This is a genomic window from Sorangium sp. So ce131 (genome assembly GCF_051519095.1).
Lineage (GTDB): Bacteria > Myxococcota_A > Polyangia > Polyangiales > Polyangiaceae > Sorangium.
On record NZ_CP150455.1, the window covers coordinates 12,588,261 to 12,703,603 of the forward strand.

77 protein-coding genes and 1 tRNA gene (2 of these 78 cut by a window edge) are annotated in these 115,343 nt (G+C 71.3%); 44 read left to right on the forward strand and 34 right to left on the reverse strand.

Going from position 1 to position 115,343, the window contains the following annotated elements; translation table 11 throughout:
• Both bioD and WMF43_RS45880 read left to right on the forward strand, forming a co-directional pair.
• A protein-coding gene (gene bioD, locus WMF43_RS45875) for an ATP-dependent dethiobiotin synthetase BioD (protein WP_437674936.1) crosses the window boundary here: on the forward strand, positions 1-225 show its 3' portion. Its footprint begins 471 nt before the window's first position; 225 of the gene's 696 nt are visible here — the last part of the coding sequence; its start codon lies off the left edge, out of view; it ends in the stop codon at positions 223-225.
• Positions 226-403: 178 nt separating this feature from the next.
• Positions 404-814 (forward strand): AAA family ATPase, encoded by a 411-nt coding sequence (locus WMF43_RS45880; protein WP_437674938.1) that lies wholly within the window; start codon positions 404-406, stop codon positions 812-814.
• Between the two features lie 885 nt (positions 815-1,699).
• On the opposite strand, the gene WMF43_RS45885 is transcribed toward WMF43_RS45880, so the two are convergent.
• Positions 1,700-2,356 carry an ABC transporter ATP-binding protein gene (locus tag WMF43_RS45885; protein WP_437674940.1) on the reverse strand — a complete coding sequence of 219 codons (657 nt, stop codon included), beginning with the start codon at positions 2,354-2,356 and terminating at the stop codon, positions 1,700-1,702.
• Positions 2,357-2,377: 21 nt separating this feature from the next.
• On the reverse strand, positions 2,378-3,724 hold the full coding sequence (locus tag WMF43_RS45890) for a serine/threonine-protein kinase (protein WP_437674942.1): 1,347 nt from the start codon (positions 3,722-3,724) through the stop codon (positions 2,378-2,380).
• A gap of 757 nt (positions 3,725-4,481) precedes the next feature.
• Between WMF43_RS45890 and dnaN the strand changes: the two genes are divergently transcribed.
• From dnaN to clpB, 4 genes are all read left to right on the forward strand, one after another.
• Positions 4,482-5,612, forward strand: coding sequence for a DNA polymerase III subunit beta (dnaN, locus tag WMF43_RS45895; RefSeq protein ID WP_437674944.1), 1,131 nt, complete (start codon positions 4,482-4,484; stop codon positions 5,610-5,612).
• Positions 5,609-6,751, forward strand: coding sequence for a DNA replication/repair protein RecF (gene recF / locus WMF43_RS45900; RefSeq protein WP_437674946.1), 1,143 nt, complete (start codon positions 5,609-5,611; stop codon positions 6,749-6,751). Before dnaN ends, recF begins: the two co-directional genes overlap by 4 nt.
• Positions 6,752-7,282: 531 nt before the next feature.
• Complete coding sequence (gene gyrB, locus WMF43_RS45905; protein ID WP_437674948.1) at positions 7,283-9,781, forward strand: DNA topoisomerase (ATP-hydrolyzing) subunit B; 2,499 nt, start codon at positions 7,283-7,285, stop codon at positions 9,779-9,781.
• 200 nt (positions 9,782-9,981) lie between these two features.
• Positions 9,982-12,591: an ATP-dependent chaperone ClpB gene (gene clpB, locus WMF43_RS45910; RefSeq protein WP_437674950.1), complete on the forward strand. Its 2,610-nt coding sequence runs from the start codon at positions 9,982-9,984 to the stop codon at positions 12,589-12,591.
• Between the two features lie 126 nt (positions 12,592-12,717).
• On the opposite strand, the gene WMF43_RS45915 is transcribed toward clpB, so the two are convergent.
• From WMF43_RS45915 to WMF43_RS45940, 6 genes are all read right to left on the reverse strand, one after another.
• A complete protein-coding gene (locus WMF43_RS45915; protein ID WP_437674952.1) occupies positions 12,718-13,959 on the reverse strand; it encodes a CinA family nicotinamide mononucleotide deamidase-related protein in 1,242 nt (413 codons plus the stop codon).
• 114 nt (positions 13,960-14,073) lie between these two features.
• Positions 14,074-14,949 (reverse strand): formylglycine-generating enzyme family protein, encoded by an 876-nt coding sequence (locus tag WMF43_RS45920; RefSeq protein ID WP_437674954.1) that lies wholly within the window; start codon positions 14,947-14,949, stop codon positions 14,074-14,076.
• A 28-nt stretch (positions 14,950-14,977) separates the two neighbouring features.
• Entirely contained in the window at positions 14,978-16,654 is a 1,677-nt protein-coding gene (locus WMF43_RS45925) for a carboxypeptidase-like regulatory domain-containing protein (RefSeq protein ID WP_437674956.1), read from the reverse strand.
• A complete protein-coding gene (locus WMF43_RS45930; protein ID WP_437674958.1) occupies positions 16,654-17,550 on the reverse strand; it encodes a hypothetical protein in 897 nt (298 codons plus the stop codon). The genes WMF43_RS45925 and WMF43_RS45930 overlap by 1 nt, the downstream gene beginning before the upstream one ends.
• A 5-nt stretch (positions 17,551-17,555) precedes the next feature.
• On the reverse strand, positions 17,556-18,149 hold the full coding sequence (locus WMF43_RS45935) for a cytochrome c-type biogenesis protein (RefSeq protein ID WP_437674960.1): 594 nt from the start codon (positions 18,147-18,149) through the stop codon (positions 17,556-17,558).
• Positions 18,146-20,437: a heme lyase CcmF/NrfE family subunit gene (locus tag WMF43_RS45940; protein ID WP_437674962.1), complete on the reverse strand. Its 2,292-nt coding sequence runs from the start codon at positions 20,435-20,437 to the stop codon at positions 18,146-18,148. Before WMF43_RS45940 ends, WMF43_RS45935 begins: the two co-directional genes overlap by 4 nt.
• 445 nt (positions 20,438-20,882) lie before the next feature.
• On the opposite strand from WMF43_RS45940, the gene WMF43_RS45945 reads away from it, so the two are divergent.
• Both WMF43_RS45945 and WMF43_RS45950 read left to right on the forward strand, forming a co-directional pair.
• Complete coding sequence (locus tag WMF43_RS45945) at positions 20,883-22,142, forward strand: LeuA family protein (protein ID WP_437674964.1); 1,260 nt, start codon at positions 20,883-20,885, stop codon at positions 22,140-22,142.
• 98 nt (positions 22,143-22,240) lie between these two features.
• The gene (locus tag WMF43_RS45950) at positions 22,241-25,219 is read left to right on the forward strand and encodes a carboxypeptidase regulatory-like domain-containing protein (RefSeq protein ID WP_437674965.1); all 2,979 of its coding nucleotides are present in this window, start codon (positions 22,241-22,243) and stop codon (positions 25,217-25,219) included.
• A gap of 10 nt (positions 25,220-25,229) precedes the next feature.
• Here WMF43_RS45950 and WMF43_RS45955 read toward each other — a convergent pair whose 3' ends face one another.
• Positions 25,230-25,628 (reverse strand): hypothetical protein, encoded by a 399-nt coding sequence (locus WMF43_RS45955; protein ID WP_437674967.1) that lies wholly within the window; start codon positions 25,626-25,628, stop codon positions 25,230-25,232.
• A gap of 234 nt (positions 25,629-25,862) precedes the next feature.
• On the opposite strand from WMF43_RS45955, the gene WMF43_RS45960 reads away from it, so the two are divergent.
• Complete coding sequence (locus WMF43_RS45960; RefSeq protein WP_437674969.1) at positions 25,863-26,618, forward strand: HAD family hydrolase; 756 nt, start codon at positions 25,863-25,865, stop codon at positions 26,616-26,618.
• On the forward strand, positions 26,615-27,919 hold the full coding sequence (locus WMF43_RS45965; protein WP_437674971.1) for a hypothetical protein: 1,305 nt from the start codon (positions 26,615-26,617) through the stop codon (positions 27,917-27,919). The genes WMF43_RS45960 and WMF43_RS45965 overlap by 4 nt, the downstream gene beginning before the upstream one ends.
• Positions 27,920-28,031: 112 nt before the next feature.
• Here WMF43_RS45965 and WMF43_RS45970 read toward each other — a convergent pair whose 3' ends face one another.
• Entirely contained in the window at positions 28,032-28,496 is a 465-nt protein-coding gene (locus WMF43_RS45970; RefSeq protein ID WP_437674973.1) for an acyl-CoA thioesterase, read from the reverse strand.
• Between the two features lie 157 nt (positions 28,497-28,653).
• On the opposite strand from WMF43_RS45970, the gene hpt reads away from it, so the two are divergent.
• On the forward strand, positions 28,654-29,175 hold the full coding sequence (hpt, locus tag WMF43_RS45975; RefSeq protein WP_437674975.1) for a hypoxanthine phosphoribosyltransferase: 522 nt from the start codon (positions 28,654-28,656) through the stop codon (positions 29,173-29,175).
• The gene (locus WMF43_RS45980) at positions 29,172-29,495 is read left to right on the forward strand and encodes a tetratricopeptide repeat protein (RefSeq protein WP_437674977.1); all 324 of its coding nucleotides are present in this window, start codon (positions 29,172-29,174) and stop codon (positions 29,493-29,495) included. The genes hpt and WMF43_RS45980 overlap by 4 nt, the downstream gene beginning before the upstream one ends.
• A gap of 48 nt (positions 29,496-29,543) precedes the next feature.
• Here the strand turns inward: WMF43_RS45980 and WMF43_RS45985 are convergent, their stop codons facing one another.
• Genes WMF43_RS45985 through WMF43_RS45995 form a run of 3 tightly spaced genes read right to left on the reverse strand, consistent with a single transcriptional unit; the run spans position 29,544 to position 32,269 of the window.
• On the reverse strand, positions 29,544-30,938 hold the full coding sequence (locus tag WMF43_RS45985; protein WP_437674979.1) for a replication-associated recombination protein A: 1,395 nt from the start codon (positions 30,936-30,938) through the stop codon (positions 29,544-29,546).
• Positions 30,935-31,549: a peroxiredoxin family protein gene (locus tag WMF43_RS45990; RefSeq protein ID WP_437674981.1), complete on the reverse strand. Its 615-nt coding sequence runs from the start codon at positions 31,547-31,549 to the stop codon at positions 30,935-30,937. Before WMF43_RS45990 ends, WMF43_RS45985 begins: the two co-directional genes overlap by 4 nt.
• 24 nt (positions 31,550-31,573) lie before the next feature.
• Positions 31,574-32,269, reverse strand: coding sequence for a YggS family pyridoxal phosphate-dependent enzyme (locus tag WMF43_RS45995; RefSeq protein ID WP_437674983.1), 696 nt, complete (start codon positions 32,267-32,269; stop codon positions 31,574-31,576).
• 243 nt (positions 32,270-32,512) lie between these two features.
• Between WMF43_RS45995 and WMF43_RS46000 the strand changes: the two genes are divergently transcribed.
• Together WMF43_RS46000 and WMF43_RS46005 are read left to right on the forward strand one after the other, a co-directional pair.
• Positions 32,513-32,920, forward strand: a complete 408-nt coding sequence (locus tag WMF43_RS46000; protein ID WP_437674985.1) for a hypothetical protein — start codon at positions 32,513-32,515, stop codon at positions 32,918-32,920.
• Positions 32,921-33,395: 475 nt separating this feature from the next.
• The gene (locus WMF43_RS46005) at positions 33,396-33,536 is read left to right on the forward strand and encodes a hypothetical protein (RefSeq protein WP_437674987.1); all 141 of its coding nucleotides are present in this window, start codon (positions 33,396-33,398) and stop codon (positions 33,534-33,536) included.
• Positions 33,537-33,663: 127 nt separating this feature from the next.
• Here WMF43_RS46005 and WMF43_RS46010 read toward each other — a convergent pair whose 3' ends face one another.
• Both WMF43_RS46010 and WMF43_RS46015 read right to left on the reverse strand, forming a co-directional pair.
• Positions 33,664-34,167 carry a cyclic nucleotide-binding domain-containing protein gene (locus WMF43_RS46010; RefSeq protein WP_437674988.1) on the reverse strand — a complete coding sequence of 168 codons (504 nt, stop codon included), beginning with the start codon at positions 34,165-34,167 and terminating at the stop codon, positions 33,664-33,666.
• A 165-nt stretch (positions 34,168-34,332) separates the two neighbouring features.
• Positions 34,333-34,767 (reverse strand): N-acetyltransferase family protein, encoded by a 435-nt coding sequence (locus tag WMF43_RS46015; RefSeq protein WP_437674989.1) that lies wholly within the window; start codon positions 34,765-34,767, stop codon positions 34,333-34,335.
• A 185-nt stretch (positions 34,768-34,952) separates the two neighbouring features.
• On the opposite strand from WMF43_RS46015, the gene rpe reads away from it, so the two are divergent.
• The 5 genes from rpe (at position 34,953) to WMF43_RS46040 (ending at position 39,955) form a co-directional block, all read left to right on the forward strand.
• On the forward strand, positions 34,953-35,666 hold the full coding sequence (gene rpe, locus WMF43_RS46020; protein WP_437674991.1) for a ribulose-phosphate 3-epimerase: 714 nt from the start codon (positions 34,953-34,955) through the stop codon (positions 35,664-35,666).
• Complete coding sequence (locus tag WMF43_RS46025; protein ID WP_437674993.1) at positions 35,663-37,189, forward strand: hypothetical protein; 1,527 nt, start codon at positions 35,663-35,665, stop codon at positions 37,187-37,189. Before rpe ends, WMF43_RS46025 begins: the two co-directional genes overlap by 4 nt.
• A 153-nt stretch (positions 37,190-37,342) precedes the next feature.
• Positions 37,343-37,429 (forward strand) — tRNA-Ser (locus WMF43_RS46030).
• Between the two features lie 508 nt (positions 37,430-37,937).
• Positions 37,938-39,362, forward strand: a complete 1,425-nt coding sequence (locus WMF43_RS46035; protein ID WP_437674995.1) for a YecA family protein — start codon at positions 37,938-37,940, stop codon at positions 39,360-39,362.
• An 86-nt stretch (positions 39,363-39,448) separates the two neighbouring features.
• Positions 39,449-39,955 (forward strand): hypothetical protein, encoded by a 507-nt coding sequence (locus tag WMF43_RS46040; RefSeq protein WP_437674997.1) that lies wholly within the window; start codon positions 39,449-39,451, stop codon positions 39,953-39,955.
• Between the two features lie 489 nt (positions 39,956-40,444).
• Here the strand turns inward: WMF43_RS46040 and WMF43_RS46045 are convergent, their stop codons facing one another.
• Entirely contained in the window at positions 40,445-54,523 is a 14,079-nt protein-coding gene (locus WMF43_RS46045; protein ID WP_437674999.1) for an SDR family NAD(P)-dependent oxidoreductase, read from the reverse strand.
• Between the two features lie 6 nt (positions 54,524-54,529).
• Positions 54,530-57,928: an ACP S-malonyltransferase gene (gene fabD / locus WMF43_RS46050; RefSeq protein ID WP_437675001.1), complete on the reverse strand. Its 3,399-nt coding sequence runs from the start codon at positions 57,926-57,928 to the stop codon at positions 54,530-54,532.
• Between the two features lie 738 nt (positions 57,929-58,666).
• Here fabD and WMF43_RS46055 point away from each other — a divergent pair.
• The 4 genes from WMF43_RS46055 to WMF43_RS46070 all read left to right on the forward strand — a co-directional run bounded on the left by WMF43_RS46055 (position 58,667) and on the right by WMF43_RS46070 (position 62,863).
• Complete coding sequence (locus WMF43_RS46055; protein WP_437675002.1) at positions 58,667-59,239, forward strand: carboxymuconolactone decarboxylase family protein; 573 nt, start codon at positions 58,667-58,669, stop codon at positions 59,237-59,239.
• 268 nt (positions 59,240-59,507) lie between these two features.
• On the forward strand, positions 59,508-60,770 hold the full coding sequence (locus WMF43_RS46060; RefSeq protein WP_437675004.1) for a TIGR02270 family protein: 1,263 nt from the start codon (positions 59,508-59,510) through the stop codon (positions 60,768-60,770).
• A gap of 21 nt (positions 60,771-60,791) precedes the next feature.
• Positions 60,792-61,835 carry a DUF2169 family type VI secretion system accessory protein gene (locus tag WMF43_RS46065; RefSeq protein WP_437675006.1) on the forward strand — a complete coding sequence of 348 codons (1,044 nt, stop codon included), beginning with the start codon at positions 60,792-60,794 and terminating at the stop codon, positions 61,833-61,835.
• Positions 61,832-62,863, forward strand: a complete 1,032-nt coding sequence (locus WMF43_RS46070) for a beta-ketoacyl synthase N-terminal-like domain-containing protein (RefSeq protein WP_437675008.1) — start codon at positions 61,832-61,834, stop codon at positions 62,861-62,863. Before WMF43_RS46065 ends, WMF43_RS46070 begins: the two co-directional genes overlap by 4 nt.
• On the opposite strand, the gene WMF43_RS46075 is transcribed toward WMF43_RS46070, so the two are convergent.
• Genes WMF43_RS46075 through WMF43_RS46085 form a run of 3 tightly spaced genes read right to left on the reverse strand, consistent with a single transcriptional unit; the run spans position 62,860 to position 67,193 of the window.
• Positions 62,860-63,582 carry an SMI1/KNR4 family protein gene (locus WMF43_RS46075; RefSeq protein ID WP_437675010.1) on the reverse strand — a complete coding sequence of 241 codons (723 nt, stop codon included), beginning with the start codon at positions 63,580-63,582 and terminating at the stop codon, positions 62,860-62,862. The two genes, WMF43_RS46070 and WMF43_RS46075, sit on opposite strands and share 4 nt — an antisense overlap.
• A gap of 6 nt (positions 63,583-63,588) precedes the next feature.
• Positions 63,589-64,941: a DUF4150 domain-containing protein gene (locus WMF43_RS46080; RefSeq protein ID WP_437675012.1), complete on the reverse strand. Its 1,353-nt coding sequence runs from the start codon at positions 64,939-64,941 to the stop codon at positions 63,589-63,591.
• Positions 64,942-64,955: 14 nt separating this feature from the next.
• Positions 64,956-67,193, reverse strand: coding sequence for a type VI secretion system Vgr family protein (locus tag WMF43_RS46085; RefSeq protein WP_437675014.1), 2,238 nt, complete (start codon positions 67,191-67,193; stop codon positions 64,956-64,958).
• Positions 67,194-67,651: 458 nt separating this feature from the next.
• Between WMF43_RS46085 and WMF43_RS46090 the strand changes: the two genes are divergently transcribed.
• Positions 67,652-69,298: a DUF2169 family type VI secretion system accessory protein gene (locus WMF43_RS46090; RefSeq protein ID WP_437675016.1), complete on the forward strand. Its 1,647-nt coding sequence runs from the start codon at positions 67,652-67,654 to the stop codon at positions 69,296-69,298.
• A 17-nt stretch (positions 69,299-69,315) separates the two neighbouring features.
• Here WMF43_RS46090 and WMF43_RS46095 read toward each other — a convergent pair whose 3' ends face one another.
• Together WMF43_RS46095 and WMF43_RS46100 are read right to left on the reverse strand one after the other, a co-directional pair.
• Positions 69,316-70,587: a restriction endonuclease subunit S gene (locus WMF43_RS46095; RefSeq protein WP_437675017.1), complete on the reverse strand. Its 1,272-nt coding sequence runs from the start codon at positions 70,585-70,587 to the stop codon at positions 69,316-69,318.
• Positions 70,584-72,131 (reverse strand): type I restriction-modification system subunit M, encoded by a 1,548-nt coding sequence (locus tag WMF43_RS46100; protein ID WP_437675019.1) that lies wholly within the window; start codon positions 72,129-72,131, stop codon positions 70,584-70,586. Before WMF43_RS46100 ends, WMF43_RS46095 begins: the two co-directional genes overlap by 4 nt.
• A gap of 180 nt (positions 72,132-72,311) precedes the next feature.
• Between WMF43_RS46100 and WMF43_RS46105 the strand changes: the two genes are divergently transcribed.
• From WMF43_RS46105 to WMF43_RS46150, 10 genes are all read left to right on the forward strand, one after another.
• Positions 72,312-74,567, forward strand: coding sequence for a carboxypeptidase-like regulatory domain-containing protein (locus WMF43_RS46105; protein WP_437675021.1), 2,256 nt, complete (start codon positions 72,312-72,314; stop codon positions 74,565-74,567).
• 291 nt (positions 74,568-74,858) lie between these two features.
• Complete coding sequence (locus WMF43_RS46110; protein WP_437675023.1) at positions 74,859-75,362, forward strand: DUF1801 domain-containing protein; 504 nt, start codon at positions 74,859-74,861, stop codon at positions 75,360-75,362.
• 315 nt (positions 75,363-75,677) lie between these two features.
• Positions 75,678-77,222 (forward strand): IMP dehydrogenase, encoded by a 1,545-nt coding sequence (locus WMF43_RS46115; RefSeq protein ID WP_437675025.1) that lies wholly within the window; start codon positions 75,678-75,680, stop codon positions 77,220-77,222.
• 117 nt (positions 77,223-77,339) lie between these two features.
• A complete protein-coding gene (locus WMF43_RS46120) occupies positions 77,340-77,807 on the forward strand; it encodes a DoxX family protein (protein WP_437675027.1) in 468 nt (155 codons plus the stop codon).
• A gap of 153 nt (positions 77,808-77,960) precedes the next feature.
• Positions 77,961-79,370: an MATE family efflux transporter gene (locus WMF43_RS46125; RefSeq protein ID WP_437675029.1), complete on the forward strand. Its 1,410-nt coding sequence runs from the start codon at positions 77,961-77,963 to the stop codon at positions 79,368-79,370.
• Between the two features lie 371 nt (positions 79,371-79,741).
• Positions 79,742-81,745, forward strand: coding sequence for a CHAT domain-containing protein (locus WMF43_RS46130; RefSeq protein WP_437675031.1), 2,004 nt, complete (start codon positions 79,742-79,744; stop codon positions 81,743-81,745).
• Positions 81,742-83,496, forward strand: a complete 1,755-nt coding sequence (locus WMF43_RS46135; protein ID WP_437675033.1) for an nSTAND1 domain-containing NTPase — start codon at positions 81,742-81,744, stop codon at positions 83,494-83,496. Before WMF43_RS46130 ends, WMF43_RS46135 begins: the two co-directional genes overlap by 4 nt.
• Positions 83,496-84,563, forward strand: coding sequence for a tetratricopeptide repeat protein (locus WMF43_RS46140; RefSeq protein ID WP_437675035.1), 1,068 nt, complete (start codon positions 83,496-83,498; stop codon positions 84,561-84,563). Before WMF43_RS46135 ends, WMF43_RS46140 begins: the two co-directional genes overlap by 1 nt.
• A gap of 83 nt (positions 84,564-84,646) precedes the next feature.
• Positions 84,647-87,070, forward strand: coding sequence for a DUF4215 domain-containing protein (locus tag WMF43_RS46145; protein WP_437675037.1), 2,424 nt, complete (start codon positions 84,647-84,649; stop codon positions 87,068-87,070).
• Between the two features lie 110 nt (positions 87,071-87,180).
• The gene (locus tag WMF43_RS46150; protein WP_437675038.1) at positions 87,181-88,878 is read left to right on the forward strand and encodes a hypothetical protein; all 1,698 of its coding nucleotides are present in this window, start codon (positions 87,181-87,183) and stop codon (positions 88,876-88,878) included.
• A 41-nt stretch (positions 88,879-88,919) separates the two neighbouring features.
• Here WMF43_RS46150 and WMF43_RS46155 read toward each other — a convergent pair whose 3' ends face one another.
• From WMF43_RS46155 to WMF43_RS46170, 4 genes are all read right to left on the reverse strand, one after another.
• Positions 88,920-90,047, reverse strand: a complete 1,128-nt coding sequence (locus tag WMF43_RS46155; protein WP_437675040.1) for a hypothetical protein — start codon at positions 90,045-90,047, stop codon at positions 88,920-88,922.
• A 9-nt stretch (positions 90,048-90,056) separates the two neighbouring features.
• Positions 90,057-90,644: a superoxide dismutase gene (locus WMF43_RS46160; RefSeq protein ID WP_437675042.1), complete on the reverse strand. Its 588-nt coding sequence runs from the start codon at positions 90,642-90,644 to the stop codon at positions 90,057-90,059.
• Positions 90,645-90,721: 77 nt separating this feature from the next.
• On the reverse strand, positions 90,722-91,534 hold the full coding sequence (locus WMF43_RS46165; protein WP_437675044.1) for an alpha/beta hydrolase family protein: 813 nt from the start codon (positions 91,532-91,534) through the stop codon (positions 90,722-90,724).
• Between the two features lie 69 nt (positions 91,535-91,603).
• Positions 91,604-92,239 (reverse strand): Dps family protein, encoded by a 636-nt coding sequence (locus WMF43_RS46170; RefSeq protein ID WP_437675046.1) that lies wholly within the window; start codon positions 92,237-92,239, stop codon positions 91,604-91,606.
• 250 nt (positions 92,240-92,489) lie between these two features.
• On the opposite strand from WMF43_RS46170, the gene WMF43_RS46175 reads away from it, so the two are divergent.
• From WMF43_RS46175 to WMF43_RS46185, 3 genes are all read left to right on the forward strand, one after another.
• Complete coding sequence (locus tag WMF43_RS46175) at positions 92,490-93,644, forward strand: STAS domain-containing protein (RefSeq protein WP_437675048.1); 1,155 nt, start codon at positions 92,490-92,492, stop codon at positions 93,642-93,644.
• Between the two features lie 448 nt (positions 93,645-94,092).
• The gene (locus WMF43_RS46180) at positions 94,093-95,895 is read left to right on the forward strand and encodes an FG-GAP-like repeat-containing protein (protein WP_437675050.1); all 1,803 of its coding nucleotides are present in this window, start codon (positions 94,093-94,095) and stop codon (positions 95,893-95,895) included.
• Between the two features lie 1,197 nt (positions 95,896-97,092).
• On the forward strand, positions 97,093-97,614 hold the full coding sequence (locus tag WMF43_RS46185; RefSeq protein WP_437675052.1) for a hypothetical protein: 522 nt from the start codon (positions 97,093-97,095) through the stop codon (positions 97,612-97,614).
• Between the two features lie 435 nt (positions 97,615-98,049).
• Here the strand turns inward: WMF43_RS46185 and WMF43_RS46190 are convergent, their stop codons facing one another.
• Together WMF43_RS46190 and WMF43_RS46195 are read right to left on the reverse strand one after the other, a co-directional pair.
• Entirely contained in the window at positions 98,050-99,702 is a 1,653-nt protein-coding gene (locus WMF43_RS46190; protein WP_437675054.1) for an amidase, read from the reverse strand.
• 888 nt (positions 99,703-100,590) lie between these two features.
• The gene (locus WMF43_RS46195; RefSeq protein WP_437675056.1) at positions 100,591-101,799 is read right to left on the reverse strand and encodes a cytochrome P450; all 1,209 of its coding nucleotides are present in this window, start codon (positions 101,797-101,799) and stop codon (positions 100,591-100,593) included.
• An 807-nt stretch (positions 101,800-102,606) separates the two neighbouring features.
• On the opposite strand from WMF43_RS46195, the gene WMF43_RS46200 reads away from it, so the two are divergent.
• From WMF43_RS46200 to WMF43_RS46210, 3 genes are all read left to right on the forward strand, one after another.
• Complete coding sequence (locus tag WMF43_RS46200; protein ID WP_437675058.1) at positions 102,607-103,326, forward strand: hypothetical protein; 720 nt, start codon at positions 102,607-102,609, stop codon at positions 103,324-103,326.
• Positions 103,327-103,336: 10 nt separating this feature from the next.
• The gene (locus WMF43_RS46205; protein ID WP_437675060.1) at positions 103,337-104,140 is read left to right on the forward strand and encodes a hypothetical protein; all 804 of its coding nucleotides are present in this window, start codon (positions 103,337-103,339) and stop codon (positions 104,138-104,140) included.
• A gap of 103 nt (positions 104,141-104,243) precedes the next feature.
• Complete coding sequence (locus WMF43_RS46210) at positions 104,244-104,615, forward strand: hypothetical protein (RefSeq protein ID WP_437675062.1); 372 nt, start codon at positions 104,244-104,246, stop codon at positions 104,613-104,615.
• Between the two features lie 971 nt (positions 104,616-105,586).
• On the opposite strand, the gene WMF43_RS46215 is transcribed toward WMF43_RS46210, so the two are convergent.
• Together WMF43_RS46215 and WMF43_RS46220 are read right to left on the reverse strand one after the other, a co-directional pair.
• Positions 105,587-106,531 carry a transposase gene (locus WMF43_RS46215; protein ID WP_437675064.1) on the reverse strand — a complete coding sequence of 315 codons (945 nt, stop codon included), beginning with the start codon at positions 106,529-106,531 and terminating at the stop codon, positions 105,587-105,589.
• 406 nt (positions 106,532-106,937) lie between these two features.
• Positions 106,938-107,420, reverse strand: coding sequence for a MarR family winged helix-turn-helix transcriptional regulator (locus tag WMF43_RS46220; protein WP_437675066.1), 483 nt, complete (start codon positions 107,418-107,420; stop codon positions 106,938-106,940).
• A 50-nt stretch (positions 107,421-107,470) separates the two neighbouring features.
• On the opposite strand from WMF43_RS46220, the gene WMF43_RS46225 reads away from it, so the two are divergent.
• Positions 107,471-108,148: a DUF4336 domain-containing protein gene (locus WMF43_RS46225; protein ID WP_437675068.1), complete on the forward strand. Its 678-nt coding sequence runs from the start codon at positions 107,471-107,473 to the stop codon at positions 108,146-108,148.
• Between the two features lie 39 nt (positions 108,149-108,187).
• Here the strand turns inward: WMF43_RS46225 and WMF43_RS46230 are convergent, their stop codons facing one another.
• Positions 108,188-109,489, reverse strand: a complete 1,302-nt coding sequence (locus tag WMF43_RS46230) for an aminotransferase class V-fold PLP-dependent enzyme (RefSeq protein WP_437675070.1) — start codon at positions 109,487-109,489, stop codon at positions 108,188-108,190.
• Positions 109,490-109,768: 279 nt separating this feature from the next.
• On the opposite strand from WMF43_RS46230, the gene WMF43_RS46235 reads away from it, so the two are divergent.
• From WMF43_RS46235 to WMF43_RS46245, 3 genes are all read left to right on the forward strand, one after another.
• Positions 109,769-111,178 (forward strand): LysM peptidoglycan-binding domain-containing protein, encoded by a 1,410-nt coding sequence (locus tag WMF43_RS46235; RefSeq protein ID WP_437675072.1) that lies wholly within the window; start codon positions 109,769-109,771, stop codon positions 111,176-111,178.
• Complete coding sequence (locus WMF43_RS46240; protein ID WP_437675074.1) at positions 111,175-112,590, forward strand: hypothetical protein; 1,416 nt, start codon at positions 111,175-111,177, stop codon at positions 112,588-112,590. The genes WMF43_RS46235 and WMF43_RS46240 overlap by 4 nt, the downstream gene beginning before the upstream one ends.
• Before the next feature lie 168 nt (positions 112,591-112,758).
• Positions 112,759-113,547 carry a hypothetical protein gene (locus WMF43_RS46245; RefSeq protein WP_437675076.1) on the forward strand — a complete coding sequence of 263 codons (789 nt, stop codon included), beginning with the start codon at positions 112,759-112,761 and terminating at the stop codon, positions 113,545-113,547.
• 16 nt (positions 113,548-113,563) lie between these two features.
• Here the strand turns inward: WMF43_RS46245 and WMF43_RS46250 are convergent, their stop codons facing one another.
• The 3 genes from WMF43_RS46250 to WMF43_RS46260 form a co-directional block, all read right to left on the reverse strand.
• On the reverse strand, positions 113,564-114,265 hold the full coding sequence (locus tag WMF43_RS46250; RefSeq protein WP_437675078.1) for a tRNA-uridine aminocarboxypropyltransferase: 702 nt from the start codon (positions 114,263-114,265) through the stop codon (positions 113,564-113,566).
• Between the two features lie 72 nt (positions 114,266-114,337).
• Positions 114,338-115,120, reverse strand: a complete 783-nt coding sequence (locus tag WMF43_RS46255; RefSeq protein WP_437675080.1) for a hypothetical protein — start codon at positions 115,118-115,120, stop codon at positions 114,338-114,340.
• A 131-nt stretch (positions 115,121-115,251) separates the two neighbouring features.
• On the reverse strand, positions 115,252-115,343 hold the 3' end of the coding sequence (locus WMF43_RS46260; RefSeq protein WP_437675082.1) for a hypothetical protein. Its footprint extends 196 nt past the window's final position; only the last 92 of its 288 coding nucleotides appear in the window; its start codon lies off the right edge, out of view; its stop codon occupies positions 115,252-115,254.

Here is a 115,343-nt window from a genome sequence, read left to right on the forward strand (position 1 = left end):
GTGGCCTGCTGCCTGCTGGCGCTGCGAACGCTCGCCCCTGCGCTGCCGTTGCCGGTCGTCGTGCTCAACCCGCCCGCGGCTCCGGATGCATCGACGGGTACCAATGCCGAGGAGCTCGAGACGCTCGGCGTCACGTCGGGCGCTATCACCATGCCGCGCGGTGCTCCTACGGCGCCGGCGTCGATGACGGCGGCGCAGCGAGTGCTGTCGCGTCTCTGCCTCTGAGCGGGTCGTCGGCGTCGCTCGCTGCGGGGGTGGGCGGGCTTGTTCGACGGGATCGTCTTTGAGGCGACCCGGCTGCCCACGTCGCCTGCCGGTATCTCGCGTCTCCGCATCACGGCCGGCGTGTTGCTCTCGAAGGAAGACAGACGTCGACCGTGCGCTCGCAGCGTTCCGCAGGGCCATGGTGACGAGGGACCGACCTGTTTCACGTGAAACAGCGCAGCTACGGGTTGCCGTCGCCGGAACGGGGATCGGGGGTGGCAAGACGCACACTTCCGTGGCGCTGATCGCTGCTCTGACAGCGCGGGGCGACGCGGTCTGCGCCCTGAAGCCGATCGGGTCGGGTCTGGACGGGACATCCGCGGCAGACGCCTATCAGCTTGCTCAGGTCAGCTCGGTTCGGCCCGGACCCCGGCGCTGTTCCGTCTCAGCGAACCGCTCTCCCCTCACCTCGCCGCGCGTCGGTGTGGCCGCACGCTCTCGCTGGAAGTCGCGAGAGCGCCGGTGCGCTCCTCTTCTCTGTCGGACCCGGGCTGGCGAACCTGGACCTGGTGCGCCGTGGTTCCTGCGGCCGTCGTGCTGGTCGGGCTGAACCGGCTAGAAGGCCGATCACGTTGATCGAGCGAGAAATAAGACGCCAAGAGCGCCAAGGACGCCAAGAGCGCCAAGAAGAAGAGCTGGCGATGATCGCCCTGCCGAGCAGGTGCTGTCCAAGGTCGCGCTGGTCGCGCTCTCCGAGCAGGTGGGCAGCTAGACGGTGCGGAAGCGGCGCGAGCGCTTCGTCGCGCGAAGAGCGCCTGACACTCGACAACGCCGAGTACCCCCGCCGACCGGCGCCTCTCTCATCGAGGTGCACCACAAGCTCGTCAAGCTCGCCTGCCTGCGTCCCGAGGTCTCCATTCGAGCAGGTCTGGAACCTCCAAGCACCGGCCGATGCGCTTGCCAGACCGACTGCCGCGCAGCGGAGCAGGGCCGAGGTATGGTCACTCCTGGAGGGCGCCCAGCGTGATGCCGCGTCGCATCCGGCTCTGATGCACGGCGCGGACCCGGCCGTCCGACCCAAGGAGCGAAGAGCTCCAGCCGGCGCGTGCAGCCGCCCGAGAGAGCGACGACGAGGTGTGGTTCAGCATCGTGGCGTGGCGCGTGCTCAGGAACGCGGCGTTCCGCTGCCGCACGAGCTGGCCGCACGCATCTCAAGGCGCCAGCACATCGCCTTCTTCTTGGCGCCCTTGGCGTTCTTGGCGTCTTGGCGCCTCATTTCTCGCTCGATTCCACGGGTTCGGTCCTCCAGACCCGCGCGGAAAAGCAATGAATGCAGCCGACGAGGTACTGCGCGGCACGGCAATGCGCGCCGCTGCTGCTGCTCGTACAGCTCCTCGGCGCGGTAGACCGGAACAGCACCGGAGCTGCACCGTCGCACGCGCCTGATGAGCTGCACCCCACGTTTCACGTGAAACTGCCCTGCCCTACCGGAAGGTCAGGCTGAACCGCTGACGACGCGACCCCGTTCGAGCACCAGCCGGGCCGCGGCTCGATCGCGGAAGATCTCGGGCTCGTGTGATACCACGACGACCGTGGAACCCCTGGCCCTCTCTGCCTCGACCACGACCAGCAGCCGTGCAACGCCGGCGCGGTCCAGACCGGTGGTCGGCTCGTCCAGCAGCACCAGCGACGGCTGGTGGACCAGCGCTCTCGCCAGGGCAATGCGCTGCCGCTGGCCCCGTGAGCAGGTTCGAAGCGGGCGCACCGCGAAGCTCCCCAGCTCGAAGCGCTCCTCCGCCTGCTCCCACGCTTCCTGCGCGTCGAGCCCGTGAAAGCGGGCCGCGAGCTCGATGTTCTGGCGACCGGAAAGGTCCGGGTAGGCCAGCGACTCGTGAGACAACCAGCCGATCGTGCCACGAACCTGGCCGGGGTCCTCGCCGAGCGGCTCGTACGTGACCGCACCCGACGTGGGACGGATCACCGTGCCCAGGATCCCGAGCAGCGTCGACTTGCCAGAGCCGTTCGCGCCCTCGATGAGCGTCAAACACGCGGCTTCGATGGTCGCGTTGACCCCACGCAACGCCGCCGTGGAGCCGTACGTCTTCACGACGCCACGCACCACCACCCGCTCGATCGTACCTCCTGCCGTCATTTCGCTCCGTCCCCTGCCCCGTCAGCCCTGGTCGCGGCCCCGCGCGCGGACATCTCCCCGGACGAGGGTGGTGATCTCGTCCGGAAATGGCGGCGGGTCGACCACGGTCGCCTCGGCGTCGTCCAGGAGCTCGGCACCCTTCGCGAGCGGCCTGAAGGCCGGAACGGTCGGTCGGTCCTCCACCTCGTCGTCCCGCGCAACCACATCGCCCGTCTCGACCGCCGGCTCACTTCGCCGGCGCGCCGGAACCCCGCTCACCGCGCTGGAGCTCCTCGAGGACCACGCGCTCTGGTGCAGCTGCAACCCCTTGTCGAGCGCCGCCTGCGGTCGCTGCGAGGGTCTCTGCAGCGCGCCGCGAGACTCCGCCGCCCTGATCCTCTCGCCGCCGAGCTCCTCCGCGCCCTCGACCCGGGCGAAGAACATCGTCCCATCCTCGCCCTGATCGCCGGCCACGCTCCTCACCGCCAAGCGCTCCGGCTGCCGCCTCGGCGACGCCGCGGACTGGCTCCTGAACCGGCGCAGCGCCTCCTGGAACTCCCGAGCGCTTTGGAACCGCTCCTCCCGCGCCTTCGCCAGCGCTCGGTCCACGAGGCGCGAGAGGCCGGGCGGGATCGCAGGCTCGAGCTCCGTCACCGGACGGTGCCAGAGGGTGAGGATCTGCACGAGCAACGCGTTGTAGTTGCGAGCCACGAAAGGTCGCTGGCCCGTCAGACCTTCGTAGAGGATGACCCCCACCGCCCAGAGATCCAGCCGGTGATCGAGCTCCACGTCGCCCCGGGCCTGCTCGGGCGCCATGTAGTACGGCGTGCCCATCACCATCCCGGTGCGGGTCAGATCCATCCCCGCCCCGTCCAGACCCTCGGCCTGCGAGATGCCGAAATCGAGCAGCTTGGCAACCGGCAACATGCCCGCGCGCTCCGAGAGGAAGATGTTGTCCGGCTTCAGGTCGCGGTGGACGATCCCCCGCTCGTGCGCCGTGACCAGCGCCGAGAGGACCTGGAGCATGATGTCCACGAGCTCGTAGGGGGGCACGACGCGGCATCGCTCGATGCGCTGCGCCAGCGTCTCACCATGGAGGCGCTCCATCACAAGGTAGGGGCTGCCGTCAGGGAGCCGCCCCATGTCGTAGACCTCGCAGATGTTCGGGTGGCCGATCCGACCCGCGACACGGGCCTCGTGCTCCAGCCGCGCGGCGGCATCGCGGCTCGAGGTGTCCCTCGAGTGCATCACCTTGACAGCGACCAGCCGGCCGATCTGGAGGTGCTCCGCCTCGTAGACCGCGCCCATGCCGCCCTCCCCGATGATCGCGGTGACCCCGTACTTGTCGCCGATCACATGGCCGAGCAGCGAGCGCCCGGAAGACGGCACCCCCGAAGCCTCCGCCCTCGTCCGCGAGGTCATCGCGAGGTCGGCATAGGACGACCGCGCGGGCGGCGCCGGCTGGCGATGTACAGGCGGAGGCGCCGCGAGGCTGCGGCGACGTGATGAGCTCGGCCCGGCTGGCGACGCCGCGCCCGGCGAAGGACCCAGCCCCCTCGGAGGAGGTACCGCAGGCCGAGGAACCGCGGGCGACGAAGGCATCGGGGCGCGAACACGCGCTCCTCGGAACGACGGCGCCCCGCTGGGCTCCACCACGAGCCCGGTCGCCGGACACACGACGGCCGCGACGTCGTGGTGGTTACCGCAGTGGATGCACCGCACCGAACTCAAGTCCGTACATTTTGCACTACTCCATCCCTGGGTCGCTCGGAACTCCTCAACCGCCCCGAAGCAGCGGACGGTCGCCCCGCTCGAGCTCGCCTTCCCAGCGCCCCGCCGGGATCCTGGGGATAACCCCCCCGAGATCCCTGGGGGGAAAACGGGGGAGAAACGTCGCCCGCCAGCTCTCCCCTGTCCTCCTACCCCTGAGGACGTCCACTTTGCCCCAGGGCGTTCGCTTGTAAGTTACCGGAACTGCTCACGTTTCTGAGTTATCCCCGCCCTCCACAGCGTCTACGACGAAGACGTTGTCTTTATCTATCTATTTCATGGAAAGAAGAGGCATCCCGCAAGGTCACAGGAACGCTCATTTCCCGGGCACGCCCGGGCGATAACCCTGCTAAAGGGAGCGGCTCCGGAGTCGGCCATGGACCTTGTGATCCCCAAGAAAGATCTGCTTCGCCTCGTCGCGCGCTGCCAAGGCGTTGCGGACAAGAAGAGCGCCATGCCGGCGCTCGCGAACGTCCTGCTCGCCGCCGACGGCAACGCCGTCCGCGTCGCCGCGACCGACCTGTACCTCGGGGTCACCGGCCAGACGCACGCAGAGATCAAGACCGGCGGCTCCGTCGCGGTCCCCGCCAGGGACCTGCTCGAGCGCGTCAAAGCCATGCCGGATGGCCCCGTCCAGATCACCACGACCGAGGGCGCACACACCTCGCTCAAGGCGGTCGGATCGCCGCGGCGCTACACGCTGCCAGGGCTCCCCGGCTCGGAGTTCCCGCAGCTGCCGGCGCCGTCGCAGGACGCGCCCACGCTGGAGCTGCCGGTCGAGCAGCTCGCGCTGCTGATCGCCAGGACGCACTTCTCGATCTCCACCGACGAGACGCGCGCCCACGTGAACAGCGCGCTCTTCGAGTGGGCCGGCGACCGCGTGAGGATGGTGACCACCGACGGGCACCGCCTGTCCAAGATGGAGGCCACCGTCTCCGGCAGCTCCGCCACCGCCACCATGCTCATCCCCCTCAAGGCGATCACCGAGCTGCGCCGGCTCGCCGAGGAGGCGCGCGCCGAGAAGGAGACGCCGATGGTCGCCATCACCCAGAGCGGGCCGAACGCGTTCTTCAACATCGCCGGGATGCAGTTCTCGGTGAAGCTCGTCGACGCGCAGTTCCCCCCCTACCAGCAGGTCATCCCGTCGGTCACCGAGCGCTCGGTCCGCGCGCCCCGCGTGCAGTTCGCCGAGGCGCTCCGCGCCATCGCGCTCGCCGCGAACGACCGCACCGGCGGGGTCAAGCTGTCGATCGCGCCGGGGACGCTCCGGATCACCAGCGAGAGCCCGGACACGGGCGCCGGCTTCGACGAGCTCGCCGTCGACTACAGCGGCCCCGAGGTCACCATCGGGTTCAACGCGAAGTACTTCCTCGACGTGCTCGGCGCCATCGACGACGAGGAGGTCGTCCTCGGCATCTCCGGCGAGCTCGACCCCGCCGTGATCCGGCCCGGCAGCGAGTCGAGCCAGCAGAGCTACGTCGCGGTCATCATGCCGATGCGGATTTGAGCGCGCCGGACGACGAACGACCCCCGAGCCTGCTCCTCGAGCGGCTCCACGTGCGCGAGCTCCGGAACCTCGCGCGCGTCGACATCGAGCCCGCGCCGCGCCTCAACGTGATCGCCGGCAACAACGGGCAGGGCAAGACGAGCCTGCTCGAGGCCATCTACTTCGCCGCGACCTCGAGGAGCTTCCGCACCCACCGGGCAGCGGAGCTCGTCCGGCACGGGGCCACCGTGGCGAGCGTGCGGGCGCGCTTCGTCGAGCGGCGGGCAGAGCTCGCGCCGCTCGCGCGCGAGCAGACCGCGGCCGTCGAGAACAAGCGGTGCGTCGTGCGCATCGACGGCAACCGGCCGCCGAGCCTCGCGAGCTTCGCGACGCGCTCGCCGGTCGTGGCGTTCCACACGGAGGAGCTCGCGCTCTCGACCGGGCCCGCGAGCGCGCGGCGCACGCTGCTCGACCGGCTCGCGCTGTTCATGGACCCCCAGAGCGCCGATCACCGCGCCCGCTACGCGCAGGCGCTCCGCGCCCGCCACGAGCTGCTCCACCGCGGCGCCGGGTCGGCGGCCCAGGCGAGCGCCGAGCTCGACGCGTTCGAGGAGCTCTGCGCCGTCCACGGGGCGGCGCTGACGCGCGCCCGCGAGGCCGCCGTGCAGGCGCTCTCGCCGGAGCTCGCGCAGGCCTTCGCCCGCATCGCGGCGCCGGACCTCACGCTGACCGCGCGGTACGCACCCGGCGGCGCCGGCGACGCCGAGGCGGCGCGCGAGGCGCTGCGCGACCAGCGGCGGCGCGACGCGCACCGGCCGAGCGCCGGGTTCGGGCCCCACCGCGACGACCTGGTGCTCGAGCTCGACGGCCACCCCGCCCGGGTCGTCGCCTCCCAGGGGCAGCACCGGGCGCTCACGCTGTCGCTCAAGGCGGCCGAGACCGCCGCGATCGCGGCCGTCCGCGGGGTGGAGCCGATCCTGCTGCTCGACGACGTGTCCAGCGAGCTCGACCCGGACCGCACCGAGGCGCTGTTCGTGTTCCTCGGGATGGCGCGCGGGCAGGTGTTCCTGACCACCACGCGGCGCGATCTCATCGTGGCCCCGGGCGTGCCCTCCTCGGAACGGCGCGATTTTCACGTCGACGGCGGCGCCCTGAGCTGACGCCGGCGGCCGAGGCGGCCCGGTGAGGGCACGGGCGCTGGAACGGCCGCGGCACGGGGCGGCGCGGGCCGCTGAGGCGGCCGCGGCGCGGGGGGCCGCGCGAGGTGCAGCGCGAGGTGCAGCGCGAGGTGCAAATTGAGCGCCGGCGGGCGCGCTCGGACGCGGCGCCGCGCGCGCCGCCAGACGTGTTGATCCTCCCGTCCAGCCCACGAGTTGGAATGCTCCGGACGCGCCCGCGGGAGGCGCTGAAAATACCGTGTTACGGGGGCCTCCGGACCCGGCGAAACGCTTGCCCGAGGGCCTGATTTCGGCTACATTTCCGCGGTCTTTACGGGGGCATCGGCGAGCGGTCCGCGCATGATCGCTCGTGGCCTCTGAATCGATCCGGCGCCGCGGCCGCGGCCCCCGGGTCTCCTCACCGCGAGCTGCCATCGCAACCGGCCCCTCCACTGCAAGAACTCCGGTAATTCGAGCGGCCTGAGCCGCTCTGCGCCCCCGGTGAGAGGCGGCGGGCGCGCCACCAGGACCGAGATGACGGAACCCACCCTCAGCCAGTCGACCGACCTGACCAAGCCCTCGTACGACGCCCACAGCATCACGGCGCTCGAGGGCCTTGAAGCGGTGCGAAAGCGCCCCGGCATGTACATCGGCGATGTGCACGACGGATCGGGGCTGCATCACCTCGTCTGGGAGGCGGTGGACAACGCCGTCGATGAGCACCTCGCCGGCGCCTGCACCGAGATCAGGGTCACCGTCCACTTCGACGGCTCGGTCTCGATCGAGGACAACGGCCGCGGCATCCCGGTCGGGATGCACGCGAAGGGCGTGAGCGCCGCGGAGGTCGTCATGACCGTCCTCCACGCCGGCGGCAAGTTCGACAACTCCAGCTACAAGGTCTCTGCCGGCCTGCACGGCGTCGGCGTCAGCGCCGTGAACGCCGTCTCCGAGTGGCTCAAGCTCGAGATCAAGCGCGAAGGAAAGGTCTGGTTCCAGGAGTACGCCCGGGGCGTCCCCAGGGCGCCGCTCAAGGCGATCGGGGTGACGGACAAGACGGGGACGAAGATCACCTTCAAGCCCGACCCGATCATCTTCAGCGCGGTCGAGTTCAGCTTCGACGTGCTCGCGAGCCGCTTGCGGGAGCTCGCCTTCCTGAACGCCGGGCTCGTCATCCACCTCGACGACCAGCGCCCGGACGGGCGGGCGGAAGCCTACGAGTACAAGGGGGGCATCTCGGAGTTCGTGGCGCTCCTCAACAAGACCAAGGAGCCGATTCACGACGAGGTGATCAGCTTCGTGTCGCAGCACGAGATCGGCGCCCCGGGCGAGGGCGGAAACGGCCGCGGGAGCGCGGCGGCGCCGCCCGTCGGCGTGGAGGTCGCGCTGCAGTGGAACGGCTCGTACACCGAGGCGATCTTCTGTTACACGAACAACGTCCACAACAAGGACGGCGGCACCCACCTCACCGGGCTCCGCGCCGCGCTCACGAAGACGATCAACAACTACGGGAGCGCGCACAACCTCTTCAAGGAGCTCAAGCAGGGCCTCCAGGGCGAGGACGCGCGCGAGGGGCTGACGTGTGTGCTCAGCATCAAGCACCCGGACCCGTCGTTCGACTCGCAGACGAAATCCAAGCTCGTCTCCAGCGAGGTCAAAGGCATCGTCGAGGCCGTCGTCAGCGACAAGCTCGCGCAGTACTTCGAGGAGAACCCGCAGAGCGCGAAGAAGATCATCGAGAAGGCGGTCGTCGCGGCCAAGGCGCGCGAGGCGGCCCGCAAGGCGCGCGAGGTGATCCGCAAGGGCTCGCTCGACGTGACGTCGCTCTCGGGCAAACTCGCCGACTGCCAGTCGAAGGACCCGGAGAAGAGCGAGATCTACATCGTCGAGGGCGAGAGCGCCGGGGGCAGCGCCAAGATGGGCCGCGACCGGCACTTCCAGGCGATCCTCCCCCTCAAGGGCAAGATCCTGAACGTGGAGCGGGCTCGGCTCGACCGCATGCTGAGCTCCGCCGAGGTCGGCACGTTGATCACCGCCCTCGGCTGCGGGATCAACGACGCCGGCGGGTTCGAGATCGACAAGCTCCGGTACCACAAGATCATCCTGATGACGGACGCCGACGTCGACGGCTCCCACATCCGCACGTTGCTCCTGACCTTCTTCTTCCGGCAGATGCCGGAGATCATGGAGAAGGGGTATCTCTTCATCGCGCAGCCGCCGCTCTACCGCGTGCGCAAGGGGAAGCGGGACCTCTACCTGAAGGACCAGGCCGCGCTCGACGAGTTCCTCGTGGGCAACGCGGTGGACGGGCTGGAGCTCGTCGCCAGCGGCGCTCAGAGCGGCGTCGCGGGGCAGCCGCTCTACCGGCTCGCGCAGCGGCTGAAGCGGTTCCGGGCGGTGCTCTCCAACATCGACAAGCGCTGTGACGCGCGGATCGTGGCGGCGGTGCTGCGATCGAGCGGGCTCGGTCGGGACGATCTGCGGGAGACGAAGAAGGTCGCCGAGGCCGCGGACGCGCTCCGCGCGTACCTGAAGCAGCGGTATCCGGACCTGTTCCCGCTCACGCTGGCGACGCCGCGGGACACCGAGCACGGGACGAGCCGGATCGAGGTCGTGCCGCGCCCGGGCGCGAGCGCCCGGAGGAGCGTCATCGACTGGGATCTCGTGGGCTCGCCGGAGTACCAGGAGGCCTGGTCCATCGAGCAGGACCTGCGATCCGTCGGGGCGCCGCCCTACCGGGCCCGCACCTCGAGCGGCGAGGACACCATCGAGAACGGGGAGGCGCTCGTCGACTACCTGGAAGAGCGGGGGAAGAAGGGCATCTCGATCAGCCGGTACAAGGGCCTCGGCGAGATGAACGCGGACGAGCTCTGGGAAACGACGATGAACCCGGACGCGCGGACGCTCCTCCAGGTCCGCATCGACGACGCGGTGAAGACCGACGAGCTCTTCACGATCCTCATGGGGGATCAGGTCGAGCCGCGGCGCAACTTCATCGAGCAGAACGCGCTCAACGTGAAGAACCTCGATATCTGACACGTCCGGGACGCCGGCACCGGGGCGGCGCGGAGGCGCGCGCCGCGGTCGCCGGACCCGGCGTCGCGGGGGCGCGGCGGCGTGAGCTGACTGCCGCGTTCTCCCGCTATCGTGCTGCCGCGTTCGCTCGTTATCCTGGCAAGCTGCTTGCTTGGCCGGACCCTTGCTAGACGAGGGGGGCGCCTTAGCTTCGAGGTGCCATGCGAATCGACCGAATGACGACGAAGGCCCAAGAGGCCGTGCGCGAGGCTGTCGGTTTCGGCAGCCGACGGGGCAACCCGGAGCTCTATCCCGAGCACCTTGTGAGGGCGATCGTCGACCAGGACGGCGGCGTCGGCGCCCCCTTGGTGCAGAAAGCAGGCGCCGATCCGGCGGGCTTGCTGCGCCTCCTCGACGCGAAGATCGACACGTATCCTCGCGTGAGCGGCGGCGCCGAGCCGAACCTGTCGCGGCGCGCGCTCACCGTCCTGCAAAAGGCCGAAGACGAGGCGAAGGCGCTCAAGGACGAGTACATCTCGACAGAGCACGTGCTGCTCGCGGGGGTGAAGGCGGACAAGGAGATCCAGTCGATCTTCGAGCGGCTGGGGCTCTCGTACGACAAGCTCCTCGCGGCGCTCGCGTCCGTGCGCGGCAACCAGCGCGTGACGGATCGAGACCCGGAGGGGAAGTTCCAGGCGCTCGAGAAGTACACGCGCGACCTCACGAAGCTCGCCCGGCAGGGGAAGATCGACCCGGTGATCGGGCGGGACGAGGAGATCCGCCGCGTGATCCAGGTGCTCTCGCGCCGCACCAAGAACAACCCGGTGCTCATCGGGGAGCCCGGCGTGGGCAAGACAGCCATCGTCGAGGGCATCGCGCACCGGATCGTCGGGGGCGACGTGCCCGAGTCGCTGAAGGACAAGACCATCGCGGCGCTCGACCTCGCCGCCATGGTCGCAGGCTCGAAGTTCCGCGGCGAGTTCGAGGACCGGCTCAAGGCGGTGCTCAAGGAGATCGAGGGCTCGAACGGGCGCATCATCCTGTTCATCGACGAGCTCCACACCCTGGTGGGCGCCGGGGCGGCCGAGGGCGCCATGGACGCGGCGAACATGCTGAAGCCGGCGCTCGCGCGCGGCGAGCTCCGGTGCATCGGCGCGACCACGCTCGACGAGTACAGGAAGCGCATCGAGAAGGACGCGGCGCTGGAGCGGCGGTTCCAGCAGGTGCTCGTGGAGCAGCCGAGCGTCGAGGACACCATCGCGATCCTCCGGGGGCTCAAGGAGAAGTACGAGGTCCACCACGGCATCCGCATCCAGGACGCGGCGCTCGTGGCGGCGTCGGTGCTGTCGAATCGCTACATCACCGAGCGGTTCCTGCCGGACAAGGCCATCGACCTCGTCGACGAGGCGGCGTCGAAGATCCGCATGGAGATCGACAGCCTGCCCACGCCGATCGATCAGGTCGAGCGCGACCTGCTGAAGCTGCAGATGGAAGAGCAGGCGCTCAAGCGCGAGAGCGACAGGGCGAGCAAGGCGCGCCTCGACGAGGTGCGGCGCGAGATCGCCGACCTCCAGGGGCAACGCGACGCGATGCGGGCGCAGTGGATGCGCGAGAAGGAGCTCATCTCGGAGCTGCGCAAGCTGAAGCCGCAGATCGAGGAGCTCAGGCTCGAGGAAGAACGCCTGAAGCGGGCCGGCGATCTCGGGCGCGCCGCCGAGATCCACTACGGGAAGATCCCGGAGATCGAGAAGCAGCTGGAGTCGATCCGCGGCACGCTCGCGCAGGTGCAGTCGAAGCAGAGCTACCTGAAGGAGGAGGTCACGGACGAGGACATCGCGGCGGTCGTCTCGAAGTGGACCGGGATCCCGGTGTCCAAGATGCTCGAGAGCGAGATGCAGAAGCTGCTGCGCCTCGAGGAAGAGCTGCGCCGGCGTGTGGTCGGGCAGGAGGACGCGCTCCGCGCCGTGGCGAACTCCATCCGGCGCTCGAGGGCGGGCCTCGGCGACGAGCGGCGGCCGATCGGATCGTTCCTGTTCCTCGGGCCGACCGGCGTCGGGAAGACCGAGCTCGCGCGCGCGCTCGCCGAGATCCTGTTCGACGACGAGCGGGCGATGGTGCGGCTCGATATGAGCGAGTACGGAGAGCGCCACGCGGTGGCTCGCCTGATCGGCGCGCCGCCCGGGTACGTGGGCTACGAGGAGGGCGGCCAGCTCACGGAGCCCGTGCGGCGGCGGCCGTACAGCGTGGTGCTGTTCGACGAGATCGAGAAGGCGCACCCGGACATCTGGAATACGCTGCTCCAGGTGCTCGACGATGGACGCCTGACCGACGGGCAGGGGCACACGGTCGATTTCAAGAACACGATCATCATCCTGACATCCAACCTCGGGACCCCCGCGGCCGCCGCGATCGAGGAGCGAACGCACCTGCCGGCGGACGAGAAGGCCGAGCTCGTGAGGAGCGCGGTCATCGAGGAGGTGCGGAAGCACTTCCGCCCGGAGTTCCTGAACCGCCTCGACGATCTCATCGTGTTCCGGCGGCTGGGGCGCGAGCAGATGGAGAAGATCGTCGACATCCAGCTCGACCTGCTGAGGAAGCGCCTGGAGCGACGCGGGCTGCAGTTCACCATCTCGTCCGAGGCGAAGGGCTACCTCATCGAGCAAGGGTGGGATCCGCAGTACGGCGCAAGGCCGCTGAAGCGCGCCATCCAGCGGAGCATCGAGGACGAGCTCGCGAAGCGGATCCTCGGCGGCGAGTTCAAGCAGGGCGACACCGTGCAGATCGACCGGGGCGGCGCGGCGCTGTCGTTCACGCGCGCAGCGCCGAACTGACGCGCGGGCGGTCAGCGGACCGACGCGCGGGCGGTCAGCGGGCCGAGGCGCGGGCGGCCAGCGGGCCGAGGCGCGGGCGGCCAGCGGGCCGAGGCGCGGGCGGTCAGCGGGCCGAGGCGCGGGCGGTCAGCGCTCGGGCAGGTTGCCGGCGATGCGGCGGAGGAGGTCCAGGACGGCGTAGGCGGCGCCGAGCTGGACCTCCTCGCGATCGCCAGAGAACACGCGATCGCGGACGACCAGGCCGCCGGGGTGCGAGACGGCCCAGTAGCAAAGGCCCACCGGCTTGGTCGCCGTGCCGCCCGTCGGGCCGGCGATGCCCGTGACCGAGATGGCGACGTCGACCTCGCAGAGGCGGCGGGCCCCCTGGGCCATCTCGGCGGCGACCTCCGCCGATACGGCGCCGTGGCCGCGCAAGGTGTCCTCCGCGACGCCGAGCAGCCGCGTCTTGGCGCTGTTGGCGTAGGTGACCGCGGCGCCAACCAGGTAATCGCTCGCCGGATAACTCGTGAGCAGGTGGGAGATGAGCCCGCCCGTGCACGACTCCGACACGGCGAGCCGCCAGCCGCGCGCGCGCACGGCGCGCCCGACCATCTCCGGGAACGCGTCGTCCCCCTCGCCGTACACGGCCGTGCCGAGCCGCGCGCGGACCTCGGCCGTCGCCTTCAGGGCGAGCTCGTGCGCCATCGAGTGTGTGCCGGCGTGGGCGTGCACCTTCACGTCCACCTCCGGGTAATGCACCCGGTAGCCGAGCGTGATGCCGGGGTGGGCCTCCTCGACGCCCTTCAGGAGCTCGCCGAGCGCGGACTCGGGCAGACCATAGGTGCGCAGGCGAACTTGGAAGGTGTTGTTCGGAGCGGCCGGGCGGACGCGCGGCAGCACCTGATCGGCGAACATGCTCTTCATCTCGCGCGGGACACCCGGGAGGAAGAAGACCGTGGACTCGCCGAGGTGGACCCCGAAGCCGGGCGCCGTCCCGGCGGAGTTCGGGAGTATCTCGGACCCCGCGGGCACCTCGGCTTGCTTCTCGTGGCCCGCGTTCATCACCTTGCCGCGGCCCTCGACACGCCGGCGAATGGCGAGCAGCGTGCTCTCGTCTCGCACAAGGTCGGTGCCTGTCGCGCGGGCGGCGGCAAGCGCGGTCAGATCATCGGTCGTCGGGCCGAGCCCGCCGGTGGCGATCACCAGGCGGTGCGCGCTCGCGAGCTGGCGGACCGCGGCGGCGATGCGGTCCACGTCGTCGTCGACCGTGTTGGCCTCGCTGACCGTGAAGCCCGCTGCGGTGAGCTCGGCGGCGAGCCAGGCCGCGTTGGTGTTGATGATCTCGCCCCGGGTTAGCTCGGTCCCGATCGAGAGAAGCGCGACAGTCATTGGGAAGGGGGACTGTAACTCAATCCGGAGCGAGGGGAGCGTGTTTCCGGACTGTTTTGCGGTCGGAAAATGTCCCCCCCTCCCCCCGAGCCGCCGGCGAGAGCTCCCGAGAGCTCAGCGCGCATAGGCGCACCGGAAGCCGATATCCGGGGCACGGGTGGATACGGGGACAAGCCGCCGATTCCAGCTGCGAAGCGCCGCCGCTGCCCCGTCGACCCACGATCCGCCGTGAATTCCCGAGATCGTGTCGCCGGCGAGATCGGGGGCGGCCCACTCGGCGACATTGCCGGCCAGATCGAAGAGACGTCCGCCCGCGTGGGCGGCGGCGCCGTCGGGGTGTGAGCCGGCGAGCTCCGGGCCTGTCGCGCCCCATCCGCACGGACCCGCCTTCAGGCCGAAGGCGACGCGCCGGCAGACCGCGCCGGTGTCGCCCCAGGGGTAGCGACGGCCCGACGGGCCCGCGGCGGCGAAGGCCAGCTGATCGCGCGAGGGGAGCGAGCCGCCCGCGAAGGCGCAGTAACGGGCGGCCTCGTCGAGGGTGGCTCCGGTGACGGGGAGGCCCGGCTCGCCGCGCAGCCCGAGCGGCGGGCACACCCCGGCGGCGACGCAGGCAGCGTAACGCTGCTCGGTGACCTCGAAGGCGTCGAGGGAGAACGCCGGCACGAACGCCTCGCGCGCGGCGCCGACGATGCCCTGCGCCTCCCAGTCGCTCGGACCGAGGCGCAACGTTCCGGCGGCGATCGGCACCGTCGCGCTCGGCGCCGCGCAGCCCGCGGGGGTCGGCGTGAGGTGGGCAGCGCAGCGGCCCGGCGCGCCCGCGCAGCGGCCGGCCTCGAGGCGCTGGCCCTCCCCGCAGCAGCGCGGGCCGAGCGGGACCATCCCAGGCGCGCAGCGCGCCGGCGGCCCCGCGCGCGAGCGGGCGAGCAGGACGACGACGCCGAGGATCAGGAGCGCTGCGACCGCCGCGAGACCGGCCTTCCAGCCCGGCATCGATCCGACGATCCGCGCCGGCCCCACCTCACGAGCGCGGCGAGGCGGCAGCGCCCGCCTTGCGCGTGGTGCCCGCCCCGCCCGGGCCAGCTGCAGCCTTCTTGGGCGGAGCCGCCGACTCGATCATCCCCACGATGCGCGCCAGCGCGTCGAGGAGCGCCGTCCGGACGCGCTCGTAGGTCTTCGGGCCGATGTCGCCCCGCTGCCGCGCCCGCTCGAGCTCCACGAACTCGTCGAGCAAGGCGTCCCGCGCCTCGAGCAGCTCGCGCCGCTCCTCCTCGTCGGGGCCGCGGTCCTCGTCGCGCCGCCGGACGAAGTTCACCGCGGCGCCGGCGATCACGGTCGCGCCGGCCAGGAGCAGCGCGATCCACCGGCCAGGGCCCGGCGTCGGGAGACCGCCCAGCGTGATCTCGAGCGTCCTCAGCCCGCCGTCGGCGCGCATGCTCTGCTTCTCGGTGATCAGGATCTTCTTGCCGTCGCGGTTCTGGACGCGCTGCGCGCTCGGGAAGCCCGCGACCGCGAGCGTCATGGACTTCGACGCCTCGGCCATCACCCGCATCTGGGCCATGCGCGGCGGCAGCTCGATGCGGATGGTCTGGCGCTCCTCGCCGTCGAGCGGGACCTGCCAGCGGTACTGCCCCTCCTGCCGACCAGGAGGCACGGTGCCGCGCAGCGCGACCCCCGTGCCCTTCACCTCGTCGAAGCGCACCTCGCCCATGCTGTCGGTCTTGTTGAACGCCTTGTAGTTCGGCGGCAGCGAGAACGTGACGTCCGGCAGCCAGGCGACGCGACCGAGGTTGTAGACCTGGAACAGCTGCTCCACCTGGATGGAGTCCTGCCGGAGCTGGAGGTAGACGATGCCCTGCATCCCGACGAGCAGGTTGTTCACGTCCGGCGAGACGTCGTAGATGTGGAGGACGGCGCGCTTTCCGGCCTCGGCGCCGAGGCCGAAATGCGGGAGCGAGAACTTGCCGCCGTCGCGCGTGACCGAGATGCTGTAGGTCGTGCCGGCGCCGACGGTGAGGTCGTCGAAGCGGAAGGTGCCCGACTCGTTGGTCTCCTTCGTCACGCGCTGGCGCGAGTCGCCCCTGGCGACCGAGCTCTGAAGGATGTCGAGATCGAACGTCGTGTGAGGCACGGGCTTGCCGTCCGCGTCCTGCACGGTGACCACGAGGACGCCGGGCGGAAGGCCGGGGACATCTTGAACGCCGTCCTCGGGCGCCTCGAACAGGCCGGACAGGTTCTCCGCGCGCCGCGGCCTCCCCTCCTGCGGCGCCGCCTCGACCGGCGGGTGGCCCGAGGGCAGCTCCTCCCCGACCGCGGGATGACCCGGCGGCAGAGCGCCCGCAGCGTCGGGCGCGCCGGCGTCGGCCGCACCGGCGTCCGTCGCCGTGCCCGCCGCACCTGCGGCCGCCGCGGCGCTCGGGGCCGCGCCGGGCGTCGCGCTCTTCGGCGGCATGGGGCTGTGCTGGGACGCCGCGCCCTGGCTCGCCGCGGGCGGCTGCGCCAGAGCGGCGGGCGCCGCCGAGGCAGCGGGCCTCGCGGGCGCGGCGCCCTGCGCGGGCGCGGCGCCCTGCGCGGGCGCAGCGGGCTTCGCGGGCGCAGCGGGCTGCGCCGGAGCGGCGGGCTGCGCCTGAACGTCCGCCGCCGCGGTCACGCCCAGCGAGGTGATCGCGGCCAGCGCGGCGCATGTGGTCCAGCGCATCACGGGGCCCTCCCGCTCTCGTTCGTGGCGTCGCCGCCGGCGGCCTCGTCCAGCGCCGCCTGCTCTGCCACCGGCGCGCTCGGCGCGCGCCTCGTCCCGCACTTCTTGCAAAACACCGCGTCGTTGTCGTTCACCGTGCCGCAGACCGCGCACGCGGTGGCGCGCGTCGTCTCACCCGCCTCCGTCGCTGCAGCCTCCTCGCTCTTGTCGCCCGCGCCTTCCGCCGCCGTCGCCGTCGCCGGCTCCGGATCGCGCTCCTGCGCCGCCGCCTGCCCGGCGCCGTCCCGCTTCCGCTTGGCCGACGCCGCCTCCGCGGCGGCGCCTTCCCGGTCGTCCACGGCGGTGGCCTCGCCCGCCGCCGTCTCCGCCGGCCCGCCGTCGCTGTCCTGGATCCCGGCCCGCCGGAGGCGCTTTGCCACGAGCTCCGCGACCTGATCGCGGCGCGGCTGCGCGCCGGCGTCGAGCAGGCGGAGCAGCCGCTTCGCCTCGGCGCGGTACTTCGCGACCAGCTCGGCGTAGTCCTCGTCGCTGATCTTCCCGACGCTCCGCTCGAACTCCAGGTCCTTGAGCGCGCGCAGGACGGCCTGCTTCTGCTCCTCCTCGGCGCTCGGCGCGCCGAGCGCGTAGGCGTCGGCCCCGCTCAGCGGCGTCTCCCCGACGAGCACGCGGAGGCTCGCCCAGAGGATGGCGATCACCCCGACGAGGGCGCCCCCCGCGAGCACGAGGATCACCCCGGGCGGGCCCGCGAGGAGCCCCGCGCCGACGGCGAGGACGAGCACGGCGAGCGGCACGCCGTACCGGGCGTGGCGCACAATCTGCCGCTCCAGCGGCGTGTCCGAGGCCGTGCGGGCGGTCTCGTCGACCGTGGCGGCGGCGGTGCTTTTGGCGGTCTTCACGGCGCTCATTCGCGGTCTTCGCGGTCGAGGCTCTTCAGCTCGTCGTCGAGCTTGTCGTCGTAGCGGTCGCGCTCGCCGGGGGCAACGCGATCGTCGCCGCCGGCGCCCGGGGCGGCGGTCGAGGCGCGCGCGGCGGCGGCCGCCTCGTCGCTCCGCCGCTTCCAGCGGCGCAGCGTCACGACGACGAGGCCGGCGCCGAGCGCGATGGCGGCGAGCGGGAACAGGAAGAGCAGCCGCTGGCTCCCCTTGTTCGGCGGGACCGCGAGCGCCGCGCTCCCGAACCGCTCGACGTAGGCGGCCTGGATGTCCTCGACCGAGCGCCCCTCCGCGAGCGCCTCGCGGAGCTCGTCGCGGCGCTCGTGCGCGAAGCCGCAGGTGCAGGTGCCGAGCGTCTCGCGCGGACAGCCGCACGTGCAGATCAAGCTCCAGAACAGCTTGCGCTCGGTCTCGTTCTGGATGCCGACGACGCCCGTCCGGTCCATGCCCTGGCCGAGCTGCTGGCCGTGAGCGAACTCCGGCGAGCGCAGCAGGACGACGAGCGCGATGACGCCGGCGGCGAGGAGGGTGATGCCGTGGATCAGTTTTCGGGTGCTGCTCATTCGAAGGCTCGCTGCGGGTCCGCAGCCGTCGGGAACATGGCATCGGCCCCGGGCGTACGCCCGGGGTGAGCGGCCTCACCGCGCGAGGAGGCGCGGCCCTCGCCGTCCGCTCGGTCCGGCTCGACCACGATCGGCCGCCCGAGCCCCTCCTTGATGGGGTGCCCGTAGGCCTGCGCCGGGCCGCCCGCGAGCACGAAGGCGAACACGACGGACGCCGTGACGGACCCGGCGGCCCGCACGTAGCCGAACGCGCCGGCCTCCTCGAGCGCGATGTCGGGCCACATCGCGATGAGCGCCCCGAACACGAGGATCCCGGCGCCGATCCACATGAACGAGATGAGGTTGTTCACGTGGATCTGGAAGGACGCGACCTTCGTCTGGGGGTTCGCCATCCCGATGATCACGTAGAGGTCGTTCTTCAGCGTGATGTGCTTGGCGACCTCGGTCGACGGCGCCTCCGGGGTCGCCTTGTAGATGTACTTCGCCGGGCTGATCCGCTCGACCCACTTGCCGTGGCGCTCGACCTCGAGATCGGCGAAGACCATGCGCTTCTCGCTGTCGACCTCCATGCGCGGCCCGGTGTAGACGAGGCGGTACTCCTCGACCCGCACCTCCTCGCCCGGGTGGAGGCTGACCTCCTTGTCGACGCCCCAGGCGCGGCCGGCGAAGCCGATGAACATGACGGCGATGCCGACGTGCACGATGTAGCCGCCGTAGCGGCGCCGCGAGCGGGCGACCAGGTTGTAGAACGAGGCGAAGAGCGACTCGCCCCCGCGCTTCTGCCGCGCCGCGATGCCGCGCGCGAACTCCTGGACGACGACCGCGACGTTGAACGCGGCGAACATCACGGTGAAGAACGGGTACGTCGACGCGAGCTTCGCGAGCGCGTCGCCGAGCGGGCCGGGGTAGATCGGGTCGACGGCGACGAAGGGGGCGAAGCCCGCCGAGCTGCCGAGCGCGAGGTGGAGCGCCGAGGTGACCACCGCCGCCAGCACCGGCCAGCGGAAGCTCTTCCGGAAGAGCTCCGGCGACGTCTTGCGCCACCCGAGCAGCGGCGCGACCCCCATGAGCAGGAAGACGACCAGCGCGATCGGCGGGAGCCACGTGTTGTAGAACGTGGGCCCGAGCGTCGACTGCTGGTCGAGCAGCCACTCGCTGATGCGCGGCCACACCGTGGCGACCGCGATGAAGATCATGATGCTGAAGAGGCCCCAGTTGTTGAAGAGGAACGCGGCCTCGCGCGAGAGCATCGACTCGAACTGCCCGTCGCTGCGGAGGCGCGGCAGGCGGTAGACGATGAGCGCGGCGCACGTCGCGACGATCACCGCCATGAAGCCGACGAACCAGATGCCGATGCCGGACTGGGCGAAGGAGTGCACGCTCGCGATGAGCCCCGAGCGCGTGAGCCAGGTGCCGAAGATCGTGAGGAAGAACGTCCCGCAGATCAGCGAGACGTTCCACACCTTCAGCATGCCGCGGCGCTCCTGGATCATCGTCGAGTGCACGTAGGCGCTCGCGGTGAGCCACGGGAGGAACGCGGCGTTCTCCACCGGATCCCACGCCCAGGGGCCGCCCCAGCCGAGCTCCTCGTAGGCCCAGAGCATCCCGAGCACGTTGCCGATCGAGAGGAACAGCCAGGAGAAGAGCATCCACTTCCGCGTCGCCACGATCCACTCGCTGTCGAGGCGGCCCGTGGCGAGCGCGGCGATCGCGAACGCGAACGGGACCGCCGCGCTCGTGAAGCCGATGTACAGGCTCGGCGGGTGGATGATCATGTAGAAGTTGCGGAGCTGGTAGTTCAGCCCGTTGCCGTCGATCGCGGCGCCCGCGATGCTCGTCCGGAACGGGTTCACGGCGAAGATCATCAGCGCCGAGAAGAAGATGAGGACGCTCATCAGCGTCGCGATGACGTACGGCTGGAGCTCCAGGTACCGGCGCCGGAGCCAGTAGACGCAGCCGCCCGAGAACAGCGCGGTCAGGAACATCCACCAGAGCAGCGAGCCGTCCTGCCCGCCCCACAGCGCGGCGATGAGGTACGGCGTGGTCATCGACCTGTCGCTGTACTGGGCCACGTAAGCGATGCGGAAATCGTGGCTGACGAAGGCGTACGCCAGCACCAGCACCGCCAGGCCGACGAGCGCGATCGTGCCGTAGGCGCCGAGGCGCGCCGCCTGGAGCAGCCGCGGCCGCCCGCGCGCCGACGCGAGCCCCACGGCGAAGGTGTACGCCGCGGTGATCAGAATGGCGTAAAGGACGCCGGTCCCGAACTCAGGAAGGGATTGCCACATCGTTTGTGGCGCCAAGCTTAGGCCTGCCAGGCGCGCAGGGCCAGCGCACCGCAGCACGCGGGCGGAGGCCGGAAAAGTTCACCGGGAGGGCCGCGCGGCGCAGCGCGCCACCCCGGGCGCGCGGCCCGATGCAGCCGCCATCCTGGGCGCGTGGTCCTGCTCAGCCGCCGTCCTCGGCGCGCGATCCTTGCTCAGCCGCCGTCCTCGGCGCGCGGTCGTCCAGGTGCCCTCCTCGGCGTGCGGTCGTCCTCAACACGCCGTCCACCTCGGCGCCTCCTCGAATCGCCCCCTCCCCTGCCCTCTCCGATCCGCGCCGGTGTCCTCGTTGTGACGGAGCACGCATTGCCGAAGCGCCCGTGTTTTCGCCTGCGCTCTGCGTCATGCAGCGCACCTCAACCGGGCTTCGTTTCGCGCTCGGCAGTGCAGACGGCGCTATACTCGGAGCATGGCGATCGCGACCGCCGGCATCCCGACCGATCTCATCTACGACTGGAACGAGCTGGGTCGCGTCGGGCGGCTCATCCCGAAGGACATCACGTTCTTCGACGAGACGCTGCGCGACGGCCTGCAGAACCCCTCGGTCGCCGATCCGAACATCGAGGGCAAGCTGAAGCTGCTCCACCTGATGGCCAAGATCGGCATCCAGATCGCCGACGTCGGCCTGCCCGGGAGCTCGCCGCGGGCGTTCGAGGACGTGCTCCGGATGTGCAAGGAGGTCGCGGACCACAAGCTGCCGCTCCGCATCGCGTGCGCCGGCCGCACGGTCGTCTCGGACATCACGCCCATGATCGAGATCTCCCAGCGCGCGGGCATCCCGGTCGAGATTTACGCCTTCATCGGATCCAGCCCGATCCGGCAGCTCGCGGAGGAGTGGGACGTCAACCTGATCGCGCAGCGGAGCGCCGCCGCGATCGACGCGGGCGTGAAGGCCGGGCTCCCGGTCGCCTACGTCACGGAAGACACGACCCGCTCGCGCCCCGAGGTGCTGGCGACGCTCTTCAAGGTCGCCATCGATCACGGCGCGTCCCGGCTCTGCCTCTGCGACACCGTCGGGCACGCGACGCCCGACGGGGTGCGCAACCTGATCAACTTCACGCGCGCCATCGTCGCGGGCGCCGGCGCGACCGTCGGCATCGACTGGCACGGCCACAACGACCGCGGGCTCGCGCTCGAGAACGCCATCTGGGCGCTCCAGTTCGGCGCGGACCGGGTGCACGGCACCGCCCTCGGCATCGGCGAGCGGGTCGGCAACGCCGCGATGGAGCTCATCCTCCTCAACCTGAAGCTCCTCGGCCTCCTGGAGCACCAGGACCTCACCCACCTGCTCGAGTACTGCACGACCGCCGCGCAGGCCGTCGGCTGGCAGGTGCCGATCAACTATCCCCTGGTCGGACGGGACGCCTTCCGCACCGCGACCGGCGTGCACGCGGCCGCCATCATCAAGGCCGAGTCGAAGGGCGACTCCTGGATGGCCGACCGGATCTACTCCGGCGTCCCCGCCGGCATGTTCGGGAGGAAGCAGGAGATCTGCGTGGGCTACATGTCCGGCGCCTCGAACGTGAACTACTGGCTCAGGCAGCGGAAAATCGAGCCCTCGAAGGAGCTCGTCGACGCGATCCTGACGAAGGCCAAGGCGACGGATCACCTCCTCTCCGAGGAGGAGATCCTGGCCGTGATCGCGCAGCACCGCGACCGCCAGGCCTGATCGCGCGCGCGGGGGCCGACCTCGGGCCGCTGACGTGCCGCGGGAACGGCGGCGCCATGTTCGGCGTTTGCCCGGATTCAGGGTAGAGAATCCAGGCCGTGGCCGAGCAGGACAATCAACCCGCAACGGACGCCGCCCGGGTCGAACGCCGGTCGCGGCTCGACGCCGTCCTGGCCGCGATCGCCGCGCTGGTCTGCTTCTTCGCCGCGACCACGCTCCGCGATCTCGGCCCGCGCTTCCTGCCGGGCGCGCCGGTCCCGGCGCCGCCCGTGCCCGCGTGGGTGGAGGGGCGCGGGGCCGAGCTCACGGCCACCGTGCGCGACGAGCAGGGGCGCCCGATCCAGGACGCCACGGTGCGCGTGTTCGCGCTGCGCGAGGACCGGGCCTACTTCGCCGGCGAGCTCAGGACCGATCCGGCGGGCGAGGCGCGCTTCGCGGGGCTGCCCTCCGGCGAGGCCTGGATCCTGGCGTACGGCGCCGAGCGGGCGCGCGCCTCGACGCGCGCGGCGCTCGAGCCGGGGCCGCGCGCCGTCGACCTGGTGCTGCGGCCCGCGAAGGTGCTCGAGGTGCTCGTGGTCGACGACGCCGATCGGCCCCTCGACGACGCGGAGGTCACGGTCGCGACCGCCGATCCCCTCCCCTTCGTGGCGACGACCGCTGAGGGCGGCCGCGCCCGGTTCGATCGGCTCGGCGCCGCGCCCTACGTCGTCCGCGCGTCGGCCCTCGGCTTCGAGGACACGGTGCGCACGGGCATCGTGCCCGGGCCGCTGCCGCTGCGGATCCGCATGGATCGGCTCGGCGCGCTCACCGTGCGGGTCGTGGACGCGGCGGGGCAGCCCGCCGATGGCGCGACCGTGCTCGCCGCCGGCACCGGCCTCTGGCCGGCGCGCAGCACGGTCACCGACGCGAGCGGCGCCGCGCGGATCGCCGGCCTGCGCGACGGGGTGTACGACCTCAAGGCGCGGCGCGGCGCCGAGGTGAGCGCGACCGCGTTCGCCGTGCCCGTGCGGCGCGGCGAGGGCAAGGAGGTGAAGCTCGTCCTCGGGCCCGGCCGCCACGTCCGGCTGCTCGTGACCGACGGCGACGGCGAGGACGCGCCGGGCGTGAAGGGCGCGAACGTCGTGCTCGTCGAGCAGGGGCTGTCGGCGTTCCCGCTGCACGGCCGCACGGGCGACGACGGGGCCGTCACGCTGGGGCCGATCTCGCCGGGGTACGCGAGCGCGTCCGCGCTGGCGGCCGGCTTCGTGCCGAGGAACGCGGTGCAGGTCGGGGACGGCGCCACCGAGGTCCACATCGCGCTGCTCCGCGGCGGCGCGATCGTGGGCGAGGTCGTCGACGACCGCGGCTACCCCGTCCCGGGCGCGACGATCGAGGTCGTCGGCGCCGACGCCGAGGGGATGCCGATCGACGAGAGCACCGCGATGGCCGAGTTCAGGGAAGAGCACTTCGAGCGCGCCCTGCCCGGCCCGGCGCCGCTGATCCCGGCGGGGGAGCTCGGCGTCATGCCGGGCCCGATCCCGGATCTGCCGCGCGGCGACGTGTCGATCCCGGCCGCGGCGGTGCGATCGGGCGAGCCGTGGGTCACGCGCGGCGACGGCACCTTCCGGGCAGAGCCCATCACCCCGGGGCGCGTCCACGCGATCGTCCGGCACCCGGAGTACGTGGAGACGATCAGCGAGACCGTGACGCTGCAGCCGGGCGGCGAGGCCCACGTGCGCGTGGTGATGCGCCAGGGCGGCCTGCTCGAGGGCCGCGTGCTCGAGGAGGACCGCAAGCCGGTCGCGGGCGCGCGCGTGGAGCTCGCCGCGACCGCGGGATCCCTCGAGCGGGTGACGTACTCCGCGGACGACGGGACGTTCGCGTTCGCCGCGGTCCCGGACGAGGTGCTGCTCTCGGTCGCCCGGCCGGAGTCGCCCGCGGACGTCGTGGCGCGCCTCGTGGTCGAGGTGCCGGAGCGCGAGCGCAAGGAGATCGAGGTCGTCCTGCCGAAGGTGCGCGAGACAGTGGCGATCCACGTCGCCGACGACCGGGGTTACCCGCTCGACCGCGTGGAGATCCGCGTGCTGTCGCTCGACGTCGCGGTCCCGCTCAGGAAGACGCTCTTCACGGACGACGACGGCGACGCGGTGCTGCCCGACGCCGCCGGGCTGCCGCTCCGGGTGAGCCTCGTGCGCTCGGGGAAGTCGCCGCGCGTCGAGCAGGTCGACGCGGCGCCGAAGGAGCTGCGGCTCGACATGAGCCCCGCCCTCCGGGCGACCGGCGTCGTGACCGGGCGCGGCGGGCGGGAGCGGCTCGAGGGCGCGCTGGTCACGCTGTTCTCGCCGACCGGGCCGCGCCGCGCCACGACGGACGCGGAGGGGGCCTTCACGATCGGCGACCTCGCGCCCGGCCAGGCGCGCGTGACCGTGAGCCGCGACGGCTTCGCGCCGGCGACGCTCCGGGTCGCGATCGCCGGCGACGCCGACCGGCCCGCGGACCTCGGGCGCATCGACCTGTCCGAGGCGGGCGAGGTCGCCGGCCAGGTGACCGACCCGCGCGGCGATCCCGTGGCGGGCGCCCGCGTGGCGCGCGACCGCGTGCCGACGTACCTGCCGCTCGGCCCGCTGCCGCCGGGCGTGGTCCTCACCGACCGGGACGGGCGGTTCAAGCTCGGCGGCGTGCCCGAGGGCACGTCGGTGATCGAGGCGTACAGCGCGGATCTCGGGCGCGCCGAGTCGCCGCCGGTCGAGGTGCGGGCCGGCAGGACGACCGATCGGGTCCGGATCGCGCTGCCGGGGGACGGGGCGCGGCAGGAGCCGAAGGGCGCGGGGAGCCTGGCGGTGACGCTCGGCGAGGAGCGCCGGACCGTGGTCGTGGCGGCGGTGCCCCCGGGGAGCGAGGCGGAGGAGGCGGGCGTCGAGCCCGGCGATCGGCTGCTCGCCGTGAACGGCGTCGAGGTCCGCTCGATCGAGGAGGCGCGGCGGCGCCTCACCGGCCCGCTCTCGGAGGACGTCGTGGTGATGCTCGCGCGCGACACGGGAGCCGGCGGCGAGGCGCGGTGGCTCACGCGGGTGCGGCGCGAGAAGGTGCGGCGGTAGGCGGCCGGCCTCAGTTGTTCTTCGCGGCTTTGCTCAGGAGGATCGCGCGGCCGGAGCCGATGTCCCAGCGAAGGGTCTGGTCCGTGGCGAAGCGGAACTCGGCCTCGTCGCGGCCACCCTCGGGACGAAGGAACGCAACCGTCACCTGATCGCCGTCGGACTTCGTCACCTTGAACGTGCCCGTGCGCGGCGTCTCGGCGGGCACGGTCACCGTTACCTTGTTGCCGTTGAACTCGATCGCCGCGCCCTTCACCCATCCCGTCGCCTTCGCGAGCTGATCCCCGGGGACGTTCTCGATCGCCTCGCCATTCCAGCGCCCCTGGAGGCGATCGCGGGGGGTCTTCGAGCAGCCCGCCACAGCGGGCAGCGCCAGCGCCAGGGCCAGAACGGTCTTGATGCGGTTGTGCATGGGCCTTCCTTCGGGAGTCGAACGGTCCCGATGTGGAAAATGCTACAGAGGGCGGAACGAAGGGGCCAACAATGTAGGATGTTTCTGCACACTTACGCCTACCGGCGAAGGGGAGCGGGGGGCCGGCGGACGGGGGCGCGGGGTGACGGCGCGGCTTCTGGGGAGCGCGAGTTCGCGCTAGGGTTCGCCGGGAGGAGCGGCGCGGGACGCGCGCTCTTTCGCTGCGGGACGACCTTGAGCACGCTGTTCTACGAGAAGCGCCTCGTCGCCGCCGAGCGGACGCGGCTCCTGGACTCCATCGTCGAACGCGCGGGCGATCGGGCGGAGGGGCCGCCGGTGATCGTGTTCGATCTCGACGGGACCCTGATGGACAACCGGCCGCGGGTGGTCGCGATCCTGCACGAGCTCGCGGAGGAGTGGCGGCGCAAGCACCCGGAGATCGCGCCGCTGCTCGAGCGCGCGGCGCCGGAAGGGATCGTGTACGGGTTCCAGGAGAACCTGCGACGGCTCGGCGTGCTCGACGAGTCGCTGCACCTGCACGCGTTCGAGTTCTGGAAGGCACGCTTCTTCAGCGACCCCCACATCCGGCACGACGTCGAGGTGCCCGGCGCAAGCCAGTACGCGCGCGACTGCCACGCGGCGGGGGCAACGCTCGTGTACCTCACCGGGCGCGACCTCCCGAACATGGCGCTCGGCTCGTTCGCGAGCCTCCGCGACCTCGGGTTCCCCATCGGGGTCATCGGCACGGAGCTGGTCGTCAAGCCGCGGTTCGAGATGCCCGACACCGCGTTCAAGCGGAGCGTCGCCCCGGAGCTCGCCAGGATCGGGCGCGTGATCGCGGCCTTCGACAACGAGGCGGCGAACTGCAACCTGCTGCTCGCATGCCACCCCCGCGCCGCCGCGGTTTTCCTCGACACGCAGTGCGCGCCCGACCCGCCGCCGCTCGATCCGCGGGTGCAGGTGATCCACACGTTCGAGCGGGAGCCGTGAGCCGCGCGCGCGGGGCCGTCCTGGGGCTCCTGCTCGCCGCCGGGTGCGACCCGACGCGCCAGCAGCCCGAAGGCCCCGTGGACGCCGGCGCGAGCCCGAACGCGAAGATCCTGCCCGCGCCGCTCGCGAACGAGGAGCCGGACCTGGTCGACGCGTCCACGCCGGAGGCCGGCGTGACGCTCGTGTCCGACGACTACGGCCGGCTCATCCTGTCCGAGACGGGCCAGCTGTCGCCCGTGCCGCTGCCGCCCGCGGCGCCGCTGCCGCAGGACACGCTGTCGGCGCGCGAGCTCTCCGGCGTCACGCTCGAGGCGGCCTTCCGGTGGCGCGACGTGCCGCAGCCGCTCAAGGCGCCCGAGGTGGCGGCCGACGGGATCCGCGCAGCCCAGCGGCTCACCGAGCTGACGTGGAGGATCGACCTCGCGGACACGGGCCGCATGCGGATCGCGTTCACGTCGCGGGCCCTCCCGCTGCCCGCCGGCTCCGAGCTCCGCGCCCGCAACGACGTCTACGGCGAGGTCCTGCTCTGGCCGGGCCTGAACCAGTACCGGGTCCTGCCGCCAGGGGCGCTCCGCACGCTCATGGCCGAGCGCCGCGTCGACGTGACGCCGCTGTCGGCCGGCTCGGCACGGCCGGTCGGCGAGGGCACGCGGCTCGGGCACACCGTCCGCAAGGTCGAGATCAACGCGAGCCTCGGCGCGCTCTACCTTGAGCTCGGCAAGGTGCCCGAGGCCGGCGAGGGCGGGCCGCTGCTCTGCCGGGCGCTGCTCGAGATCCTCGGCGTCGATCCGAAGTCGCCCGAGTGCGCGGCCGGCGAGGTGCCGCTCGCCGCGAGCTACGCCTGGCAGGGCGGCGGCGGCGTCGGCTTCGAGGTCACGTCGGCCACCCGGCGCTCCGATCTGGTCTCGACCGACCTGCTCATGCCGCCGCCGAGCGCAGCGTACGCGGCCTCGGGGCTCCCCTCCGCGCAGGGCGGCGTCTTCCTGAACCGCGACGAGCTCGCGGCCATCCGCACGGGGCCGCTCGCGCTGCCGCCGAGCGGCGACCCCGGCGCGCCCGGCGAAGGCTTCGTCGCGGTCAACCAGTCCGACACGCTGTTTTACCTGCTCGTCGACGGCATCCCCGCGGTCGCGGTGCCCCCGATGGGCGAGCGCTACGTCGTCGGACCGTCCCGCGGGCTCTACGTCGTCCAGTGGCGCACGTTCCTCGGCGAGAGCATCGAGCCGCCGCAGACGGTCGAGATGCCGGCGCGCCTCGTCCGCAGCAGCGGGGCCGACGCGGGCGCGCCGGACGGCCGCTGAGGCCGCCAGATCAACGCTGCCAGGCGGCGCTGAGGCCGCCGGGTGAACGTCGCCCCGCACGGCGCTGAGGCTGCCGGGTGAACGTTGACCGCCGGCCGCTCTGGCGACCCGATCAACCGGCGGCGGTCGGATCGGGGCTCGCCAGGATGCGGGCGAGGTCGTCCGGGAGCCGCGTCAGGACGAGGCTCGAGCTGAGGCACGCGAGCAGGACGTCACCGTCGCAGATCCGCGTCTCGTCGCGGAAGATGCGGTAAGTGAAGCGCGCGGTGACCCGGTGGATCTCGCTGCAGGTCGTCTCGACGACGAGGCGGTCGCCGAAGCGCGCGGGCTGGCGGTACTTGATCCGCATCTCCGCGACCGCGAGGTGGATGCCCCGCCGCACCACCTCGTCGTAGGAGAGACCCCGCCGCTTCAGCCAGTCGATGCGGCCGGCTTCGAGGTAGGCGACGTAGCTGCCGTGGTGGACGACGCCCATCAGGTCCGTCTCGCAGAAGCGGACGTCGAGCGAGTAACGCGAGGTGAGGTGCGAGGGGGCGTCGGGCGAAGGAGACGAAGGAGGTGAAGGAGGGAGCGGCATCGCGGGCGGCCGCGAGCCTAGCCCAGTTCTGGCCCGGGCGTCCGCAGGTCGCGGCGACCGAGCGCGGGTAGGAAGGATGACCGCTGGATCCGGCGCGCGCGGGCGGGGGGCCTCCCGCCGCGCTGGTCGCGGCGTCGCCGCGGTGTTAGCGGGCCGCATGGCGAACGTCCGGACGCTCTTGTCCGCCGAGCAGATCGGCGCCCGCGTGCGCGAGCTCGGCGCCCAGATCACCAAGGACTACGCGGAGCGGCGCCTCGTGCTCGTCTCCGTGCTCAAGGGGAGCTTCGTGTTCACCGCCGACCTCGCGCGGCAGATCGACCTCCCGACCCGGATCGAGTTCCTCGGCGTGCGCAGCTACGGCGAGGGCACGGCCACGACCGGGGTCGTCCAGATCACGCAGGACCTGAGCCGCCCGATCGAGGGCGAGGACGTGCTCCTCGTCGAGGACATCGTGGACACGGGCCTCACGATCTCGCACCTGCTCCAGCTCTTCCGCACGAGGATGCCGAGCAGCGTGAAGGTCTGCGCGCTGCTGCACAAGCCGGCGCGCGCGCGGGTCGAGGTGCCGATCGACTACCTGGGCTTCACGATCGAGGACAAGTTCGTCGTGGGCTACGGGCTCGACTGGGCCGAGCGTTACCGGAACCTGCCGTACATCGGCGTTGTGGAGGCGACGTGAGCAAGCGGCTCTTGATGCTCGAGAAGATGACCCAGGGCGGGTCGAAGGATCCCTTCCACTGGTACGCGCTCGCGCTGGAGTACGCGGGCCAGGAGCGCCACGACGACGCGCTCGCGACGTTCGACGCGCTCCGGGCGATCGACGCGGCGTACGTGCCGATGTACCTGATGTGCGGGACGATGCTCGTGAAGATCGGCCGCGTCGACGAGGGGCGCGCGTGGCTCCGCGACGGCATCGGCGTGGCGCGCAGCAAGGGAGACCAGCACGCGCTGAGCGAGCTCACGCAGGCGCTCGCCGGCGCAGGGGGCGACGAGGCCTGACCGCGGGCGCGCGGCGAGGGCGCGGCGGCTGAGCCGCGGCGCCGCCGCTCAGCCGCCGCCCTCGCCCTCGCCGCCGCCCGCGCCGCGGAGCCGGCGGAGGCGCTCGCCGATGGTGCGCTCGTAGCCGCGATCGGTGGGCTCGTAGAAGCGGCTGCCGGCGAGGGGCTCGGGCAGGTAGGTCTCGCCCAGCGCGACGCCGCCCGGCTCGTCGTGCGCGTAGCGGTAGCCCTCGCCGTAGCCCTCGTCGCGCATCACGCGCGTCACGGCGTTGCGCAGCGCGAGCGGGACGGGGAGCGCGCCGTGCTCGCGCACCGCGGCCTGCGCCGACTGCCAGGCCACCTTGCAGGCGTTCGATTTCGGCGCGGTGGCGAGGTACAGCGCCGCCTGCGTGAGCGGGTAGAGGCCCTCCGGCATGCCCATCCGCCGGAACGCGGCGTCCGCGGCGACCGCGAGCTCGAGGGCGCGCGGGTCGGCGTTGCCGATGTCCTCGGAGGCGAAGATCATCATCCGGCGCAGCAGGAAGAGCGGGTCGTCGCCGGCCTCGATCATGCGCATCAGCCAGTAGACGGCGGCGTCGGGGTCGGAGCCGCGCATCGACTTGATGAAGGCGCTGATGACGTTGTAGTGCTCCTCGCCGGCCTTGTCGTAGAGCAGCGTCTTGTGCTCGCTCGCGCCCGCGATGAGCTCGCGCGTGATCCGGGGGACGCCGGCGCGCGCGGCCTCGTCGGCGGCGATCTCCAGCGTGGTGAGCGCCCTGCGCGCGTCGCCCTGCGCGAGCGCCGCGATCGCCGAGAGCGCGTCGTCGTCGGCGTCCATCGCGCCGGCGAGCCCCGCGGGCGCGGCGAGGGCGCGGCGCAGGAGCTCGACGATCTCCGGGGCGTCGAGGCCCTGGAGCCGGAAGACCTTGCACCGGGAGAGGAGCGGCGCGTTCACCGCGAACGAGGGGTTCTCGGTGGTCGCGCCGATCAGCGTGATGGTCCCGTCCTCGACGTGCGGGAGGAAGGCGTCCTGCTGGGCCTTGTTGAAGCGGTGGATCTCGTCGACGAAGAGGATCGTGCGCTTGCCCTCGTAGGAGCGGGCGGTGCGCGCCTCGGCGAGGATCTCGCGGAGCTCCGGGACGCCGCCCAGCACGGCGTTGAAGGGGACGAAGCGGGCGTTCGTGGTGTGCGCGATGACGCGCGCGAGCGTCGTCTTGCCGGCGCCCGGCGGGCCCCAGAGGATCATCGAGGGGACGCGGTCGGCCGCGATCGCGCGGGCGAGGAGCTTGCCCTCGCCGAGCAGGTGGCCCTGGCCGATGACGTCCGCGAGGGCGCGGGGGCGCATGCGCTCGGCGAGGGGCACCGCGCCCTTGAGCTCCGGCTCGCGCTGGAGGGCGGCGTCGAAGAGCGTCGGCGCGTCGCCGCCCGCGGGCCGCCGGCGCCCGCCGCCGCGGGTCGCGCTCATTCGAAGGCCGATCTGCGCCGCGCTCCGCCGGGCTGCTCCGCGAGCAGGACCTCCACGGCGCGGCGCGCGCTCGCGGGGTCGCGGCCGACCCAGCGCACGGTGCCCGCGGCGTCGACCACGAACGTGAGCGGGACCTGCGCGACGCCGTACGTGGCGGAGAGCCGCTGGCCAGGGTCCGCGACGATGGGGAACGTGGCGCCGAGCTCGTGCGCGGCGGCGTCCGCGGCGGCTTCCGAGTCGTCGACGTTGACGCCGATGACGGCCACGCCGTCGGCCCTGCGCTCGCGCCAGAGCTGGTCGAGCGCCGGCATGGTCCGGCTGCACGCGCCGCACCAGGCCGCCCAGAAGTCGATCACGGTGACCCGCGTCCTCCGCGAGCCGGGGACGCCCACCGTGGCCGCCGCCGTGGTCTCGGCCTCGAACTCCGGCGCGACGCTGCCCACGAGCGGGTGGCGCACGGACGCGGGCATCGCGCCCGGCCCGCACCCGAGCGCGAGCAGCACGCACGCCGCGGCCGCCGGGAGGGCGCCGAGGCTGACGCCGGGGCCGACGCCGACGCGGACGCCGACGCGGACGCCGACCGAGACCTTGCGCGCCGCCTTCGCCTGCATCGCGGGGAGTCTAACGTCCCGCCGCTAGCCGCGCGCGCCGAAGATCGCGGTGCCGACCCGGACCAGCGTGGCGCCCTCGGCGATGGCGGCCTCGACGTCGTGCGACATGCCCATCGACAGCTCGGGCAGCGCCGCCTGGCCGCCGTGCGCGTCGCGCAGGGCGCGCAGCGCCGCGAAGAACGGGCGGACGTCGGCCGGGTCCTCCTTGAACGGCGCGATGGTCATCAGGCCGACGGGCCGGAGGTGCGCGCAGCGGGCGACCGCGGCGAGCAGCGGCCCGACGTCGCCGGGCGCGCAGCCGCCCTTCGTGTCCTCGCCGCCGACGTTCACCTCGATCAGGACGTCGAGCGTCCGGCCGTGCGCGGCCGCGCGCCGGTCGAGCTCGACGGCGAGCTCCTCGCGGTCGACCGAGTGCACGGCCTGCGCGACGCGCGCGACGACCTTCGCCTTGTTCCGCTGGAGCCGGCCGATGGCGTGCCACACGATCCCGTCGAGATCGGCGAGCGCCTCGGCCTTCTCCTCGAGCTCCTGCGCGTAGTTCTCGCCGAAATCGCGCTGCCCGGCGGCGTAGGCGGCGCGGATGGCGTCCGCGGGTTTGCCCTTCGACACCGCGATGAGCCGCACCTCGTCCGGCGCACGTCCGGCCCGCGCCGCGGCGTCCGCCACGCGACGCCGCACCTCATCGAGCCGCGACGCGATGCTTCCCAGGTCTTCCGACATCACGCCGCACCATACCGCGAGCCGCCGTCGTGGACACGTGGACGTCCCCTGCACCGGGCGCGACCGCGCGGCGCGCGGCGTGCGGCGCGTGGACCGGCGCGTGGACCGGCACGCGCTGTCGGATCCACCCGCCCCGGCGGCGTGCCAGAGTGTGCCTGCGGGCCGGATCAACAGCCGCCTAACCCCATAACTTCCCAGCGTTTTGTGCGTGGCACGTGGATTGCGAGCATCCGGGCACCCGCCATGCGAAGCTTGCTGGTTCTTTCCGTGCTCATCGCGGTCGGATGCTCGTTCAATCCGCAACCCGAGCCGCCGATGGACCCTCCCACGCCGCCGATCGGCGGGAGCACCGGTGCCGGGGCGGAGGACAGCGCCAGCGGCGCGTCCAGCGGCGGAGGAGCCGCCGCTGGCCACCCGCCATCCTCCACGGGGAACGGCGGAGGGATCGGCGATCCGGGCAGCGGCGGTCGGGGCGGCGGCAATGAGGCCGGCGGCGACCCAGGGGATGGCGGCGGCGGCGACGGGGTCGGCGGCGATGGCGGCGGCGGCGATGGCGGCGGCGGCGGCGATGGCGGCGGCGGCGGCGATGGCGGCGGTCAGGGCGGCCAGGACTGCGGCACAGGGGGCGCTGGCAGCGTGGATTGCGGGTGAGGAAACTCGGGGCGCGGCGCTGAAGGGCTGTGGCCCTCGCCGCGAGCGCGCGCCAACATAGGCGAACGGCCGCGCCGCATGCCGCGCTCCTGCCGGAAGGAGCGCTGCGCAGCCGCAAGCAGAGCTGCGCAGCCGCGTGGCGGAGGCGCACGGTGCTGTAGGAGAGACCTTATGCACAAGCTTGTCGTCCTTGGGTTCGGGTTGGTGCTCGCGGGCTGTGGCTTCAACCCACAACCCGATCCCCCCCTCACCGGCCTGGGCGCCGGGAGCGGGTCAACCGGCGGGAGCTTCTCGTCTGGCGAGACCGACAACGACGAGATCGACCACGGCGGTGGCGGAGGAAGGGACGCCGGCGACGGAGCTGGCAACACCGATCCGGGCGGTACCGGCGGCGCGGCCGCACCCACCGAAACCCCGGACGGCGAAGGCGGAGCCGGCGGGGCCGGCGAAGGCGGGGCCGGCGAAGGCGGGGCCGGTGGGGCCGGTGGGGCTGGTGCAGGCGGAGCCGGTGGGGCTGGTGCAGGCGGAGCCGGCGCAGGCGGAGCCGGTGGGGCCGGCGCAGGCGGAGCCAGCGGCGCGATCGGTCAAGGCGGCGCCTGAGGGCGGCGCCGGCTGAATGCCGGCGCCCGCGGCGCCAGCGGCATCGCCACAACACCAACGGCCCGGCCCGCGACCCCGCGCGGCCAGGCCGGCTCAGATCGCGGGGCGACGCGGCCGCGGCGACCCCGCGCGGCCGGGCCGGCTCAGATCGCGGGGCGGCGCGGCCGCGCGTACTCGTCGAGCATGTTCGCGACGAGCTCGGCGAGCAGGCTGTCGGCCACGCGGAGGCGGCGCGACATCTCGCGCGCGATGTTCAGCACGAGCAGCGTGTACGACTTGAGATCGCGCCGGTAGAGCGCGTCGAGGTCGTGCGCCGTGACGCGCATCAGGCGCGACGGGGCGATCGCCCGCACGGTCGCCGAGCGCGGCATCACGTCGAGGATCGACATCTCGCCGAACCAGTCGCTCGGGCCCAGCACCGCGACCCTCGCCTCGACCTCGCGCTTCGAGCGCTTGAGCACTTCCATCTCGCCCTCGAGCAGGACGAACATCTCGCGGCCGCTGTCGCCCTCGCGGAACGCGACGGCGCCCGGCTGCAGCTCGACGAGCTCGAGCGAGTCGGCGAGGCCGGAGAGGACCTGGTCGCTCAGGCCCCCGAACAGGCCGATCTCGCGCAGCTGCGCGGTGAGCTCGGGGCTGCGGCTCACGGCGATCCACCGCGCGCGCCGGCGGCGGCCGTCACGTCAGCCGACCCGGGGACGCCCACCGACACCACGCGAACACGAAAGCCTTCTCCCATCACCGCACCTCGCGGCACCGCGCGGTGCCAGGTCGAGAGCCTACGTCGCACGAAGAGCACGTCAACGCTCACGCTAGAGGTCCTTCGTGAACACAATCCGCGGGCGCCCAGGGCCGGCGTAGTCCTCGACCTCCGCCGCCGACCAGCCGACCGCCGCATGGAAGCGCACCGACCCCTCGTTGCCCAGCGTCGTGATCGCCTTGAGCTGCCGGCAGCCCTCGCGACGACAATCCTCCTCGAACGCCGCATAGAGCATCCTGCCGACGCCGCGGCGGCGGTAGTCGGGGTGAATGCCGACGAGGTGCACGTACCCCACGGCCGCGTCCGGGCACTTGAACCCGAGGAGGAAGCCGACGAGCAGCCCTTGGTCCTCGACGACGCGGGCGAGCCGGCCGAGCTCGTAGAAGAAGATCGGGTGCGCAAGCGCGCTGGTCGGCCCCGCCCACCACCGATCGATCTCACCCACGATCCGGTCGTAGTCGAGCTTCGTCAGCGGCCGTGTCTCCATGCATCACCTCACTCGAACGTTTCGGGATCTACCTTCGCTCGGCAAACGCCGCGCGCCGCGGCGCGCGGCCGCGCGTGGACCTCGGCAGCCTAGCAGCCGCGCCTGGCTCTCCGTAAGCGTTCGCGGGGAGGCCCACGCGAGCGCCCCCGCTAGCCGCCACGCGTCACGCCTGCTAGCGCTAGCACGTGCGTCACGAGAAGATCATCGTCGCTCCGTCGATTTTGTCCGCCGACTTCGGTCGCCTCGCCGAGGACGTGCGCGCCGTCGAGGCCGCCGGCGCCGACTGGGTCCACGTCGACGTGATGGATGGGCGGTTTGTGCCAAACATTACGATCGGACCGCTCATCGTGCGGGCCGTTCGTGCCGCGACGCGTCTACCTCTCGACGTCCACCTGATGATCGTGGAGCCCGAGCGCTACGTGGACGAGTTCGCGGCGGCCGGGGCCGACCGGATCTCGGTCCACGTCGAGGCGTCGCCGCACCTGCACCGGACCCTTCAGCAGGTCAGGGACGCGGGCGCGCGGCCGGGCGTGGTGCTGAACCCCCACACGTCGGAGGAGTCGATCCGGCACGTGCTGCCCGATCTCGATCTGATCCTGGTGATGAGCGTGAACCCCGGGTTCGGCGGGCAGAAGTTCATCCCGGGCGCGATCCCCAAGCTCCAGAGCCTGCGCCGGATGATCGATGAGGCGGGGCTCGATACCGTGCTCGAGGTCGACGGCGGGATCGCGCCGTCGACGTCGGGGCAGGTCGTCGCCGCCGGGGCGAGGGCGCTCGTCGCGGGCTCGGCGGTGTTCGGCGCGGTGGCGCCGGGCGAGACGTTGTCGTTCGACGCGCGCGTGGCGCGTTACGCCGAGGCGATCCGCGCGCTCCGCGCGCCCGCCGGGGAGCAAGCGTGATCCAGCGCGATCGCGCGGCGGGCGCCGCGGCGGACGAGGCGCAGCGGGAGAGGGCGCGGCCCGGGAGGCTCCGGGGGCGCGCGGCGGCGGCGATCGCGGCGGTGGTCGCGCTCGCAGGGACGGCGATGCTGGCCGGCTGCGCGCAGCCGGCGCCGCCGCCAGGGTCGGCGCGGGCGCCGGCGGCGAGCGCGAAGGCCCCCGGGGGCGGGGCCGCGGCCCCGGAGGCACAAGCGGGAGGGAAGGCAGGCGAGGGGAAAGGCAAGGGCGAGGACGCCGAACGCGCCGCCGATCCGGAGGTCGCGCTGGCGCTCGCGCGCGTCGCGAAGGCGCGCGGGCTGCCGGTGCGCCGCGACGTGCCGAGCCGCGTGCTCGCCCGCAGCGAGATCCTCGACCGGGTGCGCGCCCACGTCGAGCGAGAGATCCCCGAGGGCGTGCTCGACCACCAGGGCGAGGCGCTCGCGGCGCTCGAGCTCATCCCGGCCGACTACGACTTCACCGCAGGGATGTACCGCCTGCTCGAGGGCCGCATCGCCGGCTTCTACGAGCCGGAAGACGCGACGATGTACCTCGTCGACGACCTCAGCGACGACGAGGCCGACGAGACGCTGGCGCACGAGCTCGTCCACGCGCTCCAGGACCAGAGCTTCGCGCTGGGGACGCTGCTGGAGTTCAAGGCCGGCGACAGCGATCGGCTGGCCGCCGTGCACGCGCTCGTCGAGGGCGACGCGATGAGCGCGATGTTCGACGTGCTCGTCGGCTCGGCGTTCCAGGTAGACGAGTCGATGCTCCGGAAGCTCGTGGCGATGTCGACGGCGCTCTCGTCCGTGGGCGACACGCCGATCGTGCTGCAGGAGTCGCTCGGCGCGCCGTACACGGACGGCTTCGCGTTCGTGCAGGCGCTGCGTCGGCAGGGCGGCTGGCCCGCGGTGGACGCCGCGTGGCGCGCGCTGCCGGACACGACGGAGCAGCTGCTCCACCCCGAGAAGCTCGCCACCCGCGAGCCCGCCCTCGCGGTGGGCGTCCCGACGGCGGCGGCGCTCGGGCCGGGGTTCCGGGTGGTGTTCGACGACGTGATGGGCGAGCAGGCGCTCCGGATCGCGTTCGCGGCGTACGCGCATAGGGAAGCGGCGATCGGCGCGGCCGCAGGGTGGGGAGGCGACCGGTTCGCGGTCGCGCGCCGGGACGACCCGGAGGACCCGAGCCGACGCGAGTTCGCGCTCGCGTGGCGGCTGCGGTTCGACAGCGCGGCGGACGCGGCAGAGGCGGGGCGGCTGATCGAGCGGCGCTTCGGGAAAGGATGCCGGATGCGCCAGGCGCTGGGGCCGATCGCGTGGACGGCGCGCGGGAGCGACATGGCGATCGTGGCGGGGCCGTACGAGCGACGTGGGGGAGGGAGCGGGGGCGCGGGCGGGGTGGGGGCGGTGAAGGCGGCGGGGACGTGCGCGGGGGCGAAGACGTGGCTGGCGGAGGTGATGGCGGGGGCGGGGACGGGGGGAACGGCGGGGGAGGGGAGAGGGAAGTAGGGGAGAGGGGAAGGGGAGAGGGGAAGGGGAGAGGGGAAGGGGAGAGGGGAAGGGGAGAGGGGAAGGGGAGAGGGGAAGGGGAGAGGGGAGGGGAAGGGCGGCGTTGACAGGGGGCGGCAGAAGGGGCAGAAAAGCTAGTCGATCTGGGTGTTTGGAGGAGTGGCCGAGCGGTCGAAGGCAGCGGTTTTGAAAACCGCCGTTGGGGCAACTCAACCAGGGGTTCGAATCCCTTCTCCTCCGCTGATTTCTACAAGGATATCGAGCAGTTCGCGCCGTCCGGGACGTTGACGGGAGTGGACAGGCCTGGACGCAGGTTCTGGCAAATTTCTGGTACGACAGGTTCGTGGTTCCGGGCCTAGCTGCTTGACGCAGCTCGCTGTGTTCGCGGCCAGGATTTACCGTCGCCCTGCGACGAACTCTCTCGGTAGCCCGTGACCTGGTGATGCATCGCCCGGATGCGTCGTGCACGGGCACGGATCTCTGAGCGTTGACGATCTCGCTGCGCGCTGCCGGGGCACGCACATTCAGTCCAGCGCCAAGCCGGCATCATGCATTCCGTTCAGCTACCGAAAATTCTCATCGCAGCCCTCCTGAGCACACTCGCATCGACCCCAAGGGGCCATCAGCACCTGGTCATAACCCCTTTCGTCCGCTCATCAAAAATTACCACCCATCGTTGCTCCCACGCGCGCCTCACGACTGGGCAGGTAGCCAGCGGCTGGTCCTCCGGCGCGCAAGGTCGGAGCACATGGCGGACTTGTCCCTCCCTGTCCGCGCGAGTACCCAGGCCGGCGTGCAACACGCGGAGCACTTCCTGTCACGCCTCGATCGCCTGCCGCGCAGCGAGGTGGATCTCGCACTCGAGCTCTACCGAGACCCGGAGTTGCTCCGCGCTGTCCTCGACACCGCCACGCTGCCGGAGCGCGTGGAGCGGGTGGCGATCTCGCTCGACGATCCCGTGCAGGGCCCGTTCCTGGTCGTCACGCGGAGCGGCCACTTCGTCACGTGCCTCGGTCGAGGCATGCGGGCCGGGGATCTCCCCATCGTGACGCGCGGCGAGCTCGACGCGATCTCCCGGAAGGTCGCCCGGCTCCGGGAGAGGATGGACCTCGCGAAGCAGCTCGGCGGAGAGCGAGGGCACGCGCGCTTGCTGCGGCGACTCCTCGTCGCGTCCGACTCGGTGAGCCGGGAGGACTTCCTCACCGTCGCGGCCTGGGAGCCGCTCCTCGGCCCGGTGTTCCTCGACCTCTACTTGGCCATGGGACGGGAGCTCTCGCTGCAGGGGCCCATGCTCCGGACGCGCCGCAGCCGCCGGGCTCAGGACGAGGAGGTTCTTCACGCGTACTGGAACCTCCTGCACGCCGCGGGGCACATGGCCCTCCTCGGCGCGATCACCGCCGACCGAGAGCAGTACGTGTCGCTCACCGACCAGCACAAGGGAGCGCGGGCCGCGTTCAGTTATCCCCTCACCGGGACGGGCGTGGTCACGTTCATCCTCAAGGGCGCGTGGGCGGCGGCGCGCCTCGGCAAGCTCATGCTGCCCGACTACAAGAGGGCGCTCGCGGAGGACGTGAGCTTCTTCGAGCTGCTCGATACGTTGTTCGCGCTCCTCGCGATCGGAACCCGGGCGAAGAACACCCGCGCCGAGATCGTGAAGGCGCTTCACGCGGCCCCCAGCACCGCCCGTACGCCCCAGGCCAAGCGGATCCGGGAGGTGATGGGCCGCGAGGTGCAGCTCTGCTGCGAGGTCACCGCCCAGCTCCTTGAAGTGCCCGCCGAGGAGATCGAGGCGGTGGTCCGCCGCATCGGCGAGCGCTACTTCGATCCGGGTGCCGAGCGGCCGGACGATGATCCAATCCACGAAGAGCTCGTCCGCACGTTGCCGCTGATGTCCTTGACCGATGGGATCACGGACGGGAAGAAGCTGCTGGTATCGCTGCACCTCATCGCAGCCACGGCTCGTGGCGCGCCGGAGCAGTTCTATCTGCCCGGCGAGCTCGCCGAGGCGCTGCACCAGCCGTGGACACCGGCCACCACGTGGCTGGTGCTCGATCCGCTGCTGAAGGCGGAGCAGGCAGGGCGCAAGCCCGGCGCACACGCGGCGTCGATCGGGCGGCAAGACCCCTGCCCTTGCGGCAGCGGACGGAAGTTCAAGAGGTGCTGCGGGAAGTAGGTGCCGCGTGTGACATGCGTCCTCGTGGTGATGACGGAGCGGGCTGCACGGGGTGAGGCGGGCACGATGACCCTGGAGCTGGCGCGATGACCTTGTTCGACGCCTACATCTTCGTGGACTGGAGCGCGAGCAGCGCACCTACGCGACTCAAGCCGAAGAAGGACGCGGTCTGGCTCGGCGAGCTCGTTCGCGGCTCACCTCCCAGGGAGCGATATCACCGGACACGCTCGACCTGTATCGACGATCTCCTGGGGAGGCTTCGCGAGCTCGCCGCCGACAGGCTCCGTGTCCTCGTCGGGTTCGACTTCGCTTACGGGTACCCGCGAGGGTTCGCCGACGCGCTCGGCCTGCCTTCGGGCGACGCTCCCTGGGCGCGGACATGGGAGCTCCTCGCGTCGAAGATCACCGACGGCGCGAACAACGAGAGCAACCGCTGGCGTGTGGCGTCGGAGCTGAACCGGGCGCTGATGCCCGCCGCGAGTCCGGTGGGGCCGTTCTGGGGCTGCCCTCCGGGCGCTGCGACGGCCACGCTGAAGACGAGCAAGCGGGAGGGGAAGCTCGCGTTTCCGTTCCTCTCGCGGTCCGGCCGTTGAAATCGTTGAGGATTTCGTCGAGGAGCCTGGGCGCTCCCTGATGGGCCTCCCGGGGCCATTCACACGGCGACGCCGAGGCGACGCCGACCGCCGGGTGAAGATCTGCACGGCCTCCTTATCTTCAGGGCCGGCGTAGGTTGCGAGCGCGATCGCGGGACGGACGTGCGGGGCCGCCGCGGCCACCACGGCGTCGACCACCTCGAGCGAGGGCGGCTCGTACACCTTCGACTTGACGCGGTTCAGCCTGGGGAAGTCCGCTTCTTGTCGTGGTGGCCGAGCTCGACCGCGCTGCCGATGATCGTGCGCAGCGGGATGACGAGGAAATTCGATGGTGGTCGCGGGAATATATCCGGCCGGCTCGAGGAGGCGCCTGTTGCACTCACGGTGGACGATGCCCCCGGGCAGGGGTACGTGCCCCCTCCATCAAGGATGTCGAGCGAGATGTCGGCCTGAACCCTTATCGAGACTGGGCGCTAACATCCATGGAGCTCAGTCTCTCTGCGCCGCGCCTGCTCGCGCGATGATGAGGCTCTGCGGCAGCTCGTGCCGCGGACCGAGCGGAACATCGAGGACCTCGACGTCACGGAAGCCCGAGGCCTCGAGCGCTCGCGTCCAGGCCTCGAGCCGCAGGACGGGCGAGCCCTCGATCCGGAGCTCGCTGTCCTCGTAATGCCACCATCCAGGCAGCAGGCCGAACGTGAGCGTGTTGAAGTCGAGCCGCTGGGTCGGCTCGTTGAGCATGAGCAGCCCTCCCGGCTTGAGCAAGCGGCGGCACTGCCCGAGGCTCGTGGCGATCCGCCGGGTCGCGTGGAGCACGTTGCTCGCGACGACCACGTCCACGCTCCACGGCTCGAATCCCTGCGCTTCCGGCGAATTCCCCACGTCGAAGGTCGTGAACTCGGCGAACGGGTAAGCCCCGGCGAGCTGCTTCTTCGCGCTGTTCAGGAACCCTACCCCGACGTCGGTGTAGAGGTACCGCAGCCTCGAGGCGTGCGGCTTCAGCGCTTCCAGGAGGAGCGCGCTCATCCCGCCGGCCCCGGCGCCCACGTCGATGATCTGCACCTTGGCGTGCCTGTAGCGCCGGGCGTGTTGCCGCACGTGATCCTCGACCCGCTCGGCGAGCAGCCGGCCGTAAAGGTCGTCCCGGGGGTTGAGCTTGCTGACCAGGGCGGTCGAGCCGCCGGGGAACAGGACATCGGCGGGATCCCGACGGCCATCCATCACCTCGAGGATGGCCGACTGGCAGGCGGTGAGGAGCCTCAGGCAAGGCTCGATGTCGGGGCACGACGCGCGGAGCGCGTCGGCCGACGCGGCCACCTCGGCCTCATCGCCCGGAAGCGCCGCCTCGGCGAGCCTGGGCCCTGCGGCGAGCCGATCATCCTCGCGGCGCAGGTAGCCCTCACGAGCGAGCATGTCGATCGAGGCGTCGAGCAGCCGTGTATAGCGCGGGAGGACGTGCAGCCTCCGCCTGAGCTCGCCTCGATGGACGGTCTCGCCCGGGGCGGGCAGCGCCCCCGCAGCGCGGAGGCGCCGCGCCAGGAGGTCGTGGCCGAGCCGAGTCGCCCCCTTCAAGCCCTCGTCGAACCGCGCGAACCGATCGGCGTCGACCGGGGGCGGATCCCGGAGGACCTCCTTGATCGCGCGAAGCGCGATCGAGAGCGTCGGCTCCTCGAGCATGTTGAAGTGATCGTTGTCGAGCTCGACCACCCGGAAGCCTTTGGGGAACAGCTCTCGCCACGGCTGGGTGTAGTCGTAGCCCTGCAGCATGTTGACGGACCCCCAGTACATCGCGCTCGACTTGCCGACAAACCCGTCCATCGCCCGGAAGAAGAGCACGTCCGACGCGTCATAGGGCTTCATCCTGCTCTCGTAGAGCTGATAGATCCCCTCCGAGAACTCGGAGCACAGGAGCCCTCCGCGAAGGAACAGGAAGATGTCATCGGCCGACATCCGCTTGCTCCCCCGCTCCGCGGCCATCTTGGCGAGCTGGGCGAGCTGGAGGCGCGCCGGGAGTTGGGCGACGTCCTCCTTCTTGACGAGCAGGTGGGGGTTCTCCTTGACCCTCAGGAGATAGTTCACGAGGTACAGCGGAAGGAAGTCGCCGTCATGCGCCATCTCTCCTTTCCCGCCCCCAAAATAGCGCCGGAACACCTCCTGCGTCGCTGGGTAGGTGTCGAGCAGGATGAGGTGGCGGATCCTGTCGCCCTCGGCTTGCAGCCGGCGCGCCGTCTCCAGGGCGACCAGCCCTCCGAAGGAGTATCCGCCGAGCACATAAGGCCCCTTCGGCTGCACGAGCCGGATGCAATGCACGTAGTGCTCGACCATGTCGTCGAGCAGCTGCGGCATAGAGAGGCCGTGGGTCCCGCGCGCCTGGAACGCATAGACCGGATAATCCGGCCCGAGGGCGTCCGACAGGCTCTGGATGCCCACGGGGTGCCCCGTGGCGCCGGGCATCCAGAACGAGATCTGCCCGGTGCCCTTGATGTTGATGGGCAAGAGCTCGGGCGGCAGCCTGGGGGCCTGCGCCGGAGCGCGCTCCCGGACGCGGCGCTCGCGCGGCCCACCTGCGGCCTCCTCTCCGGTGAAGAGCTCGGCATGAACGAAGCTCGCGAGGCTACGGAGCGTCGGGTGCTCCACGATGGCGCTGAGCGGCAGCTGGCACCCAAACTTCTCCTGAACCGTCTGGAGGATCACTGCGTTCAGGATCGAGTCGGCGCCGTACTGCCGGAGCTCCGTGTCCTCATCGAGCTCGCCGGCATCGATCTTCAGCTTCTCGGCGAGTATCTCCCTAAGCTCGGCGCGCACGTGGTCCTCGCCCGAGAAGAGCTCACCCGCTTCGGCCTCGTCGGCCTCGTCGGCGAGCGCAGGACCGTGGGTGCCGGCGATGTGGGCGGCGCGCCGCGGGAGCCAGTGCCGTGTCCTCTCGAAGGGGTAGGTCGGGAGCGAGAGCCGCACCGGCCTGGAAGCGCCGTGGAGACGGGTCCAGTCGACCGATGCGCCGCCGACCCAGAGCGCCGCGAGGCCTCGCAGATCCCGCCGCGCGAGCAGCGCGTCGACCGCGGCCCCCTCGCCCGCCGTCGCCGCAGGGGCGTTCGCTGGACTCACCGGGCGGCGGAACACGCCCTCGCCGCGCTCCCCGCGCAGCGAGAAGGCGTGGAGCTTCTCGGAGAGCTCGCGCGTGGAGCGAGCCACGACGGCGAGGCGCTCTTCCATCGCCTCGCGGCCCACCTGGAGCGTGTACGCCAGATCCAGGAGCGGCATCGCTCCGGACGCGGCGGGGCTGCCCCCGGTCTGCGCCGCGATGTCCGGGCGCGCGGCGACGAGCTCGCGGGCCATCTCGGCGAGCGTGCTGGAGGGGACCCTCGCCAGGACACCGCGCTCCACCCCGTAGGCGCCGGTGATGCGCTCCCACAGCTGCTCGCACCGGAACGCGTCGAAGCCGAGGTCTTCCAGCGCCTCGTCGCGCGAGACCTCGTCCGCACGCACGCCGAGCAGCTCGGCCGCCGCGGCGATCAGCGCGCCCTCGACCTGCTCTCCCGCGACGCCGCCCCCCTCCGCCCGCGGCGCTGTCGTGCTGGAGTCCAAGAACCGCGCGAGCGACCGCGCGACCTCGCGCAGCCGTTCCTCGGTGCGCGCGGACAGCACGAAGACGTGCTCTCGCCCGTCGTCTGCGGAGGCGCGGGTCGGGGAGAGATGCTCCTCGAGGAGCACATGCGCGTTCACGCCGCCGAACCCGAACGAGCTCACTCCGGCCCTGCGAGGCAGCTCACGGCCCCCCTCGTCCCGGAAGCGCGGCCAGTCCTCGGTCGCGCTCACGATGCGAAACGGGCTCCCGGAGAGCTGGATATAAGGATTCAGCTCCCTGAGATGCAGATGTCCGGGAATCCGACCGTGTTTCATCGCCAGGATCACCTTGAAGATCCCGGCCATTCCGGCGGCGTTCTCGAGGTGGCCGAGGTTCGTCTTGACCGAGCCGACGGCGCACCGGGGCTCCGTCAGCTCGGGTCGCTCGGCGCGGCGCCGGAGCTCGCGGAACGCCTTCTTCAACCCGTTGATCTCGATGGGATCGCCCAGCGCGGTCCCGGTCCCGTGGACCTCCACGTACCCGACGGTCGCCGGATCGATGCCGCCCTCCTCGAGCGCGCGCACGATGAGCTCCGATTGCGCGTTCGGGTTGGGCGTGGTCAACGTGTTGACTCGGCCGCCGTGGTTGACCGCGCTGCCGCGGATGACCGCATGGATATGGTCGCCGTCGCGGATGGCCCTGGAGAGCGGCTTGAGGATCAGGGCACCGACGCCCTCGCCGCGAACATAGCCGTTCGCGTCCTTGTTGAACGTCTTGCACCGCCCGTCCGGGCTCAACATGCCGGCGTGCGCGAACGAGACGTAGATCATCGGCGAGATGAGGAGGTTCACGCCGCCCGCGACCGCGACTTCGCAGCTCCCCGCCCACAGCGCCTCAATGGCCGATCGCACCGCCACGAGCGAGCTCGAGCACGCCGTGTCGAGCGCGAAGCTCGGACCGATGAAATTCAGCAGATACGAGACGCGGTTCGCCAGGACAGAGTGGAGCATGCCTGTCGTCGTGTACGCCTCTATCGGGACACCCGCTTCCCGAAGCAGATCGTAGTAATCAAACGACCCGACCCCGACGAAGAGCCCTGTCCTCAGCCGCGCCAGATCCGACGGCCTGTAGCCCGCCTCCTCGACGGCCTTGTACACGGATTGCAGGAACAGTCGCTGCTGCGGATCCATGAGCTCCGCTTCGCGCGGAGAGATCCCGAAGAAGCGGGCGTCGAACTTGTCGATCTCCTTGAGGAAGCCGCCCCATTTGCTGTTCGTCTTGTTGGGCTCACGGAGCGGATCGCCGAAGTACTCCCGCCAGTCCCAGCGATCGGGCGGGATCTCGGTGATGAGGTCACGGCCGTCCTCGAGATGTCGCCAGAACTCCGCGAGATCCTCCGACTGGGGCATCCAGCCGTGCATCCCGATGATGGCGACGGGCTCCCGCGCGACCGCGCCGGACGGCGCCTGCGTTGACGGCACGGCCGGCGTCTCCGCGGCGCTCGGGGCCACGGCGTTCGAGGCCTCGGCGCCCGCCTCCGCGGCGCCTCGGGCCACGGCGCCTGCCTCCGCTGCGCTCGAGGCCGCTGGGGCGAGCAGGCGTGTCGTGAGCTGCGCGGCATGCGCCCCGAGCAGGTGGTCGGCCAGCGCCGCCAGCGTCGTGTGCTCGAAGAATGTGGCGGGCGTGATGTCGGTCCCCAGCGACTGGTTGACCTGATTCGAGAGCCGGGTGAACGCGATCGAGTCAAAGCCATAGCTGCCGAGCTCGGCGTTCGACCGCATCCTGCTGGGATCGAGCTTCACGAGCGCCGCGGCTTCCTCGATGAGCTGGCGCTCCAGCGCCGGCCTGAGGGCATCGCGCGTCACGCTCCCATCCTGAGGCGATGCTTTTGCGACACGTTCCGCCGCGCGCCGCGCGTCCGGCTCGTCGCGCCGCGGCGCGCCCCCGGGGGGCGCCCCCGCGGCACCGAGCTGATCACGCAGCTTCGCCGCATCTCCGGGGATGAACAGCGTGGCCCCGGACGGCATCGCCAGCAGGGCGGAGAACGCGGCCAGCCCGACCTCGGTCTCCAGCGGGGACAACCCGAAGTTCAGCCGCAGCGACTCCTCGGTGGCCGCGTCCACGCGCATGCCGCCGTCGCGCCAGAGCGGCCAGCCGATCGAGAGCGTCGCGCCCGACCGCAGGCCGGCGCGGCGGAGCCCCTCGCGCCACGTCGCAAACGCGTCCAGAAAGCTGTTCGCGAACGCATAGTCCGCCTGGCCAACGCTGCCGATCACGCCGGCCAGGGATGAGAAGAGCGCGATGAAGTCGAGCGGCTCCTCCCGGGTCGCCCCGTCGAGGTGGAGCGCGCCCCAGACCTTCGGCGCGATGACCTCGCGCACGTCGACGTCGTCCTTGTTCACGAGGAACGCGTCGCGCAGGACCCCCGCGGAATGGATGATCCCGTGCACCGCGCCCCATGCGGTCTTCGCCGCGCGGACCAGGGCGCCGGCGTCCTCGGCGCGCCGCACGTCCGCGCGCACGTAGAGCGCCTCGCCGCCGGCGGCGCGGACGTCGCGAATCGCGGACGCCACGCGCGCGTCGACCGCAGATCGGCCAGCGAGCACGATGCGCGCCCCGACCGCGGACGCGAGGAAACGCGCCACGTGAAGGCCGAGCCCACGTGCGCCGCCGGTCACGATGTACACGCCCCCTCGCCGCAGGGGCGTGGCTCCGCGATCGCGATCGGGCTGAAGCTGAAGCCAGCGCTTCACCCAACGGTGGCCACCGCGCTGTCGCACCTCGAGTCCGGGCTCCCCGACGCCTTGGAGCTCATCGACGAGCGCCGAGGCGGCGCCGTTCGCGCGCCCCTCGGCGAGCGCGTCGAGCTCCGCCTCGGGCAGCTCGAGGAGGCGGTGCGCGATTCGCGGGCTCTCACGGCTGGCCGTCCTCAGGAGCCCGCCGAGCGCCTCGTAACACGGCTGCCCCTCGGAGCTCGCTCCGGGCACCGCGCAGAGCAGGCGCACCCGTGCTTTGTCGCTGGACCGGCCGAGCGCGCGGAGCAGGTGCAGCAAGGGAAAGAGGCCGTCGTCGAGCTGCGCCTGCACTCGCTCTTCCCGCGCCGTGAACGCGCCGCGCGGCCAGGTATGGACGATGTCGAGCGCCGCGCCGCTCGGGCCCACCGCGGCGAGGAGCGACTCGAAATCTGCGCCCGAGGCGGGGTTGACCTCGAGGTCGAGCCCGCTCACCGCGTGGAACGTGCTCCCCGCCGTCACGACGGCCGTGCGCCGGCGCGCGCGCGGGGCGCGCCGATCGAGCTCGGCGGAGAGGAGCCGCCCCGCCGCTCGGGAGCGCGCGAGCAGGATCACCGTCTCCGCCCCGCCCCCGGCGGAGGCCGCCGGACGCGGGGGCGCCTCGACCCACGCCGGGCGAAGGAACACGCCCTCGGTCCGCGCCGCTGCGCCGACGGGCGAGCCGGCTCTCTGCCATGGGCGCAGCCAGAGATCGCGGACCCGGACGACGACTCGGCCTTCCGGGTCGGCGAGCTGCACCTCGAACCTCTTCGCGCTGGGAGTCGACGCCTTCAGCGCGACATGAGCAAAGCACCGTCCCGGGGTACGGCCCGAGATCTCCACGTCTCCGATCGTGAAGGGAATGTGCAGCGCCAGGATACCCTCGCGCAGGCAGATCAACCCCATCGTCGCCTGGAGCGCCGAGTCCATGATCGACGGGTGGATCACGAACCGCTCGAAGCCGCCTTGCAGGTGACGCGGGAGCCGGATCTCCGAGAGGGCTTCCGCCTCACCCAACCTGAGCTCCTGGATGCCCTGATAGCTCCGGCCGAGCCGCAGGCCGAGCGCGTGGATGCGCGGGTAAAAGTCCTCCGCGGCGACGCGCTGGTCGCACCGCGCCCTGATCGCCGCGAGGTCCAGCACGTCACCCGACGTTCGCGGCTCGCTTCCGGGCGCGTCGGACTCCACCTTGCCCTGCCCGTGGACCGTCCGTTCCCCGTCGAGGTCAAGGCTGTACACCTCATAGTCCGCGCCCGCAGACGTCGGGGTGAGCTCGATGTGAATGCGACGCGGCGATGCCACGGCGATCGCCGCGGGCCAGACGTTGCTCTTCACCCGGTGGACACCGCGTCCGAGCGCGGCCATCGCCGCGCGCGCCATCTCGATGTAGCCGACCGCAGGGAAGATCTTGTCGTCATCGACGAAATGGTCGGCGAGGAAGAACTCCTCGCCCGTGAACACGACCGAAAAGCGCGGTACCGCCGCGGAGGTGTCGCCCTCCTGGACAAACGGGTGCTCCGCTGTGCTCGCGCCCCCGGCGCGCGGCCCTTCGTCGCGCGGCTCGCCTTGGACCTCCGGGATCCAGTACCGCTCGGCCGCGAAGGGGTAGCCTGGCAGCGAGACGTGCCGCAGGGGCGCGGCGTGGAGCGCCTCCCAGGGGACGTCAGCGCCCTCAACCCAACGCGATGCGAGCGACGCGAGATCGCGCCGGCTCAATGCCTCGGCGACCGCGTCCCCCCCGCCGGCGCGGGCCGCCTCTCGATCGCGCCTGTTCGCGACGACGTTACCCCACCAGAAGCGGCCGCCCGGAGCGCCGCCGGCGCCGTGCGCATCGAGCTGCTCGATGAGCGCCCCGAGATCGGAGGCGAGGAGCGCCAGGCGCTCCTCCATCGGCTCGCGCCTGACCTGGAGCTGGTACGCGATCTCCGACAGGCGCACTTCCCCGGCACGCTGCCCGAGGTACGCGGCCATCCTGCGGCAATGCTCGCGGAGCCGCTCCTGGTTCCTCGCGGACAGCACGACGAGATGTTCGCCCCCCTCCTCGCCGCGTCCGAACGGCTCCGGGCCGAGGTGCTCTTCGACGATCACATGAGCGTTCGCGCCCCCCGCGCCGAACGAGCTGATCCCCGCGCGCCGCGGGAGCCCTCGCTCGCGCCCGTCCTCGCGGACGACGAGCCGCGGCCAGTCCGAGAGATCGCGCTGGACACGGAACGGCGAGGCCGTGAAGTCGATGCGCGGGTTCGTCCGCTCGGCGTGCAGCGAGGGCACGAGCCGGCCGCGCCGCATCTGGAGGACGACCTTGGTCAGGCCGGCGAGGCCGGACGCCGACTCGAGGTGACCGATGTTCGATTTGATTGACCCGATAGCGCAGTCGCCGCGGGCCAGCTCGCCGCCGCTCGCCTCGCGGAACGCCCTGGTCAGGCCGGTGATCTCGATTGGATCCCCGAGCGACGTCCCGGTGCCGTGCGCCTCGATGTACCCGACGGTTCGGGGGTCCACGCCTGCGCTCCGTAGCGCCTGCTTGACCAGCTCGGCCTGGGCGTTCGGATTCGGGACCGTGAAGCCGTTGGTGCGCCCGCCGTGGTTGACCGCGGTCCCCTTGATGACGCCGAGGATGCGATCGCCGTCCGAGAGCGCCGACGCGAGCGGCTTGAGCACGAGCGCGCCGACGCCCTCGCCCGGAACGAACCCGTCGGCGAGCTCGCCGAACGCGTGGCATCGGCCTCTGCGCGAGAGCATCTGCATCTGGCAGAGCCAGTCGTACTTGGAGGGGTGAAGGTACAGGTTTACAGCGCCCACGATCGCCGCCCGACACTCGCCGCGTCCGAGGCTCTCGCACGCGAGGTGAACGGCGGTGAGCGACGACGCGCACGCCGTGTCCACCGGCATGCTGGGCCCGCAGAGATCGAGGTAGTACGAGACGCGGTTGGCGATCGACCAGGGTGTGGACGTCGGGATGGACTGGCTCCCTCTGCGCCATGCGTCGGGGCCGTGCAGCAGATAGGAGTACGTGGTGACGCCGACGAACACGCCCACGCTGCGACGACCTGGGTCGCCGAGCCGGCGCGCGGGGTAGCCCGCGTCCTCCAGCGCGCCCCAGGCCGCCTCGAGGAACAGCCGCTCCTGTGGGTCCATGAGCTCCGCCTCGCGCGGAGAGATGTTGAAGAACAGGGGGTCGAACCGGTCCGGCCCATCGAGGAAGCCACCCCATTTGCAGTACATCCCGCCGGCGCGCGCCGCCTCCGGATCCTCGGTGAAGCGAGCGCGGAAATCCCAGCGCTCCAGCGGGATCTCGGAGATGCAGTCCCGCCCCGCCTCGAGGTTACGCCAGAGCTCGTCCAGATCTCGGGCCATCGGGTAACGGCCGCTCATCCCGATGATCGCGACGCCCTGGAGAGGCGCCTCGCGGTGCGTGTGGCGCGCCGCGCTCGTCGGGGTCGGGCCGACCTCGGAGCCCACGTCGGCGAGCGGCGCCGGCGCCGCCTGCGGGCCGCGCTGCGCTTCGACGAGGGGAGGCGCGCCCGGCGCCCGCGTCGACGTGACGGCGAGCGCCGCGTCGAGCTCGGGCGCGCGATGCCGGGCGAGGTGCGACGCGACCTCGGCGATCGTCCGGTGCTCGAACAGGAGCGTCTTCGAGACGGCGCCGAGCTCTCTCTCGACATGCACGTTGAACTGGCTGATCAGGATCGAGTCGATGCCGTATTCATCCAGCCCGACGCTCGGGTCGATATCGTCCTCCGGCAGATCGAGGAGCTGCGAGAAGACCTTCTTCAGATAAGCCGTCGCTCGCTCGACGGCAGCGCCCGTCGCCTCGGCGCGCTGCGCCGGCGCCGGAAGCGATCGGACGGGCTCTTCGCCACGGCCGCCGTCGAGCTGCGCGAGCGCGCGGTCGCGATGGCCGTGGATGAGCACGAGCTGACCCGGCGGACGCTCGAGCGAGGTGAGCGCGGTATCGAGGGCCGCGAGCCCCTCGGCCACGGGCATGGGCACGATCCCGTGACGGGCGGTGAAGATCGTGTTCCCATCCTCCTGGACCCGCATCCCAGCGCCGTCCCAGCGCGGCCAGTTGATCGCGAGGGTGCGCCCGGAGCGCGCGCCTGCGGCCCTTTGCTGCTCGCGCGTGGCGGCGAGCGCGTCGAGGAAGGCGTTCGCAGCGGCATAGTCTGCTTGGCCGACGTTGCCGGTGACCGACGCGAGAGAAGAGAACAGGACGAAGAAATCAAGCGGCTCACCGAGCGTCGCTGCGTCCAGGTTCAAGGCGCCGAGCACCTTGGGCGCGAACACCTCGCGAAACTGGCCAAGCGTCTTGCGCAGGAAGAACGCGTCCCGCAGCACGCCGGCGGCGTGGATCACCCCCGACAGCGGCCCGAAGCGCGCTCGGACCGCCTGCACCAGGGCGCGGGCCTCGTGCGGCTGCGACACGTCGGCCTGGAAGTAAACAGCCCGCGCCGCACCGTCGGCCCCCTCGTCCTGGTAGCGCGCGAGTCTTCGCTCAAGGTCTTCACGGGCCCGCGAGCGCCCGGCGAGCGCCACCTTCGTGCCCGGTGTCGAGAGCAGGTGCTCGACCACGCTGAGGCCGATCCCGCCCGCGCCTCCGACCACCAGGTACACACCGCCGGCTCGGACGCCTCCGCGGGAGTCGCCTGCCGGCGCCGGGGCGCGCGCGCCGAGCTCGGTCACCTCCTCGAAGCGCTTCACCAGCCGGACATCGCCGTCGTACCGGACGACGCTGGCCTGCCGCGCATCGCGCAGCTCGGCCGCCATGCGACGCCCTACCCTGTGTCCGTCAGCGGGGTGATCCACGGCGAGCGACCGGAGCTGGATCGTCGGATGCTCGCGCTGGAGACACCGGCTCAGCCCCTCGACCGCGGCGGACTCGGGGCGCACTTGCCCGCGCTCCAGCGCGTGGACATGGAGGACCTGAACCGCGCGCTCCGGCCGCTGCTCCATCAGCGACTGGGTGAGGAGGAACAGCCCGTAGACGCCGGTCTCCAGACGCGCCTCGACGTCGTCGGGGGCGTCCGCCGGCACGAGATCCCACAGGTGAACGATCTGCGACGGCAGCGGCCCCCGGCGCCGGAGGGCCTCAAACAACCGGACGTAATCGTCCTTCTCGGCCGCGCGCACCACGAACGCGCCCTGCACCCCCTCCCCGAAGCGCGCTCCCGGACGGACCCGGTAGATGTCGCGCGCCCCGAGCGACGAGGCGGCGATCTCCGACGCGCCGCCCGCATCGAACACCAGGATCGGCCCTGGCACCCCGGCCGAGGCTTCCGCCGGCGCGACGGCGTCGTCCCGCCGCCACTGCGGCCGCAGCCAGAGGAGCTCGGGGCGCTCCTCGACCACCGTGCGCTCGGCAGGCGGCCTCGAGGCGGAGGCGGCAACATCGCCGGTCTGCCCCACCTCCGGGCCGCGCGAATGCGGGCGGAGGACCGGCCCGAGCACAAGCTCTTCGCTCGAAAAGGGATACGTGGGGAGCGGGACCTTTCGATGGCGACCCTTCTCGAACCACCGCTGCCAGCGGATGTCGGCGCCGCGCAGCCAAATCCCCAGGAGCGGCCGCACGAGGAGGTCGCCCTCGCCGCCCCGCGGGTCGATCGAGACGACATCAGGGCTCGAAGGCCGCCCGTGCGCAGCGCCGATCAAGAGCACCGCTCCGCCGTCCGGCGTCGCGGGAGAGGAGCGCTCAGCGAGCGCGCGCGCGAGCCACCGGCGCACGTCGCCGAGCTCCGCGGGCGCCCTGCAGCGACCCCGGAGGACAGGATAGGGCTTCTTCATATCGACGAGGTGAATCCGCTGCTGGGCCTCGCTCGCCGCGACAGCGAAGCGCTCCTCCTCGCCCGTCACGAGCGAGAGGAGATCGTCATGCGAGAGGACGCCATCGACGAGCAGGTCGAGCAGCTCCTGTGCTTCGGTGTTGCCCAGGATGCGCTCCGGAGGGAAGCCCCATTTGCGGTTCAGCCGGTCGAGCGCGTTCTGGATGGCGAGCGAGAGGACGCGTGTCTTCATCGGGTCCTCGTCGATGCGAGACGGAAGCTCGCTGTCCTTCAGCACCGCCCAGCCGCCGCGATCGCGCGATCGCAGGGCCTCGTTCCACTCGTCCAGATAGCTGCGGAACGTGTACTGGCTGCTGGCGAGGAGCCGAGCCTTGGTGAACAGCCGCGAGGCCTCGTCGTTCTCCACCCCAATCCCATCGAGCAACGCCCGAAGGTACCGGGCGTCGAGCGCAACCTGGTGGATCGTGCGCCCCGTCAGCGGGTCGACGAACGGGAGCTCAGGCCGCCGCAGGGCGACCTCCGCCGGCCCCTCCGCCGCCAGCGCAGCGGCGGCGCTCCAGTCGAGCATGCCCGTCATCGCGAGGGCTGCCCACAAGCCCTCGCCCCTGCTCGAGATCGCGGCCGGACTGAAGCCGAGGCGCGCGAGCGCGCCACGCAGCACGTAGGCGAAGAGGAACCGCTCCGCCGCGCCTCGTTTGCCGGAAAGGAGCCGCGCGAGGCGGGCCTTTCCTTCGCCGCGCGCGTCCTGCTCCAGCGCCTCCAGCGCGCTCGCGAACGGCCGGGTCGCGAGCAGCGCGCGCAGCTCCGCCTTCGGCGGGAGCTCGACATCACCTATGCAGAGCAACCACCGCTTGCGGCGGCCGCCGCCCGAGAGATGCGGGGCTGCGTCGAGCAGCGCGCGGACCTCGCCCTCGGTCGAGACCAGCCCTCCGACTCGGAACGGGAAGTGCTCGCGGCCGGCGGCGAGCGTGTGGCAGACGTCCGCGAGCGAGGCCTCGGCGAGCGCGCCGCTGCGGAGGTGGCGCCCCCAGCGCTCGACAAGCGCGCTCAAGCCGTCGCGCGTCCGGGCAGAGAGCATGAAGGGATACGGCCCGCCGCGCTGCGCCGCGCTGCGCCGCGCTGCGCCGCGGCGTGTGTGCGCTTCGAGGATCAGATGGGAGTTCACCCCACCAAAACCGAAGCAGCTTATCCCGGCGCGGAGCGGGGCTCCGCCCTTTGCAGGTCGCCAGTCGACGAGCTCCATCGCGAGCTTGAACGGGCTGTCCGCGAAACGGATGAGCGGGTTCGGCGTGCGGATGTTCAGCGTCGGCGCGATCTTGCGCGCGCGAAGCATCATCAGCACCTTCACGAGGCCGGCCATGCCGGCCGCCGACTCGAGGTGGCCGATGTTCGTCTTGACCGAGCCGATCCAGCAAAATTGCTTCGCCTGCGTGCGCTCACGGAACGTCTCGATGAGCGCCTCCACCTCGATCGGGTCGCCCAGGGACGTCCCCGTCCCGTGCGCCTCCACGTACGTGATCGTCCCGGGCTCGACGCCCGCCTGCGCGATGGCCGCGCCGATGACCTCCCGCTGGGACTCGACCGTGGGCGCGGTGAGGGTGAGCCGCTGGCCTCCATGGTTCACCGCGATGCCACGGATGACTCCATAGATGGAGTCGCCGTCGCGCTCGGCGTCGTCCAGGCGGCGCAGGAGCACCACGACGACCCCTTCCCCCGGCACGAACCCGTTCGCGTCCTTGTCGAAGGTCTTGCACTGACCGTCGGGGCTCAGCATCCTCGCCCGCGAGAACGAGATATACCGCCACGGGTGGAGGTCGAGGTTGACGGCGCCGGCCAGGACGTAGTCGGCGTCGCCTCGCCGCAGCGCCTCGACGCCCTCGTGGATCGCGACGAGCGACGAGGCGCACGCCGCGTCGATGGTCAGGCTCGCTCCGCGCAGGTTGAACGCCTGGGAGAGCCGGTTCGCGAGGATGCACGCGTAGTTCCCGAGCGCCGTGTGGCTGTCGACGCGGGGCTCTGCACCGGCGCCCCGCTGCAGGTAGTCCCCGGAGATCGCGCCGATATACACCGAGGTGCGGCGGCGCTGGAGATCGCGGAGCGCGACGCCCGCGTCCTCGATGCAATGCCAGGCCTCCTCGAGCAGCAATCGCTGCTGGGGATCCATGAGCCTGGCCTCCTTGGGCGAGATCTTGAAGAACTCGTGATCGAACGCGAACGGCTCATCGATGAGCCCGCACCACTTGCTGATGACCTTGTTCGCCGCGGCGGCGTCGCTCGAGTAGAACTCGGCAGGGTCCCACCGGTCGGGGGTGATCTCGCGGATGGAGCTCACCCCCATCGACAGGTTGCGGAAGAACTCGTGATGGTCCCGCGCGCCTGGCAGGCGGCAGCCTATCCCGATGATCGCCACCCGACCGTCCCGCGGCGCAGAACGCTTCTTCGTGTTCCCGTCCACGGTGGATTACGCGAACAGCGCCGCGAAGCGCTGGTTGAGGTACTCGGCCGTCGAGCGCATAAGCTCCTGCGCGATCTCGTCGACATGGCGGTTTCGCCAGCTCGCGAGCGCGGTCCCCTTCACCCACTGGTTGAACGCGCCGAGCGCCGGGCCGCAATGAACCTGGTAATCGACGCGGCTCCCCTCATCGCCTTCCATCGCCAGACGCTGGCTATGGCCGAAGTACCAGCGGAACACCAACGCCATCTTGTGCTTCGGGTCCTGGTCCGCCTTCTCGATCTCCCGGGGGTCCTCGCGCAGGAAGTGCTCGCGGGTCTCACGGTACACCTCGTCGAGCGACCTCCGGAAGTACCTCTGCTCGATCTTCGCGCGAACCTCGGGATCGATCTCGTCGAGCGACTCGTGCTGTCGATATAGCTCGTAGAGCTTCTTCGCACGCGCCGGGAACAAGACGCTCTTCCTCAAGACCTGGACCTTCGCGCCCATCTCGAACATGTCTCCGGCGGGCGCATAATCAGTGTCCTGGATGTTGATCTGCTCGAGCGTGTCCTTGACCGCGGAGCTCACGCCGGACTCGACGGTACACTGATTGATGGATCCGGTGAGGATGAAGTCTGCGCCCAGCACGAATACGGCGGCCGCGGCCTCGGGCGTGCCGATACCGCCCGCGGCGCCCACGCAGATCTTGAATCCACCGCGGTACCTCTCCACGAGCTGGTCGCGGAGCCGGAGGATCGTGGGCAGGAGGACGATCGGGCTCCGATGCTCGGTGTGGCCGCCGGAGTCCGCCTCGACGCACAGGTCGTCGGCCATCGGCACCTCGGCCCCGAGCCGCGCCTCTTCCGCGGTGAGCTTGCCGTCCTGCAGGAGCCGCTGGACGATGCGCTCGGGCGCGGGGGCGAGGAACGCTTCCGTGATCTCCGGCCGAGACACCTTGGCCAGGATACGGTGCCTCACCTCCACCGCGCCGCCCGCGCCCCGCCTGAGGCCCTTGAGCCGATAACGCACGAGGGCCGGAGTGACCTGCATGAACGCGGCGGCCTCGACGTTGCGGATCCCGTGTTTCAGGAATATGTCGACGGTCTCTTCTTCGATCGACGGGAGCCTCGGGTTGTGGACGAGGTTCATCCCGTACGGCTCGCCGGCGCGGAGCTCACCCTGGATGCGGGCGATCGCCTGCTCGACCCGCGCCATGTCGAGGCCGCCGGTGCCGAAGAACGAGAGGATGCCCGCGCGCGCCGCGCGGATGACGAGCTGCTCCGAGGCGATGCCCCGGAACATCGCACCGCAGACGTAAGCGTACTTCAGTCCGTAGGCCTGCCTGAACGCGGCGCTCCCCAGCGACTCTGCGCTGAGCCGGGGGCGCGCCGCGTCCGGCGCCCGACGCGCGGCCTCCTGCACCACGGGCGGCGGCGCTTCGACCTGCGCGAGCGAGCGCTGGGCCACGCCGTTCGTCGCGACGCCGTTCGTGGCGCGCAGCGCGGTGCCGACAGGCGCGCCCCCCTGCTCATCCAGGCGCACAGCCGGGCCCGGGGCCGCGGCGCCGGCCTTCAGGACCTTCGCGAGCAGCTTCGTGAGGACGTTGCCGGGGCCGACCTCCTCGATCTCGAGATCGCCTTGCCGGAGCAGGAACTCCAGAGTCCAGTCCCATCGCACCGGTTTCGTGAGCTGCTCCGCGAGCATGCGCGCGATCTGGTCCGGCTCGTAAGGCTTTCCGGAGACGTTGGCGATGACCGGCACGGCGAGCGGGCGGAACTTGAACCCCGCGAGGAACCCCTCGAACTCGCGCCGCGCCGGCTCCATGTACCGGGAATGGAACGCGCCGCTCACCCGCAGCGGTACATAAGCCAGGGCGCCGGCGCCGAGGAACAACGGCTGCGCCCTCAACACGCTCTCTCGGGGACCGGCAAGGATGAACTGCCGCGCCCCGTTGTAGTTGGCGAGCGCGATCTCATCGAGCCTGTTGTCCGCCAGCACCTTCCCGACCGTGGCCTCGTCGAGCCCGAGCACGGCCGCCATCCCGCCGTCCTTCGCCCGGGCCATCAGCGCGGCTCGTTCCTGGACGAGCCGCAGCCCGGTCTCGAAATCGAACGCGTCGGCGGCGAGGAGCGCGTTGTATTCCCCGAGGCTGTGCCCCGCGACGAAGGCGGGGCGCTCGCCGCTCTTCCTCCTGCGCGCGAGCAGGAGCGCGTTGACGACGAAGAGCGCCGGCTGGGTGAACTGCGTCTGATCGAGCTGTCGCTCCGGATCCTCCCGGCAGAGCCGCGCGATCGAGTAGCCGAGGACCCGATCGGCCGTGGCCGTCAGCTCGGGGAACTCCTCGAAGAGCTCCGCGCCCATCCCTCGCGCCTGCGATCCCTGCCCTGGAAAGAGGTAGACCTTCCTCTTCTCCTCCCGCGAGACCGGCTGGGCGCCGCGCACGGGCGAGCGCTCGTCGGAGCCGTCCCGACGATGCGCCTGCTTGAGCCGCCCGAGCCCCCTGGACCCTGGCGAGAAGGGGCTGAGCACCGTGATGGCCTCCGACCGCGACCCCGATTTCAGGTTGTGCTTGGCGAAGCTGGCCAGCGTCCCGGTGGGCCCCAGGTCCACATAGAGGCACCCGTCGTTCTCCGCCTCCTCGAGCGCGCGCACGGCCTCTCGAAAGCGGATCGGCGCGCGCACCATGCGCCAGAAGTGCGCCGGCTCCAAGACGTCGACGAGCCCCGCCGTCTCGCACGACATGAGCGGCACCGATGGCTTGCGCACGGTCAGCGACGCGAGGTGACGGCGGTACGGGTCGGCGGCGACATCCATCCAGCGAGAATGAAACGGATAGGCGACGGGGAGCCGCTGGTGCATCACCCGCGTGTTGTCCAGCCACGCGACGATGCGCGACACGTCGTCGGACAAGCCCGACACCACGAAGTGGTGGTCGAAATTGATCGCGGCGAGCTCCGCGTTGTCGCGGAAGACCTGCTCCCGCTCGAACATCCGCGCGTCCCCGAGGACCGCGAGCATGGTGCCTTGAGGGCACAGCGCCTCGATGATCTTCACCTGATGCGCGATGCAGCGAGCGACCTCCTCGGCGCTCAGCGCGCCCGCGGCGGCCGCGGCGGTGTACTCACCGAGGCTCGCGCCAAGAAGGCAATCGGGCTCGATTCCCTCCGCCTTGAGCGCCTCAAAGAGGGCGAGCTCGATCATGAATATCGCTGGGTGGCTGAAGCACAGGCGGTCGAACCAGTCGGCCGCCGTGCGGTCGCCGCGATGGATCTCGGAGAGGACGCTCGGACCGCCGAGCTCCTGGAACAGCGAGTCCAGGGATTGCAGCGAGGCCCTGAAGACGGGGTGGGTCTCGAAGAGCTCCCGGCCCATGCCGTAGTAATGGGAGCCTTGCCCCGAAAACATGAAGACGGTCTTCCTTGCCACGGAATGCCTCTCTCTCCTCTGGCCAGATGCTCTCGGGGCTCTGGGCCTCGCGCCGGCGGCGGCCCGACACCACCATGCCCGGTGATTCCCCTGCCCTCACGCCTGGGCGTCCGCGACGCCTGCCGACCTCGACGCCTCCGGCGCGCGCAAAGGCGCGAGCTGCGACGCGTTGAAGAGGCCAACGACCCCCGCGGCGATGATCGCGACCTCGGTGCGCTCAGGCGCCCCCGCACGAGAGCGCGTAGACTGCTCGGATCGCATGCTGCTCATTGGGCTATTCACGTCTCTTGCGACTGGGGCAGGCTGCCATAGAAGCCAGTCAAATCGGAGCTCGGGACAGGGGAAGACGATACCTTCTCGCCCTCCCCCGAACGACCGCTGCACCACATCATCACACCATGCCGCGACAATACGCAGATTATGGCAACAGCGCGCAGAATGCGAGCTGAACTTTCGTCTATGCAATCGCCGGGCGCAGTGAGGAAGCGGGGATGCTCCTGGGCTCTATGAGCATGGCGACGAGCTTCATCCTGCCCTGCGTGCGCGGATCCGAGGGGTCGCACCGCCGATGCCGAGGGCGCCGGTGGCACGTGCCACTCCAGCAGGTGGCACGTGCCATTCCAGCAGGTGGCACGTGCCACTCCAGCAGCACGTGGGATCAGGGGCATCGTGCGTCGCGTTCGCGCTCTCGAATCCGTGCTCTGGAACGGCAACGGGGACGGTGATATTCTGGTAAGCATGGCTCGACTGCCCTATGTGAAGCTTGATGAGCTCCCCGAGGAGCTCCGCATACGACTCACCAGGCTGCCGCCACTGAACCTCTTCGGCATGCTCGCGCACACGCCGAACGCCCTGCAAGTGCTCGCCCTGACCAGCGCGAACCTGTGCGAGGCAGAGATCGACCAGCGCCTGCGCGAGCTGGCCATCCTGCGGGTCGCGCATCTCTCCGGCTCACGATACGAGTGGGTGCAGCACGCCGCGCTCGCCCGGTCTGTCGGGGTGAGCGCGGCGCAGGTGGAGGCCGTCCCGCGGGGCGCCGACGCCGACGTGTTCTCCGAGGTAGAGCGACTCGTGTTGCGCTTCACGGATGAGATGACGGAGAACGTCAAGGTCTCGGAGTCCACGTTTCAAGCCCTCGCCGGGCACCTGAATCCCCGCTGCTTGATGGAGCTCGCGCTCGCAGTCGGGATGTACGGGATGCTGGCGCGCGTCCTGGAGACCTTCGAGGTCGAGCTCGAGCCCACCGCGGGGACCTACACGTTCGACTCGATGCGGCAGGCGGGGGCGAGCCTGCTCGAGGGCTCTGGTTGATGGCGCGGCCCACGGGAGCCGAGAAGCCTGCGGCCTTGTTCTGCGGCCATCGTGCATCCCCCGGTCCTTCACGAGCTTGGCCGCGCTCGAACGTCACCGTCCCCTGCCGTCCAGGGGGCATTCCGATGGCGGTGGAGCCGAGCTGGCGGGCGGCGGCCCCGCCAGCCTCGCCGCGCGCACGCCGTTCGCGTGCATCCCCCACGCATCCGCGCGCAGCACGGCGGCACCACCTTTACAACGTCGCCCACATCGCCTTCACTGAGCTGTCGTGAACCCGGCCGCAGGACACGACGCTCTCCCCGAGATCGTGGAGCAGCACGCGACCGAGGCTGCATTCTGCTGGAGGTTCCGCGACGCGGCGGCCCGGAGCCCCGCCTACGACCTCCTCGAGCTCTGCGAGCTCGACCACCGGCTCGAGTGCCACCTCGACGGCCTGCGCGCGGCGGGCGACCTGGGATGGGAGCTGTGCCTCGCCGCGCTCGAGGACGATGACCCCGCGGTCCTGTTCCCGGCGGCGCTCCTCGCCGTCGAGCGCGAGGACTGGGCGGGCTTCGCGCACGTGCTCGACGCCGGCGCCGAGGAGCCGGCGCGCGCGCGCGCCTTCGCCTCGGCCCTGGGCTTTCTGCCGTTCGATCGCCTCCGCCTCGTGTGGGCGGGGATGCTCGCCGCGGACTCGCCGGCGCCGCTCCTGCTCCTCGGCGTCGCGGGCCACGCGATCCATCGGCGCGACCTCGGGAGGACGCTCGCGCACGCCGCGGCCTCGCGCGACGTGCGCCTCCGCGTCCGCGCGTACCGGGCGATCGGGGAGCTGCACCGCGAGGACCTCCGCCGCGAGCTCCGCGCCGGCCTCTCCGACGCCGACGAGGCCTGCCGGTTCTGGGCCGCGTGGTCCGCGGCGCTGCTGCGCGACGGCCACGCGCCGGGGGCGCTCGCCGAGCTCGCCGCGGCGAGCCCGCGTTACGGCGAGCGCGCGAGCGACATGGCCGCGCGCGCGATGGCGCCGGCCGACGCGCGGCGCTTCGTCGAGTCGCTCGCGGCGCGCGGCGGCGCCGAGCGCGCGGCGATCGTCGGCGCGGGCGCGCTCGGCGATCCGGCCCTGGCGCCGTGGCTGCTGACGCAGGCGGCCAAGGCGGAGACCGCGCGCCTCGCCGCGTGGTCGCTCACCCTCATCACGAACGCCGACGTCGCCGGCGAGCTCCCAGGCAAGCCGCCCCAGGGCTTCGCCTCCGGACCAAGCGACGACCCCGACGACGAGGACGTCGCGATGGACCCGGACGAGGATCTCCCGTGGCCCGACGCCGGGCGCCTCGGCGCGTGGGTCCGCGCGCGGAGCCTCGCGGGCGGGAGCCGCCACCTGCTCGGAAAACCCATGGATCCCGGCTGGCTGCGCCACGTGCTCCGCGCGGGCAACCAGGCGGCGCGCGCCGCGGCCGCGATCGAGCTCTGCCTGCGCGGCCGCGGCGAGCCCCTCTTCGAAGTGCGAGCGCCCGGATACGTCCAGCTAGGGGCATTGCCCCCTCCAGAACGCTGACGGGAGCGTTGACACCGACCGATGCCGAACCTCGAGAACCTCACGCCCTTCGCCGCGATCTCGCTGCCGTCGATGGCGCCGGACGGCGCCGATCTCCTGCTCGCGATCGTCTCGGGGCGCTTCCAGCTGCCGCCCGCGGGGCGGCCCGGCGCCGCGCCGCCGCGGCCGTGCGAGGAGCAGAGGCCGGTGCAGCTCCACGACGAGCACCACGGCCCGCCCGACGCATCCAGCCTGCGCTACGAAGGCCAGTCGGCGCCGCTCCGGCCCGCGACCGACGTCCTGCTGCTCGGCCAGGCGTGGGCGCCGAAGGGCGCGGCCGCGAAGCGCGTCGACGTGACCCTCGCCGTCGCGCCGCATTTCGTGAAGACCGCCGCCGTCTTCGGCGAGCGCGCCTTCACGCAGGGGGGCGGAGCCATCACGCCGGGCTCGCCCCGCCCGTTCGTGGCGATGCCGCTCGTCTACGAGCGCGCCTTCGGCGGCGCCGAGCCGGGCAACCACACGCCGCGCGCCTACGAGCCGAGGAACCCGGTGGGACGCGGCTTCTTCACGTCGGCGGCCGACGCGCTCTACCAGCCGGTGGCGAACATCGAGGACCCGCGGGCCCTCATCCAATCCGCCGGCGACCGCCCCGCGCCGATAGGGTTCGGGCCCATTGCGCGGAGCTGGCAGCCGCGCGTCCGCTTCGGGGGCACCTACGATCAGCGGTGGGTGGAAGAGCTCGCGCCGAGCTGGCCGCCTGATTTCGACGTGCGCTTCTTCCAGGCCGCCCCGCTCGATCAGCAGGTGCGCGGCTACCTCCGCGGCGGCGAGCGCGTGGCCGTCAGCGGGGTCTCGCCGAACGGCGATATCCATTTCGAGGTTCCCAGGGAGCGCGTGCTGCTCAAGGGGTATTTCCGCGGGCGCGTGGAGCGCAAGCTGATGACGCTGGATTCGCTCCTGATCGAGCCCGACGACGGCGTCTTCACGCTCACCTGGCGCGCCTCGTTCCGGTTGCCGAAGGGCATGTTCGAGCACGAGCACAGCGTCGTGCGCCGGCTCGAGCCCTGGGAGGACGCGCCGCGATGAGCCCGCCCATCTTCGTGAAGCTCGGCCTCGCCACGCCGCTCGGGCTCAGCGCGCGCGCGACCCAGTGCGCCATCGCCGCCGGGCTCACCGGGTTCGCGGACACGGACGTCGCCGACTCCGCCGGTGAGCCGGTGCGCGCGAGCCGCCTCTCCTCGCTCGACCCGGCCACGACGCGCGAGGAGCGCATGCTCTTCCTCGGGCAGCGCGCGCTCGCCGAGTGCCTCGCCGGCCTGGACCCGCGGCGCCTGACCTCCGTCGCGTGTTACCTCGCGCTGCCCGAGCGAGACGCGCGGCCATTCAACGAGGCGTACGTCGCGCGCGGGCTGCGAGACGCCGCCGATCCCGCGCTGCCGCTCGACTGGTCGGCCCGCCCCATCCTCGCCGGCCGGGCAGGCGTCTTCGCCGCGCTCGAGGCGGCCGCTGCGGCGATCGCCTCCGGCCGGACCTCGCTCGCCCTCGTCGGCGGCGTCGACTCGCATTGCGACCACGCCTCGCTCCAGCACCTCGCCGCCGGAGGGCGCACGCTCGGCAAGTCGAACCCCGACGGCCTCATCCCGGGCGAAGGCGCCGGCTTCGTGCTGCTCGCCCGAGCGGGCGCGGCGAGCGGGTTCGGCGCTCCGCTGGGCCGGCTCATCGCGTGCGCGACGTCGCAGGACAGCCTCCCGTTCAACAAACGCAACCCGATGCACGCGGTCGGCCTCACCGCCATGTTTCGGCAGCTGCGCCACTTGAACGCCGGACAGCCTCGCCCGCAGCACCTCTACTCCTGCCAGACGGGAGAGAGCCCCTGGGCGCGCGAGCTAAGCAACGCCTACCTGCGCAACGCCGAGCTCATGCCGGAGCCGTTCCGCACGTCGATCATCGCGGGCTCGCTGGGAGATGCCGGCGCGGCCTCGCCTGTTGTACAGCTCGGAGTGGCCTTTTACGCCTTCGCCGCTGCGTGGCGAGCGGGCACGCCCGCGGACAGGGCCGTCCTCTATGGTGCCGCCGACAGCGGCAGCGTCGGCGGCGGGATCGTCGCCCACTAGCGACGGCGCGCTGCGGCTGGCACGGCGTCGAGCAGCGTCTCGCGCAGGCGTACCATCTCGCCGTTCGTCTCCGTGCCGATCGAGAAGGTCACCCAGGGCTCTCCAGGCAGCCACCGCGCCAGGACCGCCGCGCTCTCGCTCGCCACCGCGCAGAAGAAAGGGCTCTCGTCGAGCGGGGGGCGGAGGCCCAGCTTCGACAAGAGTTGCCGCCAGGTCGTGAGCAGCTCTGCGGGCCGTTCGGTGGCGACGGAGCCGCTGTGATGGTGCTCGCGGGACGTTATCGCGAAATCGCTGAAGACCGACGTCCAGACCATCTCGTAAAGCGAATTGTAGACGGTTTTCGCCTGCGGATACGCGGTTTCATAGTCGAAACGCACGATAGGACCGTCTTCTGCGGTCCCCCGAATACAATCGATGTAATAATCGCTGTACATCTCGCCCTTGTCGATGGCGAGGAGGATATATCGACGATCATGCTTCGGTTCGAGTACGTTGTAGCGAGCTATGAGCGCGTGGATAGCGAACTCTGCGTCGGCGAGGCGTAGGGGCTCGACGATCATCCCCATGATGCGCAGCATCTCGCGGAAGCGAGCGGGTAGCGGGTGGCCAGCCACCTTCTCGAGCTCGGCGATGTCGTCCTCGTCGGCTTCGACCAGGTCCATCCTGAGCCCAGGCCTGCGCTGCTCGGCGAAGGCAACGATGTCGTCAATCGTGGACATTCCGGCTTACCCGCATGCTTTCTGGTTGTCACACGACAGGAAGGGAATCATCGTCTGACAGGTGTTGCAGGACGGGACCGTGCTGGCGTCCTGGAAGGTCCCTGGAACACGCCGGAATTGGATATTGCCATACAGGAAGTCGATCGTCCTCCGCCAGAGGCCCCGCAGCGAGTTGTCGATGTGCGGGTAGGTCAGGCTGACCGACTTCAACCTCACCGGATCGAACCACTCTTCGGTCATCATCTGAGGACGGTGCGGCGCCGCGCGACCGATGAGCTTGGCCGCAGCGCACTCGCCGGGCTTATTCCAGCTTTCGCCCTGCTGTCTACGTCTGGCGCCCTCCTCGCCCTCTCCGTTCGTCTCGCACTCCTTCCAGGCCTTCTGGAAGCTCGCGACCTTGGCCTCGGATTCTTGGATCCGCGGGTTCATGGTCGGAAACTCCTCCTTGGAGACGGACGTCTCGCACGGCGTCCAGCCAAGTTCGTTGAGCGCGGCGAGAAAGCCGGCCGTCGACTCCTTCCCGCTCATTGCGCCGAACGGCTCGGCGTGAGTGCGGCAAACGATGCAGCCGATCATGTACCCGTTGGTCACCCGCTTGAGCGTGTCATTATCGGCGGTAGCCTTCGATGTTTTCCAGGTTTTCTCGGCGGCCTTCAGCTCGATCTTCAGCTTATCGATCTCATCCTGGATGCTCTTGCTCTCCTGGGCAGGAGCGTCGACGGGCAACCGCTTCTGCGCCTTCTTCAGGTCACCCAGTCTAGTGTAGATGAGGTTGTAGTCCATCTCGCGGGCGTAGCACTCGGTGAGCGCCTGCATTTTGGGCTGGATGCGCGCGAGCAGCTTATCCCTCAGCTGCTTGATGTTGTTCTTGCTCGTCGCCGTCTCAGGTACGCGATGCGCAGGAGGATCCTGGCCACAGATGGAACACGCGCCCTCGAAATCGTCTGCGTAGAACACGCTCATCTGCCCGGTCGACAGGAAGGCCGTGTTGCCGGTGTTGCCGTTCTGCTGCGTGGGATCCATGAAGCGGGCGACGCCCTTGCCTTCGGTCTTCACGTCCGTGCTGGTGCTCGCCCACGTCAGCTTCCCTTTGAACTTCGAAGAGATGACGCCGCCCGCCGTGCCTGCTTCGTCACCGCTGCTGGTGCTCAGGTTGGAGCCTGCGTTCGCGGTCGGGTTGCCCGCGATCTTGACCTTCTTGGTGCCCTTGGCGAGATCACCGCTCAGGGCGATGTTGACGTAGGGGATCGGCACCGGCCCGCCTGGCGAGGGCGTCTTGCATACATCAGGCGGCGCCGCGGTGTGGACACCGCTGTCCCCTTTATGGATGATGGAGCGGTTATTGGCGAAGACGCTCATTGTTCCACCCGCGCTCAGTTGATGCCTACGTCGCTGCCCTTGACCGTGATCTTGCCGGAGCCCTTGATGTCGATCGTGCCGTCGCTCTCGACCTTCAGCTTCTTGCCGGAGACCTCGATGGGCCCCTCGCCTTTGACCGTGATCTTGTTGCCTTCCACCGAAATGTCGCCGCTCTTGTCGATGGTGATGATGGCTTTGCCGACCTCCACCTTGAGCTTCTCGCCGACGATCAGCGCCACGGTCTTCTTGACGTTCTCCGTCTTGTTCTCCGCGATGTCGACCGTCATGTTCTTCGTTACGTTCACGTCGTGGTTCTGGGCGACGCTCACGGCGTAACTTCCCGTTACCGCCGTGGTCTTATCCCCGCCGACGGTCTCGCGGCTGGTGCTGCCCACCGATTCGACCTTGCCGCCGGCGACCGTCAGCGCCATCGCGGCTCCGACGTTCTTCGCCCAGGCTCCCCCGACCGTGCTTGTCTGCGCCAGTCCGACCTTCTCCACGTGCGCCATGACCACGGTCGTCGAGCGCGTGCCGTTGATGGTGAGATCCGCGTTGCCGGCGACCGTGATGCTCTCGTTCTGCTGGATCGTCTCGGAGTGATTCTTCGCGACGTTGATCGTCTTGTTGCCGCCGATGTTCTCGATCTGATCGTTGTCGACAGTCTTGCTCCGGTCGTGGCCGACGTGGATCGTCTGGTCGTTCCCGACGTCCAGCGTCTCGTCATGGCCGATCGTCTGGTTCTTGTCGTTCTTGATCAGGATGTTCCAGTCCTTCTCGCCCTGCAGGTAGATCTCCTCCTTGCCCTTCAGGTCCTCGAACCGGAGCTCGTTGTACCCGCCGCCGCCCACCGTGCTCTCCGTCTTGAGGGTGCTCTTCGTCTTCTCCGCCGGCAGCGGGTACGGCGGCACGTTGGCCGCGTGGTAGACCGCGCCCGAGCAGAGCGGGCGATCCGGGTCGCCCTCGACGAACTCGACGACGACCTCCTGGCCGACGCGGGGGATGAAGAGGTGGCCCCACGCCGGACCGGCCCAGGGCTGCTTCACGCGGATCCAGCACGAGCTGTTCTCGTCGCCCTTGCCGAGGCGGTCCCAGAAGAACTGCACCTTGATGCGGCCGTGCTCGTCGGTGTGGATCTCCTCGCCGGCCGCGCCGGTGACGACCGCGGTCTGCACGCCGTAGATGCGCGGGCGCGGCGTGCGCGGCGCGGGGCGGAACGGCACCGTGGCGGGCACCACCCAGAAGCGGTTCGAGTAAGCGACCACGTCGCCGCCCTCCACCATGCGGGGGTCCTGGCCCTCGTGCTCGACGTGGGTGACGAGGTACTCCTGCGCCAGATCCTCGCGCAGCGCCTCGCCCACGCCGTCGTCGAGCGTGAACTTGCTGCCGGGCGTCAGGCGGGCGCAGTTGCTGTGACCCTCGCCGGTCTTCCGCGGGGCCTGGAGCGCCTCGAGCCGGCGCGCCGTCATGCTCTTGCCCGCGCCGGGATCGGCGTAGTTCCCGGGGTAGTCGTAGACCTCCAGATCGTCGTCGGACTCGGCCTTGGACGACGCCTCGAGCGACAGCTTCGGGGTCTTGAAGTTGTAGTCGCGCATCGTGATCTTGCCCGGCCTCAGCTCCTCCCCGTAATGCAGGCTGCTGACATGCTCGCCGGCGGCGAGCGCGCCCGTGTCCCTGCGGAGCTTCAGCCGGGGATCGCCTTCGATAGGGTTGTGCACGGAAGGGCCGTCGGCGATGACGAGCTTCGTCGCCTCCGCGCCGTGCTCGAAGTAATAAAAGATGCCCTCCTCCTCCATGAGGCGGTTGATGAAGTCCCAGTCGGTCTCGCGGTACTGCACGCAGTACTCGCGCGTCGCGTAGGAGCCGGAGAGCGCGAGCGTGTGCGCCTCGATCTCGGCCTCGCCGATCACCGCCTCGATGATCTGCGGCGCGGTCTTGCCCTGGAAGATGCGGTTGTTGCGGCGCAGCGTGAGGCGGAACGCCCGCGGGACGAGGATCGCGCGGTACGTGGCGTGGCGGCTGTGGTGGTGGAGGTACTCGAACCGGCGGATGAGGCCGCGCGCGTGCCGCGAGCCCTCGACGGCCTCGTCGAAGAGGAAATCCGCGGGCCTGCCGATGACGTCGGCGAACGCTACCTGCGCGTCGTCGGTGACGACGTGGAGCTCGAACTCGAACGCGTCGGACATCGCCTCGCGGCCGGCGTAACGGACGACCCGGAGCGGCGCGGACAGGCCGTCGATCTGAAGCGTGGGCACGATGGTCCTCCTCTGTTGGTCTCGTTCCGCGGACGGTCCAGCGACGCGCGCGACCGTGGGCCCGCGTGCTCCACCGGCCTTGCAGGCGCTCGCTTCCAGGCAGGGACTGCATTGCGGGCGAGCATGCGCGACGAATAGGAGACCCCAGAACTTTTGCCCACGTCAAGCCTCGCGGAGGGGCGGCAATGAGGTCTTCCGCCGCGCGCCCGCCCCTCCTGCCGGAGCCGCGGCGCAGAACACCTGGAGACGCGCCGCCGGGAGCGCCAGTCAGGACGCAAGGCGACCCGCCGATCTCCGGCGACGCCAGCATGGACGTTGCGACGTTCGAGCTCGCGCGCGGGGTGCGACGTTCGAGCTCGCGCGCGGGGGAGGATCGTGCGCTGAAATGTCCAGCCGGCCACGCCGTGGCGCATCCCCGCGAGCGCGCCCGTGTTATGGTCGGTGACGTGACTCCGGGCGTGTTGCCTCGCGTCGCGATCTCTCCCGTCGGCCACGTCGCCGCGGCGACGGTCGTCTTCCGCGTGTCCGGGCAGCTCCGGGTCGCCGCGGTCGTCAAGGCGTCGTTCGCCATGGTGCAGGATCGCGACATGCTCCTGACCGAGCCCGACCCGCTCGTGCCCGTCGACATGCACCGCGACAACAACCCCGCGGCGAGCCTCGTGGCTTCGAGCGATCTCGTCCCGTACCGCGCGCGCGCCGACGTGCTCCTCACCGGGCACGCGCGCGCCCCGGAGGGGCAATCGGTCGCGTCCATGGGCGTGCGCCTCCTCGTGGCGCTCGACCGGACGACGCTCCTGGACAAGCGGCTCGCGGTGCAGGGCTGGACCGACGCCGCGCGCCCCACGCCCGCGCCCTTCGCGGCGATGCCGCTCGCCTACGAGCTCGCCGCCGGCGGCCCCGGGGTGCGCGACAACCCGGTCGGCGTGCCCGAGCGCTCGGCCCGCGCGCCGAACGTGCTCGACGGCTGGCGCCGCCCGAGCCCCGTGGGGTTCGGCCCGCTCGCGCCGACGTGGCCGGTGCGGCGAGCGCTGCTCGGCCCGGCGCACGAGGCCGCGCTCCGCCAGCCCGTCCCCGATCTCGGGGTCGATTTCCCCTGGGCCTACTTCAACGCCGCGCCGGAGGATCAGCGCATCGACTACCTCCGCGGCGACGAGTGGATCGGGTTCGAGGGGATGACGCCGACGCTCCCGCGGGCGCAGTCCCGCCTCCCCGGCCTGCGCGGCGTTGCGCGCGTGTACGGCCCCGCGCCGGGCCTCGCGGCGGGCCGGCCGGTCGCGCTCGTGGCGGACACGCTGCTCATCGACGCCGACCGGATGCGCGTCTCGGTCGTGTGGCGCGGGAGCTTCCAGGTGGCCAGCGAAGGCGAGCTCGCGTCGCTCCACCTCCACGCCGGCGTGGAGGCGAAGGGCCGCCCGCTCGCGTTTCCCGAGGCGTACCGTCCGCCCCGCGACGAAGGCGAGCGCGGCTCGGGCGACCACCCGCTCGATGGGACCATCGATCTATCCGCCCGTCGGAGCGCCCCCCCTGCGGACGCGCTGCCGTTCGCGCGATCCGAGCCGATAGCCGCGGCGCCTGCGCCCGCTTCCCTGTCCGACACGCGTCAGCCGTGGCAGTCCGAGATCGCGGTCCTGCCATTTTCGCCGGCGGAGCCGTCGTTGCCGAGGGATCGGCCCCCGCGACCGCTGCCCGCGGCCACGCCGTTCGAGCGACCCCCCCACGTCCTCGATCCGCGCGCGGCGACGCTCGACGTCGACAGGTCGACGCTGCTCACGCGCGGCCGGGACGACGTCGCGCAGCCGCAGCGGATGGCCTCCGCGGAGGTCGCGGCGCCGGCGCCGAGGGAGACCGCGGAGGTGGCGGCGCCTGCGCCCAGGGAGACCGCGGAGGTCGCGGCGCCGCCGCCGATGATTGCGCTGGAGGTCGCGGCGCCGTTGCCGGGGGTGACCGCGGGGATCGCGGTGCCACCGCCGATGGCTGCACCGGAGGTCGCGGCGCCGTCGCCGCCCGCGCCTGAGGAGGGCGCGCCCCCCGCGAAGCTCGGCGCCGCATTCCTCCGGGCGATCTCGCGCGCGACGGTGCGACCCGAGGGCCCCGGCGCCCGGTGAGCGGCGCGCTCGGGCGGTCACGCGCAGCGGGCGTCGAGGCGGCTCACGTCGACCTCGCCGGAGAGCAGGCGCGGCAGCAGGAGATCACGCGTGGAACGCAGCAGCCTGTTCCGTCGCTCCAGGTTGAGGATCTGGCCGCCGATGGGGCCTGCGAACCGCTCGAAGCGGCCGACGAGCGCCTCCGGGGGTACGACGAGGTCGATCTTCTTGAACGTCCCTTTGGTGATCTCCTTGAACGTCGCGCCGGTCGCGAGTCGGATGAAGACGGGCACGTTCTCCTTGATCCAGTGATAGAGGAAGTACAGCGGGAACCGCGGATTCGGCATGCACGTGATGAAGCCCTGGTTCGTGCAGGCCGGCGTCGTGTTGATCGCCACCGCGCCGATCGTCGCTCGGCTCGTCATCATGACGCTCCACGGAGGAAACAGGCGGGCAGAGCTGCGCTCCAGCCCTCGAGCGGTGATGCGCGTCCCGGAGCCATCCATGAACATCGTGCGCGCGCCCGTCAGATCGCTCGGCGTATACCAGTGGATGTCGCCGCCGCTCCAGTACACGTCGATCTCCTTGGAAGGAGTTCCGCCGCCCGCGACCTCGAACGCTCCTTCGATCGGCTGAACGGGCCATCCCTCCGGCACGTCGCCGATCGCTGAAGCGACCAGCTTCGCCCGCTCATGCCCGGGGAATCGGTGGTTGACGAACCACGCGTGGTACAGCGAGCGGGCTGCCTCCTCGAGGACCTTGATGCGTTTCGTGTTGTTCTCGATGAGCTCGTCGTACGCCGAGAGCACGTCGGCGATGTGATGCTGGATTTTTACAGGGGGCAGGTGGAACCTGTACTTCTTGATGTCCGGGCCGCTGATGTGCGGAACGTTCACGCCGGTCGTGATCGACTTCACGTAAGCCACGAATTCAGGAGCGGCGATCACGTACCGCAAGAACCGGGTGGCGAGGCCGTCACGGCCGCGCAGGCGGGCGACGCGCTGGACCAGGAGCAGCGGACCGTCGTGCTCGCCGACGGCAGCCCACTTGAGCCCCGCCTCGATCCACGGCCGGTCCATGGCGACCACCACGTCTCCGGCCTCCAGGAAGAACTTCCGGTACGGGCCGGCGTCCCCTCGCGGCCACCGTTTCACCCCATCCCAGCGCAGGTAACCCTGGGCGATGTTGTCGCCCCGCAGGAGCCGGATATCGGTCTCCTGCGAGGAGTACTGCCTGCTCTTGAAGGGGAACCCGGTGAGCAGATCGACGTGGTCTCCGAGGACCACCTCCGGCCATCGCGCGGGGCTCATCCGGTCTCCAGGAGGGCCGCGACGTTGTCGGCGATCCTGGCCTCGAGCCCCCGCGCCTCGACGTTCAGCCGCTCGAGCTCTTCGTTCAGCTGCTCGAGCCGCTCCTTGAAGTCGAAATCCTCGACGGCCCGATCCGCCGCGCCCACATAACGGCCCGGGTTGAGGCTGAAGCCCTGCGCCTCGATCTCTGCGAGCGTCGCCGCCTTGCAGAGGCCCGGCACGTCGGCATACCTCCCCTTCGCGAAGGTCTGCTTCACGAGCTTGCGGCTCCCGTGCAGGCTCTCGGGCTCCTCGCCGCGGTAGAGCCGCACGATGTTCGCGAGAAACTCGATCTGCTCGGCCGTGAGCTCCCGGTGAGCGCGGTCCACCTGCCGGTAGATGTGCCGCGCGTCGATGAAGAGCACCTTGTCCTTGCGTGCCCCCTTCGCCTTCCCCTTGTCGAGGAACCACAACGTGACGGGCAGGGTCACCGTGTAAAAGAAGCTCTCGCTCAGCGAGACGATGACGTCGACGGCGCCCGCCTGGATCAACCTCCGCCGGATCTCGAGCTCGCTGCCCCGCGAGTCGCTCGCGCTGTTCGCCATCACGAACCCGGCGCGCCCCGTGGCGCAAAGGGCGCTGTAGAAGAGCTGGATCCAGAGGTAGTTCGCGTTGTCGACCGAGGGCACCCCGAACGGGAAGCGCCTCGTATCGTCCTTGAGCCGCTCCCTGTCGACCGCGTTCTGGTTGAACGGCGGGTTGGCCATCACGTAGTCGAACCTGCCGACCTGCTCGTGGACGTCCTCGTAATAGGTGTTCGCCTCGCGGATGTCCCCGGAGAGGCCGTGTACGGCGAGGTTCATCCTCGCGAGCCGCAGCGTCTGCGCGGTCTTCTCGACGCCGTAGATCGAGATCTCCTCCGCGGCCCGCTCCCGGTGCTCCGCGATGAAGCTCGCGCTCTGCACGAACATGCCGCCGGACCCGCAGCACGGGTCGTAGACGCGGCCGCGGTACGGCTCGACGATCGCGACGATGAGGCGCACGACCGAGTAGGGCGTGAAATACTCGCCGCCCTTCTGCAGCGCGCGCGGCGCGAAATTCCCCAGGAAATACTCATAGATGCGCCCGAAGACGTCGCCCTCGACGCTCGCCGGGATGGCGCCGAAGAGCTCGAGCAGCCCTCTGAGCGTCTTCGCGTCGAAGCGGCCGTAGGCCTTCGGCAGGACGTCCTTGAGGTGCTCGTTCTCCGCCTCGATGGCGCTCATCGCGTCGTCGAGCGCCTCGCCGATGTCGGCCCCCGCGGGGAGCTCGAGCAGGCGACCGAAGCGCGCCTCTTCCGGGACGAAGAGGACGCCCTCGGCGCGGTGGTCGTCCCTGCCGGCGCCGCGGCGTCGGCGCGGGGACGCGCGCTTCTTCTCGGCCTCGGCGAAGCGGTGGTCGGCGTACTTCAGGAAGATCAGCGCGAGGACCGGCGTCGCGTACTCGGACGGCTGGAGGGAAGAGTTGGTCCAGAGCTGGTCCGCAGCGGCCCAGAGGCGCGCTTCGAAGTCGGCGGGGAGGGGCATCGGGGCCGCGCAGGGTAGGCCAGGTCAGGCCGAGGATGAACCACGAGCGAGGCGAGCTCTGCGGAGAGCAACACCGCCTCAACCACCGAGAGGTGCCCGGCCGCGCGCTCGACACGCCATCGAGCCGGGTCTACCGTATCGACCGTCCCCGTGACGCGAGCAGCATCGCGACCCCTGAGCGTGCTCCGAGCGCCCGTGCTCCCCGCGGCGCTCGCCGCCTGCCTGCTCGCCGCCGCGTGCTCCGGAGGACCGCCGCCGCACTCCGGCCAGGGCGGCGCCGGCGAGGGCGGCGCCGCCTCGAGCGCCGCCGCGACCACCTACGTGAGCGCCATCGCCACGGGCTTCGGCGGCGAGCCCGAGGAGCTGCCCCGCACCTTCACGGTGACCGGCGTGATCACCGACGGCTCGGCGCCGCTCGAAGGCGCCATGGTGATGCAGGGCGGCGGAGAGCCCGCCCTGGTGACCGGCCCGGACGGCGCGTTCTCCATCGAGCTCACGCGCGATATCCCGGGCCAGCCCACCGTGGTCGCCGCGAAGATCGGGTATCGCACGGACGGCATCGAGATCGAGTCCCTCCCCGCGGCGCCGGTGGAGATCTCCCTGCGTCGCGTGGACGCGCCGGACAACACGCGCGGCTACACCTACGGAGATCCGGGCACGGGCGACGCCTCCGCCGACAACACGACGCGGGTCTGCGGCCACTGCCACACGACGCTCGTGGCCCAGTTCCTCACGTCCGGGCACGCGCGGGCGACCAGGAACCCGCTGCTCCAGGCCCTCTACGCCGGGGTCTCGCTCGCGCACGCCGACGAGCGCTCGTGCGCGGCCGCGGGCGGGCGCTGGAAGGCCGGCCGCGTCCCGGGCAGCGCCGCGGAGGCCGCCATGAGGTGTTATCTCGGCACCGGCGTGCTGCCGGACCTCAACCCGTCGTGCGGCGGAGAGGGGCAGCGCTCGTGCGACGACCCCGCGCTGCCCGCGGCGTCGCGCCCGGCGGCGTTCGGGGCGTGCGCCGATTGCCACGCGGCGGGGCTCGACGGCCCCGCGGGCGGGCGCGATCTGCTGGAGGCCACCGGCGTCGCGTTCGAGAACGGCGACCACTGCGACCCCTGCCATAAAGTCCGCGACGTCGACCTGACCAGGGCGCCCGGGGTCGCCGGCGCGCTGATCCTCCAGCGCCCGCGCGAGCGGCTCGCGGACAACCCGCTCGGCAGGATCGAGCAGGTGATGTTCGGCCCGCGCCCGGACGTGCCGAACAGGTTCATGGGAGGGAGCTACCAGCCCAAGTACTCGACCTCGGCGTACTGCGGCGGCTGCCACGAGCAGAAGCAGCCGGCGCTCCTGCCGGGCGCGGCGCTCGACCCGGACCGCTGGCCGGACGGGCTGCCGATCCACGAGACGTTCTCCGAGTGGGCCGCGAGCTCCTGGAACCGCCCGGACGCGCAGTGCCAGTCGTGCCACATGCCCGAGATCACGTGGCTGAAGAGCAGCGTGGACGTGACCGACGAGGCCCACGCCGGCATCACGGCCGGCTTCCTGCGCGCGCCGGGGACGATCCTGTCGCACACGTTCCGCGGCCCGCTCGAGGGCGCTCCGCGGCTCGTCGCGAGCGCGCTCGCGGCGCACATCGAGGGCGCCGCGGCGCGCTCGGGCGAGCTCGTGGTCTCGGTGCGCCTGCAGAGCGACCTCGCGGGGCACGCGGTCCCCACGGGAGAGCCGATGCGCGCGGTCGTGCTCCTCGTCGCCGCGGAGGCCTGCGGCGCGCCCATGGCGCCGTCGAGCGGCATGACCGTGCACGACACGGGCGGCGCGCTCGCGGAGGGGCGGCTGGGCCGCGGGGCGAGCCTCGCCGGCGCGCAGCTCGCGTGGCCGGAGGGCGCGGCCCGCGCGGCGCCGGGGGACGTGGTGCGGATCGTCCGCCCGACCGGCGTTTACGACGATTACACGGGCGTCGGCCGCTTCGCGGACCCCCTGCTCGACGCCGCCGACAAGGGCCTCGAGATCCACGCGCCGGTCGGCGAGGCCGTCGTGGTCGCCGCGGACGGCGGCGGGATCACCCTGAGCCGCGCGATCCCGGCGCAGGACGGCGACGTGCTCTACCTCGGCACGCCCGTGGGCGCGCCGCCGGCCGACGACCAGCCCGCGGCCGCGCTCGCCGGCGCCGCGGGCTACACCTTCGCCAAGGTGCTCGTCGATCCGTCGGGCGCGCGGCACGCGCCGCAGCACCGCGCCGTCGACATCGCCAGCGACAACCGCATCGCGCCGGGCGGCAGCGCGGTGACCTCGCACGGCTTCGCGATCCCCGCGGGCTGCGGCGAGGCCAAGGTCACGGCGACGGTGCTCTACCGGCCCGTCCCGCTCGCCCTGGCGCGCGAGCGCGGGCTCGCCGCGCGCGATTACCTGACGGCCCGGGCCACCCTCACAGTGCCGCTCGACTGAGCAACGAGGGGCGGCTCGCCCCGGGACCGGCAGATCGACGCCGTGAAGCGCTGTCGCGAGCCGCGGCAGGCGCTCAATACCACCCCACAGGGCGCACCGATCGCGGCGCTCGTTGTGCTGACAGCCGAGCTGCTCCCAGCCGCGGACGCACATGGGATTTGGCCCTGCGAGGTTGCACGCCGACAGCGTGTCGAAGGCGCCCTCGTTGCGCCGCCATCCCGCGAACGCCGACTGTGTTCCCATGACCGCGCCCATTGACATCGAATGTTTGGAGCAGGCATACGGTCGGTCGTGACGCGCACCCCCGGAAAGCAGAGCAAGCCGCGCGCGAGGACGCAGAAGGGCTCGTCGGCCGAGCGCGAGGCCGGCGGGGCGCCCGGAGTGAAGGCGGCGCCCCTCGAGCCGGGCGGCGCGCAGGTGCACCCGGACGTGATCGCGTTCCTGCGCGCGCTGGATCACCCGCGGAAGCGGGAGATCGAGGCCGTCCGGCAGATCATCCTCGGCGTGAGCCCCGAGATCCGCGAGGAGATCAAGTGGAACGCGCCGAGCTTCCGGACGACGGATCACTTCGCGACCTTCAACCTGCGCACGAAGGATCACGTCCGGCTCATCCTCCACCGCGGAGCCAAGGTGAAGGACACCGCGGCGAAGGGGCTCGAGATCGCGGATCCGGCGGGCCTGCTGGAGTGGCTCGCCAAGGACCGCTGCCTCGTGACGCTCGGCGACGCGAAGGACGTCGAGGCCAAGCGGGCGGCGCTGGAGGCCGTCCTGCGCGCGTGGATCGCATCGATGTAGCGCCGGCGACGCGCTGCGCGCAGGTCGGCCCGTGAAGGGCACCTTCGAGGCCACCATGGGCGCGCGTCTGAACCGACCCGCCGAGCGGATTCGCGGCACCTTCTCGCTCCCTCGCGCGCCCGACCGCCACGCGCCGTGACCGCGCCGCCGCGGCGCCGAGGGAGCCGCGCGGCCGCGGCGGGACGCGGCGCCGCCCAACCGAGGCCAGCGGCGCGGCCGCGGAGATCCTGGACGAGCCCACCATGTAGGCGTGCGGCGTACGGCGCCTAACCTGGTCGCGTTTGACAGGCCGGGGAGCCCGCACTACTAGCCGACATGGCATTCATCTACGATGAGCCGAGCAGGACCTTCGGCGAGTACCTGCTCGTCCCGAACCTGACGACGAAAGACTGCATCCCGGCCAACGTGGACCTCACGGCCCCCGTCGTCCGGTTCAAGGCCGATCCGAGCGCGATGCCGCCGGACCCGAGGCAGTCGCCGCTCACGATCAGCGTCCCCGTCACCAGCGCCATGATGCAGTCGGTCTCGGGCGCCGAGCTCGCGATCGCGCTCGCGCGCTGCGGCGGGCTGTCCTTCGTGTACGGCTCGCAGGGCATCGAGGAAGAGGCCGCCATGGTGCGGCGCGTGAAGAACTACAAGGCCGGGTTCGTCGTGAGCGACTCGAACCTGCGGCCGGACGCGACCCTGGCCGACGTGCTCGAGCTGACCGACCGCACCGGCCACTCCACGATCGCCATCACCGAGGACGGCACGCCGACGGGCAGGTTCGCCGGCATCATCACGAGCCGCGACTACCGGCTCGGCAAGACGCCGCTCAGCACGCCCGTGCGCGAGATCATGACGCCGTTCAAGTCGATCCACTGCGGCAGGGTCGGCATCGACCTGCAGCAGGCCAACGAGCTCATCTGGCAACATAAGCTCAACACCCTGCCCGTGATCGACGAGCGGCAGCACCTGCAATACCTGGTGTTCCGCAAGGACTACGAGTCGCACCAGGCGCACCCGCTCGAGAACGTCGACCGCGAGAAGCGGCTCATCGTCGGGGCCGGCATCAACTCGCGCGACCACGCCGAGCGCGTGCCGGCGCTGATGGACGCGGGCGCCGACGTGCTCTGCATCGACTCGTCGGACGGCTACTCGGAGTGGCAGCGCGACACGATCGCCTACGTGAAGTCGAACTACAAACACGGCTACATCGGCGCCGGCAACGTGGTCGATCGCGAGGGGTTCCTCTACCTGGTCGAGGCCGGCGCCGACTTCGTCAAGGTCGGCATCGGCGGCGGCTCGATCTGCATCACGCGCGAGCAGAAGGGCATCGGCCGCGGCCAGGCGTCGGCGGTGATCGAGGTGGCCAAGGCGCGCGACGAGTACTTCCAGAAGACCGGCGTCTACGTGCCGATCTGCTCCGACGGCGGCATCAGCCAGGACTACCACATCACGATCGCGCTCGCGATGGGCGCCGACTTCATCATGATGGGCCGCTACTTCGCGCGCTTCGACGAGGCGCCCGGCCGCAAGGTCCGCGTGAACAACCAGTTCATGAAGGAGTACTGGGGCGAGGGGAGCAACCGCGCGCGCAACTGGCAGCGCTACGACCACGGCGACAGCAGCAAGAAGAAGGATCAGCTCGAGTTCGAGGAAGGCGTCGACAGCTACGTGCCGTACGCCGGCAAGCTGAAGGACAACCTCGACGTCACGCTCGCCAAGGTGCGCTCGACGATGTGCAACTGCGGCGCGCTCACGCTGCGCGACCTGTACATGCGCGCGCGCCTGACCGTCGCCTCCGCGGTCAGCATCCACGAGGGCGGCGTCCACGACGTGATGCTGAAGGACACGCGCAGCAACCCGCGCGAGCCCTGAGCCCCGGCCCCTCGCCTCGGCAGCGGGCCCTCTCACGGCCGGCGGCGTCACGCAGTCCGCCGTGAGCAAGGCCCCGGGTAGGTGGATGGAGGTCAGCCCCTCGGGTACCCTGCGGCCATGAGCGCCGCGCCCCGCCCTGACCTGCTCCGCCGGATCGCCGAGACGAGAGCCCCCGCGCCGACGGTCCTGATCCGCCTCGCCGTGGGCAGCGTCTTCCTGTCCGAGGGGATCCAGAAGTTCCTCTTCGCGGCCGAGCTCGGCGCCGGCCGCTTCGCCAAGATCGGCCTGCCCGCGCCGGAGGTGCTCGGCCCCTTCGTCGGCGCCGTCGAGATCCTCTGCGGGACGCTCGTCCTGCTCGGCCTCGCGACGCGCCTCGCGGCCGTGCCGCTCCTCGCCGTCATGCTCGTCGCCCTCGCGACGACGAAGCTCCCGATCCTCATGAAGCGCGGGCTCTGGGCCATGGCGCACGAGTCGCGCACGGACTGGGCGATGCTGCTCGGGGCGCTGTTCCTGCTGCTCGTCGGGGCCGGTCCCCTGTCGCTCGACGCGCGGCTCGCCCCGAAGGCGACCGACCGCGCGGGGTGAGCGGCACGCGCGCGACGGCTGAGCTGGTCGAGCCGGCGCGCTCGCCGGCGCCCCGTCCGCACGAGCGGCGCGTCAGCCCCGGATCCAACGGGCCTCGTGCTGGCCACGATCGGGCGATGCGGTAGATCGTCGCCGGCAGGTGACGTGTACCGAGTGAGGGAAGACGCGGCGCTGGCGGCGCAGGTGTGGCGGCTCGCCTGGCCCGCGATCGCCCACATGCTGCTGCTCACGCTCGTGTTCCTGGTCGGGCGCGGGATGGTCGGGCGCCACTCCACGACCGCGCTCGCCGCCATGCAGCTGTGCGGGCCGCTCACCTGGACGATCGTCTCGGTCTTCACCGCCACGTCCGCCGGCACGCTCGCCGTGGTGGCGCGCGCCGTGGGCGCGGGCGACCGCGCGCTCGCGGCCGCGGCGGCGCGCACGTCGCTGCTCTTCGCGCTGGCGGTCGGGGCGGCGGTCGCGCTGCCGCTGCTCGCCGCCTGCGGCCCGCTCCTGCGCGCGCTCTTCCCCGAGGCCGGCGCGGAGGTCGTCGCGCAGGCGATGGCGTACCTCGACGTCGTGCTGCCGGCGCTGCCGCTCGCGTTCGTCGTGGCGGTCGCGACGTCGGCGCTGCAGGGCGCCGGCGACACGAAGACGCCGCTCGTCGTGGCCACGATCGGCAACCTCGTGAACGTGGCGGTGAGCGCCGTGCTCATCTTCGGCTACCTGGGCCTGCCCGCGCTCGGCGTGCGCGGCGCGGCCGCCGGCGCGGCGAGCACCATGGTGGCCGAGGCGGCGCTGCTCACCGCGGCGCTCCTGTCGCGCGCGAGCCCGCTGCCCCTGCGCGCGGCGCCGGACACCGCCGCGGCCCGCGACGCGCACGCCGGCCGGAGCGCCGAAAGGAGCGCCGAAAGGAGCGCCGCCAGGAAGGAAAGCGCCGCGGCGCTCGCGCGTGTCCTCCGGGTCGCGGCGCCGGCGTTCGCCGAGCGCTCCGTCTACCACGCCGGCTACATGGGGTTCGTCGCCATCATCGGGCTGCTGGGCGGCGCGGCGATGGCCGCGAACCAGGCGCTCATCGCCATCGAGTCCGTCTGCTTCCTCTCCGCGGACGGGTTCGGCATCGCCGCCGGGGCGCTCATGGCGCAGCGCCTCGGCGCGCAGCGGCCGCGCGACGCCGCGCGGGCCGGGCTCATCGCGGCCCTCATGGCGATCGCGGCCCTCTCCGCCTTCGGCGCCCTGTTCGCGTTCGCCCCGCGCCCGCTCCTGCTCGCGTTCTCGAGCGACCCCGAGCTGCTCGCGCTCGGGGAGCGCGCGCTCCCCGTGGCCGCCGTGGCGCAGCCGTTCATGGCGTTCGCGACCGTGATGGGCATGGGGCTCCGGGGCGCCGGCGACACCCGCACCGTGCTCGCGGTGACGCTCGTGTGCTCGCTGCTCGTGCGGCTCGGGGGGACATGGCTGTTCGCGATCACCCTCGGCCACGGGCTCGTCGGCGTGTGGATGGGCAGCACCGCCGACTGGATCTGCCGCAGCGCGCTGCTCGCGATCGCCTATGCGCGCGGGCGCTGGCGGGGAGTCGCCGTCTGAGCCGCTCCGGGTGACGGGCGGAGATGCAGAGAGGGCGGCGGGCAACCTCGATGTGCTCGCCGGCGAGAACAATTGATCTCCTGCGAGGGAGAGGGGCAGTCGGGCGAACGTGCCTGACGGCCGTGTTTGCCAGGAGAAGGCGGCGACGGCGCTGCGGTCTCCTGGCGCACACATCGTCCTACACATCGTGACGAATACCGGACCCACGCGATTACAACCGCGAGGAGCGCGGCCGTCGTGGTCCGTCCGGAGCTCGGTATCGCTGCGCCCGATACACGCGGGGCTCGTACAGGGTCACGGGATCGCGGCGCCGTCCTGAGCGCCCGTATCGCAGGCGAGCGGCTGGCCCGCGGCGTGCTGGTGGGGGCAACATGATGTGGCTAGAGCTCGAGCTGGACACCAGCAGTCAAGGCGTCCGCGTCAGCGCGCGCGGCAGCCGCGGCGAGCGGCCCGCTGCGCGCACGCTGCTCCCGGAGCACGGAATCGACGCCCTCCAGGTGTTCGCCAGCAAGGTGGGACGCGCGGTCCGGGGAGGAAAGCCGCTCGACCCTGCCGCCGTGAATGACGCCCAGGCGCTCCACGGCGAGCTCATTGACGGCGAGCTGCGGGACGTCCTCGTCCGGCTCGGCGAGGCGGCGAAGGAGACGAGAGAGAAGCGGCTGCTCGTGCGCCTCTTCGCCCGCGGCCGCGCGCTCCAGGTCATGCCCTGGGAAGCGCTCTGCCGCCCGGGCACCTCCGAGGGGTTTCTGGGGACAGACCCCCGGATCCTGCTCGCCCGCGGCGTCGACTCCTCGGAGCCCTGGGAGCCGCGCGAGGTCCGCGGCGCCGTCCGCGTCCTCGCCATTGCGCCCGGCGCCCACGAGCACGCCCTCGTCGCGCTGAGGGAGGCGCTCGCGCCGTCCATCGAGTCGGGCGACGTCGAATGGCTGGACCCCATCGCCGGCCCCGACATCAGCCCGCGTGTCCTCTTCGACCGGCTCCGGCGGGGCAAGACCCCCCACGTCGTCCACTTCCTCGGCCACGGCGGCGTGGACCCCTCGGGCAAGCCGGTGCTGCGCATGGCGGACGAGGACGGGGAGGAGGTCTGGGTCACCGCCGAGGCGCTCGGGCGGGAGCTCGGCGCTAGCTTCTGCGAGGAGCTGCGCCTCGTGGTGCTCGAGGCGTGCGAGGGCGCCAAGGACGGCGCGCTCGGCAGCGCCGCCGAGATCCTGGCGAGGGCGGGCGCGGACGCGGTCGTGGCGCACCTCTGGCCGGTGCAGGCCGACGTGGCGCGCGCCTGCTCGTCCGAGATCTACCGCGCGCTCACGGCCGCCGACCGGACGTGCGGCGACATCGGCGCCGCCGTGGCCGCGGCGCGCAGGACGCTGCTCGCGACGAGCGCGGAGGCGTTCTCGCCCGTCCTGTACCTCCGCGGCTCGGACTCGGTGATCTTCAACTTCGCGCGCCGGCGCGTCTCGAAGCCGGCCACGACGCCGGGACCGAGGCGCATCGCGCCCGCCCTCCAGGGCCTGCTCGAGGACGCCTTCACGATGGTCTTCGGGGACTTCGACGACGATCGCGCCGCGCTCCGGCAGGACATCACGAGCTTCATGCGGGAGAACGGCGACGCGCGGACCGAGGGCCTGTCGCTGAGCACGCTGACCCAGCGCTGCGTGCTCCTCTTCGGCCACGACGTCCTCCAGTGGCTCTTCCAGAAATCGCTCACGCAGCTGCCGCCGGCCGAGCTCCCGCCGCTCATCGAGGCGCTCGCGCGCTTCATCCGGCCCGGCGTGCACGTCACGCTCCTCTGGCGGCCGCACCTCGAGCGCGCGGTCGCGGCGCAGCACCCGGATCGCACGGTGTACGCGATCCAGCCCTCCAGCATGAGCTCGAGCGGAAAGCCGCTCGTCGTCAAGCGCGCCGCCGGGTCCGCCTCGTGGAAGATGGAGCTGCTCCTGCCGAAGCGCTTCGACCTCGACAACGAGATCGTCGTGCTCCGCCTCTACGGGGGTTACTCCGCCGAGGCCGAGCACATCTTCTCGCCGCCCATCCTCACCGACGACGATCACATCCACGGCCTGCTCGGCGCGGAGGGGCTGCGGCCGCCCACGTGGATGGAGGAGCTCCTCGCGCGGCCCAGGATCCAGCCGGGGCTCTTCCTCGGGCTGTCCATCCTCGACTGGCGCCACCGGATGCTGCTGCGCTGGCTCTACGACCAGCGCCCCGCGCCCAAGGACAGCCTGGCCATCCTGACGCCCGACGCCGAGCCCGGCGAGGTGCAGATCTGGAAGAACGGCGGCGGGTTGCCCGGCGCCGCCCGCATCGCGGCGATCACCGAGAACCCGGCGCAGCTCGCGCAGGTGCTCGCGGAGTTCGATCCGGCGGAGGCGCCGTGAGCCCCCTCGTCACGAACCCATTTCCCGGGCCGAGGCCGTACCGCGCCTCGGATCGGGGGCGGTTCTACGGGCGCGAGGAGATCTCCTACCGCCTGCAGGGCCGCCTGCTCGCGAGCCGGTGTGTCACCGTCTACGGCCCCTCGGGCGCGGGCAAGTCTTCCCTGATGCAGGCGTCGGTCATCCCCGCGCTCGTCGACGCGCAGGACATCTCCGTCGCGCGGGTCGACGCGTGGCCCGAGGACGAGGAGCCGACGCGCTGGCTCGTCCAGGCGGTGTACGTGGATCTCGACCTGGGCGAGCCGCCCGAGGGCGTGTCGGCGGAGGACGCCTTGCTCGCGGCGGCGCGGCGCGCGGCGCGCAGATCGTCGCGGATCACGCTCCTTTACCTGGATCAGATCGAGCAGCTCCTCTATGCGAGCCGGAGCGTCGAGGCGTGCGAGGCGTTCTTCGACAGCCTGAACCGCCTGGTCGAGCTCCCGCTCCGCAACCTGCGCGTCGCGCTCTCGCTGCGCGAGGACTACCTCGGGCGGCTCCGCGACCGGCTGCGCGACCACCGCCGCCTGCTCGATCACGGCTTCCGCGTGGGGCCGCTCTCCGTCGGCGAGCTCTCCGCCGCGGTCTGCCGGGCGGCGGCCGCGGGGGAGCCGCCGCAGGCGTGGGGGCTCGAGGAGCTGCTCGCGCTGATGCTCCAGGTGCGCGTGCCCGGCCAGGCGGCGACGGAGGAGGCCGAGGCGCAGTCGGCGTACGCGCAGGTGGTCTGCCGCGCGCTCTTCCAGCGGCGCGCCCAGGGCGGCGGCGCGGCCGGCGAGGTCGAGGCCGAGCCGATCCTGCGGGGCTACCTCGAGGCGACGCTCGACGCGCTGGGCCCGCTGCGGGGCTCGGCACAGCGCCTGCTGGAGGACCACCTCGTGACCGCGGACGGCAGCCGGACGCTGCGCACGGAGAGGGAGCTCCTGCGGGTCATCCCCGAGGAGGAGCTCTCGCCGATCCTCGAGGCCCTGGAGGGCGCGGCCATCCTCCACGCCGAGGAGCACCAGGGCAGCCGGTACTTCGAGATCGGCCACGACTGGCTCGCGCGGCGGGTGTCCGAGCAGCGGCAGCAGCGCGAGCGCGAGGAGGAGCAGCGGCGCCGCGAGGAGGAGCAGCGGCGCGAGCTCCTGCGCCAGCGCGAGGCGTCGGAGGCGAGGCTCGCGAAGGAGCGCGCGCAGCGGCGCCGGCTGGTCCTCATCGCGGCGGCGTCGGTGGCGCTCGCCGCGGGCGCCGCCGGGGTGGGGCTCTGGGCGATGCAGAAGGAGAGCGTCGCGGTCGAGGCGCGCGACGAAGCCGAGCGGCAGGCGGAGCGGGCCCGTCGGCTGGGGAACGAGGCGCTCGAGGCGCAGCGGGAAGCGGAGGAGCAGAAGCGGGTCGCCGAGGAGCAGAAGGGCGTCGCCGACGAGCAGCGGCGGATCGCCGAGGAGCAGACGCGGGTCGCCGAGGCGGAGGCCACGTCGGCCCTCATGGCGGAGGCGGTGGCGCGCGACGCCGAGGAGCAGGCGCGTCTCGCCGAGACGCAGGCGCGTGTCGCCGAGACGCAGGCCCGGCAGGCCGCGCAGCAGGCGCAGGCGGCCGAGCGGCAGGCGCGGGACGCCCGGGACCAGGCCCGGCAGGCTGCGGACGAGGAGCGCCGCGCCAAGGAGAGGCTGGAGAAGTACATCGAGCAGACGATCGGGCCGCTCCCGCCCGATCTGGATTCGAAGGGAGAGGGGGGGTGATGCGCTTGACCAGCAGACAGGGTGTCGGACGCGCGGGGCTCGGGCTGGACCTGCTCCTGGGCGCGTTGCTGCTCGGCGCGAGCGCGGCGCCCGCGCACGCCGAGCCACCGCCGGAGCCGCGGTCGCAGCCCGAGGCGCAGCCGCGGCCCGAGGCGCAGCCGCGGACAAGGCCGTGGTACGAGGGCGTGTCGGCGGAGCGCCAGCGGAAGGCACAGCAGCTCTATGACGAGGCGCGGGAGCTGCACCGGGGCTTGTCGCTCGCGGCCGCGAGGGCGAAGTACGAGGAGGCGCTGGCCTACTGGGAGCACCCGGAGCTGCGGCTCTACCTCGGGAGGTTGCTCAAGTACATCGGGCTGCCGCTCCTGGCCTACGAGAACCTGCAGAAGGCGCTGCAATGGGGCCCTGGCGCGCTCGACCCGGAGCGCGAGGCCGAGGCTCACGCGTTGATGAAGGCGCTCATGCAGGAGGATCTCGCCACCATCGAGATCCGCTGCGACGAGCCGGGCGCCGCGGTGTTCCTCAACGGCAAGCCGTGGTTCGTCGGCCCTGACACCGAGCGGCAGCAGGTCCTCCCCGGCGAGCACATCGTGACGGCGAAGAAGGAGGGGTATTACCTGGTCGTGAGGCCTGTCGTGGTGTTTGCAGGCAAGCGGGCCTCGGGGAATATCCAGCTCAGCGTGGACACCACGTTGACCGAGCGCCGGTGGGAGGCGTGGTGGGCGCCGTGGGCGGTGGTCGGAGGGGGCGCGGCGCTGGGGTTGCTCGGCGGCGGGCTCGCGTGGCAGGCGAGCGCGCACCACGACGAGGCGGCGCGGGAGCTCCAGCGCCGCTGCGGGCCGGTTTGCTCGGCGAGCGACGCCGACGAGTACGACCAGAGCCTTCTGGAGAACCGGGTCGCGATCGGCTCGCTCATCGCGGGGGGAGCGGCCCTGACCGCGGGCGCGACCCTGGTTTACATCAACCGGCCGCGGTCGCGCCGGACGGAGAACCAGAGCGAGGTCACGATCGAGCTTGGGCCAGCGGTGTCGGTCAGCGCAGCGGGCCTGTCGGCGCGTCTCTCGTTCTGATGCGGGCGGGTCGCCTGGCACGGCGCGGGCGTGAGGGCGGCGGGACAATCCCCCGGCGACGGGGCAGGAGCGAGGGTGAGGAGATGATGCCGAGTCCGAGGTCATCCGTGCAGGCGAGGGGGAGCGGCGCGGGCCGCCGCCCGGCGGGAGGTGTGTTTCGTCATGCCGGGGCGGCCCTGCTGGTGCTCGCCCTGGCCGTCGCCGTCGTGGCATGCCTGCAGCGGGGAGGGACGCCGTGCGGCGCGAGTTATTGCCCCGACGGCTACGTGTGCGACGCGACCGGGGGTGAGCTCCGGTGCCGGAGCTGCGGCAACGGCGTCGTCGACGAGGCCGTCGGGGAGGTGTGCGACGACGGGAACATCGAGGAGGGCGACGGCTGCAGCGCCGACTGCCGGTCCGACAGGCGCTGCGGCAACGGCACCATCGACACGATCCGCGGCGAGGTGTGCGACGACGGGAACATCGAGGAGGGCGACGGCTGCAGCGCCGACTGCCGGTCCGACGAGACGTGCGGCAACGGCATCGTCGACGTGGCCCTCGGCGAGCAGTGCGATTGCGGCGACGACGACGGCGATCCCATCGGAGCGCGCTGCGCAGGGCGGCGAAACTCGGAGGACGGCGGCTACTGCCGCGACGACTGCGTCGCGCACTGCGGCGACGCGCAGGTGTCGCTGGAGGAGGTCTGCGATCGGGAATCGCCGGTCTACGCCTCCTGCACGGACCTGAGCTACGACTTCGGCCGCCCCGGCTGCGCCGGAGCGTGCGACAGCTTGACGACGGAGCCATGCGGGTTCTGGGGCTGGCGCGCGCAAGAGTCCGGGACGAGCCTTGATTTGAACGCTGTCTGGGGCACCGGGCTTGATCCTCGGGACATCTTTGCTGTTGGTGCTGAGGGCGCGATCGTGCGCTACGACGGTCTGCGCTGGCATAGCATCGACCTGGACGTATCGGTCGATTTTTTTGGTGTGTGGGGCAGCGGTCCTCGGGATGTCTTTGCTGTCGGCTCCGGTGGCACGATCGTGCACTACGACGGCGAGCGCTGGCAGAGAATGGAGCTGGACATAGAGTTGGACGTATCGGTCGACTTTTTTGGTGTGTGGGGCAGCGACCCTCGGAACGTCTTTGCTGTCGGTTCTGGCGGCGTGATTGTGCACTACGACGGCGAGCGCTGGCAGCGCTTGGAGTCGAGCACAGCGTACGATCTGTTCGGCGTGTGGGGCAGCGGCCCTCAGGATGTCTTTGCCGTTGGTTCTAACGGTACGATCGCGCACTTCGACGGCGACGCCTGGACGAGCATAGAGATGCGCTTATCACTGTCTCTACATGGCGTGTGGGGTAGCGGTGCTCAGGATGTCTATGCAGTCGGCGTCGAGGGAGTGACCTGGCACTACGATGGCGAGGACTGGAAGAGATTGTCCGTGGGCATAGGGCAATCTTTGTATGGCGTGTGGGGTAGCGGTCCTGAGAACCTCTTTGCCGTCGGTGATCGCGGAGGGATCGTGCACTACGACGGACGGATCTGGCAGCGCATCGATATAGGCATGTCGGACACCCTGCGCGGCGTGTGGGGGAGCGGCCCTCATTCTCAGGATGTCTTTGCCGTCGGCTCAGCGGGCACGATTGTGCACTACGACGGCCAGCGCTTAGAGACGATCGCTTCCAACATCTCCCCACCCTGGTCTGGCGTGTGGGGCAGCGACCCTCGGAACGTCTTTGCTGTCAGCTCCGCCGGCGCGATCGCGCGCTACGACGGCCAGCGCTTGGAGATCATGGACCCGGGCATATCGGCAGATTGGTATGGCGTGTGGGGCAGCGGTCCTGACGATGTCTTTGTCGTCGGTACCCGCGGCATCATCGTGCACTACGATGGTCAGCGCTGGCAGCGTATCCTGACGGGCGCGGGCGCACCGATAACAACGGAAGATTTGCTTGGCGTGTGGGGCAGCGGTCCTGACGATGTCTTTGCCGTCGGTACCGGCGGCATCATCGTGCACTACGATGGCCAGCGCTGGCAAGTCCTGGAGTCGGGCACACAGGTCGATCTGTCCGGCGTGTGGGGCAGCGGTGCTCAGGACGTCTTCGCCGTCGGTTCTGAAGGCGTGATCGTGCACTACGATGGCCAGCGCTGGCAGGTCCTGGAGTCGGGCACAGAGTTCGATCTGTCCGGCGTGTGGGGCAGCGGTGCTCAGGACGTCTTCGCCGTCGGTTCTGAAGGCGTGATCGTGCACTACGATGGCCAGCGCTGGCAGAGAATGGACTCGGGCACATCGGCCGATCTGCTTAGCGTGTGGGGAACCGGTCCTCAGGACGCCTTCGCCGTCGGCTCCCGCGGCTCATTCCTTCACTTCGACGGCATCTCGTGGCTGCGGCTCAATTCCACGACCACGGATTCTCTCAACGGGATCTGGGGTCAAGCGGGCTCCTCGTTCATCGTCGGCGTCCACATGTCGGACGACAACCCCAGCGGGATAATCCTCCGCCACACCCGCACGGGACTGACGCAGTAGCCCCGGGCGTGGGCTGGGTGCCTCGATTGGGATCACGCCTAAGCACCTCATACGATTTTGACATGCCGCGTGCCGGCGGCAGCGGCGAGCGGAAAGGGGACGGTAGCGCCATGCAGACAGCGAATGATCTCCAGCTCCTCCTGACACCCTACGACGACACCGAGCCGGTCCTGAAGGACGGGCTCGCCGGCGGCGCGGCGGCGCAGCAGGACGCGGCGAGCGCGCCGGGCGCCCAGGCGGCGCACTTCTGGGAAGAGACGCACGACCCCGACGACCTCGTGGAGCAGCGCTGGGGCGTGATCGCGCCCGCGGGCGCCGCGGGGGACCGGCTGCTCGCGCTGATCCGGCCGCTCATCGACGCGCGGCGCGAGGCGCAGGGCGGCCACCCGGTGAAGATCTTCCGCGTGCCCCCCGGCATGCCCCCGGAGGACGCCGCCCGCTGGCGCAAGGAGCACTTCGACGCCAGCGTGGAGCTCACGCACGAGCTGCCGCGGTATCAGCTCCTCCTCGGCGATCTGCACGAGGTGCCGCTCGCCCTCCAGCAGCACCAGTCGACCGACGGCTTCGTCGGACGGCTGTGCTTCCGGGAGGAGCGCGCCTACGAGGCCTACGTGGCCAAGGTGCTCCGCTGGGAGAAGGCGCGCGCCGAGGCCGCCGCGAGCGCCAAGTTCTTCACCGTGCACGACGGCACCGCCGCGACGATGATGGGTTACCGGTCGCTGACGCGGCCGGCGATCGCGCAGCTCGCGAAGTACAAGCTCGACGCGGCGGATCTCGGGAGCCAGAGCCAGCCCTCTCCGGACGAGCTCCTCGGCGTGGTCAAGCGCCCGGAGCCGACGGTGCTGTTCACCGTCAGCCACGGCGCCGGCGCCCCGCGCGGCGGGTGGCGCGCCGCAGGCGACCAGCGCGACCTGCAAGGCGCGATGAGCTTCGGGAACGCGGGCAAGCTGACCGGCGGCGACCTCGGCGACGCCCCGTTCCTGCCGGGCGGCATCTGGTTCATGCTGGCGTGTTACGGCGCCGGGACGCCGGACGCGAGCGCGTACCGGCACTGGCTCGAGCGGCTCAGGCAGAGCCACCAGTTCCGCGGCCCGGCGGAATCGGTCCTCGCGGGGCTCCCCCCGAGCGGCCAGCGGCCGTTCATCGCCCGGCTGCCCCAGGCGGCGCTGGCCAACCCGAACGGGCCGCTCGCCGTCATGGGGCACATCGATCTGGCGTGGACCTACAGCTTCGAGGAGAGGGACACGGGCAGCGCGGTGTCGCGCCCCTCGAAGTTCGTGGACTTCGTCCGCACCGCGCTGAACGCGCGCCGGATCGGGAGCTCGTTCCGGGAGCTCCTGAAGGCGTCCCTCCTCACGAGCTTCGAGCTCAACGGCCTCTACGACAAGGCGGAGAGGGAGGGGGCCGCGCACGTGCCGGACGCCGCGCGGCTCGGTCACCTGTGGATGCTGCGGCAGGATCTCGCGGGCTACATCCTGCTCGGCGACCCGGCGGTGCGGCTCCCGGCGGCGCGCAGGCGCGCGCAGCGCGACGCGGATCACACGCCGGAGCCCGCGCCGCCCGAGATCCGATCGCACGGGGAGGACCACGCCGCGGCGCCGTCCGCCGGCGTCGACAGGCAGGCAGAGGAGGCGCCGAGGCTGCCGCCCACCATGGACGTCGACGACGTGGAGCGGGCCATCGGAAAGCTCCTCTCCGGCAGCCCGCTCAAGGCGGTGGCCATGGAGCACGACATCGACCCGGGGAAGCTGAGCGCGCTCAAGGAGCTCTACAGAAAGGCCGGGCGCGCCGCGCTGGGCGTGACGTGACGCGCGAGGGCGGGCGCGCGACACACGCCCGCCGCAGCGCCTCAGATCCCGGCCAGCGCCTCCTTCAGGCTCAGCTCTCCCTGCCGGGCGGCCTCCTCCGCCGGCGTGACGTCGCGCAGGAGCGCGCCGAGCCCCACGTCGCTCGCGCCGCCGAGCGCCGCGCCATCCGCGCCGCTGAACGCCGCGTGTTGCTCGTCGCCCAGGTCGCCGAGCGCCGGGAGCCGCAGCGCGCCGAGCGACTCCACATACCGCTTCTTGAGCGCCTCGGGGACGCGGCGGCGGTCCGCCTGGGTCAGCTCGGGCGCCTTGAGCGCCGCGGCGATCGCCTGCCGCAGGCTCGACTCGGCCCTGCCCCTGTCGCCCTCGCCCAGCGCGTCGAGCATCGCGGCGTACGGCTCGGCGATGGACTTCAGCTGATCCCAGTCGTCGCGCTCCGTGAAGAGCTCCAGGCGGAGGAGCATGTGGTCGAAGCCGGTGAGCGGGGCGCGGTCGCTCGCGTTGCCCGTGTACAGCCGATCGTCCACGACCCACAGGCTGTCCGGGCGGATCTGCCCGGCCGTGGCCCGGATCGCGGCGATGTAGGTCGAGCGGAGGTCGTCCGCGGCGCAGGACTCGAGGACGCCGAGGTGCAGGCGGCCGCCCGCGTCGCCGGACAGGAGCTCCTGGATGCCCTCGCCGAGCGGCGCGGCGAGCGCCAGGACCGAGGAGACCTGCGGCGCGGCGAGCAGCATGGAGAAGCTGCTCAGCGTCTTCAGGAACCCGCCGAGGTAGTTCTTGCCGGGCAGCGAGAGGAGGCCGGCCTGGATCGCGAGGGTGCCGCCCTGAAACGGCAGCGTGGGCGTGAGCAGCCGGTTGCGGCTGATGATGTTCGTCGCCCCCTCCTCGGCCTTGAGCGCGCTCGTGTCGGCGATGCGCGCGATCTCGAGCCCCGGCCTCCCGCCGAAGTCGAGCTGGATCACGCTGTGGACCGCCGGGATCAGCTCCTTCATCCATGCGATCTCCTTCGAGAGGTGCATGTCGGCGAGCCAGAGCCGGAAATAGTGCACGCCCGCCTTGGCCGGCGCAGGATCGACGGCCCGGCCGACGACGCGCGCCGGATCGACCCGCAGGTAGACGAAATGCTGCCGGTCCTTGTCGAAGCAGTCCTTGATCGCTGCCCAGCTCGCCATGCGCTCGCGTCACGCCGCGGCGCGGAGGTTCCTCGCCACGGAGTCCCAGCTCACGAGTCGGTCGAGGAACACCTCCAGGAAGCCCTGGCGGTTGTTGCGGTGATCGAGGTAGTACGCGTGCTCCCACACATCACACGTGAGCAGCGGCGTCGCGCCGGCCGTGAGCGGGTTCTCCGCGTTCGGCGTGTCGACGATCCTGCCCTTGCCGCCGTCGAGCACGAGCCACGCGTAGCCCGAGCCGAAGCGCGCGACGCCGGCCGCGATGAAGTCGCTGCGGAACCTGTCCCAGCCGCCGAGCCCCGCGACGAGGTCGCCCACGTCGCCGGAGGGGGGAGGGCCGCCGCCGTTCGGCCTCATGCCCTCCCAGAAGAACGTGTGATTCCAGACCTGAGCTGCGTTGTTGAACACCGCGCCCGAGCTCGTGCGCAGGAGCTCGACGAGGCTCTTCCCCGCCTCGGGCTTGCCCTCGATCAGGCTCTTGAGCTTCGTCATGTAGCCCTTGTGGTGCTTCTCGTAGTGGAACTCGAGCGTCTCCCGGCTCATGGCCGGCTCGAGCGCGTCCTTGGCGTACGGGAGCGGTGCCACCTCGAAGTCCATCGTGTCCTCCTTGTCTCGTTGCTGCGCGCCGCGAGGAGGCCCGCGCCCTTCGACTCTCGAACCCGCGGCGCGGCTCGTCAATCCGCGCGGGCGCGGCGCATTGACGTCTTCTTCGGTGCCGGCGTCGTCTTCTTCGGGGCTGACGTCGTCTTCTTCGGAGCCGGCGTCTTCTTCGGAGCCGGCGTCTCCGGGCGGACTCGGGCCTTCAGCCAGCCGTCGATCGCGAGGTCGATCTCCTCGAGCACGTCCTCCCTGGTCCGGCCCGCGGACTTGAGGAGCTCGAGCGAGTGGTCGCCGCCCTCGATGACGTGCAGGGTGGCCCGCTTGCCGAGGCGCTTCAGGACGGGCCGGAGGAGCGCGAGGTCGCAGAGCGGGTCACGCGTGCCCTGAAAGAAGAGCAGCGGCGCGGGGATCGCGGGGAGGTGCTCGTCGCGCAGCGGGGCGCGCTTGCCCGCGGGGTGGAGCGGATACCCGAGGAACAGGAGCCCGTCCGCGCGCACGCCGCGGGCCGCGAGCAGCGACGCGATCCGCCCGCCCATCGATTTGCCGCCGATCACCAGGCGCTCCGGCCTGTCCTCCAGCATCCGCGCGATCGCCGCCTCGTACGCCTTCTCGAGCAGCGGCGGCCGGTCGGGCGCCTTCCGGCCGAGCTCCTTGTAGACGAAGTTGAAGCGGAGCACGCTGTGCCCGCGCGCCGCAAGCCGCTCGGCGACGTCGACCAGGAGGGGAGCGTTCATGTCGGCGCCGGCGCCGTGGCCGAGCACCACGGCCACGCCGGAGCGCTTCGCCCGCGACCGCGGGGCGTGGATCACCCCCGATACAGGGCTGTTCTCGGCGATGGGAATGGAGACGGAGCGCTCGGCCATGAGGCCCGTCATGCCATGGACCACGGCCGCTCGTCGAGCCGCGCGCAGGCGGCGCGCCTGCGCGCCCCCGCGGACCGCGCCCGGACGCGCGGCTTACCGCGCCCGGACGAGCGGCGTGTCCACGAGGTGCTCGGACAGGAACCACACCTGCATCTCGTTGACGCGGACGACCTGGCTGACGAGCAGGTCGTCCGTGCCGTCGTCGCCGCGCTCCGCCGCCTTGCCGGCCGCCTCACGCGCCTCGATCAGGATCTGCTCGTGCGCCTCCAGCAGGCGCGATATCTGCACCGGCACCTCCTCGCGACCGCGCGGCGGCCGCTCGATGCGCGTCATCTCGGCCACGTCGTGCGGCATCGCGACGGCGATCCCGCCGAGCGTCTGCACCCGCTCGGCCACCTCGTCGACGAGCTTGGCCTGCTCCTCGTAATGCTTGTCGAGCAGGAGGTGCAGCGAGTAGAAGGTCGCGCCCGATACCTGCCAGTGGTGCTTCTTGTACAGATCGCGCAGGACCATCGTGTCGCTCAGGATCTGGTTGAGCGCCGCGACGCTCGCCGCGCGCACATCGTCGCTCAGCCCGAGCGGATAACGCGCCAGCGCCCCGTACGGCTGAATCTCCTCGCCGCGCTGGCGCAGGATGGGCTGCGCCTCGGGCTCTTTCCCGCCGTCTCCGGCCGTCTGCTGCCCGCCGTCGCCGGTCGGCTGCTGATGGAACCGAGTCATCGTCGCCATGTGCTCCTCCCCGCCAGGCCTTCTTCGCGTTCGAGGCGCGCGATGGCAACCCCTCGAGGCGCCGGACGGCGGCCGCGCGGGGATCCCAGTCCGACCACGCCCGGACGCCGGGCGGCGGCCGCGCGCGGATTCCAGTCAGACCACCCCCGGGCGCTGAACGACGCGACGGCGGGCTCGCTGGACGGGTCCGCGCCGGGGGCGAGCGCACGTGCAGGGCGGCCCGGCGCGTCGTATGAAGCCTCGCCCCGCCATGAGCCTCCTCGATCAGCGCCTCTCGGCCCTCGACTTATCCATCCTGCCGACCTGGATCTACGATCACGATCGCGTGCGGTTCCAGTGGGCCAACCTGAAGGGCCTCGAGTTCTGGCGCGCCTCGGATCGCGCCGATCTGAGCTCCCGCGATCTGTCGGACCTCTCTGCGGCCGCCCGGGCGCGGCTCGACGGCTACATGCGCGTGATCGCGGACGGCGGCACGGTGGTGGAGGACTGGACGCTCTACCCGCGCGGGGAGCCGGCCACCGTGACGCTCCACGGCCAGGGGATCCGCCTCGATGACGGGCGGCTCGCCATCCTGTTCCAGGCGCTGCCGCGGCAGCCGGGGATCGACGCCTCCATGGTGCGCGGTGTGGAGGCGGTCCGCCATTCGTCGGTCCTGGTCAGCGTCGTCGACGAGGAAGGGACGGTGCTCTTCCACAACCCTGCGGCGCTGCGCGCGCTCGGCGACGCGCCGCGCATCGACGCGGCGTTCCCGGACGACGGCGTGGCCGCCGCGATCCGCGGGGCGATCGCCGCCGAGGCGCCGTGGACCGGGGAGGTCCGGGTCCACACGACGGCCGGCGAGCGCTGGCACCAGGTGGAGGCGCGCCGCACGACCGATCCCGTGACCGGCGCGCCCGCGGTGCTCGTGCAGCAGCTCGACGTCTCGGCGCAGCGGCGCGCCGAGGGGCAGGTCGAGGAGCAGGGCCGGCTCATCGACGAGCTGAACCGCTCGCTCGCGCTCGTGGAGGAGCAGCGGCGGCAGATCCTCACGCTCTCCGCGCCGATCCTGGACGTCGGCCGGGGCACGCTCGCCGTGCCGCTCATCGGCCGCCTCGACGCCGAGCGCGGCGACGAGCTCGGCGAGCGGCTCCTGCCCGCCATCGTCGCGCAGCGGGCGGCGCACGTGGTCCTCGACGTCACCGGCACGGACGCGCTCGATCCCGACGGCGCCGCCGCCCTGGAGCGGCTCGCGCGCGCGATCCAGCTGCTCGGCTCCCGGCCGATCCTCACCGGCGTGCGGCCGGAGGTCGCCCGCGCGCTGGCGCAGACGGAGCTCGGCGGCGGCCTGCTCGTCCTGCGCAGCCTCGGCCGCGGCCTGGAGGTCAGCCGCCGGCGCGCGGCGCCGAGGCGACGGCGCCGCGATTAGCCGCGCGCCGCGAGCGCCCGGGCCGATCGTCCCTCGACGATGACCGTTGCGCGCATGCGGTGAGCGTAGGGCGCACCAGAGGAGCGATCCACTCGAGAGGACGCACTCTCTGAAAAGAGACACGGCGATCCGCTGGAGGAGACTCGCCGTGTGCCGGAGTGCGCGCACCCCGGGTGTCCTCCGCGGGCCGCGATGGGCACACCGCCTGCAATCCGCTCCAGCGCCGGCGGAGACGCCGCGCTGGAGGCCGCGTCAGCGCCGAGCAGCGCGGCGGCTCCGGGCGCCGGTGAAGACCAGCCCTGGGCATGTCCCACTCGGTCCAGGGCGATCCAACGCTGCCCGTACACGGGTGCATGAGGGTTGACCCATGAGCATCATCGCGGAAAATTGTGCTTTCGAACCTGCCCGTCTCGAGCGAGGACACGGGTCCCAGAGGCTCCGGAGATGGATGCCGCTCAGCTTGGCGTGGCTCCTCCTCGCCGGCTGCAACGGCCCGGTGATCGGCAGCGATGGCCAGGAGGTCGAGCTCGCCGAGACCCAGGGCGCGCTCTACGTGCGGAGCGGAGCGACCCTGTGGACCGAGAACCGGAGCACGGTCCCGGTCTGCTGGGTCGAGCCTGGCTTTGACGCGGAGAAGAACATCATCGTGAACGCCCTCCAGAATACCTGGGCTCGGTACACGAACGTGGCGTTCACCGGCTTCGGGCGGTGCCCGACCTGGAGCACGGAGAGGTTCGTTCGTGTCCTGGTGCACGCCAGCGCCGACGGGGGCAGCGGAGGTCGCGCGGGGGTGGGAATGAACGCTACGTTCCTCAGACCCTGGCAGGGCAACAGCGTGAGCATCGCGGTCGGCGCCGACACACCCCGGGGCCGCATCGAGTACATCGCGGTCCATGAGTTCGGCCACGTGCTCGGCTTCGATCACGAGCACGCCCGCCCCGACAACCCGGATGTGCGGGAGGACGACCCCGAGTACTGCAGGACCGACGAGGTCAGCATGGGAGGCACCTACGCCACCTGGTATGACCGTGAATCCACGATGCACTACTGCAACAGCGGTGGAAACGGCTCCGGGCGGCTCAGCGCGACGGACATCGCCGGAGCTCAGTCGGTGTACGGGAGGTCGAGCTGGTACCTGGGGATGCTCGACAGGCGGCTGCCCGGCGTCGACGTGAACGGCGACGGGAGGACGGATATCGTCCACCTGCGCGACGTCGGCGGGAGGCTGGGGATGTCCGTGAGCCTCTCGGACGGCGCCGGGCACGTTCCGGCGTGGTCTTCCGACGACATGCCGGCGGGCTCCGGGGCCGTCGAGTGGCTCACCGGCGACGCCGACGGCGACGGCAAGACGGACATCTTCCAGCTGTGGGACAACAGCGGCTCGCTCGGCCTGATCGTGTGGCGCTCGAACGGCGCCGGATACGAGATGTACGGCGACACGAGCGGTGTGGCGGCGGGCTCCGGGGCCGTCAGGTTCCTCGCGGCGGACGTGAACAACGACAAGAGGACGGACATCGTCCAGCTCTGGGACCATCACGGCACCTTGGGCATGATCGTGCACCAGTCGGATGGGACCCGGTACACGACGAGCTGGAGCTCGCTCATGCCCGCGGGGTCCGGGGCCGTGGAGTGGCTCACCGGCGACGCCGACGGCGACGGCAAGACGGACGTCTTCCAGCTGTGGGACAACGGCGGCTCGCTCGGCCTGATCGTGTGGCGCTCGAGCGGCGCGGGATACGCGATGTACGGCGACACGAGCGGTGTGGCGGCGGGCTCCGGGGCCCTCAGGTTCCTCGCGGCGGACGTGAACAACGACAGGAGGACGGACATCGTCCAGCTCTGGGACCATCACGGCACCTTGGGGATGATCGTGCACCCCTCGGACGGGAGCCGGTATGCGACGAGCTGGAGCTCGCTCATGCCCGCAGGGGCCGGGGCCGTGGAGTGGCTCACCGGGGACGCGGACGGCGACGGCAAGACGGACGTCTTCCAGGTGTGGGACCACCACGGCTTTCGTGAGATCATCATCTGGCGATCCGACGGCATCGGGTATCAAGCCTACTCCGACACCTCGGGGATCTGGAGGCTGGGCCCCGCGCTGCAGTTCGTCGCCGGCGATGTCAACAACGACCGGAGGACGGACATCATCCAGCTCTGGGACAACGTCGGGAGGCTCGCCGCCCGCACGCACAGGTCCTATTCCACGTCGTACCTGACCAGCGCCGACAATCCTGACCTGGGTGCCCTCTAGGGCACCGATCATGTAGTTCGAGCGAGAAATCAAGCGCCAAGGACGCCAAGGTATTCTCTTCTTCTTGGCGTCCTTGGCGTCCTTGGCGTCCTTGGCGTCCTTGGCGCTTTGAATCCTGCTCGTCTCAGGCTGGTTCAGCCCGTTTGTCGCTCTCGGGGTCACGGCGGGACGGCGCCGTCGAGCATCGAGGGGCGGGAGCGGAGGGAGGCCGCCCAAGGGGACATCTGGACCGCTGGCCCGGGAGCGGTCCGGCCAGGGCGGGAGCACGCCCACGGCGCCGTCTAGGACGAGCGCCACCCCCTGCGTCCTCGACGTTCGTCCTCTGCGGCGCACGAGAACATCTGCGACGACAGGGGAGATGCGGATCCGTCATGCTGGCCCCATGCTGTTCCCAGCATATGATGAGCGCAGTTGGACAGCACGAAGCCGCGCGAGCAGCGCGCAGTCCGAGGCATAATCAGGCGCCGCGCGTCCGGGCGAGACGACACGCCAGTGCGTCCTGGGCGCCCCTGGGAAATCCGGTCGCCGGGGCGAGACGCGCCTGGCATTAAGCGCTGTCAAACGGACGTCGCGACCGGCCCGAGCCAGGGAGAGCGAGCGAGGAACACCGCAGTGTCTCGAGTGAGCTCGATCGACCGGCTGCGCCCCAGCTCATCAGGCAGCGCCGCGCAGAGCGCAGCGGCCAGAGGCATGTCCCCACAGCGGCGTCCGCCGCGCGGGCCAGGGAGCGCGCAGCGCCGAGGCCTTCGGTCTGGGCCGACCGCGCAGCCGGGAGCACAGACAGCCACGCGGGCGACACGCCGCGTGTGCGGCCCGTGCCGACCGACGATTTCACACACCGCGCTCGATCTCCGCGTCAGCAAGAACCCTGTGCGATTGAGCACGACCGCTCGCGCGCGCTCCCGACGATGCGCCGCGACGACGCTCCCGACGCCCGCCGCGCCGGCCTCGGCCAGCGGAGTCCCGTTCGTCCCGATGCAGGAATGTAGATGACACCGCGCCGACATGAACGTTCGGTGAGCGCGCCAGTGTCACCGCAGATCCATCAAATTCTCCCTGGCGCGCGACGGCGTGGACGCGATCGGTCGACACAGGCGTCCTGCGCACAGAGGCACACAGGCACGCCGGGTGCTTGATGTCCGAAGCAAGATGTCCACGGACCGGAAGGTCCAACCACGGGACATCGATGGAGGAAACATGCGTTCAATTCTCTGCGGAGCGTCGTTCTTGATGGTGGCTGTGGCCGCGATGACCGGCTGCGCGATCGAGCAGGCGGACATGCCTGACAGCGAGATGGGCGAGGACATCGAGAGCGTCGACTCGAGCGCTGCTGCGATCGAGGGCGAGGCCGACCCCGGCAGCGCCACGACGGAGGATCCCATGCCCGGGGGCTTCACGGCGGGCACCGACCTGCTCGTGCTGCCTGGACAGGCCTACGTTCCCCAGATCACGCAGCTGCCGCCGAAGAAGGATGTCTTCGTGCCGAAGAAGGAGGTCTGCCCGACGAAGAAGGACGTCTTCGTGCCGAAGAAGGACGTCTTCGTGCCGAAGAAGGAGGTCTGCCCGACGAAGAAGTCTCCGCTGGTCACGCAGCACTGGGTGACCACGCAGCAGCCGGTGATCACGCAGTACCCGGTGATCACGCAGCGCCCGGTGATCGTGCAGTACCCGGGGATCACGCAGTACCCGACGCATCCGCCGTTCTATCCTCAGCGGTAGTCTGCGACGGCGGTCGTGCTCGCCAAGGGGCCGTGTCCACGGCGACACCGGCGACGCGTCGCGGCTCCGCGGCGTGCCCATGAGACCGTGATGGCTGTATCCAGGCAGCGCGCTCGCTCGCCGGGATCCCATCGAACCGCGGCTGCCCGTCACTCCCCCGGGCGGCGTGGTTCCTTGCGATCGCGGCGCGGCGGGCGGCGCGCGGTGCAGCGCGGGCCCCCGGCGACCCCTCCGGCCGCGACCCCTCCCGAGCCGCCGGCGGCCTCCCTGCGCCGCTCCCGAGATCCCGGCGCCGGGCTCGACCCGTTTCCGGCCGTGTTCCGGCGCGACCACGGCGAGCTGGCGGTCCCCAGGCCCAGCCGTCCCCGTCCACGCAGCCCTCGTCAGGCCTGACCTCGCCGTGACCTGCCGGCGAAGTGGCCTGCCGTGCGCCCGCTACAGAGAGAGGGTCGCCTCGATCCTGTGGTGGGTCGCTTGCTCGTAGTCGTAAGCGAACCCCAGCAGGGCAGGCTCGCTCCAGAGGGGACCCACGAAGATCAGCGCGAAAGGCGCCCCGTTGCTGTACTGGCCGGCGGGCACGACGACGCCCGGGAGCCCGGCGATGTTGATCGCGGACTCCGTCGTCGCGGGGTAGGTGTCCAAGCTTGACAGGTTCGGCACCGTCCCATAGGTCTGCGGGAACGCTAGGGCGTCCAGATCGTTCGCGGCCATCACAGCGTCGAAGACGCTCAGATACTGGCTCCGCAAGGCCCAGAACCCGGACAGGTCGGGCGCCTGATCGGGCTGGTTCAGCGAGTCTGCCAGCACGGGGAGCTCGTCGACGTACCAGGACAGCGGCCCGCCGTCCTGCTGAAACGGAGATACCCCGGTGATCGCCGCCAGCCCGTCGATCGAGCCCACCGTGACCCCGCCGAACGTGACCCCCTTGAGGTAGCGCTGGAAGTCGTACGCGACCGACTCTGTTCCTCGCATGTCGTAGGGCGCGCCGGGCAGGGCCAGCTCGGCGAAGCCGCTGCCGGCGAACGGGTCGTCGACGACGGTCGCCCCCTCGATCTCGAGCTCTTCGACGGCTTGCGCGTACAGGGCCTCCGTCTCCGGCGACAGCGCGTCGAGCCGCCACCCCGGACCGTACAGCCCGATCCGCATCCCGCTGAGGGCGGTCTCGCTCAGGCGAGCCGTGTACCCGCCCGTGGGCAGGTGTCCGCCGGCAGCGGCCGTCTTGGGATCCTCCGGGCTGGGTCCCGCGAGGACATCCATCACCAGGGCGGCGTCGCGCACGGTCCTCGCGATGGGCCCTATGACGTCCCTCGTGCTGCTGGCCAGAGGTACGGTGCCCGCCGTGGGGACGAGGGCGAATGTCGGCTTGATACCGACGAGGCTCTGGGCGGCGGCGGGGTTCTGGATGGAGCCCCCCGTCTCCTCGGCGAGCCCCAGCACCGCGAAATTGGCGGCCACGGCGGTGGCCGTCCCGCTGCTGCTCGCCCCTGGCGCCAGGAGCTTGTTCACGGCGTTGTACGTGGGGCCTGCCCAGCTGCTGTCCGCCCGGGTCCCATCGTCGCTGAACGCCGGGATGTTCGTCTTGCCGAGGATGATGGCCCCCGCGCCGATCAGCCGGTCGACCACCACGGAGTTCTTTCTGGGGAACAGATTGACGCCGCCCGCCGCCTGGGCGCTCAGAGGTGCCCATCCGGCCGTCGAGGGCAAGCCGACGTGGTCCATGGACTCCTTGATGACCACGGGGATCCCCGCCAGCGGGCCGAGGGGTTCGCCAGCCCTTCGCCTCCTGTCGATCTCCCGCGCCTTCGCGATGGCGTTGGGGTTCATGGACGTGAAGGCGTTGTAGGACCCCTCGTATTGCCCGATCCTGTTGAGGTAGGCCTGTACCAGCTCCTCTGCCGTGTACTGATTGCTCCTGTACGCCTGTTGAACGTCCAGGACCGTGAGCTCGGCCACGTTGATCGCGGCGCCGCCCGTGCGTGAGCCGCGATCGTGGACGGACTCACCTTTGGTGGTGCCGGGGACGCCCAGCGCAAAGCCGAAGACAAGGACCGTAGCCCATCCAATGCCAAAACGAGTGTTCTTCTTCATGGTGCGGTGATCTCTCCCGTCTCAAGAGTTCCGTCGCGCGCCGCACGGAGCTCCGCCCTCGCGTCGCGCTCGGGAGGCCGAGCTCGAGCGATCCCACCGGATCATCGGAGCGCCCTCTCGATCGTTCATCGCGAGCACAAATTTCCTTTCGGATCGAAGCGGCTTTGTGCGGACCATCCCGGGAGCTTTGTTTGCCGAGCAGTTGACGCGGACGCGGATGATCCGCGCATCGACCTGTGTCGATCGGATGACGAGACGAGGCCCAGGCGAGGGCTGGGCGGCACTTTATAAGGTGTCCTAAACCGGATTCATTGGCAAGCGTCGAATGTACATGTTCGAATTGTCTCTCGTTGCATCTCCCTCCCCGACACGCGATGCGCCGCGGCTTCCTTGCACGACACGCACCCTGCGCAGCTCACACGCGGCGGGGTGATCCGACCCAGGTTGGGTGATCCGACGCAGGCTACGCCGCGCGGCCGAACGGCGTTGGGCGGGTGACCCAGGGTGCACACGCGGCCCGGCCCACGTCGGGCGGGCGACCCAGGTCGGGGCGACGGGCGCGCAGCGTCATCGCCGGCCGCCGGCCGCCCCGCCGTCAGCGCCGGGCCGCCGCGGCGCCGCCGAGCGTACGGCGGTGGCCCTCGAGCTGGCCGAGCGCACCCGGCTCGGACGTGTCCCTTACATGGACTGCAATCTCGCCGCGGATGATCTGCTCAGCGAGTTCCGCTGTGATGGTTGTCCCCACACCGGCGGTGACTACCCGATCGCACTGCAGGCCAACGACACGGTCCTTCCCACGCCTCCGTGCGAGGAGGAGCTCTTAGCAGGACGCACCTCCTCGTGTCCCCTGCCGGCGCCGTGCTGCATCGGTGCGGCGTGGAGACGGCGCTATCCCGCGGCTCGCGCGCACCGGACCGGCATGGATTTCACCCCGCTCACCCAGTTCGATCGGAGCCGCACGACCGGCCCGGCGAGCTCCATCTCGGGGAGCCTGCGCAAGAGCTCCTCGAAGGCGACGCGAGCCTCCAGGCGCGCGAGCGCGAGGCCCAGGCACACGTGGGGGCCGACGCCGAAGGAGAGGTGCTCGTTGGGAGTACGGCCGACATCGAAGGTCTGCGGATCGCTGAAGACCTCCTCATCGCGGTTCGCGGAGACGTACCACAGGACCACCTTGTCTCCGGCCGCGATCCGCTGCCCGCCGATCTCGGTGTCCCGCACCGCCGACCGCCGGAAGTAGTAGACCGGCGGCGTGAAGCGCAGCATCTCCTCGATGGCCGTCGGGAGGAGCGCGGGGTCTTCGAGCAGGCGCCGGCGCTGGTCGGGGTGCTCGAGCAGCGTGAGCATCCCGTTCGAGAGGAGGTTCTTCGTGGTGTCGTGGCCGGCCGTGAGCAGCAGGTTGAAGAAGCCGCCGAACTCCGTGTACGAGAGCCTCTCCCCGTCCACCTCGGCGGCCATGAGCAGGCTCAACATGTCGTCCCTGGGCGCGTTCCGCCGCTGCTCCGCGAGCTTGTGGGCGTAGGCGTTCATGTTGTGGAGCACCGCCTTCAGCTCGTCGGGCGTGACGCCGTATTCAGGGTCGCTCGCCCCGAAGAACCGCGTCGTCCAGTCGAGCATCTGCCCTTGATCCTCGCGCGGGACGCCGAGCATCTCGAGGATCACCGAGAGGGGCAGCTCGCCCGCGATGTCGCTGGCGAAGTCGCACCCGCCCCGCGCGAGGGCGTCGTCGATGAGGCTGTTCACGAGCTCCCGCACGCGCCCCTCGAGGCGCTGGATGACCCGGGGCGTGAACCCTTTGTTGACCAGCGCCCGGAACCGGCCGTGCCGGGGCGGGTCCATCATGATCATGACATCGGGGTTGGCGCGCATGTCCCCCGGCGGAAAGTCCTCGATGAAGAGGCCGCGCCCCGAGCAGAACGCGGCCGGGTCGCGCGAGATGCGGGCGACGTCCGCGTGGCGCGTGATCGCCCAGAACCCCCTGCCCGCCGGCTCAGGGTGCCAGTAGACGGGGGCCTGCCGGCGGAGCAGCGCGAAGCGCTCGTGCGGCGCGCCCGCGAGGTACAGGTCGGGATCGAGGATATCGACGGTCTCAGGTTTCATCGGATCGGTCTCCCCTCACAAGATCGCGTCAGGGTATCAGGCGGGCCTGCGGTCCGTCTGCGCCGCCAGCCGGAATGCACGCTCTGGACCGCGGCTCTGGCCGCGCCGGCGGGGGCGCCTTGCTACATCCGAGGCGTGGCCGAGGCGAACCCCGCGTGGGCGTCGGGGCTCCGTGGGTGCGGTCCGGCGAGCGTGCTGCCGGCGCCGCAGCGAGCGACGGTGCCGAAGGATGTGGTGCCGGAGGCCGATCGGCGCTGGGTGCGGGGCGTGGGGTGACGGCGAGCGTCGCCGCCCGCGTGCGCGCGGGGACATACCCGCTGCCTCGGGGGCGGTGGTGGAGGGGTGAGCCCTCATGGGATGGAGGCCACCGCCTCCATGCGGGTGTCCGCGGCGGCCCGCCCCTCGTCGAGCCGTCGCTGGGCGCGGGGCTCGCTCCCTGAACGAACGCCGCGTTTTCCCGGTCGTAGCGTCCAGACCGCGCGTGTGAGCGACGCCCGTCCGGCCGACCGGCGCTGCATGCGGGACGTGGCCCGACGGTTGCTATGAGGTCGTCCGGGTCGACTGAATCATCCGGGTCGATCGCGTCATCCGAGTTGTTGCGTCGCTCGGTCGAGCGGCTCCCTCGACGACGGCGGGGGATAACGAGAGAGCCCGGTGGACATCCTCCCTCTCGGTCGGGCGCGGCCAGCGTGCGGGCTCGCCGGCGTGGAGGCGCTGCCGCCGAGGGGCCGTCGACGGCGCAACGGTCGTTGTTTCATGAACAGGATCAGGGGTGAAAGCATGAGATTGGCCTCAACCAGAACGTCGATGATGCTCGTGTTCCTCGCGCTGGCCGCGGGCTGCGGCGCGCCCGAGGAGAGGGACGCGGCGGAGCAGACCGGGGTGGAGTCGCAAGCCCTCGAGTGCGACCGGGAGTGCATCCGGGCGATGGTGAACAGGCACCTCGCGCTGATGGGAGAGTTCGGGAACGAGGCCGCCTACGCGGCTTCGCTGCGGGAGCTCAGGGCGCTCGGCCCGGAGGTCGTCCGCGTGGTCGTGGAGGTCTACGACGCGTGGTCGCTGTCTGCGCCGCCGGACAGGGCCGAGTCGGCGAGGCCCGGCGAGATGCGCTGGCGCGCGGCGCACCTCCTGGGTTCTCTCGGGCAGCGCGACGGCATCGGCCCGCTGGAGGAGATCGCGACGACCCCGCTCCCCGAGCCCGTCGAGGACGAGCACCTCTTCGCGGACGAGTACCGCGTTCGCCTGCGCGCGATCGTGGGCCTGGAGAAGCTGGGCGCCGCGGCCGAGCTGCGGGCGATCTACGCGCACGGCGGCCTCTTGCGCAGGCCGGCGGCGGCGAGCCTGTACGCGCTCGGCGTCGACGTCGGGGGCATCCGCTTCGTCGACGCGCGGACGGCGCTCGCGGAGGACGTGGCCGACTCCACCGACAAGAGCCCGAACGCCGGTCGACCGGCGCAGCCGGAGAAGCCCGGGTCACGGGCGTTCCGCGTGACGCCTCGGACCGACACCCCGGCCATTATTCGATGAGGGATTGACCATGCGAACGACGACCAAAGCGACCCTTGCGTTCTGCCTGCTGTTCGGCCTTGCCTCGGAGGCCCGCGCCGACACGTGCGACACGATCAGGAACACGGAGCCCTCGGTGCAGAAGGGCTTCTGGTGCACACAGCCGTGGATCGATTTTTACTGGGACGCCTACGACTTCGACAAGGGGGACTGGGACGACGGCTTCGGCTGGGAGGCCGCGTGTGATCTGAGGAGGCCGCTGGCGCGCACGTTCCAGGCGATCCAGCTCGTCAATTATGCGTCGCCGAACGAGGCGATCCAGACGAACGACTTCGGCGGCAACATCCTGCGCTGGGGCGGCAACTACACGATTCGTGAGTTCGACGAGCTGGACGCGCGGTGCGGGGACGGGAGCAAGCGGGCGTACACGGTCTGGGGGACGTTCGTCGACAACTACACCGAGCTCTACATGCCGTTCTTCTACAACGAGAACGTGGTGGAGCGCGCCGGGACGCTGATCCACGAGGCGCGGCACGCGGACTGGTGCGGCCACAGCGGCAACGACGGCTCCAACGCGTGCCCTGCGAAGAGCGCCTCGTGCGACGAGAGCTACCTGGACGGCTGCTCGGGCTTCGCGTCGCCGAGCGGGCGGGGCGCGGCGGGCTACCAGGTGCTGTGGCTGTGGTGGTATGCCTTCGAGGCGGACGCGCAGCACAGCTCATCGACGATGAAGGATTTTGCGAGGGACGAGGCGAACCGGATCCTGAACACGATGTTCGACGTCGATCCGTGCTTCAATATCACCAGCAATGGCGGCAAGATCACGACGTGCTAGGAGGGCGGCGCTGGCCGGCTGCTTGTGGGGCGCGTTGTGCCTCACGGGCTGCGCCGGTCATCGCGGGTCCGACATCCCGCCGGCGCCCTGGGCGCAGCTCGAGGTGAGCCACGGCGCCGGCGAGCAGACGGTCCTGTGGATCGATCTGGGGGGTACGTTCGAGGGGGCCCGAGGGGTGACGGCGGTGAGTGGGCGGTTGAGCCTGGAGCAGCTCTCGAGTCTTCGCGAGCTGTTCCGGGACGAGCGCATCGTGGTGTACGAGGGTGACGCGTTGCCGACCGACGGGAGCGTGGATCTCCAGGGCACCGCCGAGCGGCCGATCTTCCGCGTGGTCGTGCGCGAGGCGAGCGGCGCCATCCAGCCAGGCTCGGAGAAGCTCGAGGCGTACTTTGCCGAGGGAGCGCAGCACGTCGAGACGGAGGAGATGCTGTCGGAAGTGAAGAAGATCATCGCGCAGGCGACGCAGGCTCCGTAACGCGCGGCGCCATACGGCGACGCACGCGGCGGCGGCGACGACCCGACCCCGGCAACGACGACCCCGAGGCGACGACGACCGGGGGGACGACCGGGGCGAGGGGACGACCCGACCCAGGTTAGGCGGGGCGATCTGGCGACCTGACCCGGCGAGGACGACCTGACCCAGGTTCGGCGGGGCGACGACGACGACCCGACCCAGGTTCGACGACGCGACCCGACCCAGGTTCGACGACGAGGACGACCTGACCCAGGTTCGGCGGGGCGACGACGACGACGACGACCCGACCCAGGTTCGACGACGACGACGACGACCCGACCCAGGTTCGGCGGGGAGACCTGGCGACCTGACCCAGGCTGGCGGCGGGGCGACGGCGGCCGGCGGCGATCTGACTGCGGCGATCTGACTCAGGTTAGCGGCCAGCAACCTGACCAGGTTGCGACCCGGGGGGGGTGGCGGCGGAGACCTGACTCGGGTTTGCGGCGGTAAATGCGCGGATGCGGCGGTAAATGCGGCGGCGGCGGCGGCGACCTGCCCGGGTTGGGGTGGCTAGATGGCCGGCAGCGGCAGCCGCAGCAGCACCACCAGCCTGGTGCGGGTTGGGGCAAGCAGCAGTAGCAGCAGGGACCAGCAGCAGCAGAAACCTGACCCGAGTTGGGGCCCGGGCTACCATGATCAGCTCTCGGTAGGACATCGGGCTCCTTCCGACGGCGACCCGCGCCGCCATCGGAAGGAGCCCGTCTCAGAGCCCGACCATGGCGTCCCGAACTGGCCCCATGACCCTGCAAAAAACGCCGTCAGGTGGCCCTATGCGGCTGCAACTAGCACCCTGACTAACGTTAATTATGGGCGCACACACAACCTGGCCCAGGTTGGGATCGTTTGTTAGCACGCGCGAGCTAATCCAGGCTTAACGTCGCTCGATCTATCCCAGTCAGCGTCGACCCGCGGTTTCACCAGCCCAAGGCATCTCACGTTTGTTGCATCCAGGGCGCGACGTCCCCGACCTGCGCGACATCCTCGACACACACCGCATGAAGCACCCGCATGCACCAAGTTCCTGCCGGGAACACGACGGTACGCACGCCGATCCGCCATTGCGCCAGCGCCTCGCGGTATGCCGCACGAAAAGCGCGCAACGCGGTAGCGGCGCGCTGCCGTACCCCCGGCTGCTCGCGGCCCACCGCAAATGTGGGATTGCGGTCACGCAGCGGTTCATCGCTCGTTGCGCGCTCATATGGCGAGACAGTGGTCGCGCGCTCGGCGCCGAGGACCCCGAAGCCCTGCCGCTCCACCTCGGCGCGCGCGTCCGCTTCCTGTCGTTCGAGCTCGGCGCGAACCTTCTGGCGAAAGTCGTCCGCGGCGTCTTGCGCGACACACGGCGGCAGCGAGAGCGCAAGCTCCGCTTCATTGGGCCACTGCGGGTTGGCCGCATCGTAATATGCCTCAGGGCGTTTAGCGATCAACGCTCCGCCCAGCTCGTCCACGAGCACCTTGACGCCTGGCCAGTCGCCGGCTCGTTCGACCAGGCCTGCGGCCACTGGGTTAGCCATGGTGTAGGCAATCTTCTCCACCACCGCCGCTGGGGTTAGGAGGTGGACCACGCTGGTAGGCGCGTTATCCCAGACTGAGCCCTCCCATGCACGGAGCACCTTGGTCCCGAGCGCGATAAGGCGGTGGAAGAACTGCAGAAATTTCGGCAGCACGCCAAGCGTGTCGGTGATCACAAGATGAAGGTGGGTGGACATCATGCAGAGGGCATGGACCTGAATGCCAAAGCGGCGTGCGGAGACGGCGAGCGTATAGAGGACGAGCTGGTTGATGGCGGCGTCCGGCCGGAAGAGCAGGTGACGGCGCAGCGCACGGCGGGTGAGGAGATAGGTGGCGCCGGGGATGATGGAGCGGGGCTGGCTCATGGCCTGAGGGCTATACCAACATCCGTGCCAGGGCAGAGAGCAGCGATATCAAGTACTTACTGACCGTCATGGGTGGCGGCCGTGGGATTTGGCCGGCGGCCGCCACCCCCTGGTCCGGTTGGACGCCCTCCCTTCCCCTTCCCTTACCCCAACCCCAGTCGGTTCAACCGCAGTCAGGTCGTCGTTGTAACCGCGGTCGGTTCAACCCCAGTCAGGTCGTCCGCCGGGTGTTGGCTGGTCGTCGGTTCAACCCCAGTCAGGCCGTCGTCGTCCCAGTCAGGTCGTCGTCGACCCGCCAAGCCAACCCCAGTCGGGTCGTCGTCGGGTCGTCGCCAGGCCAACCCCAGTCGGGTCGTCGTCGCCAGGGCAAACCCCAGTCGGGTCGTCGTCGCCAGGCCAACCTCAGTCAGGTCGTCATCGTCTCGAGCGCCGCGAGCAGCGCCGTTAGCCCTTTCTTCAGCGACGCGACCTGCATCGGGCCCACGGCTCGCACGAGCTCCTCCTCCAGCTCCTCCAGCACCCCGAGCCCGTGCAGCATCGCCTTGATGCCGTGCGGCGTGAACCGCACCCGCTTCGCCCGCCCGTCGTCCGGATCCGGCGTCCTCTCCACGACCCCCGCCGCCTCGAGCTCCTCGACGAGCTGGCTCACCGCTTGCTTCGTCACCCGGGCGCGCTCCGCCAGGTCCGTCAGCCGCGTGCCGTCCAGGTCGATGTACGGCAAGAGCGCGGTGTGCGCCCGCCGCAACCCGGGTGCGCCGCCCCGCGCGATGCGCGCCATCGCCCGCTCGTCGAGCAGCCGCGCCGAGCGGATGAGCAGCTGGCCGAGGCTCGCGCGCTTCCGCCGCTCGAGCTCCGCGATGTCGCCGGGATCCAGGTCGTGCTTGGTCATGATGGTCAACCTACTTGACTAAATGGTCAAGCAGATTTACCAATTGGAGCATGCTGCGACGACTCGATCAAGACCTCTGGGCCGCGGAAGACACGTTGAAGCTCCCAGGCGTCCACTTCCCGCTACGCTCTCCGATCCTCCGCCTCGCCGACGGGGGGCTGCTCCTCTTCTCGCCGCTCCCGAGCGTCGAGCAGGTGGCCGACGAGATCCGCGCGCTCGGGGAGGTGCGGGCGATCGTGGCGCCGAACCTGATGCACCACCTCGGCCTCGCGCCGGCGGCGCGCGCGTTCCCGGGGGCGCGGCTCTACGGCCGCCCGGGGCTCCACGGCAAGCGCCCCGACGTGGCGTTCAGCGGCGCGCTCGGCGACGCGCCGGACCCGCTCTGGTCGGCGGAGGTCGACCAGGTCGCCGTCGGCGGCATGCCCAAGCTCGACGAGGTGGTGTTCTTCCACCGGCCGAGCAGGACCCTCTTTCTCTGGGACGTCTGCTTTCACATCACGCAGAGCGCCCACTTCCCGACGCGCCTCCTCATGCGCCTGAACGGCGCGTACGGTCGGTTCGGCCCCTCCCGCGTCGCGCGCTCGATGATGCGCGATCGCGCCGCCGTGGGCGCGGCGGTCGAGCGGATGCTCGCGTGGGCGCCGGAGCGCATCGTGGTGGCGCACGGCGACGTCGTCGAGCGCGGCGGACAGGCCGCCCTGCAGCGCGCCTTCGAGGGGATCCGCTGAGCCGCCGCCCCGCCCTTTCCCGGGCGCGCCCGCCGCCGATCACGCCAGCGCCCGCACCTCGCGCAGCACCGCCTCGACGTCCGCCTCCGACGTGACCAGGCTCGGCGCCACGCGGACATACGATGTCGCGTAGGGCGCTGTCGACGCGACGATCCTCTTCTCGCGGAGCCTCGCCACCACGGCCGCCGGCGTCATCCCTGCGATCTCGAAGCAGACGAGCCCCGCAGACATCCCGTCGTCGAGCGGCGTGTGGAGCGCGACGTGCTTCATGCCCGCGAGGCCCTCCTTGCACTGGCGGTTCAAGGCGTGGATGCGCTCCGCCACCCTGTCCTTGCCGATGCGCCTGTGGAACGCGAACGCCGCGGGCAGCGCCCATCGGTGCTCGAACGAGTGGAACCCTCCGGGAGACATCATGTTCGCGTTCGTGGCCGGCGCCGGCTGCCCCCGCAGCCAGGCCATGTATCCCTCCTCGCCGAAGTGCGGGATGCTCGGGCGGAGCCTCGGCCAGAGCTCGGCCTTGCCCCAGAGCACGCCCGTGCCTCGCGGCCCGAAGATCCATTTATGACAGCCGGCCGCGAAGAAGTCGCAGCCGAGGTCGGCCATCGTCACGTCGTCGACGCCGAACCCGTGCACGCCGTCCACGCACACGAGGATGCGCTCCTCCGGCGTCCGCCCCTGGTTCGCCCTGGCGACGGCGTCCGCGATGGCGCGCACCGGGGTCTTCACCCCCGAGCTCGAGTGAACCCACGTGATGGCCACGACCCGCGTGGCCGGGGTGAGCGCCCGCGCGATCGCCCCGGCCATGCCCTCCGCCGTGGCCGCGCTGGCCCGGTCGTAGAGGGATATCTTCCGGATCGACGCGCCCGTCCGCTCCGCGGCGAGCCGGAGCGACTCGTGCGTGGAATAGTGATCGTGAACCGTCGTGAGGATCTCGTCGCCCGCCTTGAGCGGCAGGCCGAGGTACAGCGTCGCGAGCCCCATGGTGGTGCTGTCCGTGAGCGCGATCTCCGCGGCCCTGACGCCCATGTACGCCGCCGCGGCCTCGCGCACCGGCGACGTGTCGTCGTGCCCGTGCAGCGCGTCCACGGGGTTCTCGTCGAGCTGCCTCCGCAGCGCCTCGATCGCCTCGCGCACCGGCCGCGGGTGCGAGGCGAGCAGGAAGCCCGTCATGTGGATCCACGCCGGCGACAGCGCGAACTCGTCCCGGACGCGCTTCCACGCGCTGTCCGGCGCCTCCGGCCGATCGCCCTCAGCGGTCGCGGCCTGCGCGTGCGCGCACCCCACGGCCCCGATCGCCAGCAGCCCTTCGAGCAGGCGTCGCCTGGGCAGCGTCGTCGTCATCAGGCGGCATTATGCACGCTCGCCCCGCGCGAGGACGGCCCTTTCGGCGGAAAGCGCCTCGCGAGGCTGGGCAGATCGCACGCTGTTCGTGGTGTCAGCTCCATCCATTCTGGCGGACTCTGCACGATATTCCCGGTCCTCTCGGAAGATCACGACGGCGCTGCGGCGCTCACGTCAGAGAGATGAAGAGGCGTGGCGCTCCGGCTCGTGAGGTCCGATTTGGCCGCCACCCGGCCGCGGCAGGGCGCCGGAGCCGCGAGGCTCGTGTAGGATGCGGCCATGTCCTGCTTTCGACGCCTGCGGCTGCCCGGGATCGGCGGCGACATCGAGCTCGTGTGGCGCGGGCTGGACGACGCGCCGGCCGGCGCGCCGGTCCCCCCCGAGCACCTCGATTTCTTGCTGGCGGCGCGCTGGCTCACCGATCCCCTCGCGCGGCGTGATCTCGTGAGCTTCCTGCTCCATCGCGACGTCGCGAGGGCGCGTTTTCCGTGCTCGTCGTACGACGAGCGCGAGGTGCTGCGAGAGGAGCTCGGCGCGCTGATCCGCGCCGGCGCGGTCGCCGGCGTCGCGATCCCCCGCGCCGGCGACCGCGCCGGGACCGCGGCGCAGGGCGAGCGCGCGCCGTCGGCGCCGTCCGACCGAGGGGCGCCACCCGACCGAGGGGCGCCACCCGATGAGGCGCTGTCGTTCTATGAGCTCCGCCTGGTCGACGAGCTCGAGGCGCCTCTCGCCGGCGTACGCGTCGTGATGTCCACGCCGGCCGGCTCGATCACGAAGACGACGGACGCACAGGGCATCGCGCGGGTTGATTCCGCGCCTCCCGGGGTGGGGCGCGCCTCCGTCGAGAGCCTCGCCGAGCTGCGGCGTCGGCTGGAAGGACAGGAGCAGAAGCCGCGCCGCGCGAGGCCGCTGCCGCAAGGCGAGGACTGGCACGTCCGCACGCTCGCGAAGGCGGCCGAGTCCATCTCGTTGCCCGACGGCGCGCGCCAGCACCTGATGGTCGTCACGCGCACCGACGTGTTCGGCCAGGCGATCCGCTGGGGAGATCTGTCGCTCGCGGACGCCTCGGGCCCGTGGTCGCTGCGCCCCGGCGGCGAGGCGGTGCTCACGCTCCACGCGGACGCGACGCAGCGCGAGGTGACGGTGCTCGGCGGGCCGTACGAGCTCCCGGAGTTCGCGCCGCCGAAGTGCGGCCCGCCGCCCGGGGAGGCGGCCCGGTGGGAGCCGCCCGACGTCTACATCGTGCAGCCGGGCGACACGCTGAGCCTCGTCGCGCGCCGCTACCTCGGCCGCGCCGATCGATGGCGCGACATCTGGGCGCTCAACCAGCCTGCTGACGCGGGGCGTTCCCCGGATCTCATCCATCCGGGCGATCGTCTGCTCATGCCGCCCGAGGCCGTGCCGCCGGGGATCGGCCCTGGATCACCCGCGCTCACCGGGCCGCCGGCGGGCGCGATCGCGCCGCCGGCGTGGCTCACGGTGGCGGTCGACTGGATCCACGAATCGCTGCTCGGCGAGCGTCTCGCCGACGTGCTCGCGTTCCTGGAGCGCCTGCCCCTGGAGCCCCCCGCGCCGCCGGTCGCCGCGCCGCCGCCCGTCATCGAGACGCTGGTCTTCGAGGCGCACCTCGCCGCGATCGCCTTGGAGGGGATCGTGGATGGACCTTTTGACGACGCCGAGGAAGGATGACGCTCAAGGTATCGATCACCTGGGACAACGCGAACCATGCGCTCCTGCCCGAGGCGCACGCGGACGTGAAGCTCGACGGCGGCGGGGTCACGCTCGACGGGAGCGCCCCGGGCCGCCGCGAGTACACGATCGCCGATGGCGTCGCGCGGGTCGCGCTGAAGGCGAGCTTCTCCGCCTCGTTTGGTCCGGTCCAGGGCTTTGCGCCCGAGAGGAAAGGCGTCTCGTCGACGGTCGCGGTCTCGGCCGGAGCGCTGGCGCTGGAGGTCCTCCGCGCCCAGCAGGAGTTCGATGTCGTCGACGGCGGTACGCGCCTGAGCCCGGTGAGCCAGCCGAGCTACGCGGGGCCGCATCCGCTCGTGGACCTGAGAGGGGCGGCCAACGTGCACGGCTCGGCGGCGATCAAGATCCGCACGGACTTCGTGGACATCACCGGGTTCTGGAGGGCTTACGCCGGCGGGTGGGGCTACTACGAGGCCGAGCGGAAGCCGGGCACCCAGCTCGTCGTGCTCGGCTCGACGAGCGCGTCGCCGCTGATCTGGTTCGCGAGCATTCCGGACGTATGCGCTGGCTTCACGAACGGGTTCACGTCGTGCCTGGTCTTCTTCCGGCCCGGGAACTACGAGTACGAGCGGCTCGATCAGCCCCACCAGATGTCGGCGCTGGCCCGTTATCTCCTCAAGCCGAAGGAGGAGGGCGACCCCACGGCGCAGTTCTGGGAGCGCGACTACATCGACGGCAGCACCGGCTACAACCTCATTCGCTGCGGCTTCGAGGACGCGCTGGTCCGCAGCCGGCGCGCCGTGGTCATGCTGCATCCCTGGCAGAGCGGCTCCAGCTACGGGACGGCGGCCGGCGCCTCGCTGCCGTCCCTCTGCGAGGGGGCGATCCGGCTCCTCTGGGCCTCGCAGCGCATCTGCCGGAGCACGGGCAACGTCCGCCTCGGCCGCCTGGGGATCTCAGGCTTCAGCCTCGGCGGCGGCGCGATGTACCCCGCCCTCGCGGCGAACATCGGCCGCGTCGACGAGGTGTACGCGTTTGATTGTCTCGGAGCGAAAAATTCCGGCCCCAGCGTGGCGCGATGGGTCACGTCGCGCCCGGAGGCGCGGCTCCGCATGGCGGGCAGCGGGCGCAATGTCGCGTACCATCAAGCCATCTATCGGACGATCCAGACCACGAGCGGCACGACAGCGCCGCTGCCCCGCGTCTCCGCGCTCCCCGAGAGCGAGCAGGGCTACAGGAAGGGGGCGAACCCGCTCTGGGATCATGTCCTCAAGGAGCGAGAGGACATGCGCGCACACGGAGACACACGGCACCAGTTCGCGATCTTCGGCGGTCACGTGGCGCTCCCCGGTCCGTTCGCGAAGACGTTCCTCCTGCGGTTCTTGGAAGACTCGCTGTTCCAGGTCGCCTGAACGCGGGTGCCCCGAGCTCTCGGTGGCCTCGCCGTAGCGGCGCACCACCTCCGACACGCTCCTTGCGAGCGTGGCAATATCGACTGCGATTGAACCGATCGCACGTGCAAAAGTCCACTGCGACGGGTCTTGGTTGAGCGTGAGTTGGAATGCCCATAGACTCAACGGATGCTTACCCCTTGGAACAGCTCATGTACCCTCGCGCTCGCCGCGACGCTCATCGCTTCTGTGCTGTCAGGCTGTGTTGGTGAGCTGGGCGGCGTGCCGATCGAGGGCGACGGCAGCGGGCCATCGAGCGGCGCCGGCGCCGGGAGCCACGTGGGTGATCCGGGCAGCGGGCCGAGCACCGGCGGTGATGGCTCGACCGCTGCCGGCACCGGCGGCTCCCCCGGTGATGGCAGCGGCGGCTCGGTCGTCGTGGGCACCGGCGGAGGCGGCAGCGGCGGCTCGGTCGTCGTGGGCACCGGCGGAGGCGGCAGCGGCGGCTCACCCGCCGGGGGTACCGGTGGGGCGGGCGGCGACGACAACGGCTCCGGGAGCGGCGCTGGCGGCGCCGGCGGGACGAGCGGCACCGGGGGACCGACGAGCGTGGCGGAGCTGTGTGTCGATACGATCAACCGGCACCGCGCCACGCTCGGCTTGCCGCCCCTCGGGCGCTGGGTCGAGGCGGAGTCGTGCTCCGATCGAGAGTCCGAGTCCGATGGGAACACCGGCCAGGCGCACGGCGCGTTCGGCGCCTGCGACGAGAGGGCCCAAAACGAGTGCCCCGGCTGGGGCGGCCCGGCCGAGTCGATGATCGTCCCCTGCTTGCAGCTGATGTGGGATGAAGGACCCGGCGAGGATTTCGAGAAGCACGGCCACTACATCAACATGAGCAGCACCTCCTACACGGAGGTGGCTTGTGGGTTCCACACCTTCGCGGACGGGAGCGTCTGGGCGGTGCAGAACTTCCGGTGACGGGCGCGGAGGATGTTCACGGGCTCTCTGGCTCGTGACGTGGTGAGACCCGGAGCGCCTCGGCGCCGTCCTCCGCTTTCTGAGCCTCCGCGCCACCCTCGAGCGTCCCGGTGAGCCGCACGCGCGTCGCGCGGTGCACCCACACATCGAACGCCTCCATCATGCGCCGCTCGATCGCCGCGCCCTCGAGCACGCCGAGAGCGCGCGCGACGGCCTCCAGCGTCGACAGGGCGCCCTCGTGCGGAGCGCGCCGCAGGCCGTAACGGCTCGGCGCGCCCTGCGGCAGGGTGACCGGCTCGGCGCCTCGCGCGTCGGGATCGCGGTGCAGGGCCCGGCGCGCCTGGTTCCAGTTGCCGTCGGGGACGAGCAGCACCACGGGCTCGCCGCGCGTGTCCTCGGGCGACAGGGCGCGCGCCCCGGGCGACGGAAAGAGCACGAGCCTCCGCCCCTCCGGCAACGGCGGGCGCGGCTGCGGCGCGATCTCGCCGCGCACGCGCACCTCCGCGCCGTCGAGCAGGCGCGCGACGAGCCGGCCCGTGTTGGTGCTCCTGGTGCGCTCCACCCGGTGGGTGAGCAGCACGACGCGCGTGCGCACCGGGAGCCGGGGCAGCGCGCCGCAGAGGCACATCGCCCGCGGCAGACCGCAGCCGCGGCAGCGCGGCGTCCCTCGCGCGCGGATGGGGGGCAGATCGGGCGGCTGCAGCGGGACGAAGGTCATCGGGGCAGGACCGGGCGATCTCCCACGCGCAGGCCTCCTCGGTCAATGCGACCGGGGTCGGGCCGAGCGCCCTCAGGGGGCGCGGCGAAACACGCCATCTCGCCAGCGGTAACGCCCGCGGGCACCGCAGATCTGCCGGTACCCGGCGAGCACCTTGCGCAGCGGGGCGCGCTTCGCTTCGGGGAGCTCGCGGAGGTCCCTCTCCACCGACGCGATCGCCTGGTCGCAGGTCGGTGCGGTCACCCCCCGCGGCCGCGGGGCGTCCACGAAGCGGATGGCGTCGCCGTCGACGACGGGAGCGATCTCCGCGCGGCACCCCGCGACGTTGGGCGGGCATTCCTCGATCGACGCCGCGGTCGGGAGGTCGAGCACGGGGCGCAGGCTGCGCTCGTGCTTCACGTAAAGAACCGTGTGCTCGACGAACGGGAACGCGGCGGAGACGGGCTGCTCGTGCCCCAGCGTGCAGACGAGGACCTCGTGCGGCGCGCCCGGCATCTCCAGGGCTCGATCGCAGCTGCAGGCGTTGAGGAGCGGGGCGCCCGCGACCGGTATGCTCGACCAGCAGCTCTTGTCGGGCCGCCACGTCAGGCCGCGGGCGGCGAGCCAGGCGTCGACGTCGAACGGAGGCGGGGACGCCGGTCCGGTCTCCTCCGAGGCGGCGGGGGGGGGCGGCGCCGCGGCGGAAGGCGCTGCGGCCGAAGGCGCCGCGGCGGAAGGCGCTGCGGTTGTCGGGGCGCCGCCGGCCTCATTCCCCTGGGGCGCCGTCGTTGACCGGCGGCAGCCGAGCACTCCCAGGACGAGCACGACGGCGGCGAGCCGGGGGAGGAAGGCGCGTGATCTCGATCGTGCCCGCATCGAGAGCAGTCTATCGCGGGTGGTCGCCGAGCACGCGCGCGCCGCCGGGATGCGGCCGGGGCGGGCCTGGTCGCGATCGGGGCACCGCTCTTTGACCACCCACGAGCGCTGACCGCTCGGCGGGTGGACATTTACTGTGGGACTGCATACGCAAGCGCCCCGAGCAGGGCGCTGATTGCCGCGCAGACGGCCCACGCCCGCGCGGCGCTGCGGGCCAGGAACG

Bases quoted from the DNA above. Each gene is read 5' to 3' on its own strand.
- WMF43_RS46175 (WP_437675048.1), top strand. From the start codon at position 92,490: ATGAGCCTCCTCGATCAGCGCCTCTCGGCCCTCGACTTATCCATCCTG.
- WMF43_RS45925 (WP_437674956.1), bottom strand. From the start codon at position 16,654: ATGCGCTGGACCACATGCGCCGCGCTGGCCGCGATCACCTCGCTGGGC.
- WMF43_RS46130 (WP_437675031.1), top strand. From the start codon at position 79,742: ATGATGTGGCTAGAGCTCGAGCTGGACACCAGCAGTCAAGGCGTCCGC.
- WMF43_RS46160 (WP_437675042.1), bottom strand. From the start codon at position 90,644: ATGGACTTCGAGGTGGCACCGCTCCCGTACGCCAAGGACGCGCTCGAG.
- clpB (WP_437674950.1), top strand. From the start codon at position 9,982: ATGCGAATCGACCGAATGACGACGAAGGCCCAAGAGGCCGTGCGCGAG.
- WMF43_RS46180 (WP_437675050.1), top strand. From the start codon at position 94,093: ATGCCGCTCAGCTTGGCGTGGCTCCTCCTCGCCGGCTGCAACGGCCCG.
- WMF43_RS46245 (WP_437675076.1), top strand. From the start codon at position 112,759: ATGCTTACCCCTTGGAACAGCTCATGTACCCTCGCGCTCGCCGCGACG.
- WMF43_RS46240 (WP_437675074.1), top strand. From the start codon at position 111,175: ATGACGCTCAAGGTATCGATCACCTGGGACAACGCGAACCATGCGCTC.
- WMF43_RS45940 (WP_437674962.1), bottom strand. From the start codon at position 20,437: ATGTGGCAATCCCTTCCTGAGTTCGGGACCGGCGTCCTTTACGCCATT.
- WMF43_RS46230 (WP_437675070.1), bottom strand. From the start codon at position 109,489: ATGACGACGACGCTGCCCAGGCGACGCCTGCTCGAAGGGCTGCTGGCG.
- WMF43_RS46080 (WP_437675012.1), bottom strand. From the start codon at position 64,941: ATGAGCGTCTTCGCCAATAACCGCTCCATCATCCATAAAGGGGACAGC.
- WMF43_RS45985 (WP_437674979.1), bottom strand. From the start codon at position 30,938: ATGAGCGCGACCCGCGGCGGCGGGCGCCGGCGGCCCGCGGGCGGCGAC.
- WMF43_RS45955 (WP_437674967.1), bottom strand. From the start codon at position 25,628: ATGCACAACCGCATCAAGACCGTTCTGGCCCTGGCGCTGGCGCTGCCC.
- dnaN (WP_437674944.1), top strand. From the start codon at position 4,482: ATGGACCTTGTGATCCCCAAGAAAGATCTGCTTCGCCTCGTCGCGCGC.
- WMF43_RS45970 (WP_437674973.1), bottom strand. From the start codon at position 28,496: ATGCCGCTCCCTCCTTCACCTCCTTCGTCTCCTTCGCCCGACGCCCCC.
- WMF43_RS46200 (WP_437675058.1), top strand. From the start codon at position 102,607: ATGATGCTCGTGTTCCTCGCGCTGGCCGCGGGCTGCGGCGCGCCCGAG.
- gyrB (WP_437674948.1), top strand. From the start codon at position 7,283: ATGACGGAACCCACCCTCAGCCAGTCGACCGACCTGACCAAGCCCTCG.
- WMF43_RS46100 (WP_437675019.1), bottom strand. From the start codon at position 72,131: ATGCCCCTCCCCGCCGACTTCGAAGCGCGCCTCTGGGCCGCTGCGGAC.
- WMF43_RS45990 (WP_437674981.1), bottom strand. From the start codon at position 31,549: ATGCAGGCGAAGGCGGCGCGCAAGGTCTCGGTCGGCGTCCGCGTCGGC.
- WMF43_RS46155 (WP_437675040.1), bottom strand. From the start codon at position 90,047: ATGGCGAGCTGGGCAGCGATCAAGGACTGCTTCGACAAGGACCGGCAG.
- WMF43_RS46115 (WP_437675025.1), top strand. From the start codon at position 75,678: ATGGCATTCATCTACGATGAGCCGAGCAGGACCTTCGGCGAGTACCTG.
- hpt (WP_437674975.1), top strand. From the start codon at position 28,654: ATGGCGAACGTCCGGACGCTCTTGTCCGCCGAGCAGATCGGCGCCCGC.
- WMF43_RS45935 (WP_437674960.1), bottom strand. From the start codon at position 18,149: ATGAGCAGCACCCGAAAACTGATCCACGGCATCACCCTCCTCGCCGCC.
- WMF43_RS46145 (WP_437675037.1), top strand. From the start codon at position 84,647: ATGATGCCGAGTCCGAGGTCATCCGTGCAGGCGAGGGGGAGCGGCGCG.
- WMF43_RS46040 (WP_437674997.1), top strand. From the start codon at position 39,449: ATGACCTTGTTCGACGCCTACATCTTCGTGGACTGGAGCGCGAGCAGC.
- WMF43_RS46035 (WP_437674995.1), top strand. From the start codon at position 37,938: ATGGCGGACTTGTCCCTCCCTGTCCGCGCGAGTACCCAGGCCGGCGTG.
- WMF43_RS46095 (WP_437675017.1), bottom strand. From the start codon at position 70,587: ATGAGCCCCGCGCGATGGCCGGAGGTGGTCCTCGGAGACCACGTCGAT.
- WMF43_RS46170 (WP_437675046.1), bottom strand. From the start codon at position 92,239: ATGGCGACGATGACTCGGTTCCATCAGCAGCCGACCGGCGACGGCGGG.
- WMF43_RS46255 (WP_437675080.1), bottom strand. From the start codon at position 115,120: ATGCGGGCACGATCGAGATCACGCGCCTTCCTCCCCCGGCTCGCCGCC.
- WMF43_RS45885 (WP_437674940.1), bottom strand. From the start codon at position 2,356: ATGACGGCAGGAGGTACGATCGAGCGGGTGGTGGTGCGTGGCGTCGTG.
- WMF43_RS46205 (WP_437675060.1), top strand. From the start codon at position 103,337: ATGCGAACGACGACCAAAGCGACCCTTGCGTTCTGCCTGCTGTTCGGC.
- WMF43_RS46250 (WP_437675078.1), bottom strand. From the start codon at position 114,265: ATGACCTTCGTCCCGCTGCAGCCGCCCGATCTGCCCCCCATCCGCGCG.
- WMF43_RS46195 (WP_437675056.1), bottom strand. From the start codon at position 101,799: ATGAAACCTGAGACCGTCGATATCCTCGATCCCGACCTGTACCTCGCG.
- WMF43_RS46190 (WP_437675054.1), bottom strand. From the start codon at position 99,702: ATGAAGAAGAACACTCGTTTTGGCATTGGATGGGCTACGGTCCTTGTC.
- WMF43_RS46055 (WP_437675002.1), top strand. From the start codon at position 58,667: ATGGCTCGACTGCCCTATGTGAAGCTTGATGAGCTCCCCGAGGAGCTC.
- WMF43_RS46065 (WP_437675006.1), top strand. From the start codon at position 60,792: ATGCCGAACCTCGAGAACCTCACGCCCTTCGCCGCGATCTCGCTGCCG.
- WMF43_RS45915 (WP_437674952.1), bottom strand. From the start codon at position 13,959: ATGACTGTCGCGCTTCTCTCGATCGGGACCGAGCTAACCCGGGGCGAG.
- WMF43_RS46140 (WP_437675035.1), top strand. From the start codon at position 83,496: ATGCGCTTGACCAGCAGACAGGGTGTCGGACGCGCGGGGCTCGGGCTG.
- WMF43_RS45945 (WP_437674964.1), top strand. From the start codon at position 20,883: ATGGCGATCGCGACCGCCGGCATCCCGACCGATCTCATCTACGACTGG.
- WMF43_RS46070 (WP_437675008.1), top strand. From the start codon at position 61,832: ATGAGCCCGCCCATCTTCGTGAAGCTCGGCCTCGCCACGCCGCTCGGG.
- WMF43_RS46185 (WP_437675052.1), top strand. From the start codon at position 97,093: ATGCGTTCAATTCTCTGCGGAGCGTCGTTCTTGATGGTGGCTGTGGCC.
- WMF43_RS46120 (WP_437675027.1), top strand. From the start codon at position 77,340: ATGAGCGCCGCGCCCCGCCCTGACCTGCTCCGCCGGATCGCCGAGACG.
- WMF43_RS46075 (WP_437675010.1), bottom strand. From the start codon at position 63,582: ATGTCCACGATTGACGACATCGTTGCCTTCGCCGAGCAGCGCAGGCCT.
- WMF43_RS45920 (WP_437674954.1), bottom strand. From the start codon at position 14,949: ATGCCGGGCTGGAAGGCCGGTCTCGCGGCGGTCGCAGCGCTCCTGATC.
- WMF43_RS46235 (WP_437675072.1), top strand. From the start codon at position 109,769: ATGTCCTGCTTTCGACGCCTGCGGCTGCCCGGGATCGGCGGCGACATC.
- WMF43_RS46000 (WP_437674985.1), top strand. From the start codon at position 32,513: ATGCGAAGCTTGCTGGTTCTTTCCGTGCTCATCGCGGTCGGATGCTCG.
- WMF43_RS46015 (WP_437674989.1), bottom strand. From the start codon at position 34,767: ATGGAGACACGGCCGCTGACGAAGCTCGACTACGACCGGATCGTGGGT.
- WMF43_RS46150 (WP_437675038.1), top strand. From the start codon at position 87,181: ATGCAGACAGCGAATGATCTCCAGCTCCTCCTGACACCCTACGACGAC.
- WMF43_RS46225 (WP_437675068.1), top strand. From the start codon at position 107,471: ATGCTGCGACGACTCGATCAAGACCTCTGGGCCGCGGAAGACACGTTG.
- WMF43_RS46220 (WP_437675066.1), bottom strand. From the start codon at position 107,420: ATGACCAAGCACGACCTGGATCCCGGCGACATCGCGGAGCTCGAGCGG.
- WMF43_RS45995 (WP_437674983.1), bottom strand. From the start codon at position 32,269: ATGTCGGAAGACCTGGGAAGCATCGCGTCGCGGCTCGATGAGGTGCGG.
- WMF43_RS45880 (WP_437674938.1), top strand. From the start codon at position 404: ATGGTGACGAGGGACCGACCTGTTTCACGTGAAACAGCGCAGCTACGG.
- WMF43_RS46215 (WP_437675064.1), bottom strand. From the start codon at position 106,531: ATGAGCCAGCCCCGCTCCATCATCCCCGGCGCCACCTATCTCCTCACC.